General features: G+C 69.4%; 110 protein-coding genes, 1 tRNA gene and 2 riboswitches (1 of these 113 cut by a window edge). Of the genes, 56 read left to right on the top strand and 55 right to left on the bottom strand.

Annotation, left to right across the window (positions count from 1 at the left end; all coding sequences use genetic code 11):
* The 3 genes from allB to FKR81_RS16280 all read left to right on the top strand — a co-directional run.
* Positions 1-733: the 3' portion of an allantoinase AllB gene (gene allB, locus FKR81_RS16290; protein WP_146352787.1), read on the top strand. It extends 566 nt beyond the left edge of the window; 733 of the gene's 1,299 nt are visible here — the last part of the coding sequence; the start codon falls outside the window, past its left edge; the stop codon is at positions 731-733.
* The gene (gene alc, locus FKR81_RS16285) at positions 730-1,722 is read left to right on the top strand and encodes an allantoicase (RefSeq protein WP_146352785.1); all 993 of its coding nucleotides are present in this window, start codon (positions 730-732) and stop codon (positions 1,720-1,722) included. The genes allB and alc overlap by 4 nt, the downstream gene beginning before the upstream one ends.
* A 117-nt stretch (positions 1,723-1,839) precedes the next feature.
* Entirely contained in the window at positions 1,840-3,408 is a 1,569-nt protein-coding gene (locus FKR81_RS16280; RefSeq protein WP_146352783.1) for an alpha/beta hydrolase, read from the top strand.
* A gap of 663 nt (positions 3,409-4,071) precedes the next feature.
* Here FKR81_RS16280 and pcp read toward each other — a convergent pair.
* Entirely contained in the window at positions 4,072-4,698 is a 627-nt protein-coding gene (gene pcp, locus FKR81_RS16275) for a pyroglutamyl-peptidase I (RefSeq protein ID WP_146352781.1), read from the bottom strand.
* 104 nt (positions 4,699-4,802) lie between these two features.
* On the opposite strand from pcp, the gene FKR81_RS16270 reads away from it, so the two are divergent.
* Complete coding sequence (locus FKR81_RS16270) at positions 4,803-5,687, top strand: endonuclease/exonuclease/phosphatase family protein (RefSeq protein WP_235921578.1); 885 nt, start codon at positions 4,803-4,805, stop codon at positions 5,685-5,687.
* Here the strand turns inward: FKR81_RS16270 and FKR81_RS16265 are convergent.
* From FKR81_RS16265 to FKR81_RS16255, 3 genes are read right to left on the bottom strand one after another with little or no spacing between them, the layout of a single operon-like run.
* Complete coding sequence (locus FKR81_RS16265; protein WP_146352779.1) at positions 5,662-6,453, bottom strand: SIR2 family NAD-dependent protein deacylase; 792 nt, start codon at positions 6,451-6,453, stop codon at positions 5,662-5,664. The two genes, FKR81_RS16270 and FKR81_RS16265, sit on opposite strands and share 26 nt — an antisense overlap.
* Positions 6,450-6,776, bottom strand: a complete 327-nt coding sequence (locus tag FKR81_RS16260; RefSeq protein ID WP_146352777.1) for an antibiotic biosynthesis monooxygenase family protein — start codon at positions 6,774-6,776, stop codon at positions 6,450-6,452. Before FKR81_RS16260 ends, FKR81_RS16265 begins: the two co-directional genes overlap by 4 nt.
* Positions 6,777-6,785: 9 nt before the next feature.
* Positions 6,786-8,231: a M1 family metallopeptidase gene (locus tag FKR81_RS16255; protein WP_146352775.1), complete on the bottom strand. Its 1,446-nt coding sequence runs from the start codon at positions 8,229-8,231 to the stop codon at positions 6,786-6,788.
* A gap of 15 nt (positions 8,232-8,246) precedes the next feature.
* On the opposite strand from FKR81_RS16255, the gene FKR81_RS16250 reads away from it, so the two are divergent.
* The gene (locus tag FKR81_RS16250) at positions 8,247-8,996 is read left to right on the top strand and encodes an alpha/beta fold hydrolase (protein WP_146352773.1); all 750 of its coding nucleotides are present in this window, start codon (positions 8,247-8,249) and stop codon (positions 8,994-8,996) included.
* Here the strand turns inward: FKR81_RS16250 and FKR81_RS16245 are convergent.
* On the bottom strand, positions 8,942-9,454 hold the full coding sequence (locus tag FKR81_RS16245) for a 2'-5' RNA ligase family protein (RefSeq protein ID WP_186762998.1): 513 nt from the start codon (positions 9,452-9,454) through the stop codon (positions 8,942-8,944). The two genes, FKR81_RS16250 and FKR81_RS16245, sit on opposite strands and share 55 nt — an antisense overlap.
* Entirely contained in the window at positions 9,454-10,323 is an 870-nt protein-coding gene (locus FKR81_RS16240; RefSeq protein WP_146352771.1) for an HhH-GPD family protein, read from the bottom strand. Before FKR81_RS16240 ends, FKR81_RS16245 begins: the two co-directional genes overlap by 1 nt.
* Before the next feature lie 21 nt (positions 10,324-10,344).
* Between FKR81_RS16240 and FKR81_RS16235 the strand changes: the two genes are divergently transcribed.
* Positions 10,345-11,550 (top strand): SagB family peptide dehydrogenase, encoded by a 1,206-nt coding sequence (locus FKR81_RS16235; protein ID WP_146352769.1) that lies wholly within the window; start codon positions 10,345-10,347, stop codon positions 11,548-11,550.
* Here the strand turns inward: FKR81_RS16235 and FKR81_RS16230 are convergent.
* Positions 11,530-12,042 (bottom strand): beta-class carbonic anhydrase, encoded by a 513-nt coding sequence (locus FKR81_RS16230; RefSeq protein ID WP_146352767.1) that lies wholly within the window; start codon positions 12,040-12,042, stop codon positions 11,530-11,532. The two genes, FKR81_RS16235 and FKR81_RS16230, sit on opposite strands and share 21 nt — an antisense overlap.
* Positions 12,043-12,195: 153 nt before the next feature.
* On the opposite strand from FKR81_RS16230, the gene FKR81_RS43585 reads away from it, so the two are divergent.
* Positions 12,196-12,870, top strand: a complete 675-nt coding sequence (locus tag FKR81_RS43585) for a hypothetical protein (protein ID WP_186762997.1) — start codon at positions 12,196-12,198, stop codon at positions 12,868-12,870.
* Here the strand turns inward: FKR81_RS43585 and FKR81_RS16215 are convergent.
* From FKR81_RS16215 to FKR81_RS16205, 3 genes are all read right to left on the bottom strand, one after another.
* Entirely contained in the window at positions 12,863-13,102 is a 240-nt protein-coding gene (locus FKR81_RS16215) for a hypothetical protein (protein WP_146352761.1), read from the bottom strand. The genes FKR81_RS43585 and FKR81_RS16215 overlap by 8 nt on opposite strands.
* A gap of 358 nt (positions 13,103-13,460) precedes the next feature.
* The gene (locus FKR81_RS16210) at positions 13,461-14,564 is read right to left on the bottom strand and encodes a LacI family DNA-binding transcriptional regulator (protein ID WP_146352759.1); all 1,104 of its coding nucleotides are present in this window, start codon (positions 14,562-14,564) and stop codon (positions 13,461-13,463) included.
* Positions 14,565-14,679: 115 nt separating this feature from the next.
* Positions 14,680-15,726, bottom strand: coding sequence for a LacI family DNA-binding transcriptional regulator (locus tag FKR81_RS16205; protein WP_146352757.1), 1,047 nt, complete (start codon positions 15,724-15,726; stop codon positions 14,680-14,682).
* Between the two features lie 202 nt (positions 15,727-15,928).
* Here FKR81_RS16205 and FKR81_RS16200 point away from each other — a divergent pair, with 202 nt between their 5' ends.
* From FKR81_RS16200 to FKR81_RS16140, 13 genes are all read left to right on the top strand, one after another.
* The gene (locus FKR81_RS16200; protein ID WP_146352755.1) at positions 15,929-17,188 is read left to right on the top strand and encodes an extracellular solute-binding protein; all 1,260 of its coding nucleotides are present in this window, start codon (positions 15,929-15,931) and stop codon (positions 17,186-17,188) included.
* A 112-nt stretch (positions 17,189-17,300) separates the two neighbouring features.
* Positions 17,301-18,179, top strand: coding sequence for a carbohydrate ABC transporter permease (locus tag FKR81_RS16195; protein ID WP_146353057.1), 879 nt, complete (start codon positions 17,301-17,303; stop codon positions 18,177-18,179).
* Positions 18,179-19,075 (top strand): sugar ABC transporter permease, encoded by an 897-nt coding sequence (locus FKR81_RS16190; protein ID WP_146352753.1) that lies wholly within the window; start codon positions 18,179-18,181, stop codon positions 19,073-19,075. Before FKR81_RS16195 ends, FKR81_RS16190 begins: the two co-directional genes overlap by 1 nt.
* Before the next feature lie 102 nt (positions 19,076-19,177).
* Positions 19,178-20,278 carry an ABC transporter ATP-binding protein gene (locus FKR81_RS16185; protein ID WP_146352751.1) on the top strand — a complete coding sequence of 367 codons (1,101 nt, stop codon included), beginning with the start codon at positions 19,178-19,180 and terminating at the stop codon, positions 20,276-20,278.
* Positions 20,279-20,422: 144 nt separating this feature from the next.
* Positions 20,423-21,331 (top strand): metal ABC transporter solute-binding protein, Zn/Mn family, encoded by a 909-nt coding sequence (locus FKR81_RS16180; protein WP_146352749.1) that lies wholly within the window; start codon positions 20,423-20,425, stop codon positions 21,329-21,331.
* Positions 21,332-21,339: 8 nt separating this feature from the next.
* Complete coding sequence (locus FKR81_RS16175; protein WP_146352747.1) at positions 21,340-22,134, top strand: metal ABC transporter ATP-binding protein; 795 nt, start codon at positions 21,340-21,342, stop codon at positions 22,132-22,134.
* The gene (locus FKR81_RS16170) at positions 22,131-22,946 is read left to right on the top strand and encodes a metal ABC transporter permease (protein ID WP_146352745.1); all 816 of its coding nucleotides are present in this window, start codon (positions 22,131-22,133) and stop codon (positions 22,944-22,946) included. The genes FKR81_RS16175 and FKR81_RS16170 overlap by 4 nt, the downstream gene beginning before the upstream one ends.
* Positions 22,947-23,060: 114 nt before the next feature.
* Positions 23,061-23,795 carry a GntR family transcriptional regulator gene (locus FKR81_RS16165; protein WP_146352743.1) on the top strand — a complete coding sequence of 245 codons (735 nt, stop codon included), beginning with the start codon at positions 23,061-23,063 and terminating at the stop codon, positions 23,793-23,795.
* Between the two features lie 139 nt (positions 23,796-23,934).
* A complete protein-coding gene (locus FKR81_RS16160; RefSeq protein ID WP_146352741.1) occupies positions 23,935-24,162 on the top strand; it encodes a 4Fe-4S dicluster domain-containing protein in 228 nt (75 codons plus the stop codon).
* A gap of 5 nt (positions 24,163-24,167) precedes the next feature.
* Positions 24,168-25,475 (top strand): ABC transporter substrate-binding protein, encoded by a 1,308-nt coding sequence (locus FKR81_RS16155; protein WP_146352739.1) that lies wholly within the window; start codon positions 24,168-24,170, stop codon positions 25,473-25,475.
* A complete protein-coding gene (locus FKR81_RS16150; protein ID WP_146352737.1) occupies positions 25,475-26,245 on the top strand; it encodes an ABC transporter permease in 771 nt (256 codons plus the stop codon). Before FKR81_RS16155 ends, FKR81_RS16150 begins: the two co-directional genes overlap by 1 nt.
* Positions 26,242-26,904 carry an ABC transporter ATP-binding protein gene (locus tag FKR81_RS16145; protein ID WP_146352735.1) on the top strand — a complete coding sequence of 221 codons (663 nt, stop codon included), beginning with the start codon at positions 26,242-26,244 and terminating at the stop codon, positions 26,902-26,904. Before FKR81_RS16150 ends, FKR81_RS16145 begins: the two co-directional genes overlap by 4 nt.
* Entirely contained in the window at positions 26,901-29,480 is a 2,580-nt protein-coding gene (locus tag FKR81_RS16140; protein ID WP_146352733.1) for a fumarate reductase/succinate dehydrogenase flavoprotein subunit, read from the top strand. Before FKR81_RS16145 ends, FKR81_RS16140 begins: the two co-directional genes overlap by 4 nt.
* Here the strand turns inward: FKR81_RS16140 and FKR81_RS16135 are convergent.
* The 6 genes from FKR81_RS16135 to FKR81_RS16110 form a co-directional block, all read right to left on the bottom strand.
* Complete coding sequence (locus FKR81_RS16135) at positions 29,477-30,724, bottom strand: GGDEF domain-containing protein (protein ID WP_235921595.1); 1,248 nt, start codon at positions 30,722-30,724, stop codon at positions 29,477-29,479. The two genes, FKR81_RS16140 and FKR81_RS16135, sit on opposite strands and share 4 nt — an antisense overlap.
* Positions 30,725-31,206: 482 nt before the next feature.
* Positions 31,207-32,469, bottom strand: a complete 1,263-nt coding sequence (locus FKR81_RS16130; protein WP_235921577.1) for an MFS transporter — start codon at positions 32,467-32,469, stop codon at positions 31,207-31,209.
* Between the two features lie 339 nt (positions 32,470-32,808).
* Positions 32,809-34,236: an MBOAT family O-acyltransferase gene (locus FKR81_RS16125; protein WP_146352730.1), complete on the bottom strand. Its 1,428-nt coding sequence runs from the start codon at positions 34,234-34,236 to the stop codon at positions 32,809-32,811.
* 230 nt (positions 34,237-34,466) lie between these two features.
* On the bottom strand, positions 34,467-35,435 hold the full coding sequence (gene rlmB / locus FKR81_RS16120; RefSeq protein WP_146352728.1) for a 23S rRNA (guanosine(2251)-2'-O)-methyltransferase RlmB: 969 nt from the start codon (positions 35,433-35,435) through the stop codon (positions 34,467-34,469).
* A 4-nt stretch (positions 35,436-35,439) separates the two neighbouring features.
* On the bottom strand, positions 35,440-36,834 hold the full coding sequence (gene cysS, locus FKR81_RS16115; RefSeq protein WP_146352726.1) for a cysteine--tRNA ligase: 1,395 nt from the start codon (positions 36,832-36,834) through the stop codon (positions 35,440-35,442).
* A complete protein-coding gene (locus FKR81_RS16110; RefSeq protein ID WP_146352724.1) occupies positions 36,831-37,436 on the bottom strand; it encodes an HAD family hydrolase in 606 nt (201 codons plus the stop codon). The genes cysS and FKR81_RS16110 overlap by 4 nt, the downstream gene beginning before the upstream one ends.
* A 93-nt stretch (positions 37,437-37,529) precedes the next feature.
* Here FKR81_RS16110 and FKR81_RS16105 point away from each other — a divergent pair, with 93 nt between their 5' ends.
* Positions 37,530-37,799 carry a DUF6191 domain-containing protein gene (locus tag FKR81_RS16105; protein WP_146352722.1) on the top strand — a complete coding sequence of 90 codons (270 nt, stop codon included), beginning with the start codon at positions 37,530-37,532 and terminating at the stop codon, positions 37,797-37,799.
* On the opposite strand, the gene FKR81_RS16100 is transcribed toward FKR81_RS16105, so the two are convergent.
* The 4 genes from FKR81_RS16100 to FKR81_RS16085 are packed head-to-tail and all read right to left on the bottom strand — an operon-like array spanning position 37,796 to position 39,870.
* Complete coding sequence (locus tag FKR81_RS16100) at positions 37,796-38,185, bottom strand: PPOX class F420-dependent oxidoreductase (RefSeq protein WP_146352720.1); 390 nt, start codon at positions 38,183-38,185, stop codon at positions 37,796-37,798. The genes FKR81_RS16105 and FKR81_RS16100 overlap by 4 nt on opposite strands.
* A gap of 5 nt (positions 38,186-38,190) precedes the next feature.
* Positions 38,191-38,658, bottom strand: a complete 468-nt coding sequence (ispF, locus tag FKR81_RS16095; protein ID WP_146352718.1) for a 2-C-methyl-D-erythritol 2,4-cyclodiphosphate synthase — start codon at positions 38,656-38,658, stop codon at positions 38,191-38,193.
* Positions 38,655-39,347, bottom strand: a complete 693-nt coding sequence (gene ispD / locus FKR81_RS16090) for a 2-C-methyl-D-erythritol 4-phosphate cytidylyltransferase (protein ID WP_146352716.1) — start codon at positions 39,345-39,347, stop codon at positions 38,655-38,657. Before ispD ends, ispF begins: the two co-directional genes overlap by 4 nt.
* Before the next feature lie 34 nt (positions 39,348-39,381).
* Positions 39,382-39,870, bottom strand: a complete 489-nt coding sequence (locus tag FKR81_RS16085; RefSeq protein ID WP_065915127.1) for a CarD family transcriptional regulator — start codon at positions 39,868-39,870, stop codon at positions 39,382-39,384.
* A 230-nt stretch (positions 39,871-40,100) separates the two neighbouring features.
* Here FKR81_RS16085 and FKR81_RS16080 point away from each other — a divergent pair, with 230 nt between their 5' ends.
* Positions 40,101-40,862 (top strand): copper chaperone PCu(A)C, encoded by a 762-nt coding sequence (locus FKR81_RS16080; RefSeq protein ID WP_146352714.1) that lies wholly within the window; start codon positions 40,101-40,103, stop codon positions 40,860-40,862.
* A gap of 99 nt (positions 40,863-40,961) precedes the next feature.
* A complete protein-coding gene (gene radA / locus FKR81_RS16075; RefSeq protein WP_146352712.1) occupies positions 40,962-42,326 on the top strand; it encodes a DNA repair protein RadA in 1,365 nt (454 codons plus the stop codon).
* Positions 42,327-42,364: 38 nt separating this feature from the next.
* Here radA and FKR81_RS16070 read toward each other — a convergent pair whose 3' ends face one another.
* Together FKR81_RS16070 and FKR81_RS16065 are read right to left on the bottom strand one after the other, a co-directional pair.
* Positions 42,365-42,694: a beta/gamma crystallin family protein gene (locus FKR81_RS16070; RefSeq protein WP_146352710.1), complete on the bottom strand. Its 330-nt coding sequence runs from the start codon at positions 42,692-42,694 to the stop codon at positions 42,365-42,367.
* A gap of 104 nt (positions 42,695-42,798) precedes the next feature.
* Positions 42,799-43,125: a beta/gamma crystallin family protein gene (locus tag FKR81_RS16065; protein WP_146352709.1), complete on the bottom strand. Its 327-nt coding sequence runs from the start codon at positions 43,123-43,125 to the stop codon at positions 42,799-42,801.
* Positions 43,126-43,381: 256 nt separating this feature from the next.
* On the opposite strand from FKR81_RS16065, the gene FKR81_RS16060 reads away from it, so the two are divergent.
* Genes FKR81_RS16060 through FKR81_RS16050 form a run of 3 tightly spaced genes read left to right on the top strand, consistent with a single transcriptional unit; the run spans position 43,382 to position 45,886 of the window.
* Positions 43,382-44,167 (top strand): hypothetical protein, encoded by a 786-nt coding sequence (locus FKR81_RS16060; RefSeq protein WP_146352706.1) that lies wholly within the window; start codon positions 43,382-43,384, stop codon positions 44,165-44,167.
* A 10-nt stretch (positions 44,168-44,177) separates the two neighbouring features.
* Positions 44,178-45,284 (top strand): sensor histidine kinase, encoded by a 1,107-nt coding sequence (locus FKR81_RS16055; RefSeq protein ID WP_222598284.1) that lies wholly within the window; start codon positions 44,178-44,180, stop codon positions 45,282-45,284.
* Positions 45,281-45,886, top strand: a complete 606-nt coding sequence (locus tag FKR81_RS16050) for a response regulator transcription factor (RefSeq protein ID WP_146352705.1) — start codon at positions 45,281-45,283, stop codon at positions 45,884-45,886. The genes FKR81_RS16055 and FKR81_RS16050 overlap by 4 nt, the downstream gene beginning before the upstream one ends.
* A gap of 1 nt (position 45,887) precedes the next feature.
* Here FKR81_RS16050 and FKR81_RS16045 read toward each other — a convergent pair whose 3' ends face one another.
* The 4 genes from FKR81_RS16045 to FKR81_RS16030 form a co-directional block, all read right to left on the bottom strand.
* Positions 45,888-46,118 (bottom strand): hypothetical protein, encoded by a 231-nt coding sequence (locus tag FKR81_RS16045; RefSeq protein ID WP_146352703.1) that lies wholly within the window; start codon positions 46,116-46,118, stop codon positions 45,888-45,890.
* A gap of 109 nt (positions 46,119-46,227) precedes the next feature.
* Positions 46,228-48,759, bottom strand: a complete 2,532-nt coding sequence (gene otsB / locus FKR81_RS16040) for a trehalose-phosphatase (RefSeq protein ID WP_146352701.1) — start codon at positions 48,757-48,759, stop codon at positions 46,228-46,230.
* A 47-nt stretch (positions 48,760-48,806) separates the two neighbouring features.
* Positions 48,807-50,240, bottom strand: a complete 1,434-nt coding sequence (locus FKR81_RS16035; protein ID WP_146353054.1) for an alpha,alpha-trehalose-phosphate synthase (UDP-forming) — start codon at positions 50,238-50,240, stop codon at positions 48,807-48,809.
* A 70-nt stretch (positions 50,241-50,310) separates the two neighbouring features.
* A complete protein-coding gene (locus FKR81_RS16030) occupies positions 50,311-51,660 on the bottom strand; it encodes a threonine/serine exporter family protein (protein WP_235921594.1) in 1,350 nt (449 codons plus the stop codon).
* Between the two features lie 270 nt (positions 51,661-51,930).
* Here FKR81_RS16030 and FKR81_RS16025 point away from each other — a divergent pair.
* Positions 51,931-52,003, top strand: a tRNA-Thr gene (locus FKR81_RS16025).
* Positions 52,004-52,280: 277 nt separating this feature from the next.
* Positions 52,281-53,309 carry an L-glyceraldehyde 3-phosphate reductase gene (gene mgrA / locus FKR81_RS16020; protein WP_146352699.1) on the top strand — a complete coding sequence of 343 codons (1,029 nt, stop codon included), beginning with the start codon at positions 52,281-52,283 and terminating at the stop codon, positions 53,307-53,309.
* A 4-nt stretch (positions 53,310-53,313) separates the two neighbouring features.
* On the opposite strand, the gene FKR81_RS16015 is transcribed toward mgrA, so the two are convergent.
* The gene (locus tag FKR81_RS16015) at positions 53,314-54,711 is read right to left on the bottom strand and encodes a sensor histidine kinase (protein WP_235921576.1); all 1,398 of its coding nucleotides are present in this window, start codon (positions 54,709-54,711) and stop codon (positions 53,314-53,316) included.
* On the bottom strand, positions 54,708-55,406 hold the full coding sequence (locus tag FKR81_RS16010; protein ID WP_146352697.1) for a response regulator transcription factor: 699 nt from the start codon (positions 55,404-55,406) through the stop codon (positions 54,708-54,710). The genes FKR81_RS16015 and FKR81_RS16010 overlap by 4 nt, the downstream gene beginning before the upstream one ends.
* A 129-nt stretch (positions 55,407-55,535) precedes the next feature.
* Between FKR81_RS16010 and FKR81_RS16005 the strand changes: the two genes are divergently transcribed.
* The 3 genes from FKR81_RS16005 to FKR81_RS15995 are packed head-to-tail and all read left to right on the top strand — an operon-like array spanning position 55,536 to position 58,123.
* Positions 55,536-56,891, top strand: coding sequence for a ferredoxin reductase family protein (locus FKR81_RS16005; protein ID WP_146352695.1), 1,356 nt, complete (start codon positions 55,536-55,538; stop codon positions 56,889-56,891).
* Positions 56,892-56,906: 15 nt separating this feature from the next.
* On the top strand, positions 56,907-57,371 hold the full coding sequence (locus FKR81_RS16000) for an FMN-binding protein (RefSeq protein WP_146352693.1): 465 nt from the start codon (positions 56,907-56,909) through the stop codon (positions 57,369-57,371).
* A gap of 17 nt (positions 57,372-57,388) precedes the next feature.
* Positions 57,389-58,123, top strand: a complete 735-nt coding sequence (locus tag FKR81_RS15995; protein ID WP_146352691.1) for an FAD:protein FMN transferase — start codon at positions 57,389-57,391, stop codon at positions 58,121-58,123.
* A gap of 174 nt (positions 58,124-58,297) precedes the next feature.
* Here FKR81_RS15995 and FKR81_RS15990 read toward each other — a convergent pair whose 3' ends face one another.
* The gene (locus tag FKR81_RS15990) at positions 58,298-59,302 is read right to left on the bottom strand and encodes an ADP-ribosylglycohydrolase family protein (RefSeq protein WP_235921575.1); all 1,005 of its coding nucleotides are present in this window, start codon (positions 59,300-59,302) and stop codon (positions 58,298-58,300) included.
* Positions 59,303-59,428: 126 nt separating this feature from the next.
* On the opposite strand from FKR81_RS15990, the gene FKR81_RS15985 reads away from it, so the two are divergent.
* Positions 59,429-62,203 (top strand): AfsR/SARP family transcriptional regulator, encoded by a 2,775-nt coding sequence (locus FKR81_RS15985; RefSeq protein ID WP_146352687.1) that lies wholly within the window; start codon positions 59,429-59,431, stop codon positions 62,201-62,203.
* A gap of 147 nt (positions 62,204-62,350) precedes the next feature.
* Here the strand turns inward: FKR81_RS15985 and FKR81_RS15980 are convergent, their stop codons facing one another.
* From FKR81_RS15980 to FKR81_RS15945, 8 genes are all read right to left on the bottom strand, one after another.
* The gene (locus FKR81_RS15980; RefSeq protein ID WP_328593144.1) at positions 62,351-63,154 is read right to left on the bottom strand and encodes an SGNH/GDSL hydrolase family protein; all 804 of its coding nucleotides are present in this window, start codon (positions 63,152-63,154) and stop codon (positions 62,351-62,353) included.
* Positions 63,155-63,307: 153 nt separating this feature from the next.
* A complete protein-coding gene (locus tag FKR81_RS15975) occupies positions 63,308-63,691 on the bottom strand; it encodes a hypothetical protein (RefSeq protein ID WP_146352683.1) in 384 nt (127 codons plus the stop codon).
* A gap of 354 nt (positions 63,692-64,045) precedes the next feature.
* Positions 64,046-65,065 (bottom strand): N-acetylglucosamine kinase, encoded by a 1,020-nt coding sequence (locus FKR81_RS15970; RefSeq protein WP_146352681.1) that lies wholly within the window; start codon positions 65,063-65,065, stop codon positions 64,046-64,048.
* A 4-nt stretch (positions 65,066-65,069) separates the two neighbouring features.
* Positions 65,070-66,338 carry a 6-phospho-beta-glucosidase gene (locus tag FKR81_RS15965; protein ID WP_146352679.1) on the bottom strand — a complete coding sequence of 423 codons (1,269 nt, stop codon included), beginning with the start codon at positions 66,336-66,338 and terminating at the stop codon, positions 65,070-65,072.
* Entirely contained in the window at positions 66,335-67,222 is an 888-nt protein-coding gene (locus FKR81_RS15960; RefSeq protein ID WP_146352677.1) for a carbohydrate ABC transporter permease, read from the bottom strand. Before FKR81_RS15960 ends, FKR81_RS15965 begins: the two co-directional genes overlap by 4 nt.
* Positions 67,219-68,211 carry a carbohydrate ABC transporter permease gene (locus FKR81_RS15955; RefSeq protein ID WP_146352675.1) on the bottom strand — a complete coding sequence of 331 codons (993 nt, stop codon included), beginning with the start codon at positions 68,209-68,211 and terminating at the stop codon, positions 67,219-67,221. The genes FKR81_RS15960 and FKR81_RS15955 overlap by 4 nt, the downstream gene beginning before the upstream one ends.
* 11 nt (positions 68,212-68,222) lie before the next feature.
* Positions 68,223-69,551: an extracellular solute-binding protein gene (locus tag FKR81_RS15950; RefSeq protein ID WP_146352673.1), complete on the bottom strand. Its 1,329-nt coding sequence runs from the start codon at positions 69,549-69,551 to the stop codon at positions 68,223-68,225.
* Positions 69,552-69,565: 14 nt separating this feature from the next.
* Complete coding sequence (locus FKR81_RS15945) at positions 69,566-70,783, bottom strand: ROK family transcriptional regulator (protein ID WP_146352671.1); 1,218 nt, start codon at positions 70,781-70,783, stop codon at positions 69,566-69,568.
* 127 nt (positions 70,784-70,910) lie between these two features.
* Here FKR81_RS15945 and FKR81_RS15940 point away from each other — a divergent pair, with 127 nt between their 5' ends.
* Entirely contained in the window at positions 70,911-71,552 is a 642-nt protein-coding gene (locus FKR81_RS15940; RefSeq protein WP_146352669.1) for a DUF3159 domain-containing protein, read from the top strand.
* A gap of 594 nt (positions 71,553-72,146) precedes the next feature.
* Here FKR81_RS15940 and FKR81_RS15935 read toward each other — a convergent pair.
* Positions 72,147-73,070 (bottom strand): N-acetylglucosamine kinase, encoded by a 924-nt coding sequence (locus tag FKR81_RS15935; protein ID WP_146352667.1) that lies wholly within the window; start codon positions 73,068-73,070, stop codon positions 72,147-72,149.
* 51 nt (positions 73,071-73,121) lie between these two features.
* A complete protein-coding gene (locus FKR81_RS45815; RefSeq protein WP_146352665.1) occupies positions 73,122-75,980 on the bottom strand; it encodes a S8 family peptidase in 2,859 nt (952 codons plus the stop codon).
* Positions 75,981-76,093: 113 nt separating this feature from the next.
* On the opposite strand from FKR81_RS45815, the gene FKR81_RS15925 reads away from it, so the two are divergent.
* The 10 genes from FKR81_RS15925 (at position 76,094) to FKR81_RS15880 (ending at position 85,369) form a co-directional block, all read left to right on the top strand.
* Positions 76,094-76,948 carry a fumarylacetoacetate hydrolase family protein gene (locus FKR81_RS15925; RefSeq protein WP_146352663.1) on the top strand — a complete coding sequence of 285 codons (855 nt, stop codon included), beginning with the start codon at positions 76,094-76,096 and terminating at the stop codon, positions 76,946-76,948.
* A 2-nt stretch (positions 76,949-76,950) separates the two neighbouring features.
* Positions 76,951-78,255 (top strand): enolase C-terminal domain-like protein, encoded by a 1,305-nt coding sequence (locus FKR81_RS15920; RefSeq protein ID WP_146352661.1) that lies wholly within the window; start codon positions 76,951-76,953, stop codon positions 78,253-78,255.
* A complete protein-coding gene (locus FKR81_RS15915) occupies positions 78,252-79,001 on the top strand; it encodes an SDR family NAD(P)-dependent oxidoreductase (RefSeq protein WP_146352659.1) in 750 nt (249 codons plus the stop codon). The genes FKR81_RS15920 and FKR81_RS15915 overlap by 4 nt, the downstream gene beginning before the upstream one ends.
* Positions 79,002-79,014: 13 nt before the next feature.
* A complete protein-coding gene (locus tag FKR81_RS15910; protein ID WP_146352657.1) occupies positions 79,015-80,058 on the top strand; it encodes a sugar ABC transporter substrate-binding protein in 1,044 nt (347 codons plus the stop codon).
* Positions 80,058-81,521, top strand: coding sequence for a sugar ABC transporter ATP-binding protein (locus FKR81_RS15905; protein WP_146352655.1), 1,464 nt, complete (start codon positions 80,058-80,060; stop codon positions 81,519-81,521). Before FKR81_RS15910 ends, FKR81_RS15905 begins: the two co-directional genes overlap by 1 nt.
* Positions 81,518-82,534: an ABC transporter permease gene (locus FKR81_RS15900; protein ID WP_235921574.1), complete on the top strand. Its 1,017-nt coding sequence runs from the start codon at positions 81,518-81,520 to the stop codon at positions 82,532-82,534. Before FKR81_RS15905 ends, FKR81_RS15900 begins: the two co-directional genes overlap by 4 nt.
* Before the next feature lie 3 nt (positions 82,535-82,537).
* Positions 82,538-82,861, top strand: a complete 324-nt coding sequence (locus FKR81_RS15895) for an L-rhamnose mutarotase (RefSeq protein WP_146352653.1) — start codon at positions 82,538-82,540, stop codon at positions 82,859-82,861.
* 22 nt (positions 82,862-82,883) lie between these two features.
* Positions 82,884-83,846 (top strand): aldo/keto reductase, encoded by a 963-nt coding sequence (locus tag FKR81_RS15890; RefSeq protein WP_222598291.1) that lies wholly within the window; start codon positions 82,884-82,886, stop codon positions 83,844-83,846.
* Positions 83,847-83,880: 34 nt separating this feature from the next.
* The gene (locus FKR81_RS15885) at positions 83,881-84,720 is read left to right on the top strand and encodes an amidohydrolase family protein (RefSeq protein ID WP_146352649.1); all 840 of its coding nucleotides are present in this window, start codon (positions 83,881-83,883) and stop codon (positions 84,718-84,720) included.
* 91 nt (positions 84,721-84,811) lie between these two features.
* A complete protein-coding gene (locus tag FKR81_RS15880; RefSeq protein ID WP_146352647.1) occupies positions 84,812-85,369 on the top strand; it encodes an L-2-amino-thiazoline-4-carboxylic acid hydrolase in 558 nt (185 codons plus the stop codon).
* Here the strand turns inward: FKR81_RS15880 and dapA are convergent.
* Positions 85,357-86,214 (bottom strand): 4-hydroxy-tetrahydrodipicolinate synthase, encoded by an 858-nt coding sequence (gene dapA / locus FKR81_RS15875; protein ID WP_146352645.1) that lies wholly within the window; start codon positions 86,212-86,214, stop codon positions 85,357-85,359. The two genes, FKR81_RS15880 and dapA, sit on opposite strands and share 13 nt — an antisense overlap.
* 71 nt (positions 86,215-86,285) lie before the next feature.
* Here dapA and FKR81_RS15870 point away from each other — a divergent pair, with 71 nt between their 5' ends.
* Entirely contained in the window at positions 86,286-87,167 is an 882-nt protein-coding gene (locus FKR81_RS15870; protein WP_146352643.1) for a LysR family transcriptional regulator, read from the top strand.
* On the opposite strand, the gene FKR81_RS15865 is transcribed toward FKR81_RS15870, so the two are convergent.
* Positions 87,153-87,827: a FadR/GntR family transcriptional regulator gene (locus tag FKR81_RS15865; RefSeq protein WP_146352641.1), complete on the bottom strand. Its 675-nt coding sequence runs from the start codon at positions 87,825-87,827 to the stop codon at positions 87,153-87,155. The two genes, FKR81_RS15870 and FKR81_RS15865, sit on opposite strands and share 15 nt — an antisense overlap.
* A gap of 192 nt (positions 87,828-88,019) precedes the next feature.
* On the opposite strand from FKR81_RS15865, the gene nagA reads away from it, so the two are divergent.
* Positions 88,020-89,213 (top strand): N-acetylglucosamine-6-phosphate deacetylase, encoded by a 1,194-nt coding sequence (gene nagA, locus FKR81_RS15860; protein ID WP_146352639.1) that lies wholly within the window; start codon positions 88,020-88,022, stop codon positions 89,211-89,213.
* 62 nt (positions 89,214-89,275) lie between these two features.
* Here the strand turns inward: nagA and FKR81_RS15855 are convergent, their stop codons facing one another.
* The 5 genes from FKR81_RS15855 to FKR81_RS15835 are packed head-to-tail and all read right to left on the bottom strand — an operon-like array spanning position 89,276 to position 94,827.
* Positions 89,276-90,313 (bottom strand): SIS domain-containing protein, encoded by a 1,038-nt coding sequence (locus FKR81_RS15855; RefSeq protein ID WP_146352637.1) that lies wholly within the window; start codon positions 90,311-90,313, stop codon positions 89,276-89,278.
* Positions 90,310-91,722, bottom strand: coding sequence for a glycoside hydrolase family 3 protein (locus FKR81_RS15850; RefSeq protein ID WP_146352635.1), 1,413 nt, complete (start codon positions 91,720-91,722; stop codon positions 90,310-90,312). The genes FKR81_RS15855 and FKR81_RS15850 overlap by 4 nt, the downstream gene beginning before the upstream one ends.
* A 3-nt stretch (positions 91,723-91,725) precedes the next feature.
* A complete protein-coding gene (locus FKR81_RS15845; RefSeq protein WP_235921573.1) occupies positions 91,726-92,541 on the bottom strand; it encodes a carbohydrate ABC transporter permease in 816 nt (271 codons plus the stop codon).
* Entirely contained in the window at positions 92,538-93,533 is a 996-nt protein-coding gene (locus FKR81_RS15840) for a carbohydrate ABC transporter permease (protein WP_146352634.1), read from the bottom strand. The genes FKR81_RS15845 and FKR81_RS15840 overlap by 4 nt, the downstream gene beginning before the upstream one ends.
* Positions 93,534-93,543: 10 nt before the next feature.
* Entirely contained in the window at positions 93,544-94,827 is a 1,284-nt protein-coding gene (locus FKR81_RS15835; protein WP_146352632.1) for a sugar ABC transporter substrate-binding protein, read from the bottom strand.
* Positions 94,828-95,080: 253 nt separating this feature from the next.
* On the opposite strand from FKR81_RS15835, the gene FKR81_RS15830 reads away from it, so the two are divergent.
* Positions 95,081-95,836: a GntR family transcriptional regulator gene (locus FKR81_RS15830; protein ID WP_146352630.1), complete on the top strand. Its 756-nt coding sequence runs from the start codon at positions 95,081-95,083 to the stop codon at positions 95,834-95,836.
* A 93-nt stretch (positions 95,837-95,929) separates the two neighbouring features.
* A complete protein-coding gene (locus tag FKR81_RS15825; RefSeq protein ID WP_146352628.1) occupies positions 95,930-97,387 on the top strand; it encodes an MFS transporter in 1,458 nt (485 codons plus the stop codon).
* A gap of 393 nt (positions 97,388-97,780) precedes the next feature.
* Here the strand turns inward: FKR81_RS15825 and FKR81_RS15820 are convergent, their stop codons facing one another.
* Positions 97,781-98,716 carry a threonine ammonia-lyase gene (locus tag FKR81_RS15820; protein ID WP_146352626.1) on the bottom strand — a complete coding sequence of 312 codons (936 nt, stop codon included), beginning with the start codon at positions 98,714-98,716 and terminating at the stop codon, positions 97,781-97,783.
* Positions 98,717-98,806: 90 nt separating this feature from the next.
* On the opposite strand from FKR81_RS15820, the gene FKR81_RS15815 reads away from it, so the two are divergent.
* Entirely contained in the window at positions 98,807-99,286 is a 480-nt protein-coding gene (locus tag FKR81_RS15815; RefSeq protein WP_146352624.1) for a hypothetical protein, read from the top strand.
* A gap of 497 nt (positions 99,287-99,783) precedes the next feature.
* On the top strand, positions 99,784-100,779 hold the full coding sequence (locus FKR81_RS15810) for a S1 family peptidase (RefSeq protein ID WP_328593143.1): 996 nt from the start codon (positions 99,784-99,786) through the stop codon (positions 100,777-100,779).
* 4 nt (positions 100,780-100,783) lie between these two features.
* Here FKR81_RS15810 and FKR81_RS15805 read toward each other — a convergent pair whose 3' ends face one another.
* Both FKR81_RS15805 and thiE read right to left on the bottom strand, forming a co-directional pair.
* On the bottom strand, positions 100,784-101,542 hold the full coding sequence (locus FKR81_RS15805) for a dioxygenase family protein (RefSeq protein WP_146352620.1): 759 nt from the start codon (positions 101,540-101,542) through the stop codon (positions 100,784-100,786).
* A 5-nt stretch (positions 101,543-101,547) separates the two neighbouring features.
* The gene (gene thiE / locus FKR81_RS15800; RefSeq protein WP_146352618.1) at positions 101,548-102,195 is read right to left on the bottom strand and encodes a thiamine phosphate synthase; all 648 of its coding nucleotides are present in this window, start codon (positions 102,193-102,195) and stop codon (positions 101,548-101,550) included.
* Positions 102,196-102,222: 27 nt separating this feature from the next.
* A riboswitch (TPP riboswitch) is annotated at positions 102,223-102,334 on the top strand.
* On the opposite strand from thiE, the gene thiO reads away from it, so the two are divergent.
* From thiO to FKR81_RS15780, 4 genes are all read left to right on the top strand, one after another.
* On the top strand, positions 102,329-103,306 hold the full coding sequence (gene thiO / locus FKR81_RS15795; RefSeq protein ID WP_146352616.1) for a glycine oxidase ThiO: 978 nt from the start codon (positions 102,329-102,331) through the stop codon (positions 103,304-103,306). It overlaps the preceding riboswitch by 6 nt.
* Positions 103,303-103,503 (top strand): sulfur carrier protein ThiS, encoded by a 201-nt coding sequence (thiS, locus tag FKR81_RS15790; RefSeq protein WP_146352614.1) that lies wholly within the window; start codon positions 103,303-103,305, stop codon positions 103,501-103,503. Before thiO ends, thiS begins: the two co-directional genes overlap by 4 nt.
* A 1-nt stretch (position 103,504) precedes the next feature.
* Positions 103,505-104,260 (top strand): thiazole synthase, encoded by a 756-nt coding sequence (gene thiG, locus FKR81_RS15785; protein WP_146352612.1) that lies wholly within the window; start codon positions 103,505-103,507, stop codon positions 104,258-104,260.
* A gap of 90 nt (positions 104,261-104,350) precedes the next feature.
* Complete coding sequence (locus FKR81_RS15780; RefSeq protein ID WP_235921572.1) at positions 104,351-104,794, top strand: MarR family winged helix-turn-helix transcriptional regulator; 444 nt, start codon at positions 104,351-104,353, stop codon at positions 104,792-104,794.
* Here the strand turns inward: FKR81_RS15780 and FKR81_RS15775 are convergent.
* Positions 104,786-105,205 (bottom strand): SRPBCC domain-containing protein, encoded by a 420-nt coding sequence (locus tag FKR81_RS15775; RefSeq protein WP_146352610.1) that lies wholly within the window; start codon positions 105,203-105,205, stop codon positions 104,786-104,788. The genes FKR81_RS15780 and FKR81_RS15775 overlap by 9 nt on opposite strands.
* Here FKR81_RS15775 and FKR81_RS45810 point away from each other — a divergent pair.
* Positions 105,204-105,803: a TetR/AcrR family transcriptional regulator gene (locus FKR81_RS45810; RefSeq protein WP_186762994.1), complete on the top strand. Its 600-nt coding sequence runs from the start codon at positions 105,204-105,206 to the stop codon at positions 105,801-105,803. The genes FKR81_RS15775 and FKR81_RS45810 overlap by 2 nt on opposite strands.
* Here the strand turns inward: FKR81_RS45810 and FKR81_RS15765 are convergent.
* From FKR81_RS15765 to FKR81_RS15740, 5 genes are all read right to left on the bottom strand, one after another.
* Complete coding sequence (locus FKR81_RS15765) at positions 105,752-106,474, bottom strand: hypothetical protein (protein WP_146352608.1); 723 nt, start codon at positions 106,472-106,474, stop codon at positions 105,752-105,754. The genes FKR81_RS45810 and FKR81_RS15765 overlap by 52 nt on opposite strands.
* Before the next feature lie 233 nt (positions 106,475-106,707).
* Complete coding sequence (gene thiD, locus FKR81_RS15760) at positions 106,708-107,526, bottom strand: bifunctional hydroxymethylpyrimidine kinase/phosphomethylpyrimidine kinase (RefSeq protein ID WP_146352606.1); 819 nt, start codon at positions 107,524-107,526, stop codon at positions 106,708-106,710.
* Positions 107,523-109,160, bottom strand: coding sequence for a phosphomethylpyrimidine synthase ThiC (gene thiC, locus FKR81_RS15755; protein WP_146352604.1), 1,638 nt, complete (start codon positions 109,158-109,160; stop codon positions 107,523-107,525). The genes thiD and thiC overlap by 4 nt, the downstream gene beginning before the upstream one ends.
* Positions 109,152-109,275, bottom strand: a riboswitch (TPP riboswitch). (Overlaps the previous gene by 9 nt.)
* Before the next feature lie 704 nt (positions 109,276-109,979).
* Positions 109,980-110,576 (bottom strand): LysE family translocator, encoded by a 597-nt coding sequence (locus FKR81_RS15745; RefSeq protein ID WP_146352602.1) that lies wholly within the window; start codon positions 110,574-110,576, stop codon positions 109,980-109,982.
* Between the two features lie 34 nt (positions 110,577-110,610).
* A complete protein-coding gene (locus FKR81_RS15740; RefSeq protein WP_146352600.1) occupies positions 110,611-111,198 on the bottom strand; it encodes a peptide deformylase in 588 nt (195 codons plus the stop codon).
* 114 nt (positions 111,199-111,312) lie between these two features.
* On the opposite strand from FKR81_RS15740, the gene FKR81_RS15735 reads away from it, so the two are divergent.
* Together FKR81_RS15735 and FKR81_RS15730 are read left to right on the top strand one after the other, a co-directional pair.
* A complete protein-coding gene (locus FKR81_RS15735) occupies positions 111,313-111,588 on the top strand; it encodes a DUF3263 domain-containing protein (RefSeq protein WP_146352598.1) in 276 nt (91 codons plus the stop codon).
* A complete protein-coding gene (locus FKR81_RS15730) occupies positions 111,585-112,181 on the top strand; it encodes a LytR C-terminal domain-containing protein (RefSeq protein WP_146352596.1) in 597 nt (198 codons plus the stop codon). The genes FKR81_RS15735 and FKR81_RS15730 overlap by 4 nt, the downstream gene beginning before the upstream one ends.
* Positions 112,182-112,294 lie beyond the last annotated feature (113 nt).

The raw sequence follows: 112,294 nt of genomic DNA, 5'->3' as shown, positions 1-112,294 counted from the left end.
GCCGGGGCCGGACTACGAGTCGTTCCTCGGGTCCCGGCCGGGCATCTCGGAGCTGACCGCGGCGGCCGGGGTGCTGGGCGTGGCGTATCAGACGGGCGCGCGGATGCACGTCGTGCACCTGTCCAGCCAGGAGGCGCTGTCGGTGATCTCGGCGGGGGAGAAGCTGAAGGCCCCGCTGACCGCCGAGACCTGCCCGCACTACCTGACGTTCACGTCCGAGGAGATCGCCGACGGCGCGACGCAGTTCAAGTGCTGCCCGCCGATCCGCGAGGCGGCCAACCGGGAGGAGCTGTGGCGCGCGCTCGGCGACGGCCGGATCCGGATGGTCGTGAGCGACCACTCGCCGTGCACGCCGGAGCTGAAGGAGGGCGACTTCGCGACCGCGTGGGGCGGCATCGCGTCGCTCCAGCTCGGACTGTCCGCGGTGTGGACCGGCGCGCGGCCGCGGGGCTACGCGCTGACCGACGTGGTGCGGTGGATGGCCGAGCGCCCGGCCGAGCTGGTGGGGCTGGAGCGCAAGGGCCGGATCGCGGTCGGCTGCGACGCCGACCTCGCCGTGTTCGCGCCGGACGAGGCGTTCGTAGTGGACCGGGAGAAGCTGCACCACCGCAACCCCGTGACGCCCTACCACGGCCGTCCGCTGGCCGGCGTGGTGCGCAGGACCTACCTGCGCGGCAAGGAGATCACCGGATCGTCGCCGTTCGGCGAGCTGCTCAGGAGAGGACAGGCATGACCGAGTGGACCCGGCTCCCCGACCTCGCGTCGCGCGCGGTGGGTGGTGGCGTGGTGTGGGCGAACGACGAGCTGTTCGCCGAGCGGGAGAACCTGATCACCGCCGCCGAACCCGTCTACCAGACCTACACCTTCGGCCACAAAGGACAGATCTACGACGGCTGGGAGACGCGGCGCAGGCGTGAGCCGGGGGTCGACCAGGCGGTGATCCGGCTCGGGCTGCCCGGTGTCGTGCGGGGCGTCGTCGTCGACACGGCGTTCTTCAAGGGCAACTACCCGCCGTTCGCGTGGGTCGAGGCCTGCTCCGCCGACGGCTACCCGTCGGCCGACGAGCTGACCGACTGGGAGACGATCGTGCCGCGGTCGCCGTTGCAGGGCGACCAGAAGCACTTCTTCGACGTGTCGTCCGAGCGCCGGTTCACGCACGTGTGCCTGACCATCGACCCGGACGGCGGCGTGGCGCGGCTGCGCGTGCACGGCTCGCCGGTCGCCGACCCCAGGCTGCTGGTGCCCGGCATCGACCTGGCGGCGCTGGAGAACGGAGCGACGGTCGTCGACTGCAGCAACCGGTTCTACAGCTCGCCGAACAACCTCATCGCGCCCGGACAGGCGACCCTGATGGGGGAGGGCTGGGAGACCGCGCGGCGCCGCGACTCGGGCAACGACTGGGTGTCGCTGCGGCTGGCCGCGCCCGGCGTCGTCACGATCGCCGAGCTGGACACGAGCCACTTCAAGGGCAACTCGCCCGGCTGGGCGTCCGTCTCCGGCTGCGACACCCGCAAGGACCCCGACACGTGGTTCGACCTGCTGCCGCGCACCCGGCTCCAGCCGGACACCCGGCACCGGTTCGTCGTTCCGGACGCGCCCGAGGCCACCCACGCGCGCCTGGACATCTACCCGGACGGCGGGATGGCCCGGTTGCGGCTGTTCGGCACCCTGACCGCCCAGGGCCAGCAGGAGCTGCACGACCGTTGGGCCGAACGGTCGTAACTCAGGGTGGTTGTACGACTTCAGTCTGATGTTCTGCCCTACCTCAGTCGGTTGTGAGCGCTCTCGGTCGCCTGGAAACGTCCTGTGCGCATTACTGGGGATCTAGGGAGGAAACCCGTGCAACCGAAGATTCGCGCGCTCGGAGTAGCGCTCGCGAGTACGGCACTTGTGGTCACGGCAGGGGGTGTGGCGGTCGCCCAAGAGGGTGTGCGGGCTGAGCAGCCTGCACAGGAGATCGCTCTTGCGCCGATCGACTGGAAGCCCTGTGATCAGCTGCCCGAGGTGGAGTGCGGCACGCTCACGCTGCCGATCGACTGGGCCAAGCCGAACGGGGAGAAGTTCGGCCTGGCCGTGGCCCGCCGCAAGGCGACGGACCCGGCGAAGCGCATCGGTTCGATGGTCATCAACCCCGGTGGTCCGGGTGGTTCGGGCGTCTCGTTCGCGATGTTCGCCAACGAGTACTTCAGCCCGGAGATCTCGCAGAAGTTCGACATCGTCGGCTTCGACCCGCGTGGTGTCGCGCGCAGCCAGCCGGTGAAGTGCTCGATCGACCTGCTGCAGAAGGCGCCTTCGGACTACCCGAAGAACGTCGCCGAGTTCGACCAGCTCATCGCGTACAACAAGGAGCTCCGCGAGGACTGCCGCAAGCAGAGCGGCCCGATCTTCGACCACGCCTCGACGGCCGACGTCATCCAGGACATCGACGCCATCCGCCGCGCACTGGGCGAGAAGAAGATCAACTACTACGGCGTCTCGTACGGCACGATCATGGGCCAGCACTACGCCGAGCGGTACGGCAAGAACATCCGCGCCATGATCATCGACAGCAACATGGACCACAGCCTCAACACGGCCGGGTTCATGGCGACCGAGGCCCGCACCGCGGAGGACTCGTTCCAGGAGTGGGTGAAGTGGAACGAGCGGACCGCGACCGCGCCGCTGCACGGCAAGGACGTCCGCAAGCTGTGGAAGGACCTGCTCGCCAAGGCGGACAAGGGTGAGCTCGTCGACCCGAACTCGCCCGACGGCCGCAAGGTGTCGACGCAGGAGCTGACCGGCAACGTCGTCGGCATGGCGTACGGCCCCGCGTGGAAGTCGTTCTCCCAGTGGGTCGCCTCGCTCGCCGCGGGCAAGCCCGCGGAGACGCCGGTCGACACCAAGGCGTTCGCAGCGGCGGCCGAGACCGCGCCGAACCCGTTCGCCGCGGTGTTCTGCAACGACTACAACGTCCGGGTCCGCAACTTCGGCGAATACCAGCGGCTCGTGGCGATGGAGAACTCCATCGCACCCAACACGCGCGGCTCGTCACTCGGCCACGGCGCCACCATGGGCTGCTCCGGCTACCCGGAGGCCACCAACCCGCAGCGCCCGCTGCGGATCCGCAACGCGCCCAAGATCCTGCTGACCAACGCGAAGCACGACCCGGCCACCGCGTACGAGTGGGCCGTCAACGCGCATCGGCAGTCTCGCGACACCACCGTCTTCGTCACCTACGACGGCTGGGGTCACGGCGTGTACGACCGGTCCGAGTGCACTCGGACGATCAACGACCGCTACCTCGTCGACCTGAAGCTCCCGCGCAACGGCACGCACTGCGCCGCTGTGGAGCCTGTTGACGGGCCTGCCTCGGCGTCTGTCGACACCATCAAGGTGAAGGTGCCTGCTGGGCCGTTCTCGGTTCGCTAGTTCCGGTTCGCTAGTTCCTGGTGGTGGGGTGGGGAGGTCCTCGCTGATCACCTCACGGTCGCCACATCGAAAAGCCCCTGTCAAGGCGGAAAAGCTGCCTTGACAGGGGCTTTTCGATGTGGCAAGGCTGCGCCTGATCAGCGAGGACCTCCCCACCCCCGGCCCTTCGGATGCTTGGGATCATTCGGCTGCCGGTTTGTGCTCGGGGGCCGCGCCCGGTTGGCAGTGCGGGGGTTGGGAGTGCGGCGGGCGCTCTTTTCTTTTGGTATCTGCCGGTTTGGGCGGTGCTCGCTTGGTTCGCGCCGGTTTCGGCGGTGCTCGCTTGGTATCTGCCGGTTTGGTTGGTGGGCACGGCGGTGGGTGGGTCGGTGTGTTCTGCCCGATGGTTTGCGCGTCGGCAGTCAGCGGGGTGGTGGGCACCGCGCGATTGGGCCTTGACTTGGGGTGTACCACCACGCCGCGAGGGGCCCCAAGTCAAGGCCCAATCGCTGCGCCGAAGGCGCGACGCAACCACCGACAGCAGAACACCGAAACACAGCAACCATCAGAACCCAGCCCCGACGACAACCGGCAGCCGAGCAAAGAACCAGCCCCGACGGGGACCGGCAGCCAAGCGAAGCCCCCCACTGAGCCAGCGGGCACGTCGATACGCCGGAATCGGCGCTAGTGCAGGGTGCCCGTGCTGATGTGGAGGTCGGCCGTCGTGTCGAGGCAAGCGTCGACCAACAGGCCCAGGCCGGTGGCGATGGTGGAGACCGGCATGGACGGCTTGTCGGTGTGTCCCTGCTCCGGCGAGAAGGGCACGTGGACGAACCCGCCCCGCACGTGTGGCATCTCGGTCGCCAGCAGGTGCATGAGGCCGTAGAAGACGTTGTTGCAGACGTACGTGCCCGCCGTGTGCGAGACGCTGGCCTCGATACCGGCCGACGCGATGCGGGCTACGGCGGCTTTCACCGGGAGCGTGGTGAAGTACGCGGCTGGGCCCGAGTCGACCACGGGGATGTCGATGGGCTGGTCGCCCGCGTTGTCGGGGATGCGGGCGTCGCGGATGTTCACCGCGATTCGCTCCGGGGTTATCGCCGCGCGGCCGCCTGCCTGGCCCACGCACACCACGAGATCTGGTGAGTGTTCGGCGATGGCCGCGCGCAGCACGGCTAGCGAGCCGGTGAAAGTGCACGGGAGCTGGGCCGTTGCGACTGTGCGGCGTGCCGCCAGTTCGGTTACGGCGTCCCAGGACGGGTTCGTCGTGGAGCCGCCGAACGGCTCGAAGCCCGTGAGCAGTGTGACCACTCGGGCAGACTAGATGTGTGGTGGACACCGACGTAAAGCGTTCTGGGTCCGGAATCACTTCGTTCGTGCTGGTCCTGGGGGCCATAGCGATCGTTGTCGCTGCTGTGTTCAGGCTGATCGGGATCGACGGGACGCGGCACATGCTCGCCACCGTCGCCCTCACGCCGTACATCGCCGTCGCCGGGTTGTTGTGGGGTGCGATCGCGCTGTTCGCGCGGCGATGGGTGGTGGGGCTGGTCGTCATGCTCGTGTCGATCGTGCTGGTCGCGAACGTGGCGGCCCGTGCGTTTCCCGACTCGCGGCCCAACGGGGTTGGTACCGCGGTGCGGGTGATGACGTCGAACACGTTGGGTGGGCTGGCGGATGCGCAGGTCATCGTCGACATCGTGCGCGAGCGGAACATCGACGTGCTGGCGTTGCAGGAGCTGACGCCGGAGATGGTCGGTGACCTCGACCGCGCCGGGCTGCGGGCACTGCTGCCGAACCGGGTTTTCCTCGCCGCGCCTGGGGGTGAGGGGTCGGGGATCGCGTCGCGGTATCCGGTTGTGCGGCGGGATCTGACCGGGCCCAGCACGTTGCGGCAGGCCGGGGCGCTGGTGGATCTGCCTGGGCCGGACATGGAAGTGGTGTCGGTGCACCCGTTGCCGCCGGTGGAGGTCGTGGGGCCCGAGCCGTGGCAGCGGGAGCTCGCCGGGTTGCCGCCGCGCGACCTCGGCGGGCCGGTGCGGGTACTGGCCGGGGACTTCAACGCCACGCTGGACCACGTGGCGTTGCGGCGGCTGGTCAACGCGGGCTACGTGGACGCCGCTGACCAGGTCGGGGCCGGGCTCATCCCGACCTGGCCGTCGGACTTCCCGTTGTGGCCGCCGCCCGTCACGCTCGACCACGTGCTGGTCGACGCCCGGTGCGCGGTCGACACCGTCGACGTCATCACGGTTCCCGGCACTGATCACCGGGCGGTGGTCACGCAGTTCGTCGTGCCAAAGTGACGAGCGCTTCCAGAGCGCCCATCGGCAGTGCGACGCCGCGGCCGTGGCGAACGTCGGGTTCGCGCGGGTTGATGCGGATCAAGGCGCCCGAGGAGGCGCTCGCGAGCTCTGCCTGACGGCGCACGGTCGGGACGGCGTTGCCCGCGCCGATCTCGACCACCACCAGGTTCTTCTTGGTGCGGCGCCACGCGGTCAGGTCGTCGAGCTGGGCCTGCGAGCGGTCCGGGACCCACGACCAGTCGCCGAACATCAGGATGTTCGGGCGGGCCAGGCCGCCGCAGTTGCGGCACGACGGCAGCTCGCCGACCGCGCGCATCGACTCCGGATCAACCTCGACGTCGAGCGCGCACTCCCAGATGTCGTCCGTGCACGGTTCGACGCACTGCAGGTGGTGGATGGAGCCGTGCACCTCGGCGACGTCGGCGAAACCCGCGCGCTGGAACTGACCGTCCACATTGGACGTGTAGACGCGTTGTTCGGCGCCCCACCGCTTGAGCAGCTGGAAACCCTCGTGCGGCACGGTGTCGCGGTACAGGTGCAGGCGGTGGCCGTAGAAACCCCACGCCAGCGCCGGATCGTCCGCGAAGTGGGCCGGGTCGGCCAGCTCCACGAACTTCAGGCCCAGCCGCGCGTACGGCGGGTAGGCCTCCCAGAAACCGCTGTCACCGCGGAAGTCGGGGAGGCCGGAGTCGACACCCATCCCGGCACCGGCGCAGATCAGCAGAGCGTCAGCACCGGCCAACAGCCACGCAGCCTGATCAATCATGAATCATTCTGGCTACGCTTCGGCTTGCTCGACAGAACCACCTCGAACTCGAGGAGGTCCGCGCCGGTCGACACGGGCTTCGCGCGCTCACCGGAGTGCGCGGCCTGGCCCATGCTGCCCTCGCGCCAGTTGGTGAAGTCCTGGTCGGTCTCCCAGTGCGTGACCACGAAGTAGCGGTCGTCGCCCGCGACCGGCCTGAGCAGCTCGAAGCCCAGGAACCCCGGAGCGTCGTCGACGGCGCCCAGTCGCGCGCCGAAGCGCTTCTCCAGCTCGGGGCCGTTGCCCTCGGGGACCTTGATCGCGTTGATCTTCACGACAGCCATGACGCCAGCCTATCGGCGCAACGAGCCCGGCCGCAGGTGCTCATCGGCCGGGATGCCGGCATCGCGGAACCACGCCTGGTAGAACGCGTCCAGCTGCTGGCCGGACACCTTCTCCACGTGGTCCTCGAACTCGGGCCACGACGCGTTGCCCTCCCGGTGCTCGGCGGTCCACGACGTCAGCGCCTGGAAGAACGCCTGGTCACCCACCTTCCTGCGCAGGGCGTGCATGGCGAGGATGCCCTTGTCGTAGACGCCGCGGAACTCGTTGCCCCGGCCCATGTCGTAGAGCTTCTGCGCCCAGAACCCGGTCTTCCCACTCAGCTCGTCGATGCGGGTGCGGTAGCGGTTGTCGAGGTTCTCGCCGTCCTTCGCCTCCGCCCACAGCCACTGCGAGTAGCTCGCTAGGCACTCGTTGAGGCAGATGTCCGCCCAGTTCTTCAACGACACCGAGTCGCCGAACCACTGGTGCGCGGTCTCGTGCACGATCGTCTCCAGGTCCGCCCACTGCGCGTAGGTCGGCCTGGTCTGCGTCTCCAGCGAGAACCCGATGCGGTCGGCCACGAAGATGCCGCCCGCCGCGCGCTGCGGGTACGGGCCGAACTTCGACGACAGCAGCCCGATCACCTCGGGCAGGCGGCCCTCGATGGCGCGCTTGTCGAGCGTGCCCGGCGCGTACGCGTCGACGACCGGCGTGCCGTCGGGCAACGTCGAGCGCACCACGGTCCACTTGTCGATCGCGACCGTGACCAGGTACGTCGCCATCGGCGTGTCCTCGGCCCAGTTGTACGTGGTCCAGCCGCCCGCCTTGGTCACCGCGCCCTCGATGCCGTTCGAGATCACCGACCAGCCGTCCGGCACGCGCGCGGCGATCTTGACCTTCGCCTTGTCGCGCGGGGTGTCGTTCGCCGGGAACCACGTGGTCGCCGAGTGCGGCTGACCCGCGGCGAAAGCACCGCCGGTGGTGGAGATCTGCCAGCCGCTGCGGCCGAGCGAGTCGTCGTCGACCAGCTGCGGCGTGCCGCCGTAGGTGACGGTCGTGGTGAACGGCCTGCCCTTGGCGAGCGGCGCGCTGGGCGTGATCACCAGCTCGTGGTCGCCCTCCTGCGCGAACTTCGCCGGCTGGTCGCCGACCTTCACGTCGCTGACCTGCAGGCCCAGCAGGTCGAGGTTGAACCGCGACAGGTCGTCCGCGGCGGTCGCGGTCACCCGCGCCACGCCGTCGAGCCGCTTGCTGCCGGGGTCGTAGCTGATCGACAGGTCGTACTGGGTGACGTCGTACCCGCTGTTGCCGTCCGTCGGGTAGTACGGGTCGCCCACTCCGGCGCCCGCCTCCACCGCGACCTGCGGCGACGTGGTGGCAGGCGCGGGTTCGCCACGGGGTATGCGCGTGACGACCACGACGCCCGCGACGAGCACCACGAGCACCAGCGCGAACAGGTAGCGGCGTGCCTTCATGTACTAATCATCCCTGTGGAGGCGGTTGAGTTCGGCGGAACGGGTCAAGGCATCGTGCTCCTGCACGGTCTGATGAGCAGGGCCACGACGTGGTGGACGGTCGCGCAGTGGCTGAAGCCCTACGGGCGTGTCGTCGGGATCGACGCACGTGGGCACGGTCGGAACCCGCAGCGGGGGCCGTGGCGGACCGAGGACTTCGTCGCCGACGCGGCCGGGTCGATCGAGGCGCTCGGCCTCGGACCCGCTGTGGTGATCGGGCACTCCATGGGCGGGCTGCACGCGCTGGGACTCGCGGCGACCCGTCCGGACCTGGTGCGCGCGATTGTGGTCGAGGACTTCGTCCCGGACAACCGCGGGAAGTCGGTAGAGGACTACCGGTGGTACTTCGAGGCGTGGCCGGAGCGGTTCGAGTCACCGCAGCACATCAAGGCGTACTTCGGCATGCCCGGCGCGGACGAGTACTTCGAGGAGCGCGCGGACGGCTGGCACCTCATCGCGCGCGTCGAGGACCTGTTCGAGATCGCCGCCGAGTGGGGCGAGCGCGACTACTGGCACTTCGTCGACGCCGTGCGCTGCCCGTTGCTGATCATCGAAGCGGGCAGGGGCGGCATGCTGCCCGGCCAGATGGAGGAGGTCGCGCGGCGTGCGAACGGCACGCACCTGCTCGTGCCCGAGGCTGGGCACGTGGTGCACGACGACGCGCCGGACGTCTACCGCGGCGCGGTCGAGGCCTTCCTGAGCAGCACGTCCACCTCGCCGGTCTGAGTGTCCACAACGGACACCTCGCGCACCTTCGCGCGGACCGGCTCCACCGGGAAGATCGCCGCGAAGAGCTGCTTCATCTCGCCGTCGGTGACGTCGTGCGCGAGCGTCACGTGCGGTACCCAGTTGCCGGGCAGGTAGTACGCGCTGGGGTTGCGCACCTTGCCCGCCAGCACGTCGTGGATCGCCGAGTGCACGGCCAGCAGCTCGGCGTCGACGACCGCGCTGAGGTGCAGCACGTTCTCCGTCGCGGAGAACACGCCGAGCGTGTGCAGCCACAGGTCCGGCACCCACAGCCGCGACAGGTCCTCGCGCAGCTCGGCGCGGGCCTTCGGGCCGATGGTGCCGGCGACGGCGTAGGTGAGGTGCGGCGGGTACTCGTGCTTGACACCGAGCTGCTGCCACAGGCCGCGCACCTTCGCGTCGGCCTCGTCGTCGAAGAACGCGACCAGCGCGTGCATCAGTGCTCCCCTGGAAGTGCGAAGAGCCCCGAAGCGGTCTGTTCGACGAGCCCGTCCTGAAGCAGCGAGTCGAGGCACTTCTCGCGCTGGGTGTGGTTGGACCAGACGACGTCGAGGTGCGCCTTGGCGACGGGCTCGCTGGTGCCGCGCAGCACGTCCAGCAGCAGCCCGCGCACCTGGCGGTCCGTGCCCGCGAAGCCCTGGACCTTCTTGGCCGGGCCGTCGTACGCGGGACGCCCGTTGCGCTGCCACGCGCAGGCCTCGTAGATCGGGCAGTCCGCGCAGCGCTGGCTCTTCGCGGTGCACACGAGCGCGCCGAGCTCCATCAGCGCGGCCGAGAACGTGGCCGCGTCGTCCTGCGGCAGCAACGCCTCCACGTCGCGGAGGTCCCGCTTGGTCGACGGCGGCCCGGCGTCACCGGCGCCGTGCACCGCGCGAGCCACGACGCGCCGGACGTTCGTGTCCACGACCGCGCACCGCTGCCCGTACGCGAACGCGGCGACCGCGCGGGCGGTGTAGGAACCGATGCCGGGCAGACCTTCCAGCGTCTCGATGTCGGACGGCACCACGTCGCCGTGGTCGCGGGCGATGGCCGTGGCGGCCTCGTGCAGCCGCAGCGCGCGGCGCGGGTAGCCGAGCTTGCCCCACGCGCGCAGCACGTCGCCGTGGCTGGCCGCGGCCATGGCACTCGGCACCGGCCAGCGGGCCAGCCACTCGTGCCAGATCGGCTCTACCCGCGCGACCGGGGTCTGTTGCAGCATGATCTCGCTGACCAGCACGCCCCACGCGGTGCAGTCCGGTCGGCGCCACGGCAGGTCGCGCGCGGTCCGGTCCCACCAGTCGAGCAGGAGTTCGGTGTCGACGCTCATCGCCCCACATTGTGGCCCACCATGGAGATGATCAGCCTCCATCCCCGGACCCGCATCGCCGCCGCACCCGACGGCGCGGTGCTCGTCGGCCACCCCTGGGGCGTGCACACCGTGCGCGGCGACTACCTCGGCCTGCAACGGCTCGTCGGCACACCCGTCGACCCATCCACTTTGGATGCCGCTGAGCTGCGCTTCCTGGCGACTTTCCCGTTCCTGGTCGTGCACTGGCTCGGCGACGCGCTGCGGCTCGTCCCGCTCGGCGTCGACGCCCGTCCCGCCGAGCCCCTCGCGGACGACGTGCCCGTGCGGCTGTCGCGGTTCGCGTTCTTCCACGGCGCCGACGACCGGCTGGTGCTGGAGTCGCCGCTGTCGCTGTACCGGGCGGAGCTGGATCCGTCGCTCAGCTTCGTCGCGTCACTGGTGCGGGCGCGGCCGATCGGCTCGTTCGCCGGTCTCGAGCGGATGGTCGTGCGGAACCTGGTGTCCGCCGGGCTGCTCGGCGGCGAGGACTCACCCGAGCTGCGCACGTGGGAGTTCCACGACCTGCTGTTCCACACCCGCAGCCGGGCCGGGCGGCACGACCACCCGGTCGGCGGCACCTACCCGCACCGCGACGCCGAGGCGCCCGCGATCAAGCCTGCCGGGCCTGGTCCGGTGATCGAGCTGCTCGTGCCGGGCGAGCGGGACGTGCCGTTCACGACCGTGCTGGAGCGACGGTGCTCGACCCGGTCGTACGGGGAGCGCGGGGTGACCCTCGACGAGCTGGGTGAGCTGCTGCACCGGGCCGCGTGGCGCGGTGGCAGGCCGTACCCGTCCGGGGGAGCGTCGTACGACCTGGAGGTCTACCTGGCGGTGCGTCGCTGCGAGGGCTTGGAGCGCGGCGTCTACCACTACGACGCGTTGGCCCACGTGCTCCGGCTGGTGAACCCGGACCTGGGTGAGCTGGCGCGCAGGCCGGCCGACTTCGAAGATCCGCCTGACGTGCTGCTGGTGATCACGTCGCGGTTCCGCAGGGTCAGCTGGAAGTACACGTCGATCGCGTACGCGACGACCCTGCGGAACGTCGGTGTGCTGTTCCAGACGCTCTACCTGGTGGCGTCCTCGATGGGGCTGGCGGCGTGCGCCATCGGTTCCGGCGACGTCGCCGTGGCCGAGAAGGTGCTCGGCCTGCCCTTCACCGAGGAGTCGACCGTGGGCGAGTTCGCGCTAGGCAGCCTTCGCGTCTGACGCCGTGACCTCGTGCAGCTGGCCGGTGTGGACGTCGTAGACGAAGCCGCGGACCTTGTCCGTGTGCGGGATGAACGCGCTGTGCTTGATGCGGGCCATCGAGCTGCGCACGCTGTTCTCGACGATCTTGAACGCCTCGACGGACCAGGTCGGCCGCAGGCCGGTGTCCTCTTCGAGCTCGTCCTTGAAGCCGTCCTCGGTGACCATCTCGAGGCCGCAGTTGGTGTGGTGCACGAGCAGCACCTCGCGGGTGCCGAGCTTGCGCTGGCTGAGCGCGAGGCTGCGGATCACGTCGTCCGTCACGACGCCGCCCGCGTTGCGCAGGACGTGCGCCTCACCCTGCTTGAGCCCGAAGATCTCGAACACGCGAATTCGGGAGTCCATGCAGGTCAAGATCGTGACGTGCAGAGACGGCTTTGGTGACGAGCGGTCACCGGGAACGACGTTCCCGAGCTCGTAGTTGCGCCTGAGCAGTTCGTCGATCGCGGTCATGAGCACACCTCCATGGCCTGGGACGGACCCCACCTGATGAGTGTGAACGGCTGTGTGTCGTTGACAAGGGTTTTTGGGTCAACATCACGTTCACCGCATCGAGTTACTAGGGGTTACCACGGAATTCCAGGTGGTGCGGATACCTTCGGGCACGTGATCGAGCCCACAGGGCCGCTGCCTTCCTCGGTGTACTGGCGCAGGCGCGCGGCCGCCATCGCCGCAGCCGTGGTCGCGCTGCTCCTGGTCGTGTGGCTCATCGGTGCGGTGTTCAGCGACGACGAGCCGGTCGGCCAGCCGACCAACGTCGCCGCCGCGTCCACGCCGCCGTCGTCCTTCGACCTGGCCACACCCACCACGTCCTCTTCATCGGCCACCGCCAGCCCCACGACTTCTCCGCCACCTCCGCCCCCGCCTCCTCCTCCGCCGCCTGGTCCGCCGCAGCCGTGCCCGGATGACGTGATCGGCGTGACCGCGGTGCCGGAGAAGCCGTCGTACCCGGCCGGGTCGCAGGTCGGGCTGGCCATCGCGATCTCCAACACCGGCAAGGTGCCGTGCATCCGGGACATCGGGCGGCACCTGCGGGAGCTGGTCGTCATGACGGCCGACGGCGCGGTGCAGCTGTGGTCGAGCAACCACTGCCTCGCCACGGCCGGTGACGAGGTGCGGATCTTGCAGCCGGGGGAGAAGTTCGACTTCGGGACCAAGTGGGTGGGCAGCACGTCCGAGCCGGGGTGCGGGAAGCACACGCGGCTGGGGCCTGGCGACTACCTGCTGGTGGCCAAGCTGGGGCCGAAGGCCAGCGCGCCGGTGCCCTTCCGGCTCACCTAGGGCCGAGCAGCGCCGGCCGCAGCTCGATCCACGCGCGCAACTCGTCGGCCACCGCACGAGACTCCACCAGCGGCAGGCAGGGCGTGAGCTCGTGCACCTGGTTCCGCAGCCGACGCAAGATCCGGACCTCCGCCGCGTCCCGCGGGTTCAGCCCGCTGACCGACCCGAGCACGCCAGCGGCGAAACCCAGCCACACGCACTGCCTCGTCCACGGCGGGGAGGTCGGTCCCACGTGAATTGAGGATCGTGAGCGCCATCGGCACCGCACCCTCGTCCACCGCGATCAGCCCGACGCGCGAGGGTGGGTTCGCGGTACTCGGCACACGCGGGCACCTGGACGAGCCGGAGCCTGCCGCACCGCCAGGTCGACGTCGCGGAACAGCAACCGCTTGCGGAACGGGCCGCAGTGCGAGACCAGAGGCCGTCTGACCCGATGGCGGCGCGCTTGATCAGCGAATCAAGGGTCCCCGGCCTGGGGGCACCCCTGATTTCAACTCTGCCATGAAGCACTGACAATTCCGGGCCGGCGGAGCGAGTTGTCCACAGGTCAGCTCGCTCCGCCGGTCAGTTGTCCACAGGGTCCCTCGAGATCAGGGCCCGAACCAGCGCTCTTCGGACGCGCCGCGCGGTGCGGCCGAGGTCTTGCCGACGATCAGCTCCGTCGACAGGTTCACCGAACGCGGACGAGTGCGCTCGTTGGTGTCGAGCAGCAGCTTGCCCGCCGCGCGGCCCTTCTCCAGCACCGGCTGGCGGACCGTCGTGAGCCCGGCCGCCTCGGCCTCGCGGATGCCGTCGAAACCGGTGATCGTCAGGTCGTGCGGCACCCGCAGCCCGCGCCGCGCGGCCTCGTTCATCGCGCCCAGCGCGAGGATGTCCGAGCAGCAGATCAACGCGGTGATCTGCGGGTCCGCGTCGAGCACCTGCGCCGCGGCGGACTCGCCGGACGCGATGTTGTGGTCGAACCGCTCGACGACCGGGATGCGCGACCAGTCGACGCCTGCCTCGCTGAACGCCTCCGCCAGGCCGGACAAGCGGTTGCGCTGCACGTGGAAGTGCGCGGCGTGCTGGCGTTCGGCCGTCACGAAGCCGTCGTTGCGGTCGCGGGCGAGCCGCATGCAGACGACGCCGACGCGGCGGTGGCCGAGCCCGATCAGGTGCTGTGCGAGGGAGTACATGGCGCCGCGGTCGTCGATGCCGACCCGGTCGACCGTGCCCATGTCGGGCTGGTCGCACACGACGGTGGGCACCGGGCGTTCCAGCACGGCGGCGAGGTGCGGGTCGTCGTCGGGCACCGAGTACACGACGAAACCGTCGACACCCGCGCGGTGCACGGACGCGACGTCCTCGCGCTCCGGGTTCGCGGGCACGAGCAGCAGACCGGTCCCCGCGTCTTCGCAGGCCAGTGCCAGCCCCTCCAGGAACCCGATCGCCGCCGGGTCGCGGAACGCGTAAGACAGGTTCTCGGTCAGGAGGAGACCGACGGCACCGGCCTTCCGCGTGCGCAACGACCGCGCAACGGGGTCCGGGCCGGGATATCCCAGCCTCCGAGCCGTGTCCAACACCCGGCGACGCAGCTCGGGGGAGAGCTGGTCGGGACGGTTGTACGCGTTGGACACCGTTGTCCGGGAAACGCCCAGTTCAGCGGCCAGAGAGGCCAGCGTCGCAGGGCGTCGCACATGCATCGACCGCGCCATGAAGTGACCGTAACGGTTCAGAACCAATTACTGAAGCGAGGGTGACCCGTGTCCCTCAAATGCCGCATCGCCGCAGGTTGACCATTCTGGAGTGTCAAGAAGGTGGTCCAGACCATTAAGTGTCTTGTTTGGGCGGTGCCGTCGACTCGCGCACGACCAGCCTCGGCCTGAACACGCGGGTGTAGTTGTCGCTCCCCGGCCTGCGGCGATCCGGATCCAGGCGCAGCACGAGCTCGTCGATCGCGGCCGTCGCCATCTCCTCGATCGGCTGCGCGAGGGTCGTCAGCGCGGGGGAGCTGTACGCCGCGAGCGGGATGTCGTCGAAGCCGACGACGGACAGCTCGTCCGGCACCGACACACCGCGCTGGTGCGCCTCGCGCATCACGCCGAGCGCCATGTGGTCGGACGAGCAGATCACCGCGGTCGGCGCGACCGTCTCGAAGAGCGTCGCCATCGCCTGGCCACCGCCCTCGGCGCTGAACGGCGCGTGCGCGACCAGGTCCGAACCAGCCGGGAGGTGGTGCTCCTCCAACGCCGCGGCCCAGCCCGCGCGCTTCAGCCGGGACGGCAGTGAGCGCGCCGGACCGGACACGAAGCCGATCCGCTCGTGGCCGAGCTCGATCAGGTGCTTCGTCGCCGTGTAGCCCGCGAGTTGTTCGTCCACCGTTACATCCGGCACGTCCAGCGCGGGCGTGGCACCGTTCAGGAAGACCATGTGGACGCCGTCGGCGAGCAACTTCGCGTAGTAGCTCGGCTGCGGCGCCTGCCCGAGCGGCACCTCGACGTTGGTGATCTCAGGTGACACGAACACCATGCCCTCGACCCCGCGGGCCAGGAGCATCCGGACGTACTCCTCCTCGCCCATCGGCGCACCGCTGCGGGTGTTGCACAGCAGCGACGAGTAGCCCAGCCGTGCGGCCCTGGTCTCCAGTGCCTCCGCGAACGCGGGGAACACCGGGTTCGAGAGCTCCGGCACGAGCAGGCCGATCACGCCTGTTCGTTGCAGCGCGCCCAGGCCACGCGGGGTGTAGGGCATCTCCGCCAGCACGGACAGCACGCGCTGCCTGGTCTCCTCGTTGACCCCGGCACGCCGGTTCAGCACGCGGCTGACCGTCGAGATGCTCACCCCGGCTGCCCTGGCGATCTCGGACAGACCCGGCACGGCGCCTCCCATTCGGTAGTGGTGAGCGCAAGGGTGCCGCTTGCAGCAAAATTTTGCAATGCGTCAGCGCCGTTACGGCTCAGTTACGCCCGAGGTCTTGACCTGACCATGGTTGAGGGAGTGAAATCCCCGTCAACAATTCCGCAAAACCTTGCAACAACCTCATCGTCGATGAGGCAAGCAGGAGGGAACGGCAGCAACGATGCGACGTACAACCCTCGTGACCGCCATGGCGACCGGTGTCGCCCTCGTGCTCACCGCCTGTGGCGGCGGTGGCGGCAGCTCGAGCGGCGGCGCCGACTCGGGTGAGGTCACCTTCTGGGACACCAGCGGCCCCAACGAGAGCCCGGTGTTCACCAAGATCGCGCAGGAATGCGCGACCAAGGACGGCTACAAGGTCAAGGTCGAGACCGTCGCCTTCGACCAGGCGCTGAACAACTACAAGACCGCCGCTCAGGGCGGTCAGGGCCCGGACGTCTTCCGCTCCGAGGTCGCGTGGGTGTCCCAGCTCGCGAAGAACAGCCTGATCGTCGACCTCTCCGGCACCGACCTGGCGAAGGACACCAGCGACTTCCTGGAGACGCCGCTCGGTTCCACCCAGTTCGAGGGCAAGGCGTACGCGGTCCCGCAGGTCACGGACTCGCTCGCGCTGCTGTACAACAAGAAGAAGCTCGCCGACGCGGGCGTCGAGCCGCCGAAGACGTGGGACGAGCTGAAGACCGCGGCCGCCAAGCTCGGCGGTGAGAAGTCGTTCTTCCTGAACAACGACGCGTACTACGCGCTGCCGTTCATCTACGGCGCGGGCGGCGACCTGGTCGACACCGACGCGAAGAAGATCACGGTCAACTCGGCGGAGAACGTGAAGGCGCTGCAGACGGCCAAGGGCCTGCTCGACGCCAAGGCCGCGACGACCGCGCTCGACCCCGGCAACTCGTACAACAACATGCAGGCCGCGTTCTCCTCGGGCGAGGCGGCCATGGTCGTCAACGGCCCGTGGGCCGTCGCCGACTACCTCAAGGGCGCCGCGTTCACCGACGCCGCGAACCTCGGCATCGCGCCCGTCCCCGGTGACGCCGCGGGCAAGGGCAGCGCCCCGGTCGGCGGCCACGACTACGTGATCCGCCAGGGCACCAAGGCCAAGACGTCGTCGATCAAGTTCATCCAGTGCATGAGCTCGACCGACTCGCAGGCCAAGATCGCCAAGGAGCTCGGCCTGCTGCCGACCCGCAAGTCCGCGTACTCCAACGCCGACGTCAAGGGCAACGCGGTCGTGTCCGCGTTCGAGCCGGTCGTGAAGACGGCGCACGCCCGCGCGTGGATCCCCGAGGGCGGCCAGCTGTTCGACCCGCTGAAGATCGCCTACGCCGACGTCCTCGCAGGCAAGAAGGAGGCCAAGGCGGCGCTCGACGAGGTCGCCAAGGCGTACAAGGACACCGTCGTCACCGAGTACTCGATCGGCTGATCTGAGGTCGTGAGTGACCAGGAGGGCGACAACCCTCCTGGTCACTCACGACCCTGTCTGAGGGGAGTGTTCGGTGCGACGGTTCCTGGACCGTTACTGGTACGCGTACGCGATGGTGCTGCCGGTCGTGGTGGTCATCGCCGTGCTGGTGCTGTACCCGCTCGCGCAGGGCGTCTACTTCACCTTCACCAACATCAACGAGGCCAACATCGCCAACCCGGTCCTCGACCGGCCGGCGACGTTCGACGTGGTGGGCTTCAAGAACTACCTGAACGTGCTCTCGGGCGACCAGAGCTACGGCGCGTTCTGGGGAACGCTGGTCCGCACGCTCATCTGGACGTTCAGCTGCGTGTTCTTCCACTACACGATCGGGCTCGGCCTGGCGCTGCTGCTCAACCGGCAGGTCAGGGGCCGCACGCTCTACCGCGTGCTGCTGATCCTCCCGTGGGCCGTGCCGGGGTTCATCAGCGCGTTCGCGTGGAAGTACATGTTCAACGCGCAGTACGGGATCATCAACCAGTTCCTGCGCTCCATCGGCCTGCCCGACCCGGTGTGGCTCGGCCAGTCGAACTGGGCGCTCGTCGCCGTGATCATCGTGAACGTGTGGCTCGGCGTGCCGTTCCAGATGGTCGCGCTGCTCGGCGGCCTGCAGTCGATCCCAGGTGACCTCTACGAGGCGGCCGAAGTGGACGGTGCCACGCCGTGGCAGCGGTTCGTGCACGTGACGCTGCCGGGCCTGCGTTCGGTCTCGTCGACGGTGATCCTGCTCGGCATCATCTGGACGTTCAACATGTTCCCGGTGATCTACCTGATCGCCGACAAGAACCCGAACACCCGGATCCTCGTCACCTACGCGTTCGAACGGTTCTTCTCCGGCGCCTCCCGCGACTACGCGGTCGCGTCGACCTACGGTGTCCTGATCCTCTCGTTGTTGTTGGTCTTCGCGTCGGTCTACCGCCGTGCGCTCCGCAAGCAAGGCGAGGTGTGGTGATGACGCTCGACGCCACTTCGCTCCAGGTCGTCAAGGCCTCGGACGCGCGGCTGAAGCGGACCGACCGGTCCCGTCTCGCCTCCTTCGGCCTCCACGCCACGCTGATCATCGCGTCGTTCATCGCGGTGTTCCCGGTCTTCTGGGTGCTCGTCACGTCGTTCAAGCCGGACGCGCGCGCGGTCGAGACGACACCCAAGCTGGTCAACGAGTCCTCTTTGGACAACTACTCGCGGATCCTCGCCGGGGACAAGGGCGGCTTCCTCACCTGGTTCGGCAACTCCGTGCTGATCGCACTGCTGACGACGATCATCGCCGTGTTCCTGGCCGCGACGACGGGCTACGCGGTGTCGCGCTTCCGGTTCCCCGGCAAGCGCGGCCTCATGATGTCGTTCCTCGTGGTGCAGATGTTCCCGTTCGCGGTCCTGATCGTGCCGCTGTACAACGTCCTGCTCACCCTGGGACTGCAGGGGAACTCGTTCGGCCTGGTGCTCGTGTACTGCACGACCGCCGTGCCGTTCTGCACCTACATGCTCAAGGGCTACTTCGACACGATCCCCATGGACATCGACGAGGCTGGCCGCGTCGACGGGCTCTCCCCGTTCGGCGTCTTCTGGCGGCTGGTGCTCCCGCTGGCCAGGCCGGGCCTCGCGGTCACCGCCTTCTACGCGTTCCTGACGGCCTGGGGCGAGGTCGCGTTCGCGTCCGCGTTCCTGTCCGCCGCGGACGAGTCGAAGACGCTCGCGGTCGGCCTGCAGGTGTTCGTGCAGCAGAACCGGACCGAGTGGGGCCACCTCGCGGCGGCGTCCATCCTGGTCTCGATCCCGGCCGTCATCGTGTTCTACCTGGTGCAACGCTTCCTGGTGACCGGTCTGGCGTCCGGCGCCGTCAAGGGCTGACACGTCTCTGTCGTTGCAAGCGCTTACGTTCCGCGGAGGTGTTCCCGTAAGCGCTTGCAATGAATAGCTTGGCGCTAACGCTTGAAGTGAAAGGTGCGTCACATGGCCGAGGTGTCCTACATCAAAGCTTCGCGGGTGTTCTCCGGGAACCCGCCCGTCCGAGCGGTGGACGAGCTGTCGCTCGACGTCGCGGACGGTGAGTTCCTGGTGCTGGTGGGACCCTCGGGCTCCGGCAAGTCGACCGCGCTGCGCATGCTGGCCGGCCTCGAGGACGTCGACGAGGGCGCGATCAACATCGGCGGCAAGGACGTCACCAACGTGCCGCCGAAGGGCCGGGACATCGCGATGGTGTTCCAGTCGTACGCGCTGTACCCGCACATGACGGTCGCGGAGAACATGGGCTTCGCGCTCAAGCTGCGCGGCGTCAACAAGGCCGAGATCAAGGAGAAGGTCGCCGAGGCGGCCAAGATGCTCGACCTCACGAAGTACCTGGACCGCAAGCCGAAGGCGCTGTCCGGCGGCCAGCGGCAGCGCGTCGCGATGGGACGCGCCATCGTGCGCGAGCCGTCCGTGTTCCTCATGGACGAGCCGCTGTCCAACCTGGACGCCAAGCTGCGCGTCGAGACCCGTGCGAACATCGCGGCGCTCCAGCAGCGCCTCGGCACGACCACGATCTACGTCACGCACGACCAGGTCGAGGCCATGACGATGGGCCACCGGGTCGCGGTGCTCAAGGACGGCCTGCTGCAGCAGTGCGACACCCCGCGCGCGCTGTACGACCGGCCGGCGAACGCGTTCGTCGCCGGGTTCATCGGCTCGCCCGCGATGAACCTCAAGACCGTGCCGCTCACGTCCGAGGGCGCGAAGCTCGACGGCATCGTGGTGCCGCTGTCGCGGTCCGCGCTCGACGCGGCGTCCAGCGAGCAGCTCGCCGAGGTCACGTTCGGCATCCGGCCCGAGGCGCTGGCGCTCGTGCCGTCCGGCGACGAGGGCATGGAGATGACCGTCGAACTCGTCGAGGAGCTCGGTGCGGACGCGCTCGTCCACGGCGCCGTGAAGATCGGTGACTCGAGCGAGCGCTTCGTCGTCCGCGTCGACGGCCGCACGCCGCCGTCGCTGGGCCAGAACGTGAAGGTCGTCGTCCGCGACGCGACCGAGATCCACCTGTTCCACCCGGAGTCGGGCGCACGCCTGGAGGCCTGAGTTCGAAGTGTCAAAGCCCACCTCAGCACCGCTGGGGTGGGCTTTCGCACACCCGGAGGTGGACAAGACGGCCACGGAGCGTCTTAAGATGAACTCGACAACGGTTTCCATTCCTAGATCGCGTGAACTGTCGAGGTGCCTCCGATGACTCTCCGCAACGCCCTGATCGGCGCTCTGGTCGCCATCAGCCTGACCGCGTGCGGGGCAGGCGCGACCACCACCGGCAACGGCAAGATCAAGGTCGCCGCGTCCACGAACGTGTGGGGCAGCGTCGTGCAGGCCGTCGGCGGTGACGCGGTCGAGGTCACCTCGATCATCAACGACCCGGCGTCCGACCCGCACGCCTACGAGAGCAAGCCCGCCGACGCCGTCGCGGTGCGCGAGGCCGAGCTCGTCATCTTCAACGGCGGCGGCTACGACGACTTCTTCGCCAAGCTGCTCGGCACCGAGACCGAGGGCGCCAAGAAGATCGAGGCGTTCGTGGTGGCCGGCAACGAGGCGCACGCCGCGCCGGACGGCGCCGAGCACGACCACGAGACGAACGAGCACGTCTGGTACGACCTGCCGACCGTGAAGAAGGTCGCCGAGCAGGCCGCGGTCGACCTCGGCGAGGTCGCACCGGACAAGAAGGCCACCTTCGAGGCGAACGCGAAGGAGTTCGGCACCAAGATCGACGCACTGCTCGAGCGCGTCCAGAAGGTCAAGCACGAGCAGAAGGTCGTCGCGACCGAGCCAGTCGCCCACTACCTGCTCGACGCCGCCGTCGCCGACGACGTGACGCCCGAGGCGTTCACCAAGGCCGTCGAGGCCGAGTCCGACGTGCCCGCAGCCGCGCTGGCCGAGACCAGGCAGCTGGTCGAGACCAAGCAGATCGCCGTGCTGATCGACAACTCGCAGACCGAGAACCCCGTGACCAAGCAGCTCGCCGAGAGCGCGAAGGCGCAGGGCATCCCGGTCGTGTCCGTGTCCGAGACGCTCCCGGAGGGCGTCACGGGTTACCTTGACTGGATGACGCAGCAGGTGGACGCGTTGGTCAACGCGCTCGGCAGGTGACCGCCACGATGACGCGATCCGCCGTCGCGCTGCGCGGCGCTCGACTGTCCTACGGCGACAGAGTGCTGTGGGACGGTCTCGACCTGGAGATCGAGCCCGGCGAGTTCATCGCCGTGCTCGGCCCGAACGGGTCCGGCAAGACCAGCCTCATGCGCGTGCTGCTCGGCCTCCAGCCGCTGTCCGCGGGCACCGTCGAGATCGCGGGCGGCAACCGCCGGCGCATCGGCTACATCCCCCAGCAGCGCGCCGTCGACCACTCCCTCACGCTGCGCGGCCGCGACCTCGTCGGGTTCGGGCTGGACGGGCACGAGTGGGGCACCGGCCTGCGCGGCCGCGGCGTGCGCAGGCGGAAGGTCGACGAGGCGCTCGCCGCCGTCGGCGCCACGAGCTACGCGGACGCGCCGATCGGGCTGCTCTCCGGCGGCGAGCAGCAGCGGCTGCGGGTCGCCCAGGCGCTCGTCGGCGACCCCGAGGTGCTGCTCTGCGACGAGCCGCTGCTGTCGCTCGACCTCGCGCACCAGCGCAGCGTCAGCGACCTGATCGACGCGCGCCGCCGCACCGCCGACACGGCCGTGCTGTTCGTGACGCACGAGATCAACCCGGTCCTGCCGCTCGTCGACCGGGTGCTGTACCTGGTGGAGGGCCGCTTCCGGATCGGCAAGCCGTCCGAGGTGATGACGTCCGAGACGCTCTCCGAGCTGTACCGGACGAACGTCGAGGTCGTGAAGGTCCGCGACCAGATCCTCGTCGTCGGCGCCTGCGAAGAGGGGCAGTCGCACCACCTGGCTGGAGAGGACGCATGACCTTCGGTCAGCTGCTCGGCATCGACTTCGTCCAGCAGGCCCTCATCGCGGGTGCCGTGCTCGGCCTCGTCGCGGGCGTGATCGGACCGCTCGTCGTCACCAGGAAGATGGCGTTCGCCGTGCACGGCACGAGCGAGCTCGCGTTCACCGGCGGCGCGGCCGCGCTGCTGCTCGGCGTCAGCGTCGGCTACGGGTCGTTGATCGGCTCGGTCGTCGCGGCCCTGCTGCTGGGACTGCTGAGCCAGCGCGACTCGGACCGCGACTCCGTCGTCGGCTCGATCCTCGCCTTCGGGCTGGGGCTGGGCATCCTGTTCGTGGCGCTCTACAAAGGACGCACCACCAACAAGTTCGGCCTGCTGACCGGGCAGATCATCGGTGTCGACACGACGAACCTGTGGCTGCTCGTCGGCAGCTCGGTCGGCGTGCTGGCCGTGCTGGCGTTCATCTACCGGCCGTTGCACTTCGCGTCCGTCGACCCGGATGTCGCCGTGGCGCGCGGGGTTCCGGTGAAGACGCTGACGATCGTCTTCGCGGTGCTCGTCGGTGTCGCCACGGCGTTGAGCGTGCAGATCGTCGGTGCGCTTCTCGTGCTCGCCTTGATGATCACGCCCGCGGCGGCCGCGTGCCGGGTGACCGCGTCACCGCTGCGCGCGACCGTGTTGTCGGTCGTGTTCGCCGAGGTCGCCGTGCTGGGCGGGATTCTCCTGTCGCTGCAACCGGGTCTGCCGGTGAGCGCGTTCGTCACGGCCATCAGCTTCGTGATATACCTCGTATGCAGAGCTATCGGGGTGCGCCAGCGACGTTCCACATAGTGGACCCGGCGCCAGGTGGCGTTACTGCGCACTTTGCGCTGCTCGGCGCGCTGACCAGGTGGCGTAACACGCGCGTAACAAACTGATCGTCGTTCTCCGTCCAGACTGTGGCGCATGAGCAGCCAACGTCAGGGATCACCCGAGCGGCGCCTCCGCGCCGACCGGGCCCGGCAGGCTGCGGACGTCATCCGCCAGCAGGTCGTCGGCCGCGCTTACCCAGGCGGTGTGCTGCCGGACGAGCGCTTCCTCGCCGCCGAGTTCTCGGTGTCGCGCAACAGCATCCGCGAAGCGCTCGACCTGCTGCGCGAAGAAGGCCTGATCGACCGCGTGCCCGGTGTCGGCACGGTCGTCGTCACCGAGAAGTACGCGCACGGGCTGAACCAGTTGATGGGACTGGCCGAAACCCTGCACGAGCACGGTGACGTCACCAACGACGTGCGCGCCCTGGGCGTGATCAAGGCGCCCTCGTCGGTCGCCGCGCGACTCGGCTCTCCTGATGTCGTGTACGTGGAACGGTTGCGGCGCCTCAACGGCCTGCCGCTGTCGCTCGACCTGACCTACCTCGCGCTCGACGTCGGCGAGCCGTTGCTTGGACTGGACCTCGAGAACCGCGACATCTTCTCGCTCATCGAGCAGACCTCGGGCCGTTCGCTGGGCGCCGCGTCCGTGACGCTGGAAGCCGTGAACGCCGACGCGCACTCCGCCGCTGTGCTGGAAGTGCCGCGCGGGTCTGCGTTGATGGTCGTGGAACGGCTGAGCCACTTCGCCTGCGGCCGCCCGGTCGACCTGGAGTTCATCCGCATGCGGGGCGATCGCCTCACCATGCGAGCGGAGCTGCGCCGGTCATGAACATCGCGCCTCGCTTCCGCCTGCACGTCGACCTGCGTCGACAGGCTTCCGCTATCTGTCGCTGATATGTAGCGACATATCTAGTTATGTAGCGATATATCGCGATCTATCTTTTCCTTCTACCTACTGGAGACCACTCATGGCTCTGGTCAACAACCGTGCCGATGTTCCGGTGACCATCGACGAATCCAAGTGCATCGACGGCTGCCGGCTGTGCGTCGACATGTGCCCGTTGGACTCGCTGGCGATCAACCCCGAGACCAACAAGGCGTACATGCACGTCGACGAGTGCTGGTACTGCGGCCCGTGCGCCGCCCGCTGCCCCACGGACGCCGTGACCATCAACATGCCCTACCTGCTGAGGTGAAAGCGATGCGCAGACTGCTGCTGGTTTCGGCTCTCCTCGTCACCGCCTGCGGCACGGGTTCGGCGTCCGGTGACGCGGTCCCCGTCGTCATCGGCTACCAGTCCAAGACGATCAACACGGTGACCGCCGGAACCCTGTTGAGGGACAAGGGTTTCTTCGAGGAACGCCTGAAGGAGCTCGGGAAGAAGACCGGCAAGCGGTACGAGGTCACCTGGCAGGACTACGACACCGGCGCGCCGATCACCGCGCAGATGATCGCCGGGAAGATCGACATCGGCTCGATGGGCGACTACCCGTTGCTCATCAACGGTTCTCGCACGCAGAAGCAGGGCGACGAGGGCACCCGGATGGTGTCCGTCACCGGCTACAACCCGCGCGGCGCGCTGAACTCGGTCGTCGTGCCGCCCGCGTCCACCGCGCGCACGCTGGCCGACCTGGCCGGGCAGAAGGTGTCCGCCAGCGTCGGGTCCGCGGGCCACGGCACGCTGGTGCGCGCCTTGGGCGACACGAAGGTGACCGTGGAGAACCAGCAGCCGTCGGTCGGCGCTTCGGCACTGCAGTCCGGCAACGTCGCCGCCCTGTCGCAGTTCGTGGCGTGGCCGGGCCAGCTGGTGTTCGCCAAGCAGGCGAAGCTGCTGTACGACGGTGCCGCGTTGAACCTGCCGACGCTGCACGGCGTCGTGGTGCGCAACCCGTTCGCGAAGCAGCAGCCCGAGGTGCTGGCCGAGTTCCTGCGCGCCCAGCTCGACGCGACGAAGTTCCTGCACGCCAAGCCGTTGGAGGCCGCGGAGATCGTGGCGAAGGCGACCAGCCTGCCCGTCGAGGTCGTCTACCTCTACAACGGACCGAACGGCATCGCGACGTTCGACCTGAGCCTGAAGTCCGTGCTGCGCAAGGCGTTGAAGGACGACGTGCCGTTCCTCAAGTCGATCGGCAACATCGAGGAGCTCGACGTCGACAAGTTCATCGACGATCAGCCGCTGAAGGCCGTCGTCGAGAGCACGGAAGACCTCACGAACCCCGCGAAGATCGGCGGTGACCCGGCGACCGCGAGCGAGGTGTGGTTCGACGGCGAGCCCGCGCCGCGCCCGGTCGCGACGCCGGCCGAGCTGCTGAAGCTGGTCAACCAGACCGGCAAGAAGCCGCGCGTCGGGTACGTGCCGGACGCCGAGATCGGCACGCGGTGGTTCGCCGAGCACGTGTTCTGGGTGAACGACGGCGGGAAGCTGCTGCCCTTCACGACCGAGGCCGCGGCGGCGAAGCGGGGTGCGGTGCTGACGTTCGAGCAGGCGCTCGCGGTGGCGGGGAAGTGATGGCGGGCCGGTGGGTCCTGCGCATCGGCTCGCTGGTGGTGGGGCTGGTGCTGTGGCAGGTGCTGACGGCGACCGACGCCGAGGTGTGGCTGCGGTTCTCGCAGCTGCCGACCGTGGTCGAGGTGGCGCAGCGGTTCGGCGAGCAGGTCGGCGGGGCCGACTACTACCGGGACCTCGGGAACAGCCTGCTGCGCATCACCAGCGGGTTCCTGCTGGCCGCGGTGCTCGGCGTGACGTTCGGCGTCGTCATCGCGCGGTCGAGGTTGCTGGGCGACCTGCTCCAGCCGTCGCTGGAGGTGGTGCGGCCGATCCCGGCGATCGCACTGGTGCCGATCGCGATCCTGCTGTTCCCGACCGACGAGCAGGGGATCGTGTTCATCACGTTCGTCGCGGCGTTCTTCCCGATCCTGGTGTCGACGCGGCACGCCGTGCGCGCGCTGCCGACCATCTGGGAGGACGCGCTGCGCACCATGGGCGGCAGCCGGTGGCAGGTGCTGCTCCGCGTCGTCCTGCCGGGCACGTTGCCCGGTGTCTTCGGCGGGCTGTCCGTCGGCATGGGTGTCGCGTGGATCTGCGTGATCTCCGCGGAGATGATCTCCGGTCAGTTCGGTGTGGGTTACCGGACGTGGCAGGCGTACACGGTCGTCGACTACCCCGGCGTGATCGTCGGGATGATCACGATCGGCCTGCTCGGCTGGCTGACGTCGTCCGCGGTGGAACTGCTGGGCCGCCGGGTGACCCGGTGGCTGCCTCGGGAGGCTTCCGCATGAGCGTGGTGATCTCCGGTCTCGGCGTCGGCTACGGACGTTCGCCGGTGTTGTCCGATCTCTCCTTGGAAGTGCGGCAAGGAGAACTGCTCGTCGTCGCCGGGCCGTCCGGGTGCGGCAAGTCGACGTTGCTGCGTGCGGTGGCCGGGCTCGTCCCGTACACCGGGCAGATCCTGGTCGACGGTGCCCCGGTGCGCGGGACGTCGCGGGAACGCGCGCTGGTGTTCCAGGAGGACGGACTGCTGCCGTGGCGCACCGCGCTGCGCAACGTCGAGCTTCCGCTTGCGCTGCAAGGGGTTCCGCGTGCCGTGCGGCGCTCGTCGGCGCTGGCGTGGCTCGACCGGGTCGGCCTGTCCGGGTTCGAGGGACATCTGCCGCGCGAGCTGTCCGGCGGGATGCGGCAACGCGTGCAGCTCGCGCGGACGCTGGCGCAGCAGCCTTCCCTGGTGCTGATGGACGAGCCGTTCGGGGCGCTGGACGCGCAGACCCGCGCGTCGATGCAGCAGCTGGTGTCCGATGTGCTGCGCGAGACCGGCACGACGACGATCTTCGTGACGCACGACGTCGACGAGGCCGTGCTGCTGGGCGACCGGGTGGTCGTGCTGGGCGCGGGCGAGGTCGACGTGCATCGCGACGCGATTCTGAAGGCGGTGCTGGCGTGAGCCACTACGAGTGCGACGTCCTGGTCATCGGCGGTGGCACGGCCGGGTCGATGGCCGCGATCACCGCCGCCGAGCACGGGCGTTCCGTGCTGCTGCTGGAGAAGGCGCACGTGCGGCACTCCGGCGCGCTGGCGATGGGCATGGACGGCGTCAACAACGCTGTCATACCGGGAAAAGCACTACCCGAGGACTACGTCGCGGAGATCACCCGCGCCAACGACGGCATCGTCAATCAACGCACGGTCATGCAGACCGCGACGCGTGGTTTCGAGATGGTGCAACGACTCGAGCGCTACGGCGTGAAGTTCGAGAAGGACTCGTTCGGCGAGTACCACGTGCGCCAGGTGCACCGGTCCGGCAGCTACGTGCTGCCGATGCCGGAGGGCAAGGACGTCAAGAAGGTGCTGTACCGGGTGATGCGCGAGCGGTCGATGCGCGAGCGCATCCGGATCGAGAACCGCGTGATGCCGGTGCGGGTGCTGGTGTCCGACGGGCGCGCGGTCGGTGCGGCGGGGTTCAACACGCGCACCGGCGAGTTCGTGACGGTGTCCGCGGGTGCGGTGATCCTGGCGACCGGGCCGTCCGGGCGGCTCGGCCTGCCCGCCTCCGGATATCTGTATGGCACTTATGAAAATCCGACCAACGCCGGTGACGGCTACTCGATGGCCTATCACGCGGGCGCCGAGCTGTCCGGGATCGAGTGCTTCCAGATCAATCCCCTGATCAAGGACTACAACGGCCCGGCATGCGCGTACGTGGGGAATCCCTTTGGCGCGTACCAGGTGAACAGCCTCGGTGAGCGCTTCGTCGACTGCGACTACTGGTCCGGTCAGATGATGGCCGAGGTGGCTTCCGAGATCGCTTCCGCGCGCGGTCCGATCTATTTGAAGGTGACGCATTTGCCGACGGAGTCGATCTCCGCTCTGGAAGGAATTCTGCACACCACGGAACGCCCTACTCGGGGAACTTTTCACGCCGGGCGCGGGCACGACTACCGGACGCACGACATCGAGATGCACATTTCCGAGATCGGCTTGTGCGGCGGCCATTCCGCGTCGGGTGTGTGGGTCGACGAGAACGGTCTCACCACGGTGCCCGGCCTTTATGCGGCCGGTGATCTCGCGTGCGTGCCGCACAACTACATGATCGGTGCGTTCGTCTTCGGTGATCTGGCCGGTGCGCACGCTTCCGAGCATTTCGTGCGTGGTGGTGCGCTGCCGGAGGACCAGGTCGACGAGGCCCGCTCGCTGATCTACCGGCACCTGGACAACCCGGACGGGCCGCCGCAGCCGCAGGTCGAGTACAAGCTGCGCCGGTTCGTGAACGACTACGTGGCACCGCCGAAGTCCGAGACGAAGCTGGAGATCGCGCTGGAGACGTTCGCGCGGATGTCCGACGAGATCGCGTCGATGGGGGCCAGGACGCCGCACGAGCTGATGCGGTGCGTGGAGGTGTCGTTCATCCGCGACTGCGCCGAGATGGCCGCGCACGCGTCGCTGATGCGCACCGAGTCGCGCTGGGGCCTCTACCACTCGCGCGTCGACCTGCCCGGCCGTGACGACGACACCTGGTTCCACCACCTCAACCTGCGGAAGAACGCCGCGGGCGAGATGGAGTTCGTGAAACGGCCGGTCAACCCGTACCTGGTGCCGGTGGACGGCGTCGAGCACCGGCCGGGGACGTTCGAGTACCTCGGCAGCCGGTCGGTCATGGTCTCTTCGTCCACTGTGGACTCTTCCTGCCCCTCCGAGGCCGTCTCGTCGCCCCGGCTGCTCGCGCTGCTGGAGCTGGTGGACACGCAGCCCGCGCTGAACGACCTGGAGCCGTTCCTCACCGACCCCGATCCGGCCGTGCGGCGAGCCGCGGTCGCGGTGCTGACCGAGGCCGTGCCGTCCGGGTTCGAGTTCGCGCTGGTCAGGGCGATGGAAGATCCGCTCGTGTGGGCCGCGGCCGCCGCGGGCCTGCGCGAGCTGGTGGAGGTGGTGCCGCCGAGCCCCGCCCTGCGCGACGCACTGGTCGCGTCACCGGCGCGCGCGGTGGCGCTGGAGGTGCTGTGGGCGTTGCGACTGGGTGGCGCCGCCGACTACGCGGCCGCGCTGGAGGACCCGGATCCGGCTGCTCGGGCGTCGGCGATCCGAGGTTTGGTGTCGCTGCGCGAGACCGCCCTGCTGGCCGCCGCGGCCACCGATCCGGAGCGCGAGCTGCGCGTTCTGGTGGCCCGAGGTATAGACGATCCCGATGTCCTCGCCCGGCTGGCGACCGATCCGGACCCGCTGGTGCGGGCGGCCGCGCTCTCGTCGGCGCCTCGTCTCGACCACCCGCGGGTCCTGCACGCACTGGCGCTCGCGGCCGTGTCCGACGAGGCGTGGGAGGTCCGGGTGGGGGCCGTGCGAGCCCTCGACTCGGCGGAGCCGGTGATCACCGCGCTGGCCGATCCGAACCTGGACGTCCGCAAGGCGGCGGTCCAGGTGCTGCCGCGGTGGCTGCCGTCCCGTGCGGTCGCCGAGGCGCTGGAAGGGGCGTTGTCCGACACCGACGCGGACGTCCGCGCCTACGCCCGGCGGGCCCTGGCCTAGGCGGTGCGGGTGCTGATCGGCTTCGTGATCTCGTCGTGGCGCGGGGCCGGGAGCAGCCGCGGCGGGATGTCCAGGCCGGCGACGCGGACCTGGTTGCGGCCGTTCTCCTTGGCCTTGTAGAGGGCCGCGTCGGCGCTGTGCTGGGCGGCGGCCAGGCTGTCGCCGTTGTCCGGGATCACGGCCACGCCGATCGACGACGAGATGGCGCGGGTGTCCGGCTCGCCCACCTCGGTCAGCTCGCGGCCGTACAGGGTGACCACGTTGCGGTGCTTGTCCGTGGTCAGCACGGCCAGCTCACCGATGGCCTCGCGGATGCGCTCGGCGATCGCCACGCCCTGCGCCAGGCCCGTGTCGGCCAGCGCGACGACGAACTCCTCGCCGCCGTCGCGGGCGGCCACGTCGCCGGGGCGGAGCTTCTCGCGCAGGATCCGGCCGACCTCGGCGAGCACGGCGTTGCCAGCGGGGTGGCCCCACGTGTCGTTGATGCGCTTGAAGAAGTCCAGGTCGATGACCAGGATCGTCACCGGCTGCGAGTCGGTCATGCACCGCTCGACGACGCGGTTCGCGTACTCGGCGAGGCCGTTGGTGTTCAGCAGGCCGGTGCGGAAGTCGGTGTGCGCGTCCTGCGTGAGCTGCTGGTGGGCCTGGCGCTGCTCGCGGAGCAGGCGTTCCATGTGCTCCTGGCGCTGCCTGGCCTCGTCCAGCATCCGGTTGACCGCGATCATGGGGAGCAGGGCCAGCAGCGGCGCGGCCCAGTGCATCACCATCAGCAGGCCGATGATGGCGCCGCCGGCGAGCGTGATGAGGTCGAGCAGGTTGTCCGCGCGGCTGCCCAGCGTGGACAGGAACGGGCGCTCGGGGAGCGTCAGCTTCATCGCGAAACCGACCAGCACGGCCTGCAGGGCGCCGTAGACGGCCCCGGCCAGCACGATCAGCGCGAAGAACGTGACGTCGGTGTACCAGTCGTGGTGCGCGTGCGGCCACGTCGTCGCCCACCACACCACGCCCGCGCCGGCCAACGCGCTGATCAGCATGCTCACCGACGTGAAGACGTAGCGGTGAGGCGATCGGCGGGCGATCTGCAGGGTGATGAGGCGGAGGAGCAGTATCTGGGCGACCGTGAGGGTCGCGGGCAGCGCGACGACAGCCGCGAACGTCCAGACCGACGTCAGCATGATGTGCGGGCCCTGTGCCGCGTCACGCCGACTTTCTTCGGCCCTTCGGACGGCGACCAAATGGACCACCATTGCGAGCGACAATCCCACCGCGCGCAACAGATCGAGTTTTGACGGCAGCGGAGAGTTCGTCAGCACAACGGCCAACACAACGAGTAGCGAAAGCTCTACGGTGAGTAGATAGGCGACGGCTTTCCTCGGCAAACGCCAAAGTTCCCAGTCACCGAATCGCTTCCACATCGTTGTGCTGGTTCGACGCCCATCCGTCAAACTCGAACTCACATATGCCCCCTTGGTCCTCGGTCAGTCACACTGTTCCGGGGGTCCTGGTACGTGCTCATCTGGCCTCGTCTCCGCAGGAGGTGATCGTCGTGCGTGACGACCGCGAGTGGTGAACTCCTGCCCCTAGTTCCCCTGTTCAGTCCCCCCGGTGATCAGGAAGTAGGTCCGTCATGCGTGATGACCGCGAGTGGTGATCTTGTTGTTCCTTCTCTTCTCCCTTCGTCGGCGAGCGTCCCTACCCAGTTATCGCTACAGGTGAGTGTCTTGTTTCACAGCGTCACGTCCGCACTCACTTCGTTGTTCGCGCGTGACCAAGAACTCGCCGCACGAATGGCCAGCAGTGCCCCCACGGCGCCCGCACCTGCGATGGTGAGGGTGATCGAGCCGACCGCCTGCGCGACGGTCCCGCCGATCGCCATGCCACCGCCCTGGCTGGCGCGGAGCGCGGTGCGTGCGATGCCGTGCGCCCTGCCCCGGTACGCATCGGGCATGGTGCGCCCCCATGCTGCGCGCGCGGGGGTGTGAAAAGCACCAGCCAGACCCGCGATCGTGAGCAACGCGACAGTCCATACGAGATTCGGATCGCTCGCGAAACCGATAAGCGGAACCAATGACAGGATGGCCAGCGGGCCGATGAGCCGGTCCCGCGCGCGATCGTCCCGCACGAACCGGTAGAGCAGCGCCACGCCGACGACGTTCGTCGCGGGCTCGAGGGCGAGGATCAGACCCGCCGACCACGGCGCGCCCAGCTCGACCGCCAGCGGCACCGCGAGGCCCGCGGGCACCATCGCGAACCCGGCGAGCAGCCGCAGTCCGAGAACGCTGCGCAGCGTCGGCGTGCTGAAGATCAGGTTGAGGGTGTTGCGCTTCGGCTTGGGCTCGTCGCCGACACCGATGCCCTTGCGGCGCGGCGCACGCGCCAGCGGGTCCGCGGCGGGGCGGTGGACGACCGAGAACTGGATGAGGATGGCGACGAGCACGAACGTCGCGGCGTCGACGGCCAGCGCGGCCTGAGGGCCCATGGCGGCCACGATGAAGCCCGCGCCCGCGAGCCCGACCATCTGAGCGACGTCGACCGACGACCCGAACAACGCGACGCCGTCGTTGTAGCGCTCCTTCGGCAGCGCCGACGGGAGGGTCGCCTCCTGCGCGGCGAGGAACGGCGACGCGATCATCTGCACGAGCACCAGCAGCACGATCATCACCGCGAGCGGTACCTGCGGAATCGCCATCAGCGCGACGAGCGCCGCTTGGAGCCACGCGCAGATCACCATCACCGCGCGCCTCGGGAAACGGTCCGCGAGCCAGGCCAGCATCGGGCCGGAAACAAGCGTCGGGAGCATTGTCATCGCGTAGACGGCAGCGGTCCACGCGGGCGATTTCGTGCGGTCGTACACGAGGAGTGACAACGCGACGGTCGCGAGCGAGTCGCCGGCCGTGGACACGGTCGACGCGATCCACATCCCACGGAACTCGCGCAGCACGAGCAGCCCGCGAAGGGCACCGTGGGAGCTCGCTCTGCGATGAGTCACGTTACCCCCGCCCGAAGTAACTATTTCTCGGATAGCAACGGTAGAAGCTGCCGGATCGTTCAGCGTCTGTCCTACCACAGTGTGTACCTGAACGGAGCAGGTCAATTACTCAAGGTAGTTACAATAGCGAAAAGTTGAGGGTTAAATCTTGACAGTTGACGAGATTTACCCCTGGTCGGAGCCCCCTGAGTCACTCTGGGTGACGGCTACCTCCGTTGGGATGTCACCTGTTGGGCCAAGTGGATCAGTCCACTGAGACGGGTCTACCAACTGGGCCCTCGCATCCGCTTCCTTTTCTTGCGATCAGTTTGCGATGCGAGGAGGAATGGTAGCGAATTCTCAGAACTGGTAGTAGAGGAAGGGGCTGAACGTTCCAGCCGCGACCAAGATCGCCGAGTAGGCGACTCCGGCAGTCATGAATGTTATTCGCAATGCGTTCGCCGCGCGCGTCCGAGAAGCCTCCAGGAACGGTCCGGTCACCGGTTCCGCCGGCAACACCACGATCACCATTGCCACCAGCAGCAACACGACGCGCTGGTTCGTCGCCGCGACCGACACGGCCTCTGACAGGCCCGTGAAGTCCGGGACCAGCATGTGCCCGAGCATCGTGAACGCGCGGCCGAGGTCCGGCGCGCGGAAGAACACCCAGCCGACGAGCACCAGCAGCATCGTCGCGACCCGGCGCGTGATCATCCTGCGCTTGTCGTCCGGAGCGACGTCCCAGCCGAATCGGCGTTCGAGCACGAGCAGCGCACCGTGGTAAAGACCCCACACGAGGAACGTCCAGTTCGCGCCGTGCCAGAAACCGGTGAGCACGAAGACGATTCCGAGGTTGCGATACGTCGTGCGCACTCCGCGCCGGTTGCCGCCGAGCGGGATGTACACGTAGTCGCGGAACCAGCGCGACAGCGACATGTGCCAGCGCCGCCAGAACTCGGTGATGGTGACCGAGGAATAGGGGCGCGCGAAGTTTTCCGGGAGACGGAATCCGAGCATGCGCCCGAGCCCGATGGCCATGTCCGAGTAACCGGAGAAGTCGAAGTACAGCTGAAGCGTGTACGTGATCGCGCCGAGCCACGCGATGCCGAACGTCATCTGGTCACCGGGCGTCGCGAAGCACGCGTCGGCCAGCGGGGCCAGCGAGTCGGCGATGATCACTTTCTTGCACATGCCGAGCGCGAACCGCGGGAATCCCGCGGCGATGTCGTCGAGCCGGTTCTCGCGCTGCTGCGGCAGCTGGTCCGCGATCTCCCGGTACCGCACGATCGGGCCCGCGACGAGCTGCGGGAACATCGCGATGTAGGTGACGAACGAGACCGGGTTGCGCGCCGCGTGGCGCTCGCCGCGGTAGATGTCCACCACGTACGAGATGTGGTGGAACGTGTAGAACGAGATGCCGATCGGCAGCGCCAGGTGCACCACCGGCAGGTCCGCGCCGACGACCTTCGCGATGTTCGCGAACTGCTCCGTCGCGAAGCCCGCGTACTTCCAGATCGCCAGCACCGACAGGTCCACCGCGATGACGCCGATCAGCAACTGCCTGCGCTGCTTGTCCGGCGTCGCGCCGACCTCGAGCCGCGGGCCCGCGAGGTAGTTCACCACCATGCACGCCAGCAGCAGCAACGTCGTCGCGCCCGCACCCGTGGCGTAGAACAGCAGGCTCGCCACGGCCACGACACCGTTGCGCCAGAGCCGTGGGGCGACCAGGACGGCCGCCAGCACGGCTGGCATGAAGAACCAGAGGAACAGCGGTGAGGTGAACGACATCGCCTGCAGAGATTAGCGATTGGTGCTGGCGGCGGAGGGCCGATCGGCCTACGTCACATTCGCTGTCTCACCCCGCGCCTGGGAGGTGCCACAGACGTGGCGTGAACGGGCCGTTGATCAAGCTGGGGGCGCCGAATTGTCGGTGCTTCGCGGGAGAATGGACATCAGGGGATCCCCTGGGCGGGGACGCTTGCGACAGCGTGCCCGCGCACCAGGGGAACCGCGGAGAATCAGCCGCGAGCTTCGACGCGCCGCCTGCGCGCCACCTCGGCCAGCACCACGCCGGCCGCCACGGAGGCGTTGAGCGACTCGACACCGGGCGCCATCGGGATGGAGACGGTCTGGTCGCAGCTCTCCTTGACCAGCCGCGACAGCCCGCGCCCCTCGGAGCCGACGACGACCACGAGCGGGCCGGTCGCCAGGTCGAGGCCGTCGACGTCCACGTCACCGTCGGCGTCGAGGCCCACGATCATCAGGCCCTCGGACGCCCAGTCCTTCAGCGTCCGCGTCAGGTTCGTGGCGATCGCGATCGGCAGCTTCGCCGCGGTGCCCGCGGAGGTCCGCCACGCCACGGCCGTCACGGACGCGCTGCGCCGCTGCGGGAGCAGCACGCCCTGCGCGCCGAACGCGGCGGCGGACCGCACGACCGCGCCGAGGTTGCGCGGGTCGGTGACCCCGTCCAGCGCCACCAGCAGCGGGGCCTCGTCGGCCCGCAGCGCGAACTCGAGCAGCTGGTCCGGTGTGTCGTACTCGAACGGCGGCACCTGCAGGCCGAGGCCCTGGTGCAGTGCGCCGCCGGTGATGCGGTCCAGCTCGTTGCGGGTCACCTCGAGCACCGAGATGCCCCGGTCCGCGGCCAGGCGCACGGCCTCGGCCACGCGGTCGTCCGCCTCGATGCCGAGCGCGACGTACAGCGCCGTCGCGGGCGTGCCCGCGCGCAGGCACTCGACGACCGGGTTGCGGCCGGCGACGGTCTCCGGCTCCTTGCCCGCCGACTTGCGCCGCGTCTGCCTGACGGCGTCCTGCTTCGCCGCCGCCTTCGCGCGCTTGTACGCGGGGTGGTTCGGGCGTTCGGCCGCCTTCGGCGTCGGGCCCTTGCCCTGCAGGCCCTTGGACTTCTGCCCGCCGGAGCCGACGACCGCGCCCTTCTTCGAGCCCGGATTGCGCATCGCGCCCTTGCGCTTGGAGTTGCCAGCCACGAGCTCAGTCTTCCCTCAACGTCCACTGTGGACCGTCGGGGGTGTCCTCGACGGCGATCCCTGCTTCGATCAGCTGGTCGCGCAGCGCGTCCGACCGAGCGAAGTCCTTCTCCTTGCGCGCCTGCTGCCGGTCCGCGAGCACTCGCTCGACCAGCGCGGTCAACGCCTGGCGCGTGCCCGTGTCGGCGGTGGAAGTGTCGTTCCACTTGTCCGACAACGGATCCACGCCCAACACATCCGCCATCCGGCGCACGCACTCGGCCGCTTCGCGCACGACCTGGTCGGCACCGTCGGCCAGCCCCGTGTTGCCTTCGCGCACCTTGTTGTGCAGCGCGGCCAGCGCCTGCGGCGTGCCGAGGTCGTTGTCCATCGCGGTGACGAAGTCCGGGCACATCTCGCCACCGAGCTTCACCGGCCCGGTGCGCTCCGCGGCGCGGCGCAGGAACGACTCGATGCGGCGGTACGCCGTCACCGCCTCCTGCAGCGCCTCCTCGGAGTACTCGATCATCGACCGGTAGTGCGGGCCGACGAGGTAGTAGCGCAGCTCGGCCGCGCGCACGCGCTTCAGCATCTCGGGGATGGACACCGTGTTGCCCAGCGACTTCGACATCTTCTCGCCGCTGAGCGTGACCCACGCGTTGTGCATCCAGTAGTTCGAGAACCCGTCGCCCGCCGCGCGGGACTGGGCCTGTTCGTTCTCGTGGTGCGGGAAGATCAGGTCGATGCCGCCGCCGTGGATGTCGAACGTGTGGCCCAGGTAGCTCGTCGCCATCGCCGAGCACTCGAGGTGCCAGCCGGGACGCCCGTCGCCCCACGGCGTGGGCCACGACGGCTCGCCGGGCTTCGCCGACTTCCACAGCGTGAAGTCACGCGCGTCGCGCTTGCCGCGCACGTCCGTCTCGCCCTGCTGCACGTCCGCGACCTTCTGCCGGGACAGCGCGCCGTACTCGGGGAACGACGACACGGAGAAGTACACGTCGCCGTCCACGGCGTACGCGTGCCCCTTGTCGATCAGCCGCTGCATCAGCTCGACCATCTGCGTCACGTGCCCGGTGGCGCGCGGCGCGTACGACGGCGGCAGGCAGCCGAGCGCCTCGTAGGCGTCCTCGAAGGCGCGCTCGTGCGTGTACGCCCACTCCCACCACGGCCGGTCGTGCTCGGCGGCCTTGCTGAGGATCTTGTCGTCGATGTCCGTGACGTTGCGGACCAGCGTCACGTCGGCGCCGTCGCGCGCCAGCCAGCGGCGCAGCACGTCGAAGTTCAGGCCGCTGCGGACGTGCCCGATGTGCGGGATGCCCTGCACGGTCGCCCCGCACACGTAGATCGACGCCGTCCCGTTGACCTGCGGGTGGAACTCCCGCATGCTCCGGCTCGCGGTGTCGTAGATGTGGAGGCTCACACAGAGATGGTACGGGCGACCGCCAGGAGTGATTCTGCGCGGTCACCAGTCGGGAGCGGCTCGACCAGAGCGAACTGACACCCGATCGCCCGCGCGCCGCCGTCGGCTTCCTCGCTGTCGCCGACCATGACCGTCTCGGCCGGGTCGACGCCGAGCCGTTCGCACGCGATCTTGAAGATCTTCGGGTCGGGCTTGATCACGCCCTCCTCGAACGACAGCACGACCTCGTCGACGTATTGGCTGAGGCCGTGCGCGTCGAGAGCGGGCCGGATGTCGAAGCCCATGTTGCTGACCACCGCGACCGGGACGTCCGCCAGCAGCTCCAGCGCCGCGGCGGTGTCCGGGTACGGCACCCAGAACTCGGTGCCGCACATGCGCTCGTAGAAGCCGTCCGGGTCGGGGAGCCCGGCCTGGCGCAGCAGCGTGAGGAACACGTACCGGTGCTGGTCGGCGTCGAGGTCGCGGCGCTCCCACGCCTCGGCCAGCGCCGGGTCGCTGGGGGCCGTCGCGGCCCGCAGCACGTCACCCAGCTCGGTGATCTCGGGGTGTTCCATCCGGAACAACGTGCCGGAGAAGTCGAAGAGCGCGGCGCGGATGGTCATGCCTGCCACGCTACCTGGTCTGGACCACTTGGTCCGCTGGTCGACGAACTCCGGCAGCGGGCACCATTCGCCCACTTCCGGAGTTGTCACTGCATGGGCTGGTTCTGGGCGATGTCGCTGCCGGGTCTGGTGTGCCTGCTGGTCGTGCTGGCCGTGATCGAGCTCGTCGTGCGCGGCCGCCGGGGCACGCCGGTGTCCGCGGTCGGGTTCGAGCAGCTCGGCGCCACGTTCGAGGCGGGCAAGGCCGATGAGCTCGAGCACCGCAAGGCCGAGCTGATGATGCGCGACGACGAGGAGGACGGCGCACCGCCGCGCAGCCGGGTCGACCTCGACGGCGGCACCGCCAGCATCCAGCTGCCCTAGGAGGCGCCGGTGATCTTGCTCGGGCGGAGGCGGACGACCACGCGCACGTTGTCCGTGCCGATGTCGCCCTGGTAGTCCGTGCCGACGTACTTGTGCGCCAGCTCGTTGATCAGCTCGTCGCCGCCCTCGAGCGAGAGGGTGACCTCGCCGCGGAACTCGGTGTAGCGGTACGGGTTCGCGTGGTCGACCACGTTGATGCTGACCCGCGGGTCCTTGCGCAGGTTCCGGTCCTTCTTGCGCCCCATCACGGTGGACACGAGGACGTCGTCGCCGTCGCGCTTCACCCACACCACCGAGGTGTGCGGGCTGCCGTCCGGGTTCAGGGTCGCGATGGTCGCGAAGTTCTTGCCGTCGAGCAGATCGCGATGTGTCTCACTGAGCACCATGCCGCTCAGGTTACGGAGATCAGCAGTGCCGACGCGATGGCCGCGACGCCCTCTCCCCGGCCGGTGAGGCCGAGACCGTCACTGGTCGTCCCGGACACCGACACCGGGCCGCCGACGGCCTTGGACAGCGCTTCCTCGGCTTCCTGGCGGCGCTTGCCGATGCGCGGGGCGTTGCAGATCACCTGGACTGTGGCGTTCCCCACACGGTATCCGGCCTCTTCGACGAGCCGTCGCGCCTCGGCGAGGAACTCCGTGCCGTGGGCTCCTGACCAGCGCGGATCGGATGTTCCGAAGATCGCTCCCAGGTCGCCGAGGCCTGCAGCGGAGAGGAGTGCGTCACAGAGGGCGTGCGCCGCGACGTCGCCGTCCGAGTGACCGGCGCAACCGTCGACGCCCTCCCAGAGCAGGCCGGCCATCCAGCACTCGCGGCCGGGCTCGATCGGGTGGACGTCGACACCCTGGCCGATCCTCACGCGTTTCCTCCTGTCAGCACCGCTTCGGCGACCGCGAGGTCGAACGGCGTGGTGATCTTCATGGCGTGCGGGTGTCCGGGCACCGTGGTCACCGGGACGCCCAGCAGCTCGACGAGCGCGGCGTCGTCCGTGGCGGTCACACCGGAGCGGTATGCGCTGGCCAGCACTTTCGCGTCGAAACCCTGCGGGGTCTGCACGATGCGCAAGACCGCCCGATCGGGTGTGGCGACGACGACACCGGCCTGGTCGACCTGCTTGATGGTGTCCGCGACCGGGAGCACCGGGATGACGGCGTCCGCGCCGCTCAGCACCGCGTCGACGACGGTCTTGACGACCTCGGGCGGGGTGAAGGCGCGCGCGGCGTCGTGGACGAGCACGACGCGGGTGTCAGGGATCTCGGCGAGCGCGAACTCGAGCGCGAGGCGGACGGAGTCCGTGCGCTCGGCGCCCCCCGGAAGCACGTGCACCGCCCCGCCGACCGGAGCCAGCGAGGCGGTGACGGTGTTCACTGCGTCCACATCGGACGGAGGTGCCGCGATGACGACGTGATGCACGCAACCTGACGCGAACAGGCCACGTACGGCACGAGCCAGCAAAGGCTGTCCGTTGACTGGAACGAGCGCCTTGGGCATCCCGTAACCCAGGCGTTCGCCCCGTCCTGCCGCGGGCACGAGCGCGACCACACTCATGTTCGCGGTTTCCGAGTGGAGGTTTCGGGCTGTGTCAGGAGGCGGTAGCGAGGACTTCGTCGAGGAGGACCTCCGCCTTGTCCTCGTCGGTGCCCTCGGCCAGCGCCAGTTCGCTCACCAGTATCTGCCGTGCCTTCGCGAGCATTCGCTTTTCGCCGGCGGACAAGCCACGATCCTTCTCGCGCCGCCAGAGATCGCGCACCACTTCCGCAACCTTGTTCACATCGCCCGACGCGAGCTTCTCAAGGTTGGCCTTGTACCGCCGAGACCAGTTGGTCGGCTCCTCGGTGTGGGGAGCACGCAAGACCTCGAAAACCCGGTCGAGACCCTCCTGGCCGACAACGTCACGCACGCCGACGATCTCGGCGTTGTCAGCGGGAACTCGAACGGTGAGATCTCCCTGCGCGACCTTGAGGACGAGGTACTTCTTCTCCTCGCCCTTGATCACACGGGTCTCGATTGCTTCGATGAGAGCGGCACCGTGGTGCGGGTAGACGACGGTCTCTCCGACCTTGAAAACCATGTGTCCTCTGCCCCTTTCGCTGACTCCATCCTAACACGTCCGGCAATCCCCCGATGACCGAGCGATGATCCGTAAGTGCTGGTCAGGGCCATGTGGGGGGTTGACAAACCGCCCGTTCGCGTGCAACGTACGGGGCAGCAAAGATCGACTGGCACCACGTGCCATGCCGTTCGAGGGCCCCGGTTAGGCTCCTTGCCTGGTGGTTGTTCCCTAGGAAGGACGCTGGAGCCGTGAACTCAAAGGTCTCTCGCCGGTTGGTCGCGACGGCGGCCCTGGCCGCTGGTCTCGGTCTCTTCGCGGCAGGCTGCAGCGCCGGTCAGGTCACCCAGACCGACACGCAGGTCGCCGCGGTCGACGGTGCGAGCGGCGATGTCGGCTCGCTCGGCGTGCGCAACGCGATGCTCGCCTACCCGCACGAAGGCAACCGCTACCAGGCGGGTGAGGACGCCCCGGTGATCCTCGTGATCGCGAACTCGGGCGCCACCCCGGACAAGCTGCTGTCCATCAGCAGCCCGTTCGCCACCGGTGACGCGGAGATCGAGGGCGTCGCCGACCTGCCCGGCCAGTTCGCGCTGCGCGCGGACGCCGAGGGTGCGGAGCACTCGACCGGGTCCAGCACGCCGCACCCGACCTCTTCGTCGGCCGCGCACTCGTCGTCATCGGCGCACGGGACCAGCTCCTCGACGCCGAGCGTGACCGGCACGAGCACGCCGGGTTCCTCCTCGGTGGCGCCGTCGTCCACCGGCTCGCCCTCCGGCTCCGCGTCGGGTTCGAGCTCGGTGAAGCCGACGACGTCCTCGTCGAAGGCCGCGTCGGACCTGCCCGTCGGCAAGATCAAGATCGTGCTGAAGGGCCTCGTGCAGGACGTCGTGGCCGGTCAGACCATCAAGGTCACCTTCCTGTTCGAGAAGGCCGGCCCGCTCACCCTGGACGTGCCGGTCGCGCCGTCCAGCGAGGCCCGCGTCAGCGAGGGCCACGAGGGCGGCCACTAGTCCGCAGCTGTTCCGGAAGGGCCGCGACTCAGTCCGAGTCGCGGCCCTTCCGGCTGTTCGGGGCCGGGAGTGTCAGACCTGTGCCCTAACGTTCGCGGCGTGGCGAAGAATGCGGCGCGGCCGATCTTCCGGTGTGCGGAGTGCGGGCACGAGGTGGCGAAGTGGCTCGGCCGCTGCCCGGAGTGCCAGGCGTGGGGCAGCGTCGAGGAACGCGGCGTGGCGCCCGCGGCACGGGTGCTGGCGGGTGCGCCCAGCTCGGTGGCGCGGCCGATCGGCGAGGTCGACATCGAGTCGGCTCGCGCGAACCCGACCGGCGTCGACGAGCTGGACCGGGTGCTCGGCGGCGGCCTCGTGCCGGGCGCCGTCGTGCTGCTCGCGGGTGAGCCGGGTGTCGGCAAGTCGACCCTGCTGCTGGAGGTCGCGCACCGCTGGGCGTCGACGATGGGCCGCTGCCTCTACGTCACGGGCGAGGAGTCGGCCGGTCAGGTGCGGCTGAGGGCCGAGCGCACGGGCAACCTGCACGACGAGATGTACCTGGCGGCGGAGAGCGAGCTGTCGTCGTTGCTGGGCCAGGTCGACGCGGTGAAGCCGAGCATGGTGATCGTCGACTCGATCCAGACCATGTCCACGCTGAGCGTCGACGGCACGCCCGGTGGCGTGACTCAGGTGCGGTCCGTCGCATCGGGACTGATCGCGCTGGCGAAGGAGCGCGGGCTGCCGATCGTCCTGGTCGGGCACGTGACGAAGGACGGCTCGGTCGCGGGTCCGCGCGTGCTGGAGCACCTGGTGGACGTGGTGCTGCAGTTCGAGGGCGACCGGCACTCCAGCCTGCGGCTGCTGCGGGGGATCAAGAACCGCTACGGCGCCGCGGACGAGGTCGGCTGCTTCGAGCTGCGCGACGACGGCATCGTGGGCGTCCCCGACCCCTCCGGCCTGTTCCTGACGCGCCGGGAGAAGGCCGTGGAGGGCACGGCGGTGACGGTGATCGTCGAGGGCAAGCGGCCGATGCTGGGTGAGGTGCAGGCGCTCGTGGCGAAGACCAGCCTGCCCGCGCCTCGGCGCGCGGTGAGCGGGCTCGACTCGGCGCGCATCGCCATGGCGCTCGCGGTGCTGGAGAAGCGCGGCAAGGTCAACCTGTTCCAGAAGGACGTGTTCACCGCGACGGTCGGCGGCATGCGGCTGATCGAGCCCGCCGCGGACCTGGCCGTGGTGCTCGCGGTGGCGTCGGCCGAGCGGGAGATCGCGCTGCCCGCGGACCTGGTGGTGCTGGGCGAGGTGGGGCTCGCGGGGGAGATCCGGCGGGTCAACGGCGTGGGGCGGCGGCTGGCCGAAGCCGTGCGCCTGGGGTTCAAGAAGGCGCTGGTGCCGCCGGACGCGGGTCCGCTGCCGGACGGGGTGCGGGCGCTGGTCGCGCACGACCTGCAGACCGCTCTGGACGTGCTGGGGCTGAACAAGGGGAGATGACGCGGCACGTCTGCCGCGCCATCTCCGTCAGAGAGACGTCAGCCCATGAAGATGGACGACGTCTTGTTGTCGAAGCCGAACTCGCCGAGGTCGGCGACGTCACCGGTCACGACCAGCTTCTCGCCCTTGCAGTTGCGCTCGGACCACAGCGTGATCGGGCCGCCGAAGAGCTCGAGCGAGGTCGCCATGTCGTCCTGCGAGACGTTCTGGCAGCCCTTGCCCGCCAGGCCCTCGGCGACGGCGTCACCAGCGAAGTTCGCCTCGTCGATCAGGATCACGCTGGTGCTCTTCGGAGCTGCGGCAGCGGTTCCGGAAACGAAGGCGAAAGCGGTCATACCAATGGCGATGGCGGCAAGCGTCTTCTTCATGAGTAAACCTCGCTGATAATCCGTGGGGAGCTTGTCGGTCATTGGAGACACGGGCTGGAATGCGATCCGGATCAACGGAGTGGTCCGGATCACATTCACGGCTATCAGCTGAACGACACGGACGACGTCGTGTTGTCGAACTTGAATTCGCCGAGATCCGCGACGTTACCCTTGAGTACGAGCTTGCGGCCCTTGCAGTTCCGGTTCTCCCAGAGGGTGACCTTGCCGTAGGGCATGACCGAGGTGGCCATGTTGTCCTGCGACACGTTGTGGCAGCCCCTGCCGGCTAGGCCCTCGGCGACCGCGTCACCTGCGAAGTCCTTCTTGTCGATCAGGATCACGCTGGAGCGGCCCGGTGCTGCGTCGGCGGTCGCGGGGGTGATGGCGAAGACGGTCATCCCGACCGCGATCGCTGTGAGCGTCCTCTTCATGAGATTCCTTGTCGGCTCATGGCGGCGCGTGTGTGACGGCCCCTACACGCGCGCGAAGCCATCTCGGATCAATGGTGTGACGCGGATCACTTTTGATATCGCGTTACATTCTTCGTTAACGCATTCACGGTTAGAAAAAGCGTTTCTGGCCATATCCTGATATGCAGTAAGTGCATGGGTGACCCGTGCGGAACGCATGGCCGAGTCGTGACAGGTGCGGATAGAACTTGCGCGGCGCCGGACCGACGCTCGTGGCATGAGTACTTCAGTGATCGGAACCGAGGCGCGGTGGCGCCACTTCTTCCGCCACGCCGCCGAGATGGTCGTGGCGATGCTCGTCGGGATGGCGCTGGCCGACCAGCTCGTCGGCACGCCGCAGCGGCCGGACGTGGCGGCGTTCGTCGCCGCGACCGGCATGACGGTCGCGATGACCGTCTGGATGCTCCACCGCGGCCACGGGTGGGCCAGGGTCGTGGAGATGGCCGCGGCGATGTACCTGCCCTACCTGGTGCTGCTCGTGCCGCACTGGCTGGGTTTCCTGCCCGGCGAGCACGTGGTGATGGGCGGGCACGTGCTGATGCTGCCCGCCATGGCGTTCGCGATGCTCGCCCATCGGGAGGAGTACTCGCGGCACCACTCCGGGACGGCGCATCCGCTGGTCCGGGTGCTCGCGCACCGCGCGCCGACGTGGATCGCGCTGGCGATGGTGGGGGACAACTGGCAGAGCCCGAGCGCCCCCGAGCCGTGGACGTTGCTGCTCCTGCCGTCGGCCTACCTGTTCTTCGGCGTGGTGCGCGGGCAGTTCGCGGATCGGCGGATGCTCGCGGTGCAGGTGGCCGGGTTCGCGCTCTACCTGGCGCTGGCCGTGCTCGCGGCGAACGTCGAGTGGTCGCTGTGGGTCGTGGCGGCGGGCTGGGGCCTCCACGCCGTGTGGGACTTCGCGCACCACCGCGCCGACCGGGTGGCGCCGCGCTGGTGGTCGGAGTGGTGCGGTGTGGTCGACCTGGTCATCGCCGCGACAATCGTGCTGTTCTTGGTCTGAGGGGGTGGCGGTGGAGCGCAGGGCGATCCTGGCCGCGGTCGGCGTGATGTGGCTCGGCTGCCTGGTCGTGCCGGTGATCTCGGTGCTCGGCGAGCCCAGCCCCGTGTGGCGATGGCTCGGTGTGGCGGGCGTGCTGCTGCTGACCGTCGCGCACGCCTCGGCTCTCCACGCGGCCGCGACGCCGTCGGTGTCCGAGCGGCACCGGCGGCTGCTCGGCTGGGGTTTCGCGGCCGCGACGGTGCTGTCGATCTTCCTGGTCGCGCCCGCGGGCCCGGACGACCGCTACACCTGGGCCTGGATCGGCGGCGCGACCGCGGGCTTCGTGCCGTTGCTGCTCAACGGGGTCTGGCGCTGGGTGGCCGCTGCTTCGACGGTGGTCGTCGCGGTCGGGGTGGGTGCGGTCGCAGGTGGCTCGCCGCTCACCCACGGCGTGATCGCGGCCTCGATCGCGGCCTCGGTCATCGCGACGACCGTGCTGCCGTTCCGGCTGTGGCACCTCCTGCTCGACGCACGGGCGGGACGTGAAGCGGTGGCCAGGCTCGCGGTGTCCGAGGAACGGCTGCGGTTCGCTCGCGACGTGCACGACCTGCTCGGCCACCGGCTGGCCGTGATCGCGCTGAAGGCGGAGCTCGCATCGCGGTTGAGCGGCGTCGACCCGGCGCGGTCGGCGGCCGAGGCGGCGGAGGTGCGGAGCCTGGCCTCGTCGGCGCTGACCGAGGTCCGCGAGGCCGTGCACGGGTACCGCGCGGTCGACCTCGGTGATCAGCTGGTGGCGGTGGAGAACGTGCTGCGCGACGCGGGGATCCGGTGCACGACGAGTGGTTCGCCCGCGGAGATCTCCGGCGAGGTGGCCACTCAGCTCGCGCTGGCGTTGCGCGAGGGCTGCACCAACGTGCTGCGCCACAGCGCGGCCGCGTGGTGCACGATCGACGTCAGCCACGACGCGGAGGAGACGCGCATGACCATCGCGAACGACGGCGCGGGCACCCCCGTCGGTGATCGTCTGAGCTTCGGCCTGCGCGGCACTTCGGAACGTCTGGCCGCCGTGGGTGGCACGGTGCGCACCTCCTCGCGGGATGGCGTGTTCATCCTCGACGTCGTGGTCCCGGCGCCGTGATCCGCGTCCTGCTCGCCGACGACGAGGAGCTCATCCGCGACGCGCTGGCCGCGTTGCTGGAGCTGGAGCCGGACCTCTCCGTGGTGGCGCGCGCCGCTGACGGGCGGGCCGCGGTCGATCTCGCGCTGGCCCATCGGCCCGATGTCGCCGTGGTGGATCTGCAGATGCCCGAGCTGGACGGCCTGGAGGTCACCGCCGAGCTGACGAGCGTGCTGCCGTCGTGCGCGGTGGTGATCCTGACCGGGCGCGGACGGCCGCCGCACCTGCAGCAGGCGCTCGTGGCCGGTGCCAAGGGTTTCCTGCCGAAGGGCTCGCCCGGCGGGACGCTGGCCGACGTGATCCGGCGCGTCCACGGTGGCAGCCGGTACGTCGACCCCGCGCTGGCCGCCGACGCGTTGACGGCACCGCCCTGCCCGCTGACGCAGCGGGAGCTGGAGGTGTTGCGGCTGGCGGAGTTCGACACCCCGGTCGCCCTCATCGCGCAACGCACCAGCTTGTCCGCGGGGACGGTGCGCAACCACCTGTCCGCCGCGGTGACCAAGCTGGGCGTCGCGGGTCGTGTCGAGGCGTTTCGGGTCGCCCACGACAACGGTTGGCTCTAGATCAGGGGACGTTGATGTTGTTGTCGACGGGGAAGCCCGCGACGTCGCCGGAGATGGTGTTGTCGAACGTCGAGCCGTTCATGACGGTCCAGTGCAGGTCGATGTGGCCGGCGCCGCCGGGCACGTTGACGCTCTCGTGGCCGCTGAGGACGGGCTCGCCCGCGTTGGCGACGGGTGCGGCGAACGCGAGTGCGCCCAGTGCCAGTGCGGTCGTGGTGATCATGCGCTTCATGCGGATGATCTTTGGGGTCAAACGGGGTAGCTGTCGATAGCCCGGACGGGTGGCGCCACCGTGTCAACTGGTCGTGCGTGGTTGGGGCTGCCGGAGCAGCCCCAACCGGCTACGACTGCGACAGCAGCTGGGCGCAGCGGATCAGGCCCAGGTGCGAGTACGCCTGCGGGTGGTTGCCGAGCGACCGCTCCGCCACCGGGTCGTACTCCTCTGGCAACAGGCCCGTGGGTCCGGCGGCGTCGACCATCTGCGCGAACAGCTCCTCGGCCTCGGTGCGACGGCCGGTGAGCAGGTAGGCCTCGATCATCCAGGCGGCGCAGAGGTGGAAACCGCCCTCGTCGCCGGGAAGACCGTCGTCGCGCCGGTACCGGTACACGGTGGACCCGGACCGCAGCTCGGCCTCGATGGCCGTGACCGTGGACTGGAACCGCTCGTCGGCCGGGTCGATCATCCCGGCCAGCCCCACGAACAACGACGCGGCGTCGAGGTCGTCACCGTCGTAGGCCGTGGTGAACGACTGGACCTCGTCGCTCCACCCGTTCTTCAGCACGTCGGTGCCGATGGTCTCGCGCAACGGCTCCCAGGACGGGTCGAGCGCGCGGCCGAACTGCTTGCCCAGCTTGATCGCGCGGTCGATCGTCACCCAGCACATGACCTTGGAGTACACGTGGTGGCGCGGGGCGTGGCGCTCTTCCCAGATGCCGTGGTCCGGCTCGTGCCAGCGGCGCGCGACGGCCTCGGCCATCGCCTGGACCATCGTCCAGTCCGCGTCGGTCAACGACCCGCGGGCGTTCGCCAGCGACACGACCAGGTCGACGACCGGGCCGAACACGTCGAGCTGCACCTGCTGGTTCGCGAGGTTGCCGACGCGCACGGGACGGGAGCCCGCGTAGCCGGGCAGCGTGTCGATCACGGCCTCGGCGCCGAGCATGGTGCCGTGCAACGTGTACAGCGGGTGCAGGCGCTCCGGGCCCGGCAGTGTGGCCAGCACGCCGTGGATCCAGCCGAGGAACGCCTCGGCCTCGGCGAACGAGCCCACCGAGACCAGTGCCTGCGCGGTCAAAGCACCGTCGCGCAGCCAGCAGTAGCGGTAGTCCCAGTTGCGGATGCCGCCGAGCTCCTCGGGCAGCGACGTGGTGGCCGCCGCCATGATGGAGCCGGAGTCCTTGTGCACCAGGCCGCGCAGCGTCAACGCCGAGCGGCGCACCAGGTCCGTCTCGAGCGGCGGCAGCTCCAGCGTGTCCGCCCACTCCGACCAGTACGCACCGGCGCGCTCGCGGCGCGACGGCTCGGCGATCGGGTGCTCGGACAGGTCGTCCGTGCCGCAGCGCAGCTCCAGCAGCACCGGAGCGCCCTCGCGCGGACGCACGATGGCGCGTGCGGTCTCCTGCACGCCGTCCGAGGTGATCTCCCAGTCGACGCCGGTGGAGCGCAGCACCATCGGGTCCGAGGTGCCGACGACGCGCAGGCCGTCGCGTTCGCGCAGCAGCCGGACCGGCACCTGGCCGAACTCGGGACGCGGCGCGAACGTGATCACGGCGTTCGTGGAGCCGCTGATGCGGCGCACCAGGTCCGTGCGGTGCGACGCGAGGTCGTGCTCCAGGTAGTCCGTGACGAGCAGCCGGGACCAGCGAGTCTCGACGATCATCGTGCCCGGCAGGTAGCGCTGGCCCAGCGGCAGCGAACCGTGCTCCGGCTTGATCGAGAAGTGGCCGGCCGCCGGGCCGCCGAGCAGGTCGGCGAAGATCGCCGCCGAGTCCGGCTCCGGGTGGCACAACCAGTTGATCTTGGCGTCCGGCGTGACGAGGCCGACCGAGCGCTCGTTGGCGAGCATGGTCAGCCGCTCGATCGGGACGGCCTGGTCGCCGTGCAGCCAGTTCCTGCGCTCTTCCAGCAGGAACGCGAGCACGGTCGCGACGTCGGTGGTGTCCGCGACGGTGTACTCCGCCAGCGACTCGCCCTCGCCGACGCGGATGCCCACGTCCGGTCCGGTGAGGCGGGCGAACGCCTTCTCGTCGGTCACGTCGTCGCCGAGGAACACGGCGGCGGTCGCGCCCGCCTGGTGGCGCAGCACGTCGAGCGCGTGGCCCTTGTCGGTCTGGATGACGGCCAGCTCGACGACGGCCTTGCCCTCGGTGACCTGGACGCCGTCCCACGTGCACGGGCCGGAACGCACCTGGTCGAGCACGACCGCGCCCACCTCGGGCGTGGCGCGGCGGACGTGCACGGCGACGCTGGCCGGCTTCACCTCGAGGTGCACGCCTTCGTGCCCGTCGACGATCTGCTCCAGCTCGGCTTCGATGCGGCGGTGCAGCGACTTCGCGTTCGCGTCGATCGCGTGCACGAAGCCGACGTCGAACTCGGAACCGTGGGAGCCGACGAGGTGGACCTCGCCGGGCAGGCGGGACAGCGTGGCGAGATCGCGCAGCGCGCGACCGGAGATCACCGCGCTGGTCGTCTCGTGCAGGCCCGCTAGTGAACGCAGCGCACCGACGGACTCCGGGAGCGGGCGTGCCTGCTCCGGGTCTTCGACGATCGGTGCGAGTGTCCCGTCGTAGTCGCAGGCCACGAGCAGTCGTGGCGTCCGGGCCAGCTGGACGATGGCTCGGCGCAGGTCGGCGGGGAGGGCCTCGGCGGTCAACGCCCCTCCTCAAGCACTCGATGGGACAAGGGGTTTTCTGAACTGTTTCAGACGGAAGTCTGCGTGCCCAGTGCCTCGAGGAAAGACCTCGCCCAGCGGTCAACGTCGTGGGTCAGGACTTGGCGTCGCAGAGCGCGCATCCTACGGCGGCCCTCAGCCGGATCGATGTCGAGGGCTGCCTGCAGAGCGTTCTTGACACCGTCCAGATCGTGGGGGTTCACCAGGAACGCGCTGGTCAGTTCTGCTGCGGCACCGGCGAACTCGCTGAGGACCAGTGCTCCACCAAGATCATATCGGCAGGCGACGTACTCCTTGCAGACCAGGTTCATCCCGTCCCTGACCGGGGTGACGACCATGACGTCCGCCGCGCTCATGAACGCGACGAGCTCCTCGCGGTCCACCGACTGGTGCAGGTAGTGCACGACCGGCCTGCCGACCCGGCCGAACTCGCCGTTGATCCGGCCGACGGACCGCTCGATGTCCTCGCGCATGGCCTTGTAGTGGTCGACGCGTTCGCGACTCGGTGTCGCCAGCTGCACCATCGCCACGTCCTCCGGGTCGATCCGCTGGTCGCGGACCAGCTCGTACAGCGCGCGGAGCCGGACGTCGATGCCCTTCGTGTAGTCCAGCCGGTCCACGCCGAGCAGGATCTTCTTCGGATTTCCCAAGTCTGCCCGGATTTGTTTGGCGCGCTGCTGGACTTCCTTGCGCCTCGCGACCGCGTCCAGACCGGCCGAGTCGATCGAGATCGGGAACGCGCCGACGCGCACCGTGCGGTCGCCGACCTGCACGACACCGGGCCGCGTGCGCACGCCGACGGAACCGCGGCTGGGCTCCAGCCCGACGAGCCTGCGGGCCAGCCAGAGGAAGTTCTGCGCGCCGCCGGGCCGGTGGAAGCCGACCAGGTCGGCACCCAGGAGGCCGCGGATGATCTCGGTGCGCCACGGCAGCTGCATGAACAGCTCGACCGGCGGGAACGGGATGTGCAGGAAGAAACCGATCCGCAGGTCGGGGCGCTGCTCGCGGAGCATCGCCGGGACGAGCTGCAGCTGGTAGTCCTGCACCCACACCGTCGCGCCCTGTGCCGCGACCTTCGCGGTCGCGTCGGCGAAGCGCTGGTTGACCGTGCGGTAGGAGTTCCACCACCGCCGGTGGAACGCGGGCTGCGCGACGACGTCGTGGTAGAGCGGCCAGAGCGTGCCGTTGGAGAAGCCCTCGTAGTAGTCGCGGACCTCCTCGCCGGTCAGCATCACCGGGTGCAGCAGCAGGCCGTCGTCCTCGAACGGCGGGACGTCGGTGTCCGAGACGCCGGGCCAGCCGACCCAGGCACCGCTGTGCGAGCGCAAGAACGGTTCCAGCGCGCTGACCAGCCCTCCTGGACTGTGCTTCCAGCGTTCTGTGCCGTCAGGCAGGCGTTCCAGGTCAACCGGCAGCCGGTTGGCCACGACTACGAACTCCGCCCCGTTCTCGCCAATGTCGATGCTCACGTGACCGAGGCTAGTGCGGGTGCGTGACCAGGGCGTGTCGTGATGTTGTCCCTGTCACAACAGTTCACTCCAAACGACGCTTGGTGGGCCGCAGCGGCCCGGACATGCGCGGACCAGCGAACTTGCGCTCGAGCCTGCCGAGCCCGGTGCGCACCGGCTGCGCCAGGTACTCGCCGAACACCACGCCGCCCGCCAGCGCCATCGCGATGCCGCTCGCGAACACCAGCGTCGACAGCCCGGCCGGGTCGTTCTCGGCGGTGAGCTGGAACAGGCCGCGGTAGGTCGTCCAGCCGGGCAGCAGCGGCACCATGCCGGACACGGCAACGACGAGCGTCGGGACCTTGAGCCGCCGCGACATCGTGGCGCCGCCGAAGCCGACCACCGTCGCGGCGACCGCGCTGCTGAGCAGCACGTCCAGCCCCGCCGACGTGACCAGGCCGTACGTGCCGGTGCCGACCGCGCCCGCGCCCGCCGCGACGAGCAGCGCGCGGGGCTGGGCGTAGCAGGCGAGCGCGAAGAACCCCGAGGTCGCCGCACCCGCCGCGAACTGCAGCGGCACCGCGGAGATCAGCGGCGGCAGCGGGTCCGTCAGCGCGATGGGCAGTCCGAAGTGGACGGCCGTCCGCAGCGCCAGCGCGACGCCCGCGATGAGCCCGGCGCTGAGCAGCACGGTCTCGACGGTGCGCCCGGCGGCCGTGACGTTGTAGCCGCTGATCGCGTCCTGCACGGTGCTGACCAGCGCCAGACCGCTCAGCAGCACGACGATGCCGACGGCCACCAGCAGGCTCGGCCGCACGCTCGGCAGCAGTCCGGTGGCCCACACGGCGAGCGCCGTTCCCGCCGCGAGCGCGCCACCGACCAGCTGCTGGAAGAAGAAGGGCAGCGCGCGCCGGTTGAGCACCCGGCCGACCCGGTCGATCAGCGCGGTGACCACGGCCGCGGTGAGCGCGAGCAGCAGCCCGCCGCCGATGAGGAACGCCACCGCCGCCGCCATGCCCGCCCACGCCGCCGTGGCGACCCAGCGCGGGTACGGGTGCGAGGCGCTGGTGATCCGGTCCAGCTCGCCGTAGGCGTCCTCGGCGCTGATCTCGCCTGCGGTGATCGTCCGCACCAGCTGCTCGGCGTCGGCGAGCCGCGTGTAGTCCAGGCTGCGGGCGCGCACGACGCGCAACGAGGTGATCGGCGCGTGGTCGGTGCCCCGGTGGCACGAGACGCTGATCGAGGTGTAGATCACGTCGACCTCGGTGTGGGGAAGCCCATACGCGGTCGTGACGGCGAGAATCGTGGCGGTGACGTCGGCGGCTCCGGCGCCGCTGGACATCTGCACCTCGCCTACTCGCAGTGCCAAGTCGAGTACGAGGTGGACGGTGGAATCATCGGGCAGAGCCGGGCCGTGCAGGCTGTTCGTGGAAATTCAGGACACCTCCCTAGGGTGATCGTGTTACTCCGCCCGACTGTTGCTGTGGCGTCTGCCACCTCCGAACGGGGTACCCGAAAAGGGCGACATGATCACTGTCTGTTGGTTACGCTCCTGACCTGGTCAGAGGCCCCTGTGACACAGATTGATCCACTCAGTCGGTTGGTGCGACTCCTTCCGGAGCAATCCGATCACACTGAGAGCAGACCATTCGTCGCAGGTAGCACCCGCATCGGGCGCTTACGATGTCTCCGGCCAACGGGCCAGGCCGGCATAGCTCAATTGGCAGAGCACTCGCCTTGTAAGCGAAAGGTTAGGGGTTCGATTCCCCTTGCCGGCTCTCTCAGGACAAGGGTTCGCCCAGGTGGGCGGGCCCTTGTCTCATTAGGACGTGACCGCTGGTCACGTCTTGCGTGCGAGCCCGCGACCGACGGCGGGGCGAACGGCGGTCCCGAGATCTGGATCACTCGGCCGCCCGCCGTGCACAGGCGGACCTTCGTGCCGAGGCGAACTCGCATTTGGGTGGTGCGCGCCAGGGGATGTCGTGCCCGCGTCGGCGCCACGACTCCGAGTGTTGTCCGGCGACCATCTCATTAGGACATGACATCGTGGTCACCATGTCCTACCTCGCGGATAGCGGTCGCTACGACCAGATGACGTACCGGCGCACCGGCCGGAGCGGCCTCAAGCTGCCGGCGATCTCGCTCGGCCTGTGGCACAACTTCGGCGGCGACCGGCCGTACGAGCTGGGTCGCGGCATCGCGCGCCGGGCGTTCGACCTCGGCGTCACGCACTTCGACCTCGCCAACAACTACGGCCCGCCGTACGGCTCGGCCGAGGTGACGTTCGGGCAGATCCTGCGCGACGACCTGGGCAAGTACCGCGACGAGCTGGTGATCTCCACCAAGGCGGGGTACGACATGTGGCCCGGCCCGTACGGCGAGTGGGGGTCGCGCAAGTACCTGCTGGCGTCGCTCGACCAGTCGCTGAACCGGATGGGCCTGGACTACGTCGACATCTTCTACTCGCACCGCTTCGACCCCGAGACGCCGCTCGAGGAGACGGTCGGCGCGCTCGTGTCCGCGGTGCACCAGGGGAAGGCGCTGTACGTCGGCATCTCGTCGTACTCGGCGGCCAAGACCCGCGAGGCGGCCGAACTCCTGCGGTCGGCCGGTGTGCCGCTGCTGATCCACCAGCCGTCCTACTCGATGCTGAACCGGTGGATCGAGCCCGATCTGCTGGACGCGCTCGAAGAGGTCGGCGCGGGCTGCATCGCGTTCTCCCCGCTGGCGCAGGGGATGCTGACCGACAGGTACCTCAACGGCATTCCGGCCGACTCCCGCGCGGCGCAGAACAAGTCGCTCTCGCCGGACCTGCTGTCCGACGAGAACCTCGCGCGGATCCGGTCGCTGAACGAGATCGCGAAGTCGCGCGGGCAGTCGCTGGCGCAGCTCGCTCTCACGTGGACGATCAGGGACCCGCGCGTCACGTCCGCGTTGATCGGCGCGTCCTCGGTGGGGCAGCTGGAGCAGAACATCGCCGCGCTGGACGCCCCGCCGCTGACCGGCGACGAGATCGCGGAGATCGACAAGTACGCCGTCGAGTCGGGCATCGACCTCTGGGCGACGTCCTCGAACGCCGAGTAGCGCGTCAGAGGATGCGACGTGGCAGGCGGATCGTGAAGGTGGTGTTCCCCGGAACACTGGTCAGCTCGATCGATCCGCCGTGCGCGTGCACCAGCGACTGCACGACCGCGAGGCCCAGGCCGGAACCGCCGCGCTGGCGCGTGCGGGAGTCGTCGACCCGGTAGAACCGGTCGAAGATCTTGGTCTGGTCCTCGCGCGGAATGCCCAGCCCGGAGTCGGTGACGCGCACGATCACCTCGGACGCCGAGTTGGACACCGCCAGCACGACGGACGTCCCGGCGGGCGTGTGCACGGCGATGTTGGTCAGCAGGTTGTCCAGCACCTGCCGCAAGCGGGTCGGGTCGGCGCGCAGCAGCGCCGTGTCGGCGTCGACGGTCACCGGGTTGCCGGGGTGAGCGGTGCGGAACGCGTCGGCGGCGGCCTCGACGACGACGGCCATGTCGACCTCCTCCAGCCGCAGCGGCGGCTCGGACTCGGCGGAGTCCAGCCTGGCCAGCAGCAGCAGGTCGTCCAGCAGCACGCTCATCCGCGCGGCCTCGGACCGCAGCTTCTCCAGGTGCCGTTCCCGCTCGGCGGGCTCGTTGGCCGCCGCGTACCGGAACAGGTCCGCGTAGCCGCGCAACGACGTCAGCGGCGTGCGCAGCTCGTGCGACGCGTCGGCGATGAAGCGGCGCAACCGCTGCTCGGCCATGGCGCGGGCGGCCAGCGACGAGTCGATGTGCTCGAGCATCGTGTTGAACGCCGTGCGCAGCTCGGTGATCTCCACGCCACCGCCGCGGCTGTCGTCGCGGACCGGCAGGCGCGCGGAGTCGGTGAGGTCGTGCGACGTGATGTGGTGCGCGGTGTCGGCGATGTCGCTCAACGGCCGCAGGCCCCGGCGCAGCACGGCCTGGCCGCCGACGACCAGCGTGATCAGCGCGGCGAGGAAGGCGATCACCTCGACCGTGATGAGCTGCGTGACGGTGCTGTCCGCGTCGCCGACCGGGGCGGCCGACACCAGGACCAGGTCGGGGGCGACGAGGCAGCCGCGGGCGCGGAACTTGCCGTCGCCGCGCAGGTAGACGGTCTCGTAGTAGTCCTCGTTGCGGGACTTCAGCGCGACGGCGTCCAGCTCCTGGATGTCGTGCGGGATCTCGCCCGCGCGCTTGGTCACCTGGTCGCCGGACAGCGAGTAGACGACCGAGTACCAGCCCTGCGGGCTCTTGGTGACCTGGCCGTAGCTGCGAACGTCGTCCGACGCCGTCAGCTGGGTCAGGCGCATCTGCTCGTCCAGCCGGTGGTCGAGGTAGGTGCGCATGCTGGTGACCATGACCGTGCCGACGATCGCGAACACCGCCAGTGCGAGCGCGCCCAGCCCCAGAGCCAGCCGGGTACCCAGCCGCAGTTGGCGGCCTGAGGTCACTCCGCGGCCCGCCTGAGCACGTAGCCGACGCCGCGCACGGTGTGGATCAGCGGCTCACGGCCGTCGTCGAGCTTGCGGCGCAGGTGTGAGATCACCAACTCCACCACGTTGGACCGCCCTCCGAAGTCGTACTCCCAGACATGATCCAGGATCTGCGCCTTCGTCAGCACGGCGGGGGAGCGCCGCATGAGGTACCTGAGCAGTTCGTACTCGGTGGGCGTCAGGGTGACGAGCTTGCCGCCGCGCCGCACCTCACGCGTGTCCTCGTCCATCACCAGGTCCGCGACCTTGAGCACGGAGCGCTTCCACGACGGGCCCGTCGAGCGGCGCAGGACGGCGCGCAGCCGCGCCATCAGCTCCTCGACCGAGAACGGCTTGACCAGGTAGTCGTCGCCGCCACGGGTCAGCCCGGCCACCCGGTCCGCGGTGCCGTCGCGCGCGGTCAGGAACACCACCGGCACCATCGCGCCCGCGGCCCGCAGCCGGTCCAGGACGGTGAACCCGTCCAGGTCGGGGAGCATCAGGTCGAGCACGACGATGTCCGGCTGGAAGTCGCTGGCCTCGCGCAGCGCCTCCTCGCCGCTGCCCGCTGTCGCGGCCTGCCAGCCCTCGTAGCGCGCGACCGTCGCGACCAGGTCAGCGATGTGAGGCTCGTCATCGACGACGAGCAATCGAACCGAGTTCCCCTTGTCCACGTGCTCATGGTGCGTCACCTGGGGGGCACCCCGCTCGATCGACAGCAAGTCGACAGGCCGGCAACAGCATGGCCACAGGTCGGCAGCCAAAGCTCGGAGCCAGACGACCACCTGAACTAGGAGTCCGCCGTGACCACCATGCAGCTCCCCGCGCGCCCGGCGCCAGCCGGTGCGCGCGGTTCTCAGCACAAGGCGGTGGCCAGGACGGGTCTGTACGCCGTCCTCGGTCTCAACGTCCTGATCGTGACCGCCCTGTTCCTGATGGTTCCGAGCGGGAACCTGCTCATCGCGCTCGGCAGGCTGATGGGCCTGTACGGCGCGCTGGCGATGGCGTTCCAGCTGCTCCTGGTAGCGCGGCTGCCCTGGCTCGACCGCAGGCTCGGCATGGACAAGCTGACCGCGTGGCACCGGTGGGTCGGCTTCACGATCTTCTGGATGCTGATCGGCCACCTCGTCTTCATCATCTTCGGCAACGCCGGTGACGAGGGCCCGGTCGCCGAGCTGGTCCGCCAGGCCACCGAGCTCGAAGGCATCCTCCGCGCGCTGGTCGCGTGGGCGATCATCATGACCGTGGGCATCGTCTCCGCCCGCTTCGCGCGCCGGAAGCTGGCCTACGAGACCTGGCACTTCATCCACCTGTACACCTACATCGCGATCTTCCTCGCGTTCCTGCACCAGATCGTCGTCGGCAGCTCGTTCCGCAACTCCGCGCTCGGCACCGCGTACTGGTGGGGCCTGTGGGGCTTCGCGCTCGGCTCGGTTCTCATCGGACGCGTGGGCCTGCCGCTGTACCGCAACTGGAAGCACCAGTTCCGGGTCGCGGCGGTCGTGCCGGAGTCGGACAACGTCGTCTCCGTGTACATCGAGGGCAAGGACCTGGACAAGCTGCCCGCCCGCGCCGGCCAGTTCTTCCTCTGGCGCTTCATCGCCAAGGGCCGGATCTCGTCGGCCAACCCGTTCTCGCTGTCCGCGGCGCCGAACGGCAAGTACCTGCGGCTCACCGCGAAGGCGCTGGGCGACGGCAGTGCGGGCATCCGCGACATCAAGGTCGGCACCCGCGTCTTCGCCGAGGGCCCGTACGGCGCCTTCACCGCGATGCACCAGACCAAGCCCAACGCGCTGCTCGTCGCCGGTGGTGTCGGCATCACGCCGGTGCGCGCGCTGCTGGAGGAGATGCAGGGCCACGTCGTGATGCTCTACCGCGTCAGCGACCCGAACGAGGCCGTGCTGATGCGCGAGCTCCAGGAGATCGCGCACCGCAAGGGCGCGGTGCTGAAGCTGGTCACCGGCTCGTCGAAGGTGCTGACCGCGAACGGACCGCTGCTGGGCGCGCAGAACCTGGCCGCACTCGTGCCGGACGTGATGGACCGCGACGTGTTCGTCTGCGGCCCGCCCCCGATGACCGACGCCGTACTGGCCTCGCTCGCGGAGATCGGTGTTCCCGAGAACCAGGTGCACGCCGAGCGCTTCGCCATGGCGAGCTGAGAGGACTGACCGGACATGAAGCGAGCTGTACCCGTTCTCCTGCTCTCCGCGGCCGGGCTCGTCCCCGTGTGGATGTTCCAGCCCGGCGCGGAGGAGGCGATCAACGAGGTCGCCGCCCCGCCGGCGAGCACCCCTCCCGCTGCCACCTCGACCGCGCCCATCGTGCCTGGTCAGACCCAGACCCAGGCGCAGACCCCCGCCCAGACGCAGGCGCAGAACGCCGCCCGCGTCATCAAGGGCAAGCTGATCAAGACGTCTGAGGGCGACGTTCAGCTCCAGGTGACCTTCCAGGGCAACAAGATCAGTGACATCGCGGTCGTCACGGCGCCGAACACGGCGCCGACGCGCAAGGCGTTGCCGCTGCTCAAGGCGTCCGCGCTCAAGGCGCAGAGCGCGCAGATCGACACGGTGTCGGGCGCCACCGCGACCAGCGGTGGCTACCAGCAGTCGCTGCAGTCGGCCATCGACCAAGCCCAGTAGGAATGGGTGCAGTAGTGATGCGCAGGGTCGAGCACATCATGGGTCTGCCGATCTCGGTGGACCTCAGGGACGGGGATGCCGAACTGGCGGAGAAGGCGTTCGAGTGGCTGCGTGAGGCGGATGCGCGGTTCTCGCCCTTCAAACCCGACAGCGAGGTGTCCCGGCTGGATCGGGGTGAGCTCACTTCGCAGGAGCTCACCCCGGATCTGGTCGAGGTGCTCGACCTGTGCGCCTGGTACGAGCAGGCGACCGGCGGCGCGTTCAAGGTGCGCCTGCCCGGTCGCGGGCTCGACCCGTGCGCCGTCGTGAAGGGGTGGGCCGTCGAACGCGCCGGTGACGTCCTGCTCGCCGGCGGTGCGCGGAACTTCTGCCTCAACGCGGGCGGCGACGTCTTCGCGTCCGGCGAGCCCGAACCGGGAAAGCCTTGGCGCGTCGGTGTTCGCCACCCCGAGGAAGCGGACAAGCTCTGCGTCGTGCTCGCGGTGCGTGACGGATCCGTTGCCACGTCGGCCTTCTACGAACGCGGCCAGCACATCATCGACGGCCGGACCGGCGCGCCGGCGACCGGACTGCTCAGCCTGACGGTGTGCGCCCCCGACCTGACCACCGCTGACTCGACCGCGACGGCGGCGTTCGCGATGGGCGCCGAAGGCGTGGAATGGGCTGCGGCGCAAGAGAACTGCGAGGTCTTCGCGGTGCTCGAAGATCGACGTGTGATCCAGACTGCTGGACTTCCGGTACACCTCTGCTAACATGCCCGCCCAACGGACGCTCGGGGCTTCCGTTGGCACGATCGTTGATCAAGAGCAAGCCGAAGCTCGCGCTCGGGGTGAACTCCGGACTGCTGTTGACCAACCCGTGCACTGTGTGGAACGACCCGTCGGGGGCAGCGCAATCGGGAGCGCGCTCCGGCGGGTCGTTTTCCTTTACGCGTAACGGTTCTCGTCGAACGGCGCGTTGACGGCGGACCGGCCGAGGTCGCGGCCCATGTCGTCGAGCACGTCCACCAGTTCCAGCCCGCTGAGCCAGTCCCTCGGCAGCGCTTCGGTTCCGTGCAGCGCGCCCAGGATGTTCCCGGTCAGCGCGGCCGTCGCGTCGCTGCCGCCGGAGTGGTTCGCGGCGGCCCGCATCGCATCGACGAACTGCACCGCCTTCGGGTGCGACAGCACGACGTAGACGGCGATGGCCAGCGCCTCCGGCCCGGTCCACCCGCTGCCGAGCCGGTCGACCCGCACCGGCTGCTTCTCCTCCGCCAGCACGACGGCGCGCGTCAGCACGGTCGCGGTGTACGTGTCGTCCCGCAGCACCCGGCCGATGACCTGGTCGACGGCCTCGCGCAACGGGCGTCCGCGCACCGCAAGCAGGTGCACCAGCAGCGCCAGCGCACCGCCGGACACCCAGCCGCCCGTGCCGCCGTGCGTCAGCGCGGCGAACCGGCAGCCCAGGTCGTACGCGATCGCCGCGCTCGGCGCGAACCCGGCCGGAGCCGTCCTGGTGACGCCGTTGCAGCCCGACGAGTCGTTGGCCGGCGCCCGCGGTGTCGACGGCGTCTCGGCCGCGAGCGCGCGCAGGCAGGTCAGGCCGGGCGAGCGGCTCTCGTAGAGCCGTTCGTCGGCGAGCAGCCCGGTCACGCCCTGCTCGGGCGCGTCCTGCTGCTGGGTGACCAGCCAGCGCCGGTAGCTGTGCCACACGGTCTCGGCGGGCTCCCACTCGCCGGTCTGCTTCCCGCGCACCCACGCGCGCAGGTAGCCGTCGGCGGTGAACAGCGTGAGCTGGGTGTCGTCGGTGACCAGCGCGGGCTTCGGCGGCGAGAGCACGCCCTGCGCGCCGTGTTCGCGCTGGATGTCCGCCCAGCCGAGGTACTGCACCGGGGCGCCGAGCGCATCACCCAGCGCGCCGCCGAGGAGGCACCCGGCGCCGCGATCAACCACGGAAGAGGGATCTCGCGGCACGGGGGAACACTATCGCGCCGACCAGTTCAACTGAACGTGTATCTGCGAGACCCGTTCACGTACCTGACCAATTGACGAGATCGAGAACGCGGAGTGGGGAGGAGCATGCGGAGCAAAACCGGTCTGGAGTTCGGCGTGCTGGGCCCCCTGCAGGTCCTCGCCGACGGCAGTCCGATTCAGCTCGGCCGCAAGGGCATGCGCGGACTGCTCGCGATGCTCGTCGTCGGTGCCAACCGGCCGGTGGCGATCGACGACATCGTGGACTCGCTGTGGGGCGACGCCCCGCCCGCCACCGCTCGGACGATCGTGCACGGCTACGTGTCCAAGCTGCGCAAGGTGCTGGAGGAGGCCGACCCGACCGGCTCCGCGACCATCCGCACCACGCCACCGGGATACGAGCTGTCCGTCGACCCGTGGCGGCTCGACCAGCACCGGGCCCGCCAGCTCGTCGCGTCGGCACGGGGGAAGCCCGCCGCGATCCGGGCGGGGCTGCTGCGCGAGGCGCTCGGCCTGTGGCGCGGCCCGGTGCTCACCGACGTGCCCGGCGACCCGATCACGACCGACCTCGACGAGCTGCGGCTGTCCGCGATCGAGGAGCGCATCGACGCCGAGCTGGAGCTGGGCCGCCACCTCGAGCTGGTCGGCGAGCTGCGCCAGCTGTGCACCGAGTACCCGTTCCGGGAACGCATGGTGGCGCACAGCATGCGCGCGCTCTACCGGTCCGGTCAGCGCGCCGACGCGCTGGAGGCCTACCAGCGGTTCCACCGCCGCGCCGTCGAGGAGCTGGGCATCGACCCCGGCCCCGAGCTGCGCATGCTGCACAAGCAGGTGCTCCAGGACGACCCGGCGCTGAGCGTGATCGGCGCGGCCGAGACGCGCACCGTCGCACCGCGCGCGGGCATCGTCGTCCCGGCGCTGCTGCCCGCGTCCGCGTCCCGGCTGTACGGCCGCGGCGAGGACGGCAGGTGGCTCGACGACCTGTGCGACAGCAGGAACCTGACCGCGACGACGGTCGCGGTGCTCACCGGTCCGCCCGGTGTCGGCAAGAGCGCGCTCGCGATCACGTGGGGGCACGAGCACGCGGAGAAGTTCCCGCACGGAGTGCTGTACGCGGAGCTCGGCTCGGCGGAACCGGGGGAGGTGCTCACCAGGTTCCTGGTGGCACTGGGGGTTCCTGCCGACGGCGTGCCCGTGCAGGAGGAGGACCGGGTCGGCCTGTACCGCTCGCTGCTCGCCCGCAGGCGGGTGCTGGTGGTGCTGGACGACGCGGTGAACGTGGAGCAGTGCCAGGCGTTGCTGCCGCCCGGATCCGGCTCGCTGGTGCTGGTCACCTCGCGCCGCCGGTTGGAAGGGCTGGTCGTCAGCAACAGCGCCCGCATCCGCGGGCTCGGCGTGCTCGACGAGGACAGCGCGGTGCGGCTCGTGGACGACGTGCTGGGGAGGCCGTTGTCCGCGGATGATCCGGCGGCGAGCCGCAAGCTCGCCGAGCTGTGCGGATGTCTTCCGCTCGCGCTGAGGGTGGCCGCGGCGAAGCTGGTGATCAGTCCTGAGTGGACGGTCGAGGACCTGATCGGTGAGCTCGCCGAGGACGGCACCAGGCTCCGCTCGCTGGAGCTGCCCGAGTCCGAGGTCGGCGTGCGGCGTGCGCTCGACCTCTCCTGTCGCGGCCTGCCGGAGGAGCTCGGGGAGGTGTTCCGCACGGTGGGCCGCGCACCAGGACGGTGGGTGTCGCCGCACGCGGTGGCCGCGCTCGTCCGCACCCCGCTCGACTCGGCCCGGCGCCGATTATCGCAGCTCGTCGACGTGAACCTGCTGATCGAACCGTGGCCGGACGGCTACGCGATGCACGAGCTGGTCCGGTTGTACGTCAACGGGATCACGCCGTCGGACCCGCAGGCGTTGCGCCGCCTGGTGAACTACTACCTCGTGGCGTGCGACCACGTCCGCACGGCGATCAGGCCGGCCCGCGACGGGCTGGACTTCGCGTTGCGGGACAACGGGTGCACCGCGCTGCCGTCGGTGGCGACGCCGAAACGCGCGCTCACCTGGTTCGACCAGGAGTGGCCGAACCTCGTGGCGATCGTGCACGCGGCGGCCGAGGAGGGACTGCACGACCAGGTGTGGCAGCTGGTTCGGCTGGTGCACAACTACGCGACCGTGCGCGCGCTCACCGGGGAGTGGATCGCGCTCGTCGGGTTCGGCACGGCGTCGGCCGAGGTGACGGGGAGCCTCCTCGGCCAGGTGCTGATGCTGGACACGGCGTACACGACGAACGCGCGGATGGGCAGGCCCGTCCTGCTGCCGGACGCTCGTCGTGCGCACCGGATCGCGACCGAGCTGGGGGAGCGCCGGTACCTGGTGCTGACGCTCGCCCAGCTCGCGGACGTGCTGTTCCGCCTGCGCCACCACGACGAGGCGCTGCTGCACTTCTGGGAGTCCGTCGAACTGGCCAAACGCGAGGGCGACCTCGTCGGCGAGGCGCACGGGCTGAACAACGTCGCGCAGGTCGAGCAGGCCATGGGACGGCAGGAAACCGCTGTGCGCCACCAGTTCCAGGCGGTCGAGATCTACCACCGCAGCGGCGACCAGGCGTCGTACGTGTGCGGCATCGACAACCTCGCCGAGCTGTACCTCGAGCTGGGACGGCTGGACGAGGCCGAGGAGTACGCGCGCACCGGCATCGAGCTGGCGTCGGCGGGCGGAATGACGCTGTACGAGGCTTTCGGGCGGCACGTGCTCGGCGGTGTGCTGGTGCGCAGGGCCGAACGGGTGGCGGCGACGGCCGAGCTCGTCGAGGCGCTGCGGCTGTACGAGCAGGTCAACTCGCGACGTGCGGCCGAGGTCAGGGCGATCCTGGAATCGCTGAGCTCCGATGTTTAGCCGGTGTTTAGTGAGGTCGCGTCAGATCGTGGCAGGTTGGTGCTGGGCACGGATCACCTGGTGATCGGTGTCCTGGTGGCTGAAGGGGGAACGAGGGGGTAGGCCACCGAACGGAAGGGCTGACCGGCATTCGGGGGAGAGTGCCGGTCAGCCCTTCTCCTTCGTCAGGCTCCGGTCGTCCTCCGGCATCCGCGCGATGGGCAGCAGCTCGGGGCGCTTCGGCGCGAGACCGTCGCCCATCGACTCACCGCGCAGCAGCCTGCCGATCCACGGCACCACGTGCTCGCGCGCCCACCTGAGGTCCTGGCGGCGCTGCGTCATCCACTCCGCCTCCTCGGCGGCGGGCCACGGCGCGTTCCACTCCCCGTCGTTGGCGAGCCCCAACGCCTTCGCCACCCGCAGCGCGACCCGCCGATGGCCTTCCGGCGAGAGGTGCAGCCGGTCCTCGCTCCACGCGCGGCGGTCCTGCAGCACGTGCATGGACCACAGGTCGACCATGTGGCAGTGGTACCGCTCGGAGATCGACCACAGGTGCGAGTTGTAGATCGCGACCTTGCCGCGCAACGACCTCAGCAGCGGCGTGCTCCTGGTGTCGAACCCGGTGAAGATCACCACGTCGCACCCGGCCGCGCGCAGGTCCGCGACCGCCACCTCGTACTGCTCGGCGAGAGCGTCCGGGTCGCTGTTCGGGACCATGATGTCGTTGCCGCCGCCGCAGAACGTCACGAGATCCGGTTTGAGCGACGCCGCCAGCGGCACCTGCTGCTCGATGATCTCCGGCAGCATCTTGCCCCGGATCGCGAGGTTCGCGTACCGGAAGTCCGGCGCCTCGGCCGCGAGCAGCGTCGCGAGCCGATCGGCCCAGCCGACGAACGTGTCGCCGGGTCCGGGGTCGTCCATCCCCTCCGTGAAGCTGTCACCGACAGCAACCAGGCTTCTCCAGCGCAGCACAGCAGTCCCCCTCCTCCAACGGCTAGACAGCATGCATGTCCACGTGCCACCTACGCCACCGTCGGTTACGGCATCGTAGGTTTCGTCGCTGTAGGTGACGAACGAATTACCACTCGATCTAGCGATACAGTCCGGAGAATCGGGTTTTTCGTCTCATACCGCCAGTAGCGTGCCCGCCGTGCGACCCGGTCTGCCGCTGCCCATGACGTCCATCGGCGCTGTTCTACTGCTGCTCGGACTCGTCGTCGGGGTGGTGCTCGGCACCGGTCCGGGGCCTTCGCCGGTCGAGGACGTCCGTGAGCCCGCGGCCGAACCCGCGATCACGAACATAGGTGGCGACGATCCTCCCATGGAGTACAACGCGCCGTCATCGAGCTCTTCGCGGCCGCGCCCGTCCGCGGTGACGACCAGCGCGCCCCCCAGGTCGAAGCCCGTCGTGACGCCGGAGGCGACGCCCGAGGTCAGCGTCGCGCGGACGACGGCCGTCCCGCTGCCGACGCTGCCGACGTTGAGCACCAGCGCCCCCAGCGCGGACATTCCTTCTTCGGCAAGCGAAAACCCCCGGAGCGACATCGGCGCGTGATGCCGTTCCGGGGGCGTTGGGACCGTCACAGGGGGAACGCCGCCGCCGATCAGTTCCCCCCGTGACGGGGTTGGGACCGCTACCAGGGGCGCCGCCGCCGATCTACCCCTGGTAGCGGGGTTGGAACCACTATCCGGAGCGCCGCCGCCGATCAACTCCGGATAGTGGGGTTGGGACCGTTGCGAGGGGCGCCGCCGCCGATCTACCCCTCGCAACGGGGTCTGTGTGGAGTTGTGGTTTGTTGGCCGGGGCGCCGCCGCCGATCTACCGCTGTGTTCGACGCCTTTGCCAACGGGGTCTGTGTGGAGTTATGAACCCGCAGCGATACCGATTCCGCTGCTGGCAGGTGGAACCCGCTCGTCGTAAGCAGAACGCAGGCGCAGCTCCGCGGCCGGAGAAGCACCGATGGTGTCGAGGCCCAGCAGAGCGGCGCCGACCACGGGCGGCAGGTCGACGACCCGGACCTGGGCCAGCGGAGCCACTTCGAGCACCCGTCGCCGGACCTCGCCGAGCACGGTCTCGCCGGTGCCCGTCATGACGCCGCCGCCGAGCACCACGTCCACGGCCTCGTCGGCCAGGTCGAGGCGCTGCAACGACACCGTGGAGAGCAACGTGATCTCCTCGATCAGCCGGTCGACGACCGCCTGCGCGACCTCGTCCCCGCGCGCGGCCACGTCGAAGAGCAACGGGCACAGGGCGTGCGGGTCGAACTCGATCTCCTCGAAGTGCAGCTTCTCCACGGCCTGCGCGATCGACGTGACGCCGTAGTGCTCGATCAGCGCGGGCAGCAGCTCGGTCGGCTTGCCGCGGCCGTCCTCCGCGCGCACGGCCAGCCACAGCGCCTCGCTGCCGAGGTGACCGCCGCCGCCCCAGTCGCCCGAGATCTGGCCCAGCGCGGGGAAGCGGTGCGTGCGGCCGTCGCGGGCGACACCGACGGCGTTGATGCCCGCGCCGCAGACGACCGCGACACCGATGCCGTTCGTGGTGCCCGCGCGCAGCAGGGCGAACGTGTCGTTGCCGACGAACGTGCTGGTCGACCAGCCGCGCTCGGAGATCGCCTGCGTCAGGTCCTCTTCCTCGCGCGGCAGGTCGGCGCCTGCGAGGTACGCCGCGGTGTGCCGGGCGATCGGCTCGTCGGGGGAGAGCCCAGCCAGCGCCGCGGCCTCACGTGCCAAACCCTCGAACACGTCAAGGCCCTTCTGCAGGCCGACGACCTGAGGCGAGGCGCCTGGTCCGCGCACCTGCGCGAGCACCTTGCCGTCGGAGTCGACCAGCAGCACGGCTGTCTTGCTGTTCCCGCCGTCGATCGCGAGCACCCGGTCCGTCATTGAATCAAGCTCCCTTCACCCACGGCAGCAGATCGCGGTTCTGCGCGATCAGCTCGTCGGCCAGCTGGTCTGCGATGGCGTGCTGGCCGATCAGCGGGTGTGCGAGCAGCGCGTTGGCAACGCGGTCCCGGCCACCGTGGATCGCCGCTTCCAGCGCCAGGTACTCGTAGCTCGTCACGTGCGAGATCAGTCCGGAGATGGACGGCTCCACCGGGCGCTGCGGCAGTGCCACCGCGCCGGACGCCGTGACCGTGGCCGGGACCTCGATCACCGCGTCGTCCGGCAGGAACGGCAGCGTGCCGCCGTTGCGCACGTTCACCACGTGCCGTTCGGCGCCCGCACCACCGGTGAGGGCGTGCACCAGCTGCACCGCCGCCTCCGAGTAGTACGCGCCGCCGCGCTGGGAGAGCTGCTCCGGCTTCGTGACGACCTTGGGGTCGCTGTAGATGTCCAGCAGGTCCTTCTCCACCGCCGCGACGACCTCGGCGCGCGGGACCTCGGTCTGCTGCTTCTTCACGACCGCGTCGTGGTTGTAGAAGTAGTTCAGGTAGTAAGACGGCACCATGCCGAGGCGCTGCATCAGCGAGCCGTCGATGCCGATGTGCTCGGCCAGGCCCTCCGAGTGCTGCGCCAGCAGCTCCGGCAGGCGGTCGACGCCGTCGACGAGCACGCCCCGTTCCCACGACAGGTGGTTCAGGCCGACGTGGTCGAGCACCACCGAGTCCGGCTCGACGCCCAGCAGGCCGGAGGTCCAGCGCTGGAACGTGATCGCCACGTTGCACAGGCCGACCGCGCGGTGGCCCGCCTCGAGCAGGGCGCGGGTGACGATGCCGACCGGGTTGGTGAAGTTGACGATCCAGGTGTTCTCACCGGCCAGCGCGCGCACCTTGTCCGCGATGTCCAGCACCACGGGCACGGTGCGCAGCGCCTTCGCGAGACCACCGGCACCGGTGGTCTCCTGGCCGACGCAGCCGCAGGTCAGCGGGAACGTCTCGTCCGACGCGCGAGCCTGCTGACCACCGACGCGCAGCTGCAGCAGCACCGCGGAGGCACCCTCGACGCCCTGTTCGAGCGACGTGGTGGTGCGGATCTTCGCCGGATGACCGGCGTGCGAGAGCAGGCGCTGGCAGAACGGTCCGATGATCGACAGGCGGTGCTCGTCGGGATCCACGAGGACGATCTCGTCCACCGCGAGGCTGGTGCGACGGCCCGCGATGCCGTCGATCAGCTCGGGCGTGTAGGTGGACCCGCCACCGACGACGGTGAGTTTCATCCCTTGACTCCTGTGAACGTGATTCCCTTGACGAACGAGCGCTGCGCGAAGATGAACAACACGACGGCTGGGAGCATCGCCAGCAGGGTCACGGCCATCGCCGAGTTCCACTGCACGAAGTGCATGCCCTTGAACGAGGCCAGCGCCAGCGACAACGTCCACTGGTCCTTGACCTCGCTGGTGTAGAGCAGCGGGCCGAAGTAGTCGTTCCAGGTGAAGAGGAAGCAGAACAGCGCGGTCGCCGCGATGCCGGGACGGGCCATCGGCACGATGATCCGCGTCAGCGCCTGGAACTCCGAGCAGCCGTCGACCCGCGCGGCGTCCACGTAGGACTGCGGGATCGTGAGCATGAACTGGCGCAACAGGAAGATGCTGAACGCGTCGAACAGGAAGTACGGCACGATCAACGGCCACAGCGTGCCGGTGAGCCCGAGCGACGACCACGTGTCGTACAGCGGGACCGCGACGACCTGCGGCGGCAGCATCATGGCGCCGATGACGAGCATGAACGCCACGTTCGACCCGCGCCACTTCAGCTTCGCCAGCGCGTAGGCCGCCGGGATCGACGAGAGCAGCATGCCGAACGTCGCGAGCAGCGAGTACAGCAGGCTGTTGAACAGGTAGCGCAGCAGCGGGGCCTTCTCGAAGACCTCGACGAAGTTCTCCCAGTGCCACTCGCGCGGCCACAGGTCGGCGGTGAACGCCTGGTCGTCGGACATGACCGCGGTCAGCAGCACGAAGATCACGGGCGTCGCGAAGATCAGGCCCAGTGCGAGCCCGATGCTGTGCACCCCGATCCACTCGAGGATCTGCTTGGGGTTGCGCGGCTTGACGTACGGCTCTTCCCGTGCGACCACAACCGGGTTCGGAAGCGTGGTGGTCATGCGCCCGGTCCCCCTTCTTCCGCGGTCGAGTTCTTGCGCATCTTGTTGACCAGCACGATCGTGACCGCGAACGAGATGACGAACAGGACGGTCGCCATCGCGGCGGCGTATCCCATGTCGAAGTAGCGGAAACCGGTCTGGTACAGGAAGGTCGGGAAGGTCAGCAGCGAGTTCTGCGGGAACCCGAGGTTCTTCGTGCTGCCGGTCGGGTCGGCCGATCCGGTCGCCGCGGAACCCGCGACGACGGCCTGCGTGAACAGCTGCAACGCGAGGATCACCGAGTTCACCACGCCGAACAGCAGCACCGGCGAGATCGTCGGCAGCGTGATGTGCCACCACCGGCGGATCGGGCCCGCGCCGTCGATCTCAGCGGCTTCGTACTGGTCCTGCGGAACGTCCAGGATCGCGGCCAGCATGATGATCATCAGGTCGCCGCAGACCCACATCATGATCGCCGTGACACCGGGCTTGGCCCACGACGGGTCGGAGAACCACAGCGGGCTCTGCACGCCGATCATGTCCAGCAGACCGTCGACCGGGCCGCCGTTGGGGCGCAGCACCATGAAGAACACCAGCGTCGCCGCGACCGGCGGGGCGAGCGACGGCAGGTAGCAGAGCGTCCGGATGAGCCCGACGCCCGACTTCAGCCGCGCGATCACCGAGGCGACACCGAGCGCGAACACCGTCCGCGCGATGGTGAGCACCACGACGAACCACATCGTGTTCTGGATCGACTGCCAGAACAGCTTGTCGCCCCACATGAACGTGTAGTTCTTGAGGCCGACGAACTCCGGCGGGTTGATCAGGTCGTACTTCGTGAACGAGAAGATCACCGTGGCGATCAGCGGGTACCCGAAGAACAGGATGAACCCGATGAGTGCCGGCGCCATGAACGCGAGCACCGTGAAGCGGTTGCGTGCGCGGGCTCGGGACCGCCCCTTCGCAGGGGCGGCCCTTCGCACGTCCACGCGTTCGAGCGTGGCAGTCATCTCGTCGTCCTCTACTTGCCGCTCTTGGCGATCTGGTCGTCGATCGACTTGTCCACGCTCTCGAAGCCGGCCTTGAGATCGGTCGCCTTCCCGGACTGCCACTCGGCCGCGAAGTCGCCGACGGCCTTGATGTGCGCGTCACCGATCGGGGTCACCGGGTTGCCCTTGAGCTTGCCGCTCTTGGCCAGGTCGATGAACGTCTTGAACTGCTCGTCCACCTCGAGAGCCGGGTCGGTCAGCGACTCCTTGGTGCTGGGCACGTTCTTGATGGCGTTCGCCAGCGAGACGATGGTCTCCTTGTCGAACGTCATGTGCTTGATCAGCTCCCACGCGGCGCCGGGGTTCTTGGCGCCCTTGGGAATGCCCATGATCGTGCCGGTGGTGAAGCCGACGCCCTGCAGCTCGGCCTTCTTCGAGTCCAGCACGGGGAACGGCGCGGTGCCGAACTTGATGTTCGGGGCCTGGGCCTTGAGGAAGGCGGTGCGGTACTCGCCGTCCATCATCATCGCGATCTTGCCCTGGTGGAACGCGTGGTCGGCGGAGTACTCCTGGCCGAGACCGGCGCGGAAGCGCTCGAGCGCGTCGTAGCCGTAGAAGTCCACGAGCTCCTTCTGGAACTTGAACATCTCGGTCCAGCCCTCGCTGCCCGAGAGGCCGGACTTGCCGCTGGAGTTCTCCCACTCGGCGCCGAAGAACGGGGCCCAGATCTGCGGACGGTTGTTGTAGAACATCATCGTCGGCAGGAAGCCCGCGACCTCGATCGAGCCGTCAGCGGCCTTCTTGGTCGTCTTCTTCGCGTAGTCGAGCAGTTCCGACGTGGTCGTCGGCGGCTTGGACAGGCCGGCCGCGCTGAGCATGTCGGTGTTGAAGTACAGGCCGTAGATGTCCGTGAGCATTGGCAGCGCGCAGCGGTTGCCCTTGTACTCGGTGTAGCCCCGGACGGCCTCGTTGATCTGGTCCAGCGCCGGCTTGTCGCGGTCGATGTACGGCTTCAGCTCCTGGAACGCGCCCGTCGAGCAGAAGGAGCCGATGTTGTCCGTGGTGAACGACATCGCGACGTCCGGCGGGTTACCGCTCCGGATGCCCGCGGTGATCTTGTCGTCGTCCTGCGAGCCCTCGTGCTTGATCTCGATGTTCGGGTACTTCTTCTTGAACGAGTTGAGGGCCTTGGTGACCTCTTCGTACTCGCGGTCGGAGTAGTTGCTCCACACCGTGAGGGTGATCTTGTCGTCCTTGCCGGGCGCCGCGGCGGCACCGGAGTTCGCGTTGCCGCCGCCGCCCGCCGCACATGCGGTCAGGGACAGCGCTGCGGCGACACTGAGCAAGAGCGTCTTGCGCATGTGCACTCCTTCGATCAACGGGCGGACGGGGCGACCGCACGGCCGCGAAAGGGTTCAGTGGTGGCTGCAGGGAGACCGAAAACCTGTTCTCGCGCGACCGCGAGCGCCGAGTGCAGCGCTCCCGACCGGACCGGCTTGCCGGTGACCAGCGCGAGTTGGACGGGTGTCCGGGGCACGACCAGCTGCCGCAGCTCCGCTGCGACCAGGTCGTTGAGCGTCGTCCCGCCTGCCTGCGCGATCTCGCCGGACAGGAGGATCAGCTCGGGGTCGAGCACCGCGACGACGCTCGCCACACCGGTGGCGATCCGCCGCGAGAGGTCAACGAGGAACTCCCGGCCCGCAGGGCCTGCCGTGAGCGCCTTGCGAACCGCACCGTGACCGTTGCGGGCCGCGAGCCCGTGCGCACGGGCCAGCTTGCAGATCGAGACGTTGCTGAGCAGTTCACCGAACGTGCCACCGGCCCGGTCGGTGTCGGTCTCCGCGGCCGCGCGGTCCGGGATCTGCAGGCCGTCGATCTCGCCCGCACCTCCCGTCGCGCCGCGCAGCAGCGAACCGTTGATCACCACTGCCGCACCGACCAGGTCGGCGGGCCAGATGACCACGAAGTTGCGCACCTCGGTCGCGCGGCCGGCGATCATCTCCTCGAGCGCGACGAGGTTGACGTCGTTCTCCACGCTGACCGACGTGCCGAGCATCTCGGTGAGCGTGCCAGGCAGGTCGAACCCGCCCCAACCGGGCAGGTGCGGTGCGTAGGCCAGCTCACCGGTCGCCGGGTTGACCGCACCGGGGCTGCCGACCACGACGTGGAGCAGGCTCTCCGGCGTGAGGCCCGCCTGTCCGGCGGCCTTCCCGACGGCCGTGCTGAACGCCTCGAGCACCTCGGTGCTGCCGCCCCGCGGCATCGGCGCGCGGTGCTCGGTGAGCACCGCGCCGGAGATGTCCGCGATCGCGACGTCGACGGCGTCCGGGGTCAGGTCGACGGCCGCCACGTGGGCCAGCGCGCCGTTGACCGACCACAGCTGCGCCCTCGGCCCACGTCCGCCGCCGCGCAGTCCGTTGCGGACGACGGTGTCGGCGGACTCGAGCCGGGTGAGCAGCTGAGCGGTGGCCGGCTTGGAGAGGCCGATCAGACCTTCCAGCTCCGACCTGGTCAGCGGACCGTTGCGCAGCAGAGCCTCGATGGCTGCGCGGTCGTTGATCTCCCGCAGCAGTCGTGGGCTTCCGGCACGCATTAGGTCAGCTCCTGTCTGTTAACTTTCCAGACGATTTCGGGTCACGGTAGTGACGCGGTTCACCGTGGTCAATGCCCCGATACGGGTCTGTTACCTGAGTTAGGTTGCCCTAAGGCAGTCTGGAAGCATGACGGACGTGCGCCACTCGGAACCGGAGTCGCTGGCTCATCTGCTCGGAGGTCGCGGCGGTGCCGTGGACGCCTCCCTGCCGCCCGTGGCCTTCGTCGTCGGCTGGCTGCTGTTCTCTCACTCCATCGGAGTAGGCGCCCTGTTCGCCGTCGCTTGTGGCGTGGTGATCGGGGTCGTCCGGTTCGTCCGCGGGACCCGGCCGCGCGCCGTCCTGGTGTCCGTCGCTCTGGTGGTCGTCGCCGCGTTGGTCGCCATGTACACCGGGCGGCCCGAGGACTTCTTCCTCGTGCAGCTGCTGTCCAACGCCGCGTCCGCGCTGGTGTGGGCCGCTTCGATCGCGGTGCGCTGGCCGTTGCTCGGCGTCGTCGTGGGGACTGTGCTCGGGCAGAAGACGCGGTGGCGGCGGGATCCCGACCTGTTGCGCGCCTACAGCGTTGCCTCGTGGGCCTGGGTCGGGCAGTACGTGTTGCGCGTTCTCGTGTTCCTGCCGTTGTGGCTGGCTGCCCAGGTTGAGGTGCTCGCGGTGGCGCGGGTTGCGTTGACGTGGCCGTTGCAGCTGCTGTGCCTCGTGGTGTCTGGGTGGTTGCTGAAGCGCGCGCTGCCTGCTGGTCACCCTGGGATTCGGCATCCTCGGGAGTGAGGTTTTCGGTGGTGGGCGGGGAGGGTCTCGCTGATCACCTCACGGTCGCCACATCGAGACCCTCCCCGCCCCTGCCCTCCGGGAAAGTTTGTTCTGATCATTTGGCTGCCGGTTTGTGCTCGGGGGCCGCGCCCGGTTGGCAGTGCGGGGGTTGGGAGTGCGGCGGGCGCTCTTTTCTTTTGGTACCTGCCGGTTTGGGCGGTGCTCGCTTGGTTCGCGCCGGTTTCGGCGGTGCTCGCTTGGTATCTGCCGGTTTGGTTGGTGGGCACGGCGGTGGGTGGGTCGGTGTGTTCTGCCCGATGGACCGAAGCACAGCAACCATCAGACCTCAGCCCCGACGCGGACCGGCAGCCAGGCAAAGAACCCGGCCCCGACGAGAACCGGCAGCCAGGCAAAGAACCCGGCCCCGACGAGAACCGGCAGCCAAGCAAAGTACCCAGCCCGGCGACAACCGGCAGAGGCAAGCCCCGACGGACAGCCAAGCACGAGACCGGTACGTCGACACGCCGAAACCATGGGGGCGCACGGACCCCGGCCCACTGCGGACTCCACCTCAGCCCCAAGCGAGCACCCTGGGTACCAGCGAGCTGGTGCTCAGGCGGCGGGGCGAGGTGCCGTCGGCCCCAGCACGTCGACGGCAGCCAGCCAAGCGGCCCCGGCCGCGCCCTCGGTCGCCATGATCACGGGTGCCGTGGTGCGGGCCTGGAGCTCCTCCTTCACGGACAGACCGACCGGCGTGACGATCAGGCTCCCCACCAGCACGATCGGGGTGGCCTCGCCCGGCGTGCGCACGGCCAGCGCAGTGTCGGACAGCAGGTGTGCCGCCTCGTGCACGATGCGGTGTGCCTCGGGGTCGCCGTGGTGGTGGGCGGCGCTCACCAGTGGGGCGTAGCGGGCCATGAGGATGGGTGCTGCGGAGTTCACGGCGGTGATCAGTTGGGCGCGGGACTTGGCGCCTGCGGAGGTCAGAACGGCAGCGGCCAGGCCTTCTAGGGGTGCGTCGGCGTCCAGGAGGCGCAGGGTGGCGCGTACCGCTTCGCGGCCCAGCCAGAACGCCGAGCCGTCGTCGCCGATCAGCCAGCCGTAGCCGCCTGCGGTGCGGGTCATGTGGTGGTCGGTGATGCGGGCGCCGATGGCGCCGGTGCCTGCTACCAGCACTGTGCCGTCCGGGGACGAGGTGCCGGTGGCGAAGGCGGCCTCGCAGTCGGTGATCACGCGCATCGGGCACTGCAGGCCCGCGTCTTCCCACGCGGCGCGGAAGAGAGCGCTCACCTGGGGGTCGGCGGTCAGTTTCGACGCACCGGCCATGCCCAGCACGCCGGAGCGGACCTTGCGGGAGTCGAGGCCGTCGAGCGCTTCGCGCAAGGCCTCGGTCACGCAGGCGGCCGCTTGCTCCGGCGGGTGCGAGTTCGGGTTCGCTCCGCCCGCTATGCCCGCCCCCAGGCGTGCGCCGTCCAGATCCAGCACCAACGCCCTGGTGGACGTGCCACCCGCGTCCAGTCCGACGACCAGGTCCATTCAACCGAGTATGCCGAGAACACCTCACACGGGGCACGGCCAACCGGGTGTCTACAACGCCTGCGCTCGGTCACCGGACGCGTTGTGGTGGAACAGCAGCAGGTCGCCGGGAGGGGCCGCCGAACCCGCGGCGACCACAGTGGACAGTGACGGTACCTCGAGGTCGTAGGTGAAGGTCATCGGCGTGGAGATCACGTCGATCAGGCCGTCGGGGTCGCCCGGCGTCGTGTACTGGCCGCCCACGCCGACGGTGTAGGTCACCGGGCCCGCGCCGATGGCGGCGCGAGACACCGGCAGGACGACCACGTTGCTGTCGAACAGGTTCGTGTCCACGTCGCCCAGGTGGCCGTTGAGCGGTTGCTCGTCGACCAGCTCACCAGCGGCGGTCTCGGTGCGGGCCAGCCACACGTCCTGCAGCACGCGGTCGTTGCCGTCGGTCGGCTTCACCGCGCGGGTGACGAACTTCTTGCCGCCCACCTCGAAGCGGACGACCGGCCACGTGTTGCTGCCGAGGTTCGACCAGTTCTCCCAGGTGACGACGCCGAACGCCAGCAACGAGGCCGTCGAGGTGGCGCCCGCGTAGCGGAGGTCGGCGCCGCGCGCGGTGGCGTTCACGGCGCAGTTCTCGTGCACCGTGCCGCCGCACGACGGGAGCTGGTCGCTGCGGCCCTGCAGGCGCAGCGCCGTGACGCGGGACTGGTAGCCCTGCTGGTCGAGAGCGCGGCCGGTCACCTTGCCCGCCACCACCTTCAGACGGGACACGGGCTTCGGCGCCGCGTGCACCGGCACGTGCAGCGGAGACCCGGAGACGGGCGTGAACGTCACCAGGCCGGACGCCTCCGCCAGGTACTGCCTGCCGTGCGCCAGGTCGACGGTCGGGTCCGGGGTCTTGCGCAGCGCGGACCGGTCGGCGACGCGCAGCACCACCTGGGCGCGGGCCGTGCCGCCCGCGGGAACGACCACGTACGGCGACGTCAGCTGGTAGGTCACGCCGGGCACCGAGGTGATCGGCGTGTACGCGCCCGACAGGCGCACCGGGGTGGTGCCCTTGTTGACCAGGCGGATCCAGCGGCCGACGAGCAGCGGGCCGCCCACCTCGACGGTGCCGAACGACACCCCGACGGTGCCCTCCTCGGCCATCGCCAGCACGGACGTGCCGAGCGCCGACGACGCGTCGACCCGGCCCGCGCCCCCGCGCATCGGGGCCTCGCGCAGGCCGGTCGTGTTGTCGTCGCCGGAGCGGACCACGCCGCCCGCGGTGTTCATCAGCGCGGCCTTGATCTCCTCGACCGACCACGACGGGTGCGCCTGGCGGAGCAGCGCAGCGATGCCCGCGACGTGCGGTGACGCCATCGACGTGCCACCCATGCTCACGCCGTCGGCGCCGGTGCCCGCGGCCGCCGAGAAGATCGTGTCGCCGGGGGCCGCGAGGTCCGGCTTCGCGTTGCGGGAACCGCGCGAGGACGAGGGCGTGATCGTGTCCGTGAGCTTCGGCGTCACCGTCGGCGCGGACCTCTTCAGCGCCGAGTCCATCCGCACCCGCAGCGTGCCCGCCTCCAGCGCCGGACGCACGGCGGTGGTCGCCGTGGCGGTGAACTGGAACGCGGGGATCTTGTCGTTGCCCGCGATGCCCGCCGGGAACGCGTCCTTCGACGACGGCAGCAGCACGCCTGCCGCACCCGCGGCGGTCGCGTTGTTCGTGCGCGCACCCGAGCCGCACGCCCGCGTGGTGTCGTTGTCGTCCCACTCCAGCCAGACGAGCTTGCCCGCCAGCGGCTCGGTGATCGGCTTGCAACCATCCACATTGGACGACAGCCGCGCGACGGGGAGCTCGAGGGAGACGGGCGCGGTGTAGTTCTGGCTGTACTGCCCCGGATAACGGGTGCCGCTAACGGAAACGCCGTCCAGCATGGAGAACGCGTCGCGCGTGTTGGCCACCGAGATGGCCTCGGGCGTGTTGCCCGGCGAGCCGCCGACGTCGTAGAAGTCGCCGCCGTTGCCCGCCGCCGCGACCACGACCACGCCGTGCCGCACCAGCTTGCGCACGAACAGGCTGTCCGGGTCGTCGGGCGCGCCGAAGTCGCTGCCCAGCGACAGGTTCACCACGTCGAGGTGGTCGGAGAAGTCGCCGTCGCCGTTGGGGTCCAGCGCCCAGTCCAGCGCCTGCGCGGTCAGGTTCGTCGAACCCTCGCAGCCGAACACCTTCAACGCGTACAGCGACGCCAGCGGCGCGGTGCCGGGACCGATCCGCAGCGAAGGAAGATCCACCGACGCGTACGAACCGCGGAACGTCAACCCGTCCGCCGCGACGCCGAAGCCCGCCGCGGTGCCCGCGACGTGCGTGCCGTGGCCCTCGCAGTCCATCGGGTCCGCGTCCGGCTCCGGCAGCGACGTCGGGTCGGCGCCGTCGTACGCGTCGCCCGCGAAGTCGTGGCCGCCGACGACCTTGGCCGTGGGGAACGCGCCGCCGCCGAAGTCCGCGTGCCGGTAGTCGATGCCGGTGTCGATCACCCCGATCCGCATGCCCTCGCCCAGTCTGCCGGTCGACCGCCACGCGTCGACCGTCCGCGTCAGCGACACCGCCGAGGCGTTGCGGACCGACTTGGGCACGGTCCGGTGCACCGCCTTCACCTCGGGCATCCGCGCCAACGAGGCCAAACGGGACGAATCGGCGTTCAGCACGACGCCGGGAACGGCGTTGGACGTCTGCGCGATCTCCTCCGCCCGAGCCGCCGCGGCGACCCGCCGGGCCTGCGCCGACGTGCGCTCTCGTGCGCTCCGCGCCGCCGCCGCGCTGGAGGTGTCGACGGCGGCCGTCTCGGTGAGCTCGACGAAAACCGAGACCCGCTCGGTTGGTCCGATCGGCGTGACCAGTGCGCCGACCAGCAGCGCAGCGAGTGCGGTGTTCATGGTCAAACCTTCCTAGTCATCGGACGACTTCACGGCGGGCTCTAGACGGGACGGTTCCTGCGGGGCTATACATCCGATGTATTTGTGGGTGGTTGACCAGAGGAGGAACGGCCGTGCAGATCCTGCGCCTCGGGCCGGTCGGCGAAGAGCGTCCCGCTGTGAGGACCGACGACGGGACCACATACGACCTCCTAGGTCTCACCCCGGACATCGACGGGGCGTTCCTGGCGGGCGACGGCGTCAACCGGGTGCGCGAGGCGCTCAAGGTGGGCGGACTGCCGGCGGTCGAAGCCGAAGGCGTGCGCATCGGGCCGCCGCTGGCGGGAGTCGGCAAGATCATCTGCATCGGCCTGAACTACCGCGACCACGCGGAGGAGACCGGCGCGGACATCCCCGGCGAGCCGGTGATGTTCCTCAAGGTGCCGGACACGATCGTGGGGCCGTACGACGAGGTGCTCGTGCCGCGCAGGTCGGTCAAGACCGACTGGGAGGTCGAGCTCGGCGTCGTCATCGGCCGCACCGCCCGCTACCTGGAGTCCGAAGAGGACGCTCTGGCCTGCATCGGCGGATACGTGCTGTCGCACGACGTCTCCGAGCGCGAGTTCCAGATCGAGCGCGGCGGCACCTGGGACAAGGGCAAGAACTGCGAGACGTTCAACCCGCTCGGCCCCTTCCTCGTGCCCGCCGACGAGATCGCCGACCCGCAGAACCTCGAGCTCAGGCTCTGGGTGAACGGCGAACTCAAGCAGAACTCGACCACCAAGAACATGATCTTCCCGGTTGTCGAGATCGTCCGCTACCTGAGCCAGTTCATCGTCCTTCGACCGGGTGACGTGATCAACACCGGTACGCCCGCCGGCGTCGCTCTCGGTCAACCGGAGCCCAAGCCGTACCTCAGGGCGGGCGACGTCGTCGAACTGGAAATCGAGGGGCTCGGCAAACAGCGGCAGACCTTCGGGCAGGCCTGACCATGCCCAAGATCACCAGCCTGGACGTGCTGGACATCCGGTTCCCCACGTCCCGCGAGCTCGACGGGTCCGACGCGATGAACCCGGACCCGGACTACTCCGCCGCCTACGTCGTCCTGCGGACCGACGAGGGCCCGGAGGGCCACGGGCTCGCGTTCACCATCGGACGCGGCAACGACGTGCAGGCTGCGGCGATCAACTCGCTCGCGCCGCACCTCGTCGGCCGCGACGTGCCGGAGAACGCGCAGGGGCTCGCCGAGCTGTACTTCGAGCTGATCGGCGACTCGCAGCTGCGCTGGCTCGGCCCGGAGAAAGGCGTCGCGCACATGGCGATCGGCGCGGTCGTCAACGCCGCGTGGGACCTCGCCGCGCGCCGCGCGGGACTGCCGGTGTGGCGGTTCCTCGCGCAGATGACGCCCGAGGAGATCGTCAGCCTCGTCGACTTCCGCTACCTGAGCGACGCGATGACGCCGGACGACGCGCTGGGCATCCTGCGCGCCGTCGAGCACGGCCGGGCCGAACGCGCGGAAACCGTGGTGCGCAAGGGATATCCGGCGTACACGACGTCACCGGGCTGGCTCGGCTACTCCGACGACAAGCTCGCAGGCCTGGCGCGCCAGGCGCTCGCCGACGGCTTCGACATGATCAAGCTCAAGGTCGGCGGCAGCCTCGACGACGACGTGCGCCGGATGAAGCTGGCCCGCGAGGTCGTCGGCGACGACGTGCGCGTCGCGGTGGACGCGAACCAGCGCTGGGACGTCGACACGGCGGTGCGCTGGATGAAGGAGCTCGCACCGTACGACCCGTACTGGATCGAGGAGCCGACGTCGCCGGACGACGTGCTGGCGCACCGCGCCATCGCGGACGCGCTCGCGCCGATCAGGGTCGCGACGGGCGAGCACGTGCAGAACCGCGTGGTGTTCAAGCAGATGCTGCAGGCCGGTGCGATCGACGTGCTCCAGCTCGACGCCTGCCGCGTGGCCGGCGTGAACGAGAACATCGCGATCCTGTTGCTGGCCAAGAAGTTCGGCGTCCCGGTGTGCCCGCACGCCGGTGGGGTCGGGCTGTGCGAGCTCGTGCGGCACCTGTCGATGTTCGACTACGTCGCCGTCTCCGGGGAGATCGGCGACCGCGTCATCGAGTGGGTCGACCACCTGCACGAGCACTTCATCGACCCGGCGGTCGTGCGGAACGGCCGCTACCTGGCGCCGGACGCGCCGGGGTTCTCCGCCCAGCTCAAGGACGAGACGCTGTCCGACTACCGGTTCCCGGACGGTCCTGTGTGGACAGCTTTGGAGGGGCAGTGACTGACTTCGATGGGTTGGTAGCCGTCGTCACCGGCGGCGCGTCGGGCATCGGGCTGGCGACGGCCGAGCTGCTCTCCAGCAGGGGAGCGAAGGTCGCGGCGCTGGACATCAACCCGGACGTCAAGGACCCGCTGCTCGGCATCCGCACGGACGTGTCGGACGACGAGAGCGTGCAGTCCGCGATCGCCGAGGTGGTCGAGAAGTTCGGCCGGCTCGACGTCGTGGTGAACAACGCGGGCATCGGCGCGCAGGGTGACGTGAGCGCCAACTCCGACGAGGAGTGGAACCGCGTGCTCAACGTGAACGTGGTCGGCATGGCGCGGGTCGCCAGGGCGGCCCTGCCGCACCTGCGGAACTCGCCGTCGGCCGCGATCGTGAACACCTGCTCCATCGCGGCGTGGGCCGGGCTGCCGCAACGCGTTCTGTACTCGGCCAGCAAGGGCGCGGTCTACGGACTGACCCTCGCGATGGCCGCCGACCACGTGCGCGAGGGCATTCGCGTCAACGCGGTCGCCCCCGGCACGGCGGACACCCCGTGGGTGGGCCGCCTGCTCGACTCGGCGCCGGACCCGGCCGCCGAACGAGCCGCACTGGAGGCACGTCAGCCGCACGGACGGCTGGTCTCCGCCGACGAGGTCGCGGGCGCCATCGCCTACCTGGCGAGCCCGCTGTCCGGTTCCACCGCAGGCACCATCCTGGCTGTCGACGGTGGCATGTACGGGTTGCGCTTGCGCCCGAAGCCTTGAGGAGCAAGAAACTATGAAGCGTCGCAGCAGCCTCACCGCCGCGGTGTGCCTCGCGCTCGCCGGTGCACTGACAGCCTGCGGAGGCGGAGCCACCGGAACCGGCGGAACAGCCGGCGGTGTGGGCCCCATCGGCATGGACCACCCGCGTGCCGACTCGGACTTCTGGAACTCGTACATCAAGTACGCGCCCGAGAAGGCCAAGGAGCTGGGCATCGACCTGCTCAACCCCACCAACTCGCAGAACAAGGTGGAGAACCTGGTCGCGAACGCGCAGGCGTTGCAGAGCCAGGGCGCCAAGGCCATCGTCATGGCGCCGCAGGACACCGGTGCCATCGCCAGCACGCTCGACCGGCTGGACAAGGCGGGCATCCCGGTCGTCACCGTCGACACGCGCCCGGACAAGGGCAAGGCCTACATGGTCGTGCGCGCGGACAACAAGGCGTACGGCGAGAAGGCGTGCAAGTTCCTCGGTGACAAGCTCGGCGGCAAGGGCAAGGTCGTCGAGTTCCAGGGCTCGCTCTCCTCGGTCAACGGACGCGACCGCTCCGAAGCGTTCGCGGCGTGCATGAAGCAGAACTACCCCGGCATCACGGTGTTCGAGGAGCCGACCGAGTGGGAGGGCCCGAAGGCCTCCGCCGCTCTGCAGACTCGCCTGAACGAGCACCCGGACATCAACGGCATCTACATGCAGGCCGGTGGCGTGTTCCTCGCGCCGACGCTGCAGCTGCTGCGCCAGAAGAACCTGCTGGTGCCGCCGAGCGACCCGAAGCACGTCTTCATCGTCTCCAACGACGGCATCCCGCAGGAGCTGGAGGCCATCCGCAAGGGCGAGATCGACGCGACCGTGTCCCAGCCCGCCGACCTGTACGCGAAGTGGGCGCTGTTCTACGCCAAGGCGGCCGTGGAGAAGAAGACGTTCAAGCCGGGCAAGACCGACCACGACAGCGAGATCGTCGACGTCGGCAACGGCCTGCTGGAGGACCAGCTGCCCGCGCCGCTGATCACCAAGGAGAACGTCGACGACAAGGCCTTCTGGGGCAACCAGATCAACAAGTGATGATCACTGCCAGGAACATCACCAAACGGTTCGGCAGCACCGTCGCTCTCGACGACGTGGGCATCGAGATCCGTGAAGGTGAGTCGCACGCGCTCGTGGGCCGCAACGGCGCGGGCAAGTCGACGCTGGTGTCCGTGCTGACCGGCATGGCGTTGCCGGACAGCGGGGAGGTCAGCTTCTTCGGCGAACCCGCGCCGCCGGTCCACGATCGCGTGGCCTGGCGGAAGCACGTCGCGTGCGTGTACCAGAAGTCCACCGTGGTGCCCGAGCTGTCGGTCGCCGAGAACCTGTTCATCAACCGGCAGGACTTCGGCAGCGGCCTGATCAGCTGGAAGCGGCTGCGGCGCGAGGCGCGGGAGCTGCTCGACCTGTACGAGGTGGCGGTAGACCCGGACGACAAGGTCGCCGACCTCACCGTCGAGCAGCGGCAGCTCGTCGAGATCGCGCGGGCGCTGTCGATCGGCGCGCGGTTCGTCATCCTCGACGAGCCGACCGCGCAGCTCGACGGCCCCGCGATCGAGCGGCTGTTCGCGCGCATGAGGTCGTTGCAGGACAGGGGAGTGACGTTCCTCTTCATCTCCCACCACCTGCAGGAGATCTACGAGGTGTGCCAGACGGTGACGGTGTACCGGGACGCCCGGCACATCGTCACCGCGCCGGTCGCCGAGATGTCCAAACCGGACCTGATCGAGGCGATGACCGGCGAGGCAGGCGGGCTCAACGTGCCCGGTGGTGACGACCGGGTGACGTCCGACGTGCAGGTGCTGTCGATCGACTCGCTCTCCGGTGAGTCCTTTTCGGACGTGTCCTTCAGCGCCGCGCGCGGTGAGGTCATCGGGCTCGCGGGCAGCGCGTCGAGCGGCAAGCACCAGTTCGCCGAGACCGTGTACGGGCTGCGCAGGGCGTCGTCCGGCTCGGTCGCCGTGCACGGTTCGGTCGTGCGCAACGGCGACGTGCCCGCCGCGCTGCGCAGCGGGATCGGTTGTGTGCCGAGGGATCGGCACCACCAGGGGCTCGTGGTGGACCTGACCATCGCGGAGAACGCGACGATGAGCGTGCAGAGCACGTTCGTGCGTCGCTCCGCGTTGAACGGCGCGGGCCGCACGGCCATCGCCGAGTACGACATCAAGGCCGCCGGGCCGGACCAACCCGTGTCCGACCTGTCCGGCGGCAACCAGCAGAAGGTCGTGATGGCCAGGGCACTGGCCGGCGACCCTTCCGTGCTGGTGCTGATCAACCCGACCGCGGGCGTCGACGTGAAGTCCAAGGAGTCGCTGCTCGGGGTCGTCGACGCGCAGGCGCGCCAGGGCAAGGCCGCGATCGTCGTCTCCGACGAGCTGGACGACCTCCGGGTCTGCGACCGCGTTCTGGTGATGTTCCACGGCCGGGTCGTGCGCGAGTTCGCTCGCGGATGGCGCGACCAGGAGCTCATCGCCGCCATCGAAGGGATGACCTCGCAGTGACCAAGGCCATGACCCAGCTCCCGGCGCCTCCGCCGGCGCCGGAGAAGCAGCGGTTCCAGTTCGCGAAGTACCAGGACTTCGCGCTGGTGCCCGCGATCGTGCTGCTGATCATCATCGGTGGCGTGCTCAACCCGCGGTTCCTGACCATCGACAACCTGTTGTCGGTGCTCCAGTTCCAGAGCGAGCTGAGCCTGCTCGTGCTGGCGCAGGCGATGATCCTCATCGTCGGGAAGATGGACCTGTCGCTCGAGTCGACGATCGGCATCGCGCCCGCGTTCGCCATCGCGCTGGTGATCCCGACGGTGTCGAACGGGCTCGGCATCGAGCTGCCCGCGTGGACGGCGATCCCGATGTGCCTGCTCGTCGGCGCGTTGATCGGCGCTTTCAACGGGTTCCTGATCCTGAAGGTCGGGCTCTCCGGGTTCATGGTGACCCTGGGCATGCTGACCATGTTGCGCGGCTTGCAGGAGGCGCTGACCAAGGGGCAGACGCTGTTCGACGTGCCCCAGTCGTTCCTCTACCTCGGTGCGACGAAGTGGCTCGAGGTGCCGGCGGCGGTGTGGATCTTCGTGCTGCTCTTCGCGGCCGGGATCTTCGTGATGTCGTTCCTGCGCCAGGGCCGCTCGCTGTACGCGATCGGCGGCAACAAGGAAGCCGCGCGCGCCGCGGGCATCCGGGTCGACCGGGTGATCTGGGTCGTGCTGATCATCGGCGGTGTGCTGGCCGCGGTCGCGGGCATCCTGATGACCGGACGCCTCGGCACGGTCGCGGTGTCGCAGGGTGCCGGCATGATCTTCAAGGTGTTCGCGGCCGCCGTGATCGGCGGGATCTCGTTGAACGGCGGCAAGGGCACGCTGTTCGGCGCGCTGTCCGGTGTGCTGATGCTCGGGCTGGTCGAGCAGATCCTGCGCATGCAGGGCGTGTCCGGCTACTACATCAACGCCTCGTACGGCGCGGTGATCATCCTCGCGCTCGTCGTCACCAGGTTCGCCACCGGCCAGAAGCAGGAGTGAGGCTTGGAAACCGTCGCGCTGCACACGCGTCTTCGTGCTGGTCGTGAGGCTGACTACGACCGGATCCACGCTGAGATCCCCGCGGAGCTGGACGTCGCGCTGCGCGAGGCGGGCGTGCACTCGTGGCGGATCTGGCGCAGCGGTCGGGAGCTGTTCCACCTCGTCGAGGTCGACGACTACGCGGCGATGCGCTCGTTCCTGGCCTCGCACCCGGCCAACATCCCGTGGCAGGCTCGGATGGCGGAACTGTTGGAAGTCGAGGACGACTACTCCGGTGCGGTGCCTGATGTGCGAAAGGTGTGGGAGCTGCCATGCACGTCGACGTAATCCCCTCAGCGGAGGCGTCATGATGAAGGTTCCAGTCACCCGGCTCGGGTTCGGTGCCGCGCCGATCGGCAACCTGTACCGCGAGATCTCCGACGAGGAGGCCTTCGGCGCGGTGGAGTCCGCGTGGCAGAACGGGGTCCGCTACTTCGACACCGCGCCGCACTACGGGCTCGGCCTGTCGGAACGGCGGCTCGGCGTCGCGCTGACCGGCCGTCCGCGGTCGGAGTACGTGATCTCCACGAAGGTCGGGAGGCTGCTCGAGCCGAACGACGCGGGTGGTGACGACCTGGCGGCCGGTGGGTTCGCGGTGCCCGCGAAGTTCCGCCGGGTGTGGGACTTCAGCGCGGACGGCGTCAAGCGGTCGCTGGAGTCCTCTTTGGACCGGCTCGGCACCGATCACGTCGAGATCGTGTACCTGCACGACCCGGACGACCACTGGGAACAGGCGTTCTCCGAGGGCTATCCGGCGCTGGAGTCCTTGCGGGCGCAGGGGGTTGTCGGCGCGATCGGCGTGGGCATGAACCAGTGGGAGATGCCGGAGCGGTTCGTCCGCGAGACCGACATCGACGTGGTGATGCTCGCCGGGCGGTACTCGCTGCTGGAGCAACCGGCGCTGCCGTCGTTCCTGCCCGCGTGCGGGGAGCGCGGCGTTTCCGTTGTGGCGGCTGGTGTGTTCAACTCCGGGCTCCTGTCACGACCTGAGGTTCCCTCATCTGCCAAGTACAACTACGGCGACGCACCTGTCGAACTCGTATCAAGGGCGCGAGCGATCGCCGAGGTGTGCAAGCGGCACGAGGTGACGTTGCCGCAGGTCGCGATCCAGTTCCCGATGGGGCATCCGGCGGTGGCGTGCGTCGTGATCGGCTCGCGGACGGCCGAGCAGATGGATGCGAACTCCAGTTACTTCGAAACCCCGATACCTTCGGAGCTGTGGGACGAACTCCGTTCCGAACGACTGCTCGGGGAAGAGGTGCCGACGCCTTGATCCGCGGCGACGTGATTTTCTCAGCGGAGGCACCATGATCGTCGATGCGCATCACCACCTGTGGGATCTCTCGGTTCGCGATCAGGACTGGATCACCGACCCGCCGATGGGGGTGATCCGGCGCAGCTTCGACGTGTCGGACCTCGCTTCCGCTGCTGAAGGCGTGTCGGCGTCAGTGCTGGTGCAGACCGTGTGCGTGCCGGAGGAGACACCGGAGTTCCTCGCGGTGGCCGCGGATTCGCCGCTGGTCGGCGCGGTCGTGGGGTGGACGGACCTGACGTCGCCCGCGATCGGTGACGCGCTGGCCGGGCTGAGGTCCGAACGCGGTGGTGAGTGGCTGCGCGGGATCCGGCACCAGGTGCAGGGCGAGGCCGACCCGGAGTGGTTGTGCCGCAGGGACGTGTGGCGCGGGCTGGCGCAGGTCGGCGCGGCCGGGCTGGTGTACGAGCTGTTGACGTTGCCGCACCAGCTGCCCGCCGCGCGGCGCACCGTCGCCGCGTTGCCCAACGTTCAGTTCGTGCTGGACCACTGCTCGAAGCCACCGATCGCGTCCGGGGCCGTCGACGAGTGGGCGGAGCTGGTGCGTTCGCTGGCGGAGCACGAGAACGTGACGTGCAAGCTGTCCGGGCTCGTCACCGAGGCGGACTGGGCGTCGTGGAAGGTCGATGACCTGCGGCCGTACTTCGAGGTCGTGCTCGACGCGTTCGGGCCGTCGCGGCTGATGTTCGGCTCGGACTGGCCGGTGTGCCTGCTGGCCGCTTCCTACGGCGAGGTCGTGGACGCCGCCTCGACGTTGACGGCCGAGCTGTCGGCCGCGGAGCGCGACGAGATCTTCTCCGGCACCGCGACACGGGTGTACGGTCTGAACTCGTAAGGACAAACCCTGGTCAGCGCCAGGTTGGTGGTTGGAGCGTGCTGGCCGTCCCGCGCATGCGCGGGTACGGACACCTAAGGACTCCAACCAAATGAACGATCAGCTCATCTCATTCTTCCTCGCCCACCTGGGCGTTCCCGATGTCGCCGAGCGCGCCGAGGAGATCATCGCGGCGCACGGTGGCGACAGCCCGCACCTGCGGCTGACCGCCACCGTGATCGCCGGCTACCAGGTGCTGCTGCGCTCCGTGCCGCGCGACGAGGCGTTGCGCCGGGTCGCGGCGGCGTTCCACGAACCGATCCGGCCCTTCGTGCACGACGGCACGCGGGAGATGCTGGACTCGGCCGACGACCCGTTCACCGCGATGGTGGACACGTCGAAGGACCGCGAGGACAACTACTTCGGGGCGGACTTCACGTTCGTCCGGTCAGCCGACGACGGGCGCAGCTACCTCGTCGACGTGCACCGCTGCTTCTACTGGGACCTGTTGCGCGCCAACGACGTTCCGGAGCTGGGCCCGGTGTTCTGCGAGTTCGACGCCGCCTGGATCGGGGCCATCGACCCCGACCGCCACGGCTTCACGTTCAGCAGGCCGACCACGCTCGCGCGCGGCGGCGCGACCTGCCCGTTCCACTTCTACCGGAGCTGACGGAGCTCCTCCACGAGGCCGGGCGTGGCCTCGGCGAGCGGTGCGCGCACCGGGCCCGCGGGCAGGTTCCGCAGGCGCAGCGCGGCCTTCGTCGCGACCACGCCCGGCTCGCGGGTCATGATCGCGGTGATCGTGGGGAGCAGCTGCTGGTGCAGACGCAGGGCTTCGGCGTTGTCGCCCTTGTCGAACGCGTCGAGCATGGCGCGGATCTCGTTGCCCACCACGTGACCGACGGTGCTGATCACGCCCGCGCCGCCGATCGAGTACAGCGGGAGCGTCAGTTCGTCGTTGCCGGAGTAGAAGAGCAGGCCGGTCTCGGCGATCACACGTGCGCTCGCCAGCAGGTCGACCTTGCAGTCCTTCACGCCCACGACCTGCTCGTGCGCGGCCAGGCGCAGCAGGGTCTCCGTCTCGATCGGCGTCGCGGTGCGGCCGGGGATGTCGTACAGCACAACGGGAAGCCCGGTGGCGTCCGCGGTGGCGCGGAAGTGGTTCTCGACGCCTTCCTGCGTCGGGCGGCTGTAGTACGGCGTGACGACCAGCAGCCCGTTCGCGCCCGCCTTCTCGGCCTGCCGCGCCAGCTCGACCGTGTGGCGGGTCGAGTTCGTGCCGACGCCCGCGAGGAGGTGTGCGCGGTCGCCGACGGCCTCGGCCACCGCGCGGATCACCGACTCCTTCTCGGCGTCGGTGGTGGTGGGCGCCTCGCCGGTGGTGCCGTTGAGCACGAGTCCGTCGCAACCGCCCTCGTCGACCAGGTGCGCGGCCAGCTCCTGCGCGCCGTCGAGGTCGACGTCGCCGTTCTCGTGGAAGGGGGTGATCATCGCGACAAGCACTCGTCCGAACATGACTCCAGGGTCGTCCTGTTGAATGCAAAGTTCCAGTTAGAACTTCTGCCCTGATTGTTAAGCTGAGCTTTGTGTTGGATGTTCGCAGGTTGCGCCTGCTGCACGCGTTGTCGGTCCACGGCACGGTCACGGCCGCCGCGGAGGCGCTGCACGTGACCTCACCGGCGGTGTCGCAGCAGCTCGCGGCGCTGGAGCGGGAGGCGGGTGTCGCGCTGGTCGAACGGGACGGGCGGCGGCTCGCGCTGACCCGCGCCGGGCAGGTGCTCGCCGCGCACACGCAGCTCGTGCTCGACCAGCTCGCCGCCGCGGAGGCCGATCTGGCGGGGTTGCGCACGCGGGTGTCCGGCGCGGTGCGGCTGGGTGCGTTCGTCAGCGCGGCGTCGTCACTGCTGCCGCGGGCGATCCGGTCGCTGCGGGCCGCGCACGGCGACGACGTCGAGCTGCTGGTGCACGAGATGGAGCCGGAGGCGAGCCTGCCGGCGTTGCGGCGCGGCGAGATCGACATCGCGATCGTGCACGCCTACAACATCATGCCGCGCGACGTGCCCGTGTCGTGCGAGTCGCACGAGCTGCTGACCGAGCAGGTGTGCGTCGCGCTGCCGATGAACGATCCCTTGGTGCAGCAGGACTTCGTCGACCTGGCGGTGCTCGCGGACCGGCCGTGGATCATGCCGCGCACCGACGCGTCGTGTCACGAGCTGGCGCAACGTGCTTGTGGCGCAGCGGGTTTCGTGCCGCGCGCGCAGGCGTACTGCGACGACTTCGGCGTCATGTGCGGGCTCGTGGAAGCCGGGCTGGGGCTGGCGCTGGTGCCGTCGCTGGCGCGGCGTCCCGGTGTGGCGCTGCGGCCGATGAAGCAGCCGATCTACCGCACGGTGTCCGCTGTGGTGCGGCACCGCGCGGACGGGAAACCGGCCGTTCAGGTGGTGCTGGACCAGCTACGCCAGGTCTGACAACCACTGCTCGACGCCGGCGACGTGCACCGTCGACCAGCTCCTCGCCAGCTCGGGCTGGTGCGCGGCCAGCGCGTCCACGATCGCGCGGTGCTCGGCGACCGTGCGGTCGACGGCGTTGGACTGGGTGATGCCGCGCCAGATGCGCACGCGGACGGTCGGCCCGGCCAGCGTGTCCAGCAACTGGGCGAGGTAGGCGTTGCCGGAGCACTGCGCGATGGCGCGGTGGAAGTCCAGGTCGTGCTCGACCAGCTCCTCGACGGACTTCGCGGACTCGGCGGCGTCGCACAGCGCGCGCAGTCGGAGGACTTCCTCGGCGTCGATGCGCTGGGCGGCCATCGCGGCGGCCGCGGGTTCGAGGATGCGCCTGACCTGCAGGACCTCCAGCACGGAGTCCTCGCCGCGGTGCAGGTCGAGCACGAAGCTCAACGCCCCGAGCAGGTCGTCCGCACGCAGGCTGGACACGTACGTGCCGTCGCCCTGGCGCACGTCGAGCACTCGGACGAGTGACAGCGCCTTGACCGCCTCGCGCAGCGAGTTGCGCGACAGCCCGAGGCGTTCTGCCAGGTCAGCCTCCCTGGGCAGGCGGTCGCCGGGCTTGAGCTCCCCGGAGACGATCATCTCCTTGACGCGCAGGATCGCGTCGTCAGTTACCGCCACGGCACCCTCAACTCGTCACTAGACCTCGGATGTCTGGCCCACAGTATGCGTCACGGGTGTTCGCCTGTCGTTACGCGACGCGTCACGTGACGACGAATCACTAATTATTTCACGGATCAGTTATCTTCTAACGAGCAGGTGACGCGGACCCGTGTTGTCGCCATAATGGTCTGGACCATTCAGGGAGGGATCTTGGACGCCGTTGTCGCAGCTCCGCAGGCGCTGCTCGGTCGCACGATCGTCGGTCCTGCCTCGGTGCGGATCAGAGACGGTCGCATCGTCGAAGTGATCACCGGCAAGCCCCCGGCGGGCGCCGAGGTCCTGACCGACGGTCTGCTCACACCCGGACTCGTGGACGTGCAGGTGAACGGCGCCGTCGGCGTCGACTTCGCCGAGGTCGACGAGGACGGCATGCGTGCGGTTGCGGGAGCACTGCCTTCGACCGGTGTCACCCGGTTCCTGCCGACGCTCATCACCGCGCCCGTGCCGATCGCGCTGCGCCAGGCCCGCGCCGTGCTGGCCGCTTCCGCGGCGCTGCCACCGGGTTGCGGTGCTCTTCCACTGGGCGTGCACCTCGAGGGCCCGTTCCTGTCACCGAAACGGGCTGGCGTGCACGACCCGTCGCTGATGGTGGCACCGGGCCCCGCGGAGATCTCCTCGTTGCTGGAACTCAAGGGCGCGCTGCGGATGGTGACGCTCGCGCCCGAACAGCCAGGCGGCATGGAGGCGATCAGGCGGCTGGTTTCGGCCGGTGTGCTCGTCGCGGTCGGACATTCCGACGCGACCGGTGAGCAGACCCGTGCCGCGGCCGACGCCGGTGCCCGCATGGTGACGCACCTGTTCAACGCCCAGCGCCCGCTGGGACACCGCGAACCCGGCGTTCCCGGTGTCGCGCTGGTGGACGACCGGTTCACGCTCGGCCTGATCGCCGACCTCGCACACGTCGGTCCCGACGTGTGCCGTCTGGTGTTCAACGCGGCCGGTGCTCGTGTTGCGTTGGTGACCGATGCCGTTGCCGCCGCTGGGATGCCGCCCGGGCGGTACCAGCTCGGCGGTGCCGACGTCGTGCTCACCGAGGACGGTGTGCCGCGCTCGCCCGAAGGAACCATCGCGGGGTCCGCTCTGACGCTGGACCGCGCCGTGCGCAACATCGTTTCGGTCGGCGTGCCCGTCGCGGATGCCCTCGCTTCAGCGACGATCGTGCCCGCCGAGGTGATCGGTGAGTCCGGGCTCGGGCGTCTCGCGCCCGGTGCCGTCGCGGACCTCGTGTGGTGGGACGACCAGCTGCGGCCGCGGAAGGTGTGGGTGGACGGCAACGTCGTCTACGACGCCGCGAACCCGGCGTTGCCCGTGCCTGCGGCGGGGTACGCCACCGCAGGTCAGTAGCAAACCGAAAAGGGCCACCCTCGCGGATCTGAGTCCGCAAGGGTGGCCCTACCGGCACTTGACTAGAGCGTGCGCGTGACCTTGTTCAGGCCGCGCGGGTTGTCCGGGTCGCCACCGCGCGCCAGCGCCAGCCCGTGAGCCAGCCGCTGAATCGGCAGGATCTCGAGGATCGGCGCGACCTCCTCGGCCGTCTCCGGCACGAGAATCCGGTGCGCCGCCGCGACCTTGTCCGCCGCCGACCCGACCGCGGTGACGTCGGCACCGCGCTGGTGCACAGCCTCCAGCACGTCGCGCAACGCGTCGCCGCCCTTGCCGGACGACGTCACTGCGAGCACGGCCGTCTCGGCGTCCACGGCCGCGACCGGGCCGTGCAGCAGGTCGGCCCCGCTGTACGCCCGCGCCGCCAGGTACGACGTCTCCGCCAGCTTCAGCGAAGCCTCGAGAGCGGTCGGGTAGGAGAAGCCGCGGCCGGTCGTCAGCACCCGGTCCACGAACCGGTACCGGCCGACGACCTCGGAGATGCCCGGCGCCTCCAGCGCGGCCGAGGCCAGCTCACCCAGCGAGGCCGCTGCCGAGCCGTCGCCGCCGCGCGCCGCGTCGACGAGCAGGTACAGCGCCAGCAGGGTCGCCGAGTACGTCTTGGTGGCCGCGACGGCGTGCTCGACGCCCGCGCCGACGTCCACCGACAGCTCGGCGGCCGCGTTGATCGGCGAGGTCGCCGTGTTGGTGACTGCGACGGTCAGCGCGCCGCGGCGGCGTGCGGAGGCCGTGACCTCCAGCAGGTCCGGCGAACCACCGGACTGCGACACGGTCACCAGCAGCACGTCGCGCAGGTCGGGCTCGGCGCCGTAGAGCGTGGTCGTCGAGGCCGACACCAGACCGGCGGGCAGCTGCAGCAGCACCTCGGTCAGGTACTTCGCGTAGATCGCGGCGTGGTCGGACGAACCGCGCGCGGCGAACAGCACGAAGCGCGGCGAGCGCTCCCTGATGGTCTGCGCGATCGCCGCGAACTCGGCGCGGCGGTTGTAGAGGTCGGCGAAGACGGCGGGCTGCTCGGCGATCTCCTTGGCCATGTGCTGACCAGGCTGTGGGGCGGTCATGTCGTGCCTTTCATGATCAGCTCGGCCGCGGCCCGGAGACTCACCCGAGACCCGCCGTGGGTGTCGATGCGGGCCGCGCTGCCCAGGTCGGGACCCGGCACGCCGGTCTCGACGTGCACGATGTCCAGTCTCATATTAGTTAACAAAGTTACCAGTTGGCGAGCATGTTCATGTCGATGTGCATCCCTCGTCACCACCACGATGGTCCGCCCATCCGCGACGCCCGCAACCTCTTCTGCGGTGACCGAAGAAGACGCGATCACCTGCGTGCCGGGCAGCAGTTCGTGCAGGTAGGGGCCGAGACCCCAGGGCACGTCACCGACCGCGATCGACGGCGACACGACGAGGTCGACGACCAGCAGCGGACCCTTGACCGACACCGAGCCCCGCAGGGCCCGCCGGGCGGCCTCGATGCCGATCTCGGCGTCGTGCGCGTCCACCCGCGCGGGCGGCGTGCCCAGCGCGAGCGTGCGCGCCGCGGCCTGGGCCAGGCGCTCCTCGGACAGCTCGCCGGACTTCACGGCCGCCACGATGCTGTCGATCAGCCACTGGATGCCGTCGTCGTCCAGCGGCTCGCCGCCGAGGCACAGCGCGTCGACACCGGCCGCCAGCGCCTTCACGGCACCGACGGCGAGGTCGCCGCCGACGGCCTTCATGTCCAGCCCGTCGGTGATCACCGCGCCGGTGAAGCCCAGCTCCGAGCGCAGCACCTGGATCGCCCGCGCGTTCAGCGTGACCGGCGCGGAACCCCACTCGGGCACGACGAGGTGCCCGGTCATGATCGACCGCACCCCGGCGTTGACCGCCGCGCGGAACGGCACCAGCTCGACCGAGCGCAGCTGCTCGACCGTGCGCGGCAGCACCGGCAACTGCTCGTGCGAGTCCACTGTGGACGCGCCGTGGCCGGGGAAGTGCTTGGCGCAGGCGGCGACGCCGACGGTCTGCATGCCCTCGACGAACGCCGCGACGTGCCGTCCGGCCGCCACCGGGTCCGAACCGAAGGAGCGGACGCCGATGATCGGGTCCTCCAGCGTCAGCACCAGGTCCGCGGACGGCGCCAGGTTCAGCGAGATCCCGCACGCGGCGAGGCGCGCGCCGATCGACGTCGCGACCGACCTGGTCAGGTCCAGGTCGTCCGCGGCACCGAGCGCGTGGTTGCCCGGCACCTCGGAACCGCGGCCCGCGTCGAGGCGGGTGACGTCGCCACCCTCCTCGTCGATGCCGATCACCACGTCCGGGCGCGCCTCACGCAGCTGCGCGCACAACGAGGTGACCTGGGCGTCGTCGACGACGTTGCGGCCGAACAGGACGACGCCACCGAGGCCGTCGGACACCCGTCGGAGCAACCAGTCGGGGGCGGTCGTTCCGTGGAAACCGGGCAGTAGAACGGCTGCGGCCAACTGATCCACTCGTTATCCCTTCACCGCGCCGGCGGTGACGCCGGCGACCATCTTCCGCTGCACGACCAGGAAGAACACGAGCGCGGGCACCGTGAACAGCACCGAGGCGGCCATCGCGCCGCCCCAGTCGGTGCCGAAAGCGGTCTGGAACCCGGACAGGAACACCGGCAGGGTCTCCCTGTCCTGGCTGCGAATCAGCACCTTCGCGAACAGGAACTCGTTCCACGCGGTGATGAACGCGAACACCGACGTGGCCACCAGGCCTGGACCGAGCAGGGGCAGCGTCACCTTCTGGAACGCGCCCCAGCGGCCGCAGCCGTCGACCATCGCGGCCTCTTCGAGCTCGACCGGGATGCCGTTCACGAAGCCGCGCAACGTCCACGCGCAGAACGGCAGCGTCACCGCGAAGTACACGAGGATCAGCGAGGACAGGTGCTCGTACAGCTGCAGGTCGCGCATCATCAGGAACATCGGGATGAGCAGCGCCTCGAACGGCGCCAGCTGCGCGACGAGCATCAGCATCAGGAAGCTCTTGCGCCCGCGGAACCGCAGGCGGGACAGGGCGACCGCGGCGAGCAGGCCGACGAGGATCGAGGCGACGACCGCGGTCAGCGTCACCAGCAGGCTGTTGCCGAGCGACGACAGGAAGCCCTGCTTCGTCCACGCCGTGACGAAGTTCACCCCGGTGACCGAGAACGGCACGAGGTCGTAGCTGCTCGTCAGCAACGTGCCCTTCGGCTTCAGCGCCGAGGCGAGCATCCAGTACGTGGGGAACGCGAAGAACACCGCGAGCAGGAGCCCCGTGAGATTGGCGACGGACTTCTTCACAGCTGGCCCTCCTGGGTCTGCAGGAGCCTGCGCAGGTACTGGAACGTCAGCAGCGACAGGATGATGATCATCAGCACGCTGACCGCGGCGGCCACGCCGAAGTGGCTCTTCGCGATGCCTTCCAGGTACTGCAGCACGGCGAGCGTCGTGCTCTCGCCGCTCGGGCCGCCTTCCTTGACCACCCAGATCTGGGCGAAGACCTTGAAGTCCCACAGCGTCGACAGGAACGTCACCATCATCAGCAGCGGCTTGATCTCCGGCCAGGTGACCGCGCGGAACGTCTGGAACGGGGTCGCGCCGTCGATGCCCGCGGCCTCGTAGAGGTCACGGGGAATGCCGACCGCACCCGCGTAGAGCGAGAACGCGAGGAACGGGATCGCCTGCCACACGATCAGCAGCCCGACCACGGTCAGCGTCGACGTGCCCGACGAGAACCAGGAGTGCCCGGCGAACGAGTCGAAGCCGAGCTTGATCAGCGTCTTGTTCAGGATGCCGTACGTCTGGTCGAAGATCCAGATGTAGACGGTGGCGGACGCGAGGATCGGCATCGCCCACGCGCACAACATGGTGATCTGCAGAACCATGCGCACCCACGGGCTGAGCGCGCGCATCAGCAGCGCGATCAGCAGTCCGGCGAGGACGGACGCGCCGACCACGGCGACGGTGAAGACGATGGTGCGGACGGTGACGTCCCAGAAGCGTTCGTCCTTCAGGACCGTCACGTAGTTGTCGAAGCCGGTCCAGACGATCTCGCCTCGGACGAGCTCACCGAGGTTGAGCTGCCGGAACGAGGTCACGAACACCGAGACGACCGGAAAACCGATCAGCCACAGGATCGCGATGAGGGCGGGTGCCAGCAGGAGGTAGGGCAGCGCCCGGTCGAAGGCGCCGCCACGACGGCGCTTGCGCGCGCCGCCCGTCACGGCAGGCGGCAGCGCCGGCGGGACGGATCCCGCCGGCGCAGCCGTTTCGGTCGTCTTGACGGCCGTCATCGTCCGGTCGTCAGCTTCCCAGTGCCTTGCTGATGAGGTCGTTCGCTTCCTTCGTCGCCGTGTCCAGCGGCTTGGCGCCGGTCAGGTACGCGGTCAGCGCGTCCTTCAGCGGGTTCTGGCCGGACTCGACGGCAGCCCACTTCGGCGTGGTCGGGGTGACCTTGCCGTTCGGGGCGGCCTTCGCGAGCGCCTTGCCGACCGCGTTGGTCTCGAGCTTCGCGGTGTCCTTCGAGGTGCCGGGAACCGCGCCGCCCTCGGCCAGCATGTCCTGGTACTTCTTGCTGCTCAGCAGCTCGAGGTACTTCTTGGCCAGGTCGGCGTTCTTGCTGGTCTGCGGGATCGCGAGGTTCGAGCCGCCGAGGAAGACCGGCGCGGTCTTGCCCGCGGTCTTGGACGGGATCGGGAACGCCGAGGTCTTGTCCTTGAGCTCCGGCTTGTCCTTCACCGCGCTGCCGAGCTCCCACGGCAGACCGATCATCATCGCCACGTTGCCGGTCTCGAAGACCTCGTACTGCTGCGGCTTCGCCTCGTCGGTGTCCTTCGGCGCCTTGGTGCCGGAGGCGTCGTAGAGCGTCTTGTACGCCTCGAAGCCCGCCTTGGACTGCGCCGAGTCGAGCGCGCCCGTGAACTTGCCGCCGGACTCCTTGGCGACGTCGCCGCCCTCGTCCCAGAGCAGCGAGAGCAGGAAGTACCAGGACTGACCGGGGAGGTACAGCGACTGGAACTCGGGGTTGGACGCGTTCGCCGCCTTGAGCTTGTTCATCGCGTCGATCCACTCGGCGCGCGAGGTCGGCGGGTTGGCGATGCCCGCTGCCTGGAACAGGTCCGTGCGGTAGATGACCGTGCGGTTCGCGGCGTAGAACGGCATGCCGTACTTCTTGCCGCCCAGCGTCAGCGAGTCCTCGAGACCGCTCAGCCAGTCACCACCGTTGAGCTTGTCCTTGTCCGCGGTGAGGTCGAGCAGCGTGCCCTGGTCCGCGAAACCCGCGGTCTGGGTGTTGCCGAGCTCGATGACGTCCGGAGGAGTGTTGCTGCTGAGCGCGGTGGTCAGCTTCTCCTGGATGCCGTTCCACTTCTGGACTTCGTACTTGACCGTGACGCCGGCGTTCTTCTCCTGGAACTCCTTGTTCAAGGCGTCCGTCAGCGTGGTCGGCGCCGAGCCGTCCATCAGCCACACGGTCAGCGTCTTCGGTTCTCCCGAGTTGCCGCTGCCACTGTTGGTGCTCGTGCCACAACCGGCAACGGCTACCGCCAGTGCGGCGGCACCGGCAGCGAGTCCTCTCCAGCCCTTCACAGTCGCGCCCTTTCAGCAAGGCCCGGCGCCAGTCGCCGAACGCCCAAGTGGTGTAGACCAATGCGGCCTAGCGTGTGCCGCGCCACAGATCCTGTCAAGAACGATGCCAAGTCGTTGCGAAGTCATCCGATCATTTCCCTGTCGGTTCCGGCGTGTTCCGCGTGGTCTTCGCCGGTTCTCGGGGGTTCGAGCGCACGATGGGGCACGGACAAGGCATCCTTGAGTGGCGTGATGTGAGTTCGAGGAGGAGGCCATGCTGGAGACGACGCCTGCATCAGGCGTGGACGCCAGGACGCGTGCACAGCGCGAGCCGAAGTACTGGGGTCTCAAAAGGCACCTGCTCGACCTTCTGCGCGCCCTGCCGCCGGGGTCCCCGATCCCGACCGAACGGTCGCTGGCCGCGGAGTTCGACGTCTCCCGAACGACGGTGCGGCAAGCGCTTGCGGAGCTGACCGTCGAGGGACGACTGCTCCGGGTGCAGGGCAAGGGAACGTTCGCGGCTGAGCCGAAGGTCGCACAGCGACTCCAGCTGTCTTCGTACACAGAGGACATGAAGGCGCAGGGCCGCGTGCCCTCGTCCAAGCTGATCGAGGCCTCCGAGCAACCAGCGGAGGCCGAGCTGGCGCGACTGCTGGGCGTGCGTCCGGGCGCGAAGGTGCTCCGCCTGCACCGGCTGCGGCTGGCCGACGGTGAGCCGATGGCGATCGAGACCACCCACCTCGCGTTGGGCCGGTTCCGCGGGCTGCGCCGGTACCTGGCGCCTGGGGCGTCGTTGTACCAGGTGTTGCGGGAGCGGTTCGGCGTCGAGATGGGACACGCCGAGGAGACGATCGAGACCGCCTTGGCGTCGCCCGAGGAGGCCGAGCTGCTCGGGGCGGACATCGGACTGCCGATGCTGCTGCTGTCCCGGCACTCGTTCGACACCGAGGGCAACCCGATCGAGTGGGTGCGGTCCGTGTACCGGGGTGATCGGTACAAGTTCGTGGCGACGCTCAACCGGCCCCAGTAGTCAGCCTGTCGCGTGAAGTGCCGTCAGGGGCACCTTGCAAGTGCCCCTAACGGCACACCAACGGTAGAGCCGCGAGTGGGCCACACTGGGGCGATGGTCATCGCCTGGGGAACTCCGCGCGCCCGAGCCGTGCTCGCCACGACGATCATCGGGTCGGGCATGGCGATGCTCGACAGCACGGTCGTCAACGTCGCGCTGCCCCGCATCGGCGCCGAGCTGGACGCGTCGGTCACCGACCTCCAGTGGATCCTCAACGGCTACCTGCTCGCGCTGGCCGCGCTGATCCTGGTCGCCGGAGCGCTGGGAGACCGGTTCGGACGGCGGCGCGTCTACCTGGTCGGCGTGATCTGGTTCGGCGTGGCGTCGCTGCTGTGCGGCATCGCGGGCAACGTGTGGATGCTCGTCGCCGCGCGCGTGCTGCAGGGGATCGGCGGGGCGCTGCTGACGCCCGGCGCGCTGGCGATCCTGCAGTCGTCGTTCGCGCGGGAGGACCGGTCGCGCGCGATCGGCGCGTGGTCCGGACTGTCGGGCGTGGCGACGGCTATCGGACCGCTCGCTGGCGGGCTGCTCGTGCAGGTGTGGTCGTGGCGGCTCGCGTTCCTGATCAACATCCCGGTGGCCGCGCTGTGCGTCTGGCTGGCACTGCGGTCCGTGCCGGAGACGCGCGACGAGCAGGCCGGGCACCCCGACTACCTGAGCTCGCTCATCGGCGCCGCGGGGCTCGCGCTGCTCACCGGCGGGATCGTCGAGCAGTCCTTCGTCGCGGGCGCGTTCGGCGTGGTCGCACTCGTCGTGTTCGGCGTGATCCAGGCCCGCAGCCACGACCCGCTGGTGCCACCGGAGCTGTTCCACGACCGGACGTTCGTGCTGGCCAACATGCTGACGTTCCTGATGTACGGCGCGCTGGGCGGCGTGATGGTGCTGATGGTGCTCCAGCTGCAGGTGTCGCTGGGCTACTCGCCGACGTTCGCGGGACTGGCCAGCGTGCCGATCACGATCATCATGCTGCTCGCGTCGGCCCGGTCCGGCAGGCTCGCGCAGAAGTACGGGCCGCGCGCGCAGCTGGTCGTCGGACCACTGCTCGTCGCCGCCGGGATGTGGTTGCTGCGCAACGCGGTCCCCGGCGCGACGTACCTGACTGGCGTGCTGCCGGGTGTGGTGGTCTTCGGCATCGGACTCGCCTGCGTCGTCGCCCCGGTCACCGCCACCGTCCTGGCCGCGGCGCCCGACCGGCACGCCGGGGTCGCCTCGGGCGTGAACAACGCCGTCGCGCGCACCGGCAGCCTGCTGGCCGTCGCGATCCTGCCCGCCGTCGTCGGGCTCACCGGCTCCCGGTACACCGACCCGGTCGCGCTGACGGACAGCTGGCGCACGGCGCTGGCCCTGTGCGCGATCGCGGCGGCCATCGGAGGACTGTTCGCGCTCGGCACGGACAACAACGTCCTGAACGCCGCGCCGCCGCAGGAGGAGCAGCCGCATCCCGGCGAGTGCCTGCACTGCGGTGTCGAGGGACCGCCGACGCACGTCCGGTCCGGCAGTGCCCACGCCTGAACAGCGCTCCTGCCTCAGTCGCGCTCACGCTTGAGCTGCGCCCACGCCTGAGCTGCGCCCGCGCTTGAGCGGCGCTCCCGCCTGAGTCGCGCTCCCGCCTGAGTCGCGCTCAAGCTTGAGCGGCGCCCGCGCTTGAGTCGCGCCCGCGCTTGAGCGGCGCTCCCGCTTGAGTCGTGCCCGCGCTTGAGCAGCGCTCATGCCTGAGTCGCGCCCGAAGCCATCGCTGAATCAGGCGTCCCCGCCAGGGGGTCCCCCTGATTTCATTCTCCCAGCTGACACCGACAATTCAGGGCCGCGGACAGTCGTGAACGGCCCGTTCACCGCACGAATTCGGGCCGGCCCACCACGCCGGTCCACCACGGCGGTCAGCCAGCGCGAGTCAGCCAGCGCGAGTCAGCCGGCGAGCACGCGCGCCAGCAGCGCGGGGTCGATGTTGCCCCCGGACACCACGGCGACGGTCTTCCCCTCCGGCAGCCCCCGGTTCAGGTAAGCCGCGACAGCCGCGGCCCCACCGGGCTCGGCCACGAGCCGCGAACGCCGAGCGAGCAGCCCGACGGTGTCGAGCATCTCCTCCTCCGACACGGTCACCACGTCGTCGACCACGGACAGGATGTGCGCGAACGTGAGCTCGGACGGCTGCCCGCGCAACGCGTCGGCGACGGTGCGCGCCCGGTCGTCCGCACTCCAGTGCACCAAGGTCTTGGACCGGAACCCGATGGACGTCTCCGAGGCCAGCTCGGGCTCCACCCCGATCACCCGCACAGACGGCCGCAGCGCCTTCACGGCGGTCCCGATCCCGGAGATCAACCCACCCCCGCTGATCGGCACCACGACGACCTCGACGTCGGGCATGTCGGCCACGATCTCCAGCCCGATCGTCCCCTGACCGGCGATCACGTCCCGGTGGTCGAACGGCGGGATCAGCGTCAGCCCCTCAGCGGCGGCGATCGCCTCCGCCGCCGACTCGCGCTGTGCCATGGGCACCAGCTTCACCACGGCACCGTGCGAGCGCGTCGCATCGATCTTCACCTGAGGCGTGTTGTCGGGCACCACGATGGTCGCGGGCACGCCGAACAGCTTCGCCACGTACGCGACGGCCTGCGCGTGGTTGCCGCTCGAGTAGGCCACCACGCCACGGGCGCGCACGTCCGCGGGAACGAGGGACAGGGCGTTGTAGGCGCCGCGGATCTTGAACGCGCCGATCGGCTGCAGGCACTCCGGCTTCAGCCAGAGGCGGCCGTCGCGCCACGGCAGCAGCGGGGTGTGCAGCACCGCGTCGCCGAAGGTCGCCGCCGCCGCCTCGATGTCGGAGATCGTCACCAGTCGCATGAACCGATCATGCCCGCTCCGAGCTGGGTGAATGACGCGTATGTCACTGCGACCCAACCTCAGAAGTGGTTCGGGCGTCCCACAATTGTCATGACCCAGGAGAAGAACGAGAACATCACCCCGACCAAGATCGTCGCCAGCACGCTCGCCGCCGTCACCGCCGCCGTGCTCAGCCTGCGCATGGGCGTCGTGGGCACCGTCATCGGCGCCGTCGTCGCCAGCGTCATCACCACCGTGGGCGCCGTGCTCTACCAGCGGTCCATGGAACGCGAGAAGCGGTGGCAGGCCGTCGCCGTCGGCGGGCTGCTGGTGCTGACGATCACGATGCTGACCGTCTCGAGCGTCCAGCTCGTCAGCGGCACGCCCGTCGGTGCTGACACGAAGCCGACAGAGACCGAAAAGGTCGTCGAAAGAAGCACCGAGACGATCAAGGAAACGGTCCAGCCGACCACGACCACTCAGTCGCCTGCCGAAAGCACCACGACGACCGGACCACCCACTTCGTCGACCGTGCCATCAGCGCCTTCGAGCAGCTCAGGGCCATCGTCAACTGTCGACACCATTAGGTGATCACTTCATTACTTTGGGTGAGAGTTAACTGTCAACTGCTACGGAGCGCAGTTGATCAGTCGTGAGCTGTGACACACTTCGTCCTCAGTTGGCCCTTGGCGTTATAGATAACAGGCTTATAACGTCACTCGAATGGGCGACATGCCGGCTGGAAGAACGGCCGTGAGGAGGGCGAGATGCAGCTCGTGGGATTCCCACTGACGCGCAGCGCCCGAAGTGGTTTGACCAGGAGATTTGGAGGGGTGGGGCGACCCCTGCCGCCGCCCCACCACCCGTCCCCCTAGAGCCCCCGGGAGTGGTCCCTGCAACCAACTCTCGGGTTCCCCTGCACCCGAAGATGAGGGAGACGTCTGATGAACCGCACACGTGCGGCTCGTTTGGCCGGTGCCGTTGTTCTCGCCACCGGAGTCGTGACTGCTCTCAGCGTACCGGCGTTTGCGGACAGCGCCGCACCAGTCGCCGCAAGCTCTTCCGATACGGAGAGCTACTCGCCTGAGTTGCTCCAGGCGGTCCAGCGCGATCTGGGCCTGAACGCCGAACAACTGCGCGTCCGTCTGGACAGTGACGCGCGTTCCGGAGAGGTCGCGAGCAAAGCTTCTCAACAGCTCGGTGAGACGTTCGGCGGCGCCTGGATCGACCAGACGTCGGGACGGCTCACGGTCGCCACGACCAAGTCCGGCGTGACCGTCGACGGCGCTGACGTCAAGGTCGTCCAGCACTCGCAGCGCCAGCTCAACGGCACCAAGGCCGTGCTGGACGCGACGAAGGCACCCGCGGGCGTCACCGGCTGGCACGTCGACGAGACGACCAACAGCGTCGTCGTCGAGGTCAACCGCAACGCTGCGGCGGGCACCGAGGGCTTCATCCAGACCGCCAAGTCGCTCAGTCCGGCCGTCAAGGTCGTCGAGGTGGCCGAGTCCCCGACCACGCTGTACGACCTGCGCGGCGGTGACGCGGTCTACATGGGCGGCGGACGCTGCTCGCTCGGCTTCTCCGTCCAGGGCGGCTTCGTGATCGCAGGCCACTGCGGCCGCGCGGGCACCGCGACCCAGGGCTTCAACCGCGTCGCACAGGGCACTTACGCGGCTTCGGTGTTCCCCGGCAACGACATGGCCTGGGTGCGCACCAACGCGAACTGGACGCCGCGCGGGTGGGTCAACCGCTACGGCGGCGCGAACGTGCTCGTCAAGGGCTCGACCGAGACGGCCGTCGGCGGAGCGATCTGCCGCTCCGGCTCGACGACCGGCTGGCACTGCGGTTCCGTCCAGCAGAAGAACTCGACCGTGAACTACCCGCAGGGCACCGTGCGCGGTCTCACCCGCACGAACGTCTGCGCGGAGCCGGGCGACTCCGGTGGTTCGTGGATCTCGGGCACCCAGGCCCAGGGCGTGACCTCGGGTGGTTCGGGCAACTGCCGCACCGGTGGCACCACGTACTACCAGCCGGTGAACCCGATCCTGTCGCGCTACGGCCTGCGCCTCGTGACGGGCTGACCGCTCAGCTGAACTGAACAGATCGTTTCGAGAGCCCGTACCAGAAGCCTTCAACGCTGGTACGGGCTTTCTCGTCCGCTGCAGCGCCCAGCGCGACGAACAGCGGCGCGAAGTGCTCGGTCCGCGGGTGCGCGATCCCGGCCGCCGGTGCCTTGGTCTGGAAGTCCAGCAACGAGTCCACGTCGCCCGCGGCCAGCGCGCGGTGCGCCCAGTCGTCGAACTCGGCGGACCACGACGGCGGGGCGTAGTCCGGGCCCGCCGCGAAGTTCACGCAGCTCAGGTTGTGCGTCATGAAGCCGCTGCCGATGATCAGCACGCCCTGGTCGCGCAACGGTGCCAGCTTGCGGCCGATCTCGTGCAGCTCGCGCGGGTCCAGCGTCGGCATCGACATCTGGAGCACCGGCACGTCCGCGTCCGGGAACATCTCCTTCAGCGGCACGTAGGCGCCGTGGTCGAGCCCGCGCGCCTCGTCCTGCGACACGTGGCCGCCGAGCAGCTTGCGCACGTCTGCGGCCAGCTCCGGTGCGCCGGGCGCCGGGTAGGTGACCTGGTAGTACCGCTCGGGGAAGCCCCAGAAGTCGTAGGTCAGCGGCACGGTGGTGGTCGCGCCGAGTGTCGTCGGCGCCTCCTCCCAGTGCGCGGAGACCATGAGCACGGCCTCCGGGCGCTGGAGAGCACTGGACCAGTCGTTGAGCTCCTTGGTCCACGTCGGATCGTCAGCCAGCGGGGGAGCCCCGTGGCTCAGGTACAGCACAGGTGTCACGTCATCTAGCGTACGCGGTTTAGTTCAAATTTCAACAACTCTGCCGCGGCCTTCGGGTCATCGGCCTCGGTGATGGCGCGCACCACGACGACGCGGGTCGCGCCCGCCTCGATGACCTGGCCGATGTTGCCGTGGTCGATGCCGCCGATCGCGAACCACGGCCGGATGCAGCCTTTGGTCGCCCGCACGAGGTCCAGTCCGGGCGCGGGACGGCCCGGCTTCGTCGGCGTCGGCCAGCACGGGCCGGTGCAGAAGTAGTCCGCGCCGTGCTGGGTGGACGCCGCGCGCATCTGCTCGACGTCGTGCGTGGAGCGGCCGATGACCATCTCGTCGCCGACGACGTGGCGGGCGATGGCGACCGGCAGGTCGTCCTGGCCGAGGTGCAGCACGTCGGCCTTGACCGCGTACGCGACGTCCGCGCGGTCGTTCACCGCGAGCAGCGCGCCGTGGTCCTCGCAGACGCCCGCGATCTTCTCGAGCGCCGCGATCTCCTGCCGCGCCTCGAGTCCCTTGTCGCGCAACTGCACGACGTCCACGCCGCCCGCGAGCGCGGCGTCGACGAACTCCGCGAGGTCGGGCCGGTTGGGCGTGCAGAGGTAGAGCTTCGCGTCGGCGAGCCGTTGCCTGATCAGGTTTCCGTCGAGTCCTGGCACGGTCGCACCGTAACCGTTACGGTGGGATCTGGTCCGCACGGGAGCCTGGAGAAAACCGGGCTGAGAGGGAGCGTGGTTCGCTCCGACCGTCGAACCTGATCCGGGTCATGCCGGCGCAGGGAGCGTGAATGCCTTGACCGTGGAAGTGTCCGTCCTGGGCGGCGGTGTCATCGGCCTGTCCGCGGCCTGGTTCGCCGCGCGCGCCGGGTTCTCCGTCTCCGTGTCCGACAACGGTTCGCCGCACGCCGGTTCGCGCGTCGCGGGCGGCATGCTGGCGCCCGTCACCGAGGCGTGGCCCGGCGAGGAGGTCGTGCTCGACCTCGGTGTCCGCTCGCTGGAGATGTGGCCTTCGTTCGCCGCCGAACTGGGCGTTCCGTTGCTGGAGAACGGAACGCTCGCCGTCGCCACCGATCGCGCCGACCTCGAGGTGCTGGACAAACTGGCCGTGTACCTCCGCGAACGCGCGGAACGCCTGACGTCGCGCGAGATCCGCCGCCTCGAGCCGACGCTGGGACCCGCGGTGCGCGGCGGGCTGCTGACCGGTGACCTCGCGGTGGACAACGTCGTGCTGCTGGACGCGCTGCGGAGTGCTTGCGTCACAGCGGGTGTGCGGTTCGAGTCCACTGTGGATGCCGATGTGACGGTCATCGCGGCGGGGGCGTGGAGCGGCTCGCTGCACCCCGCGCTGCGCGACGTGATCCGCCCGGTGAAGGGCGAGATCCTCCGGCTGTCCGCACGTCCGGGCGCGCTGCCGCCGCCGACGCGGACGATCCGCGCGCACGTCGAGGGACGGCCGGTGTACCTGGTGCCGCGTGCGGGCGGGCTGGTGCTCGGCGCGACCCAGTACGAGGCGGGTTTCGACGCCGACGTGACCGTCGCCGGCGTGCGGGACCTGTTGCGGGACGCGGAAGTCGTGCTGCCAGGGATCGCCGAGTACGCGCTGACGTCGTGCGACGTCGGGTTCCGCGCGGGCAGCCCGGACAACGTGCCCGTCATCGACTGGCTCGAACCGGGCGTCATCGCCGCGACCGGCCACCACCGCAACGGCCTGCTGCTCGCACCGATCACGGCGCAGCGGGTGCTCGCGCTGCTCAGAGGAGGGAAACCGTGAACGCACGGGTCAACGGCTCGCTTCGGGAGCTGCCGGACGGGGCGACCGTCGCCGCCGTCGTCGAACTGACCGGCGCGCCGTCGTCCGGCGTGGCCGTCGCGCTGGACGGCACCGTCGTGCCGCGCGCGGCGTGGGCGTCGACCCCGGTGGCGGACGGCAGCGTCGTCGAAGTGCTCACCGCCGTGCAGGGAGGCTGACGTGGACGATCCGCTGATCATCGCGGGACGCGAGTTCCGGTCGCGGCTCATCACCGGAACCGGTGGCGCGTCGAACCTCTCCGTGCTCGAACGCGCACTCGTCGCGTCCGGCACGGAGCTGACGACGGTCGCCATGCGCCGGGTCGACGCCGCCGGCAACACGGGTGTGCTGGACCTGTTGCGGCGACTGGGAATCGGCGTGCTGCCCAACACCGCCGGGTGCCGCACGGCCGCGGAAGCCGTGCTGACCGCGCAACTCGCCCGTGAGGCGTTGGAAACCAACTGGGTGAAGCTGGAAGTCGTTGCGGACGAACGAACTCTGCTCCCGGACCCGATCGAACTGCTCGACGCCGCCGAACGCCTGGTCGACGACGGGTTCGTCGTCCTGCCCTACACCAACGACGATCCGGTGATGGCGCAGAAGCTCGAGGACGTCGGCTGCGCGACCGTGATGCCGCTCGGGTCGCCTATCGGGACAGGCCTGGGCATCCGCAACCCGCACAACATCGAGCTCATCACCGCGCGCGCGTCCGTCCCCGTCGTGCTGGACGCGGGCATCGGAACCGCTTCCGACGCCGCGCTGGCCATGGAACTGGGCTGCTCAGCCGTGTTGCTGGCCACCGCCGTCACCCGAGCGCAGGACCCGGAACGAATGGCCGCCGCCATGCGTTCTGCAGTCGACGGAGGCAGGCTCGCTCGGCTGGCCGGACGAATTCCGCAGAGGTTCTGGGCACAGGCGTCCTCCCCCGCCCTCTAACCTGTCTCCTTCTACTGAATGAACGTGAGGTCCCTGCGGGCCTCGCTGCCCTCGCGGAGCGCGGGCAACCAACACAGGAGGACGCTTGCCGTGACGGCCCCCATTGACGCCGAGGTCGAGGACGCGACGGCGCGTCTGTACCTGGCGATCGGCAGGCTGGCCCGGTTGCTGCGCCGCACCGGATCCCCTGGACTCGGCCCCGGCGCGGTCTCCGCGCTGGCCACGCTCGCCCGCTGCGGCCCCATGCGGCTCGGCGACCTCGCGACCAAGGAGGGCGTCGCCCCGCCGACGCTCTCCCGGATCGTCGCCGCGCTCGTCGAGGCCGGCTACGTCCGTCGCGAGCCGGACCCGCAGGACGGTCGCGCGTGGCTCGCCACGCCCACGCCCGAAGGCGAGACGATGGTGTCCGGCGTGCGGTCCGCGCGGGTGCGCGAGCTGCAGCGCCGCATCGAACAGCTGTCGCCGGAACACCAGTCCGCGCTGTGCAGCGCGCTGGACGCGCTCGAGACCCTGGTCGGCGAAGAGTCAAAGTGACTCGGCACGCGCCTTCAGCGCCGCGTTGAAGGCGTCGAACTCGGCGACGAGCACGTCACGGGTCTGGTCGAGCACGGCCTGCACCATCGGGCCGCTGAACGACTCCGCGTTCACGAGACGCGTGCCGGACCCGTGCTCGTGCAGCTCCCAGCGGTGCCTGCCGAAGAACAGCGCCGGATCACCGCCCTGCGACCTCAGCACGTGCGGCTCCATCGACGTGATCTCGCCGTCGAAGTCCCGCTCGGCAGGCGTGCCCTTGGCCGCCCTGACCTTGGTCTTCGTGCCGGACACCGCCAGGTACTCCATGACCGGGTTCCACTCCGCGTAGGCCGCGAAGTCCACCAGCACCCGCCACACGTCATCCGGCGCGGCCGCGATGACGATCTCCGTCTTGACCTCATTTTCCTGCATGGTTGTTCAGTCTAATGGGCTGGGTAAAGTTCTTTTCATCGTCGGGATCAAGGGGCAGGTGCAGCAGCGCGGCGTCGAGCGACGCCGCGGGATCGTCGACGCCGCGATCGAGCTGTTCGGGCGCAACGGGTACGCGGGAACGGGCGTCGCGGCCATCGCGAAGGCGGCCGGGGTCACGCTGTCCGCGGTGATCCACCACTTCGGCTCCAAGGAGAACCTGCTCAACGCGGTGCTCGACGAGTTCGACACGCGTGCCGCGGCCCGTGTGAGGTCGAAGGACCTCGTCCAGGCGCTGCTCGACGACGCCGAGTACACGATGGCGCACAAGGGACTCGCGACGCTGCACACCGTGCTGCAGGCTGAGCACCTGGCGGTCTCCTCGGAGGTGCGGGACCGGTTCCGCACGCGCAACCGGTTGCTGCGCAAGCACTTCGCGGCGCACCTGGGTGATGCGGGCGCGGTGGAGCTGATCGCGTTCCTCGAAGGCGCGCTGACGGTGTGGCTGCTCGACCCGGAGACCACCGATCTCCGGGCCATGTACGAGGGCTACCTGTCGAGGCTGCCCATCGGCAACGCCCTGCGCTCCTCCGGCAGCTGATGCTCCTCGACGAACACGTCGTTGCCCCACAACAGGCCCGAGCCGTTCTCGGCGGCCGTGACGGCCGTGGCGCGCACGCGGGGAAGGCCCCACCGGGCGAGCTCATCCGCCGCGGCGTCCACCGGCAGCCGGCCGAGACGATCAGCGAGGTCGGCGGTCTCCTCGGGCGACAACCAACCGTGGATGCCCTCGGTGCCACCGACCGGCCGGTGGCCGATCGCCCGGCCCCGTGACGCCAGTGAGCTCAGCAGGCCCCGGATCGGGTCGTCGTCGGCGACTCTCATGTCCGCCAAAGCCTGCCGATAGCGCAGCGTGGACATCGTCCGGCCGACGAACCGGTGCTCGCCGAGGCAGCGCGACGTGACCGCGGCTTCGACCAGCTCCTCGAACAGGTTGAGGATCCACGAGTCGACGTCGCAGCTCGGCTGCGCGCCGCACTCCGTCCAGTGCCGTGCGAGTGCTCCGGGGTGCTCCCGGATGTGGGGGAGCAGCTCGCCGACCCATTCGTCGCGCCAGGTGAAGTCGTCATCGGGGTCCGCGGGCACGGCCTCGATCAGCTCGGTGAGCCACGGCCGGATCTCGCCGGTGCTCGTCAGCTCGGTCAACGCGGGCACGACCTCGTCGAGGTACCGGCCGTGCTCGAACAGGAACAACTCGGCGTCCGAGCCCATCGGTCCCCCACCCGTCGAGCCTCCACATCGGAGACACCGGCCCCTCACCGGCGCCAAGAGGGTAGGCGGCCGCGACTGACCGCAGACAGCCGCGGTCACACCAGCTCACAGGCAGCCGCAGCTGCGCAGGCGTCCCCGCCAGGGGGTCCCCTGATTTCATTCTCCCAGCTGCCACTGACAATTCCGGTGGCCCGAGGCCGGTTCCGGGCGAACCCGATCCGTGAACGGCCCGTTCACGCCTCCGGCAGCCGCCACATCGGCGACACCGGACCGACCCCGCCGCCGAGCGGGTAGGCGGCCGCGACCGACCGCACGATGAAGTTCTTCCCGAACCGCACCGCCTCCGGCACGTCCGCCCCGCGAGCGAGCGCCGAGCTGATCGACGACGCGAGCGTGTCACCGCTGCCGTGGGTGTGCTTGGTGTCGTAGCGCGGGCCGGGGAGTTCGATGAACTCGCGGCCGTCGAACAGCAGGTCGAGGCACTCCGGGTCGTCCCACATGTGTCCGCCCTTGACCAGCACCCACGCCGGGCCCATGGCGTGCAACGCCTCCGCGGCCTTGCGCTGGTCCGCGCGGTCGCGAACGGTGATGCCGGTGATCAGCCGCACCTCGTCGAGGTTCGGCGTCACCAGCGTCGCGCGCGGGAACAGCAGGCCCCGCAACGCGTCCAGCGCGTTGTCCGCCAGCAGCTGGTTGCCGTGCATCGACGCCGCGACCGGGTCGACCACGAACGGGATGCCGGACCGTCCGATGCCGACTCGGTCCAGCGCGGGCGTGATGGCCTCGATGATCGCCGCGCTCGCCAGCATGCCGGTCTTCGCGGCCTGCACGCCGATGTCACCCGCGACGGACTCGATCTGGGCGGCGACGACGTCCGGCGGGATCTCGACGAAACCCGTGACGCCCAACGAGTTCTGCACCGTCACCGCGGTGACGGCGGTGCAGCCGTGCACCCCGCACGCGAAGAGCGTGCGGAGGTCGGCCTGGATGCCCGCACCACCGCCGGAATCGCTTCCGGCGATGGTGAGGACACGAGGGGGAGTGCTGGTCACGCTTCGACCACCGGCAGGTAGACCTTCGTGCCGCTGTCGACGAACTCGCTCGACTTCTCCGCCATGCCCGCCTCGATGGCGTCCACAGTGGACAGGCCGTGCTCCTCGGCGTAGCGCCGCACGTCCTGCGTGATCTTCATCGAGCAGAACTTCGGCCCGCACATCGAGCAGAAGTGCGCCGTCTTGGCCGGTTCGGCGGGCAGCGTCTCGTCGTGGAACGAGCGAGCCGTGTCCGGGTCGAGCGACAGGTTGAACTGGTCCTCCCAGCGGAACTCGAAGCGCGCCTTCGACAAGGCGTCGTCCCAGTCCTGGACGCCGGGGTGGCCCTTCGCCAGGTCCGCCGAGTGCGCCGCGATCTTGTACGTGATCACGCCGGTCTTCACGTCGTCGCGGTTCGGCAGGCCGAGGTGCTCCTTCGGCGTGACGTAGCAGAGCATCGCCGTGCCCAGCCAGCCGATCTGCGCCGCGCCGATCGCGGACGTGATGTGGTCGTACGCGGGCGCGATGTCCGTCGCCAGCGGCCCGAGCGTGTAGAACGGCGCCTCGCCGCACCACTCCTCCTCGAGCCGGACGTTCTCGGCGATCTTGTGCATCGGCACGTGGCCGGGGCCCTCGATCATCACCTGGACGTCCTTGGCGCGCGCGATGTGCGTGAGTTCGCCCAGCGTCCTGAGCTCGGCGAACTGCGCGTCGTCGTTGGCGTCCGCGATCGAGCCGGGCCGCAGGCCGTCGCCGAGCGAGAACGTCACGTCGTAGGTGCGCAGGATGTCGCACAGCTCCTCGAAGTGCGTGTAGAGGAAGCTCTCCTTGTGGTGCGCGAGGCACCACGCGGCCATGATCGAACCGCCGCGCGAGACGATGCCCGTCACCCGGCGAGCGGTCAGCGGGACGTAGCGGAGCAGCACGCCCGCGTGCACGGTCATGTAGTCGACGCCCTGCTCGCACTGCTCGAGCACGGTGTCCCGGTAGACCTCCCAGGACAGCTTCTCCGGATCCCCGTTGACCTTCTCCAGCGCCTGGTAGATCGGCACGGTGCCGACCGGGACCGGTGAGTTGCGCATGATCCACTCGCGGGTCTCGTGGATGCGCTTGCCGGTGGACAGGTCCATGATCGTGTCCGCGCCCCACCGGGTCGCCCACACCATCTTGTCGACCTCGTCCTCGATCGACGACGACACGGCCGAGTTGCCGATGTTCGCGTTGATCTTGACCAGGAACTTCTTGCCGATGATCATCGGCTCGGCCTCGGGGTGCTTGCGGTTCAACGGGATGACCGCGCGCCCGATGGCGACCTCGCTGCGCACGAACTCCGCGTCGATGTTCTCCCTGGTCGCGATGTAACGCATCTCCGGCGTGATGATCCCGGCCTTGGCGTACGCGAGCTGGGTCACCGCCCCGCCGACCGGTTCACGTGCGCTGATCCACTCATCACGCAGCGGTTTGAGTCCACTGTGGACGTCGATGGTGGCGTTGTCGTCGGTATACGGACCGGAAGTGTCGTACAGGTCGACGTGCTCGCCGTTCGTCAGTTCCACCCTGCGGAAAGGCACACCGTCGCGGTACACCTTGCGGGAGCCCGAGATCGGGCCGGTGGTCACGTTCGGTCGGACAGAGCGGTCGTCAAGTGCCGTCACGACATTCCTCCCTACGCCGGCATTACCCGGTCAGGTTCAGGCGGTCGGTGACGCCGGAGCCCAGCTCCAGTCACCCTCTCAGCCCGCTTCAGCGCGAGCTCCCGCGTTTTGAGTTGTCCGCCCGACCATAGTCAGGGCGCGGCGTGGCTGCCAAGGGGGCGGTTTGGGCCTACGCTCTTGCGCGTGGCTGATCACCAGCCGTATCCACCCGGCGCGCGACGCGGAGAACGTCCAGCCGTGGTCTCGGCGTGCCCTTCGTGCGGTGAACTGGCTGGTCGCGGCTACCCCGACTGCCGATATTGCGCGGAGCTGCTCGACCAGTTCTGGTTGGCGGACTGGGAGGTCCTGCGGACCGCCGAGCAGCTCGCGGACCGCGAGCTGGCCGAGCTCGTGGTCGGCGCCGACGTCGGCAAGTACCCGTGGACCTGCGTCGACTGGGCCATGACGCTGCTCGCGTGCTCCCGCTGCGGTGCCGAGCTCGGCACCGGGCCGGTCGAGTGCGTGCGCTGCGCCGTCACTGAGGAACGCAGGTGGTCGTGGGACCACACGGCGCATCCGCACACGATGGACGGCAACGAACACCTGCTGCGCGTCGCCCGCGCGGCGATGCGCGCACCGCACCGCAGGCGGGCGACGGTCGTGCAGACGTGGCGCCTGCTGCTGCCGTTCCTCGTGGCCGGGCACGCCGTCGAACCGCACCACCTGGACCGGATCCGCGCACACGTGCTCGGCGGCGGCTATCCCGCGCTGGCGGCGTGCACGGACCTCGAGGAGCTGGCCGGGTTGCCCGAGCTGTTCTGGCGCAGGGGCAACCCGATCTCAACGCGGGTCGAGTACGAGCCGGACTCCGAGCGCCAGCAGCACGCCACCCGAGATCTTCTCCAGCGCAAGGCGGACGCGCGAGCGGCTCAGCAGGGCGCGGACGCGGTGCAGCACGGCGACGACGACCAGGTACCAGGCGGTGTCGACGAGCACCCAGACGGCGGCGAACAGCAGGAGAACCCCTTTGCCGGTGCTCCCGGCGGGCACGAACTGCGGTAGGAACGAGATCGCGAACACGCCCAGCTTCGGGTTGGCCAGGTTCACGATCAGGCCCGACCGGAACGCCTTGTTCGTCGGCGCCGCCTCCAACCCGTGATCCTTGCTGAGCAGCGCCTTGACGCCCAGGTAGATCAGGAACAGCGCGCCGCCGATGCGCAGCGCGTGGTAGGCGAACTCCGACGCCGTGAGCAGGACGGACAGTCCCAGCGCGGCCGCGACCGCCCAGCAGGCGACGCCGACCTCCATGCCGATGACCGTGGCCAGCGCGCTGCGGCGTCCGTGCACCGACTGTCGCAGGACCAGCGCCGTACCGGGGCCGGGCGACAGTGCGATCAGGAACGACGCCGCGATCAGCGCGGCCAGGTTGTCCACCATGCCTTGAATGGTGGCTGGTGGGGGCAACCGGGTTTTAGTCGTCGTCCTCGTCGAGCAACTCCGCCGGCATCTCCTCGGACGGGTCCCAGGACAGGCCGGGGACACCCCACTCGTTGGCCTTGATCATGCGCTTGGCGTCGCGCTTGTTGCGGCCGATGAGCCGGTCCAGGTAGAGCAGGCCGTTGAGGTGGTCCGTCTCGTGCTGCAGGCAGCGCGCGAAGAACCCGGTGCCCTCGACCTCGACGGGCTTGCCGTCGCCGTCGAGCCCGGTGACCTTCGCCCACGTGGCGCGGCCCGTGGGGAACGCCTCGCCGGGCACCGACAGGCAGCCTTCGAAGTCGTCCTCGGGGTCCGGCATGCTCTCCGGGACCTCGGACGTCTCCAGCACCGGGTTGCACACGACCCCGCGGAACTGGGTGCCCTCGTCGTCCGGGCAGTCGTAGACGAAGACCCGCAGGTCGATGCCGATCTGGTTCGCCGCGAGCCCGACGCCCTCGGCCGCCGCCATCGTCTCGAACATGTCTTCGATCAGGGCGCGCAGCTCGTCGTCGAAGGTCTCGACCGGGCGGGTCGGGTTGTGGAGAACAGGATCGCCCGCGATCCGGATCCGGTGCACTGCCATGGGCCAGACCTTAAGCGACCCGAAACTGTCGGTGTCGAGCGGTAGGTTGGAACGATCACGTGATGTAATGCACCCCGCACGAATGACAGGCGTGTGGTTACCGCAAGGAGCCAGATGGAAGCCGCAGAGGCGCTCGCTCCGGCTGACGGGTTGACCAGCCGGGAACTGACGATGCTGGCGTTCGAACGCCAGTGGTGGAAGTACGCGGGTGCCAAGGAACAGGCCATCAGGGAACTGTTCGACATGTCCGCCGTCCGGTACTACCAGCTGCTCAACACCCTGATCGAGAAGGAAGCCGCGGTCGCGGCCGAACCCCTGCTCGTCAAACGCCTGCGCGGTGTCCGAGGCACCCGCGCCCAGGTCCGCGCGCGTTCCAGGAGTGCCGAGTGAGCTCGCCGGACACAGCTCCCGCATCCCGCCCGGCCAAGGCCGCCGGGTTCGCCCTTCTGGGTGTCGCCGCCGTCGCCTTGGTGATCGGCGTCGTGTCGCTGTTCAGCGGCGGCTCGTCCGACACACCACCACCCGCCGCTCAGTCGTCGACGGCACCGCCGGCCTCGGCGTCCGCCTCCGCGTCGGAGCAGCCGTCGTCGCAGCCCCCGGCCACCACGACGACGCCACCCACCACCACCGCCACACCGGCGACCACCTCCACGCCACCCGCGTCGAACCCACCCGCGCAGGTCACCAAGGTGGCGGTGCGCGTCTACAACAACAGCACCATCACCGGCCTGGCCGCCCGCGCGTCCGACGACGTGAAGCGCGCAGGGTGGGAGGTGTCGGAGACCGGGAACTACTCGCAGGGGCAGATCCCCACCACCACCGTGTACTTCCGGCCGGGGACGGACGAGGAAGCGTCGGCACGGGCACTCGGCGATGCGCTGAAGGCTCGGGTCGAGCCCCGGTTCGACGGGATCAATCACGCCGCTGCCGGTGTGATCTTGATAGTGACCAACGACTACAAGGGGTCTGGGACCAACAAGTAGGGCGTTTGCGTGGTGGGGCGGGGAGGGTCTCGCTGATCACCTCACGGTCGCCACATCGAAAAGCCCCTGTCAAGGCGGAAAAGCTGCCTTGACAGGGGCTTTTCGATGTGGCA

Origin of the sequence: Lentzea tibetensis, assembly GCF_007845675.1 — a bacterium.
GTDB lineage: Bacteria > Actinomycetota > Actinomycetes > Mycobacteriales > Pseudonocardiaceae > Lentzea > Lentzea tibetensis.
Note: the sequence above shows the minus strand (reverse complement) of the source record. Positions and strands in the feature narration are given on the sequence as shown.

What these genes read in the sequence shown, in the direction of transcription:
- alc (WP_146352785.1), top strand. Translation starts at nt 730, where the DNA reads ATGACCGAGTGGACCCGGCTCCCCGACCTCGCGTCGCGCGCGGTGGGT.
- FKR81_RS16265 (WP_146352779.1), bottom strand. Translation starts at nt 6,453, where the DNA reads ATGATTGATCAGGCTGCGTGGCTGTTGGCCGGTGCTGACGCTCTGCTG.
- FKR81_RS16260 (WP_146352777.1), bottom strand. Translation starts at nt 6,776, where the DNA reads ATGGCTGTCGTGAAGATCAACGCGATCAAGGTCCCCGAGGGCAACGGC.
- FKR81_RS16255 (WP_146352775.1), bottom strand. Translation starts at nt 8,231, where the DNA reads ATGAAGGCACGCCGCTACCTGTTCGCGCTGGTGCTCGTGGTGCTCGTC.
- FKR81_RS16245 (WP_186762998.1), bottom strand. Translation starts at nt 9,454, where the DNA reads ATGCACGCGCTGGTCGCGTTCTTCGACGACGAGGCCGACGCGAAGGTG.
- FKR81_RS16240 (WP_146352771.1), bottom strand. Translation starts at nt 10,323, where the DNA reads ATGAGCGTCGACACCGAACTCCTGCTCGACTGGTGGGACCGGACCGCG.
- FKR81_RS16235 (WP_146352769.1), top strand. Translation starts at nt 10,345, where the DNA reads ATGGAGATGATCAGCCTCCATCCCCGGACCCGCATCGCCGCCGCACCC.
- FKR81_RS16230 (WP_146352767.1), bottom strand. Translation starts at nt 12,042, where the DNA reads ATGACCGCGATCGACGAACTGCTCAGGCGCAACTACGAGCTCGGGAAC.
- FKR81_RS16210 (WP_146352759.1), bottom strand. Translation starts at nt 14,564, where the DNA reads ATGGCGCGGTCGATGCATGTGCGACGCCCTGCGACGCTGGCCTCTCTG.
- FKR81_RS16200 (WP_146352755.1), top strand. Translation starts at nt 15,929, where the DNA reads ATGCGACGTACAACCCTCGTGACCGCCATGGCGACCGGTGTCGCCCTC.
- FKR81_RS16195 (WP_146353057.1), top strand. Translation starts at nt 17,301, where the DNA reads ATGGTGCTGCCGGTCGTGGTGGTCATCGCCGTGCTGGTGCTGTACCCG.
- FKR81_RS16190 (WP_146352753.1), top strand. Translation starts at nt 18,179, where the DNA reads ATGACGCTCGACGCCACTTCGCTCCAGGTCGTCAAGGCCTCGGACGCG.
- FKR81_RS16185 (WP_146352751.1), top strand. Translation starts at nt 19,178, where the DNA reads ATGGCCGAGGTGTCCTACATCAAAGCTTCGCGGGTGTTCTCCGGGAAC.
- FKR81_RS16180 (WP_146352749.1), top strand. Translation starts at nt 20,423, where the DNA reads ATGACTCTCCGCAACGCCCTGATCGGCGCTCTGGTCGCCATCAGCCTG.
- FKR81_RS16175 (WP_146352747.1), top strand. Translation starts at nt 21,340, where the DNA reads ATGACGCGATCCGCCGTCGCGCTGCGCGGCGCTCGACTGTCCTACGGC.
- FKR81_RS16170 (WP_146352745.1), top strand. Translation starts at nt 22,131, where the DNA reads ATGACCTTCGGTCAGCTGCTCGGCATCGACTTCGTCCAGCAGGCCCTC.
- FKR81_RS16165 (WP_146352743.1), top strand. Translation starts at nt 23,061, where the DNA reads ATGAGCAGCCAACGTCAGGGATCACCCGAGCGGCGCCTCCGCGCCGAC.
- FKR81_RS16160 (WP_146352741.1), top strand. Translation starts at nt 23,935, where the DNA reads ATGGCTCTGGTCAACAACCGTGCCGATGTTCCGGTGACCATCGACGAA.
- FKR81_RS16155 (WP_146352739.1), top strand. Translation starts at nt 24,168, where the DNA reads ATGCGCAGACTGCTGCTGGTTTCGGCTCTCCTCGTCACCGCCTGCGGC.
- FKR81_RS16150 (WP_146352737.1), top strand. Translation starts at nt 25,475, where the DNA reads ATGGCGGGCCGGTGGGTCCTGCGCATCGGCTCGCTGGTGGTGGGGCTG.
- FKR81_RS16145 (WP_146352735.1), top strand. Translation starts at nt 26,242, where the DNA reads ATGAGCGTGGTGATCTCCGGTCTCGGCGTCGGCTACGGACGTTCGCCG.
- FKR81_RS16125 (WP_146352730.1), bottom strand. Translation starts at nt 34,236, where the DNA reads ATGTCGTTCACCTCACCGCTGTTCCTCTGGTTCTTCATGCCAGCCGTG.
- FKR81_RS16110 (WP_146352724.1), bottom strand. Translation starts at nt 37,436, where the DNA reads ATGACCATCCGCGCCGCGCTCTTCGACTTCTCCGGCACGTTGTTCCGG.
- FKR81_RS16105 (WP_146352722.1), top strand. Translation starts at nt 37,530, where the DNA reads ATGGGCTGGTTCTGGGCGATGTCGCTGCCGGGTCTGGTGTGCCTGCTG.
- FKR81_RS16100 (WP_146352720.1), bottom strand. Translation starts at nt 38,185, where the DNA reads ATGGTGCTCAGTGAGACACATCGCGATCTGCTCGACGGCAAGAACTTC.
- ispD (WP_146352716.1), bottom strand. Translation starts at nt 39,347, where the DNA reads ATGAGTGTGGTCGCGCTCGTGCCCGCGGCAGGACGGGGCGAACGCCTG.
- FKR81_RS16085 (WP_065915127.1), bottom strand. Translation starts at nt 39,870, where the DNA reads ATGGTTTTCAAGGTCGGAGAGACCGTCGTCTACCCGCACCACGGTGCC.
- FKR81_RS16070 (WP_146352710.1), bottom strand. Translation starts at nt 42,694, where the DNA reads ATGAAGAAGACGCTTGCCGCCATCGCCATTGGTATGACCGCTTTCGCC.
- FKR81_RS16065 (WP_146352709.1), bottom strand. Translation starts at nt 43,125, where the DNA reads ATGAAGAGGACGCTCACAGCGATCGCGGTCGGGATGACCGTCTTCGCC.
- FKR81_RS16060 (WP_146352706.1), top strand. Translation starts at nt 43,382, where the DNA reads ATGAGTACTTCAGTGATCGGAACCGAGGCGCGGTGGCGCCACTTCTTC.
- FKR81_RS16045 (WP_146352703.1), bottom strand. Translation starts at nt 46,118, where the DNA reads ATGAAGCGCATGATCACCACGACCGCACTGGCACTGGGCGCACTCGCG.
- mgrA (WP_146352699.1), top strand. Translation starts at nt 52,281, where the DNA reads ATGTCCTACCTCGCGGATAGCGGTCGCTACGACCAGATGACGTACCGG.
- FKR81_RS16000 (WP_146352693.1), top strand. Translation starts at nt 56,907, where the DNA reads ATGAAGCGAGCTGTACCCGTTCTCCTGCTCTCCGCGGCCGGGCTCGTC.
- FKR81_RS15995 (WP_146352691.1), top strand. Translation starts at nt 57,389, where the DNA reads ATGCGCAGGGTCGAGCACATCATGGGTCTGCCGATCTCGGTGGACCTC.
- FKR81_RS15985 (WP_146352687.1), top strand. Translation starts at nt 59,429, where the DNA reads ATGCGGAGCAAAACCGGTCTGGAGTTCGGCGTGCTGGGCCCCCTGCAG.
- FKR81_RS15975 (WP_146352683.1), bottom strand. Translation starts at nt 63,691, where the DNA reads ATGTCCGCGCTGGGGGCGCTGGTGCTCAACGTCGGCAGCGTCGGCAGC.
- FKR81_RS15970 (WP_146352681.1), bottom strand. Translation starts at nt 65,065, where the DNA reads ATGACGGACCGGGTGCTCGCGATCGACGGCGGGAACAGCAAGACAGCC.
- FKR81_RS15965 (WP_146352679.1), bottom strand. Translation starts at nt 66,338, where the DNA reads ATGAAACTCACCGTCGTCGGTGGCGGGTCCACCTACACGCCCGAGCTG.
- FKR81_RS15960 (WP_146352677.1), bottom strand. Translation starts at nt 67,222, where the DNA reads ATGACCACCACGCTTCCGAACCCGGTTGTGGTCGCACGGGAAGAGCCG.
- FKR81_RS15955 (WP_146352675.1), bottom strand. Translation starts at nt 68,211, where the DNA reads ATGACTGCCACGCTCGAACGCGTGGACGTGCGAAGGGCCGCCCCTGCG.
- FKR81_RS15950 (WP_146352673.1), bottom strand. Translation starts at nt 69,551, where the DNA reads ATGCGCAAGACGCTCTTGCTCAGTGTCGCCGCAGCGCTGTCCCTGACC.
- FKR81_RS15945 (WP_146352671.1), bottom strand. Translation starts at nt 70,783, where the DNA reads ATGCGTGCCGGAAGCCCACGACTGCTGCGGGAGATCAACGACCGCGCA.
- FKR81_RS15940 (WP_146352669.1), top strand. Translation starts at nt 70,911, where the DNA reads ATGACGGACGTGCGCCACTCGGAACCGGAGTCGCTGGCTCATCTGCTC.
- FKR81_RS15935 (WP_146352667.1), bottom strand. Translation starts at nt 73,070, where the DNA reads ATGGACCTGGTCGTCGGACTGGACGCGGGTGGCACGTCCACCAGGGCG.
- FKR81_RS45815 (WP_146352665.1), bottom strand. Translation starts at nt 75,980, where the DNA reads ATGAACACCGCACTCGCTGCGCTGCTGGTCGGCGCACTGGTCACGCCG.
- FKR81_RS15920 (WP_146352661.1), top strand. Translation starts at nt 76,951, where the DNA reads ATGCCCAAGATCACCAGCCTGGACGTGCTGGACATCCGGTTCCCCACG.
- FKR81_RS15910 (WP_146352657.1), top strand. Translation starts at nt 79,015, where the DNA reads ATGAAGCGTCGCAGCAGCCTCACCGCCGCGGTGTGCCTCGCGCTCGCC.
- FKR81_RS15905 (WP_146352655.1), top strand. Translation starts at nt 80,058, where the DNA reads ATGATCACTGCCAGGAACATCACCAAACGGTTCGGCAGCACCGTCGCT.
- FKR81_RS15890 (WP_222598291.1), top strand. Translation starts at nt 82,884, where the DNA reads ATGAAGGTTCCAGTCACCCGGCTCGGGTTCGGTGCCGCGCCGATCGGC.
- FKR81_RS15885 (WP_146352649.1), top strand. Translation starts at nt 83,881, where the DNA reads ATGATCGTCGATGCGCATCACCACCTGTGGGATCTCTCGGTTCGCGAT.
- FKR81_RS15880 (WP_146352647.1), top strand. Translation starts at nt 84,812, where the DNA reads ATGAACGATCAGCTCATCTCATTCTTCCTCGCCCACCTGGGCGTTCCC.
- dapA (WP_146352645.1), bottom strand. Translation starts at nt 86,214, where the DNA reads ATGTTCGGACGAGTGCTTGTCGCGATGATCACCCCCTTCCACGAGAAC.
- FKR81_RS15855 (WP_146352637.1), bottom strand. Translation starts at nt 90,313, where the DNA reads ATGACCGCCCCACAGCCTGGTCAGCACATGGCCAAGGAGATCGCCGAG.
- FKR81_RS15840 (WP_146352634.1), bottom strand. Translation starts at nt 93,533, where the DNA reads ATGACGGCCGTCAAGACGACCGAAACGGCTGCGCCGGCGGGATCCGTC.
- FKR81_RS15830 (WP_146352630.1), top strand. Translation starts at nt 95,081, where the DNA reads ATGCTGGAGACGACGCCTGCATCAGGCGTGGACGCCAGGACGCGTGCA.
- FKR81_RS15825 (WP_146352628.1), top strand. Translation starts at nt 95,930, where the DNA reads ATGGTCATCGCCTGGGGAACTCCGCGCGCCCGAGCCGTGCTCGCCACG.
- FKR81_RS15820 (WP_146352626.1), bottom strand. Translation starts at nt 98,716, where the DNA reads ATGCGACTGGTGACGATCTCCGACATCGAGGCGGCGGCGGCGACCTTC.
- FKR81_RS15815 (WP_146352624.1), top strand. Translation starts at nt 98,807, where the DNA reads ATGACCCAGGAGAAGAACGAGAACATCACCCCGACCAAGATCGTCGCC.
- FKR81_RS45810 (WP_186762994.1), top strand. Translation starts at nt 105,204, where the DNA reads ATGGTTGTTCAGTCTAATGGGCTGGGTAAAGTTCTTTTCATCGTCGGG.
- FKR81_RS15775 (WP_146352610.1), bottom strand. Translation starts at nt 105,205, where the DNA reads ATGCAGGAAAATGAGGTCAAGACGGAGATCGTCATCGCGGCCGCGCCG.
- FKR81_RS15765 (WP_146352608.1), bottom strand. Translation starts at nt 106,474, where the DNA reads ATGGGCTCGGACGCCGAGTTGTTCCTGTTCGAGCACGGCCGGTACCTC.
- FKR81_RS15745 (WP_146352602.1), bottom strand. Translation starts at nt 110,576, where the DNA reads ATGGTGGACAACCTGGCCGCGCTGATCGCGGCGTCGTTCCTGATCGCA.
- FKR81_RS15740 (WP_146352600.1), bottom strand. Translation starts at nt 111,198, where the DNA reads ATGGCAGTGCACCGGATCCGGATCGCGGGCGATCCTGTTCTCCACAAC.
- FKR81_RS15735 (WP_146352598.1), top strand. Translation starts at nt 111,313, where the DNA reads ATGGAAGCCGCAGAGGCGCTCGCTCCGGCTGACGGGTTGACCAGCCGG.